Source organism: Massilia eburnea, from assembly GCF_009720745.1.
GTDB lineage: Bacteria > Pseudomonadota > Gammaproteobacteria > Burkholderiales > Burkholderiaceae_D > Rugamonas > Rugamonas eburnea.
This window is the reverse complement of the sequence record NZ_WNKX01000017.1, coordinates 1-114492: the sequence shown is the minus strand read 5'-3', so window position 1 is coordinate 114492 and position 114492 is coordinate 1. Positions and strand designations below refer to the sequence as shown.

Annotated in this window: 107 protein-coding genes and 2 tRNA genes (1 of these 109 only partly in view); 70 read left to right on the top strand and 39 right to left on the bottom strand. The window is 61.7% G+C overall.

The annotated features are described in order from the left end of the window. On the bottom strand, positions 1-160 hold the 5' portion of the coding sequence (locus tag GM658_RS20270; RefSeq protein WP_155455874.1) for a YchJ family protein. It extends 269 nt beyond the left edge of the window; the window shows 160 of its 429 coding nt (coding positions 1-160); its start codon is at positions 158-160; its stop codon lies beyond the left edge, outside the window. A 45-nt stretch (positions 161-205) separates the two neighbouring features. Here GM658_RS20270 and GM658_RS20265 point away from each other — a divergent pair, with 45 nt between their 5' ends. Then, a complete protein-coding gene (locus GM658_RS20265; RefSeq protein ID WP_155455873.1) occupies positions 206-745 on the top strand; it encodes an RNA 2'-phosphotransferase in 540 nt (179 codons plus the stop codon). On the opposite strand, the gene GM658_RS20260 is transcribed toward GM658_RS20265, so the two are convergent. Beyond that, positions 742-1995, bottom strand: a complete 1254-nt coding sequence (locus GM658_RS20260; RefSeq protein WP_155455872.1) for a D-amino acid dehydrogenase — start codon at positions 1993-1995, stop codon at positions 742-744. The two genes, GM658_RS20265 and GM658_RS20260, sit on opposite strands and share 4 nt — an antisense overlap. A 166-nt stretch (positions 1996-2161) precedes the next feature. On the opposite strand from GM658_RS20260, the gene GM658_RS20255 reads away from it, so the two are divergent. The 8 genes from GM658_RS20255 (at position 2162) to GM658_RS20220 (ending at position 9662) form a co-directional block, all read left to right on the top strand. Beyond that, positions 2162-2902: a GntR family transcriptional regulator gene (locus GM658_RS20255; protein WP_155455871.1), complete on the top strand. Its 741-nt coding sequence runs from the start codon at positions 2162-2164 to the stop codon at positions 2900-2902. A 22-nt stretch (positions 2903-2924) separates the two neighbouring features. Continuing rightward, the gene (gene murQ, locus GM658_RS20250; RefSeq protein WP_155455870.1) at positions 2925-3806 is read left to right on the top strand and encodes an N-acetylmuramic acid 6-phosphate etherase; all 882 of its coding nucleotides are present in this window, start codon (positions 2925-2927) and stop codon (positions 3804-3806) included. An 11-nt stretch (positions 3807-3817) separates the two neighbouring features. Continuing rightward, positions 3818-5083, top strand: coding sequence for an MFS transporter (locus GM658_RS20245; protein ID WP_155455869.1), 1266 nt, complete (start codon positions 3818-3820; stop codon positions 5081-5083). A gap of 126 nt (positions 5084-5209) precedes the next feature. Further along, complete coding sequence (locus tag GM658_RS20240; protein ID WP_229416986.1) at positions 5210-6778, top strand: glycoside hydrolase family 10-like protein; 1569 nt, start codon at positions 5210-5212, stop codon at positions 6776-6778. A gap of 69 nt (positions 6779-6847) precedes the next feature. Further along, positions 6848-7765 carry an N-acetylglucosamine kinase gene (locus GM658_RS20235; protein ID WP_155455867.1) on the top strand — a complete coding sequence of 306 codons (918 nt, stop codon included), beginning with the start codon at positions 6848-6850 and terminating at the stop codon, positions 7763-7765. Positions 7766-7776: 11 nt separating this feature from the next. After that, positions 7777-8568, top strand: a complete 792-nt coding sequence (locus tag GM658_RS20230) for a peptidoglycan recognition protein family protein (protein ID WP_155455866.1) — start codon at positions 7777-7779, stop codon at positions 8566-8568. Then, complete coding sequence (locus GM658_RS20225) at positions 8568-9179, top strand: M15 family metallopeptidase (RefSeq protein WP_155455865.1); 612 nt, start codon at positions 8568-8570, stop codon at positions 9177-9179. The genes GM658_RS20230 and GM658_RS20225 overlap by 1 nt, the downstream gene beginning before the upstream one ends. A gap of 33 nt (positions 9180-9212) precedes the next feature. Further along, positions 9213-9662 (top strand): hypothetical protein, encoded by a 450-nt coding sequence (locus GM658_RS20220; RefSeq protein ID WP_155455864.1) that lies wholly within the window; start codon positions 9213-9215, stop codon positions 9660-9662. Here the strand turns inward: GM658_RS20220 and GM658_RS20215 are convergent. The 3 genes from GM658_RS20215 to GM658_RS20205 are packed head-to-tail and all read right to left on the bottom strand — an operon-like array spanning position 9657 to position 12905. After that, entirely contained in the window at positions 9657-10157 is a 501-nt protein-coding gene (locus GM658_RS20215; RefSeq protein ID WP_155455863.1) for a DUF2939 domain-containing protein, read from the bottom strand. The genes GM658_RS20220 and GM658_RS20215 overlap by 6 nt on opposite strands. Then, positions 10141-11658 (bottom strand): D-alanyl-D-alanine carboxypeptidase/D-alanyl-D-alanine endopeptidase, encoded by a 1518-nt coding sequence (gene dacB, locus GM658_RS20210; protein ID WP_155455862.1) that lies wholly within the window; start codon positions 11656-11658, stop codon positions 10141-10143. The genes GM658_RS20215 and dacB overlap by 17 nt, the downstream gene beginning before the upstream one ends. 8 nt (positions 11659-11666) lie before the next feature. Next, complete coding sequence (locus GM658_RS20205; RefSeq protein WP_155455861.1) at positions 11667-12905, bottom strand: spore maturation protein; 1239 nt, start codon at positions 12903-12905, stop codon at positions 11667-11669. Between the two features lie 95 nt (positions 12906-13000). Here GM658_RS20205 and GM658_RS20200 point away from each other — a divergent pair, with 95 nt between their 5' ends. Both GM658_RS20200 and GM658_RS20195 read left to right on the top strand, forming a co-directional pair. Further along, positions 13001-14650, top strand: a complete 1650-nt coding sequence (locus GM658_RS20200) for an ABC transporter substrate-binding protein (RefSeq protein WP_155455860.1) — start codon at positions 13001-13003, stop codon at positions 14648-14650. 14 nt (positions 14651-14664) lie between these two features. Further along, on the top strand, positions 14665-15576 hold the full coding sequence (locus GM658_RS20195) for a YihY/virulence factor BrkB family protein (RefSeq protein ID WP_155455859.1): 912 nt from the start codon (positions 14665-14667) through the stop codon (positions 15574-15576). On the opposite strand, the gene GM658_RS20190 is transcribed toward GM658_RS20195, so the two are convergent. Then, positions 15573-16877: an ATP-binding protein gene (locus tag GM658_RS20190; RefSeq protein ID WP_155455858.1), complete on the bottom strand. Its 1305-nt coding sequence runs from the start codon at positions 16875-16877 to the stop codon at positions 15573-15575. The genes GM658_RS20195 and GM658_RS20190 overlap by 4 nt on opposite strands. 221 nt (positions 16878-17098) lie before the next feature. On the opposite strand from GM658_RS20190, the gene GM658_RS20185 reads away from it, so the two are divergent. After that, entirely contained in the window at positions 17099-17980 is an 882-nt protein-coding gene (locus GM658_RS20185) for a MipA/OmpV family protein (RefSeq protein ID WP_155455857.1), read from the top strand. Then, entirely contained in the window at positions 17980-18675 is a 696-nt protein-coding gene (locus GM658_RS20180) for a hypothetical protein (protein WP_229416985.1), read from the top strand. Before GM658_RS20185 ends, GM658_RS20180 begins: the two co-directional genes overlap by 1 nt. A gap of 51 nt (positions 18676-18726) precedes the next feature. Here the strand turns inward: GM658_RS20180 and GM658_RS20175 are convergent, their stop codons facing one another. Both GM658_RS20175 and GM658_RS20170 read right to left on the bottom strand, forming a co-directional pair. Next, on the bottom strand, positions 18727-19407 hold the full coding sequence (locus tag GM658_RS20175) for a response regulator (protein ID WP_155455856.1): 681 nt from the start codon (positions 19405-19407) through the stop codon (positions 18727-18729). Positions 19408-19614: 207 nt separating this feature from the next. Then, a complete protein-coding gene (locus GM658_RS20170) occupies positions 19615-19824 on the bottom strand; it encodes a hypothetical protein (protein WP_155455855.1) in 210 nt (69 codons plus the stop codon). A 46-nt stretch (positions 19825-19870) separates the two neighbouring features. Here GM658_RS20170 and GM658_RS20165 point away from each other — a divergent pair, with 46 nt between their 5' ends. Continuing rightward, positions 19871-20380, top strand: a complete 510-nt coding sequence (locus tag GM658_RS20165; RefSeq protein WP_155455854.1) for a DUF3828 domain-containing protein — start codon at positions 19871-19873, stop codon at positions 20378-20380. 34 nt (positions 20381-20414) lie between these two features. Here the strand turns inward: GM658_RS20165 and GM658_RS20160 are convergent, their stop codons facing one another. The 6 genes from GM658_RS20160 to GM658_RS20135 form a co-directional block, all read right to left on the bottom strand. After that, positions 20415-21542, bottom strand: a complete 1128-nt coding sequence (locus tag GM658_RS20160; RefSeq protein ID WP_155455853.1) for an acyl-CoA dehydrogenase family protein — start codon at positions 21540-21542, stop codon at positions 20415-20417. Positions 21543-21615: 73 nt separating this feature from the next. Continuing rightward, complete coding sequence (locus GM658_RS20155; protein WP_155455852.1) at positions 21616-22278, bottom strand: SDR family oxidoreductase; 663 nt, start codon at positions 22276-22278, stop codon at positions 21616-21618. Between the two features lie 5 nt (positions 22279-22283). Beyond that, on the bottom strand, positions 22284-23483 hold the full coding sequence (locus tag GM658_RS20150) for an acetyl-CoA C-acyltransferase (RefSeq protein WP_155455851.1): 1200 nt from the start codon (positions 23481-23483) through the stop codon (positions 22284-22286). After that, positions 23476-25299 (bottom strand): bifunctional isocitrate dehydrogenase kinase/phosphatase, encoded by a 1824-nt coding sequence (gene aceK, locus GM658_RS20145; RefSeq protein ID WP_155455850.1) that lies wholly within the window; start codon positions 25297-25299, stop codon positions 23476-23478. The genes GM658_RS20150 and aceK overlap by 8 nt, the downstream gene beginning before the upstream one ends. A gap of 20 nt (positions 25300-25319) precedes the next feature. Beyond that, positions 25320-26504, bottom strand: a complete 1185-nt coding sequence (locus GM658_RS20140) for an isovaleryl-CoA dehydrogenase (protein WP_155455849.1) — start codon at positions 26502-26504, stop codon at positions 25320-25322. Between the two features lie 66 nt (positions 26505-26570). Then, entirely contained in the window at positions 26571-26975 is a 405-nt protein-coding gene (locus GM658_RS20135) for a MerR family transcriptional regulator (RefSeq protein WP_155455848.1), read from the bottom strand. 48 nt (positions 26976-27023) lie between these two features. Between GM658_RS20135 and GM658_RS20130 the strand changes: the two genes are divergently transcribed. Together GM658_RS20130 and GM658_RS20125 are read left to right on the top strand one after the other, a co-directional pair. After that, positions 27024-28070 (top strand): MBL fold metallo-hydrolase, encoded by a 1047-nt coding sequence (locus GM658_RS20130; protein WP_155455847.1) that lies wholly within the window; start codon positions 27024-27026, stop codon positions 28068-28070. Between the two features lie 287 nt (positions 28071-28357). Then, positions 28358-28768 (top strand): hypothetical protein, encoded by a 411-nt coding sequence (locus GM658_RS20125; protein ID WP_155455846.1) that lies wholly within the window; start codon positions 28358-28360, stop codon positions 28766-28768. 209 nt (positions 28769-28977) lie between these two features. On the opposite strand, the gene GM658_RS20120 is transcribed toward GM658_RS20125, so the two are convergent. Continuing rightward, the gene (locus tag GM658_RS20120) at positions 28978-29559 is read right to left on the bottom strand and encodes a UbiX family flavin prenyltransferase (RefSeq protein WP_155455845.1); all 582 of its coding nucleotides are present in this window, start codon (positions 29557-29559) and stop codon (positions 28978-28980) included. Then, on the bottom strand, positions 29552-29869 hold the full coding sequence (grxD, locus tag GM658_RS20115) for a Grx4 family monothiol glutaredoxin (protein ID WP_057265627.1): 318 nt from the start codon (positions 29867-29869) through the stop codon (positions 29552-29554). Before grxD ends, GM658_RS20120 begins: the two co-directional genes overlap by 8 nt. Positions 29870-29990: 121 nt before the next feature. On the opposite strand from grxD, the gene GM658_RS20110 reads away from it, so the two are divergent. Then, the gene (locus tag GM658_RS20110; RefSeq protein ID WP_155455844.1) at positions 29991-30311 is read left to right on the top strand and encodes a PadR family transcriptional regulator; all 321 of its coding nucleotides are present in this window, start codon (positions 29991-29993) and stop codon (positions 30309-30311) included. 196 nt (positions 30312-30507) lie between these two features. Here the strand turns inward: GM658_RS20110 and GM658_RS20105 are convergent, their stop codons facing one another. After that, on the bottom strand, positions 30508-32856 hold the full coding sequence (locus tag GM658_RS20105; protein WP_155455843.1) for a Tex family protein: 2349 nt from the start codon (positions 32854-32856) through the stop codon (positions 30508-30510). A 205-nt stretch (positions 32857-33061) separates the two neighbouring features. On the opposite strand from GM658_RS20105, the gene GM658_RS20100 reads away from it, so the two are divergent. The 8 genes from GM658_RS20100 (at position 33062) to GM658_RS20065 (ending at position 46575) form a co-directional block, all read left to right on the top strand. Continuing rightward, positions 33062-36172, top strand: coding sequence for a DEAD/DEAH box helicase (locus GM658_RS20100; RefSeq protein WP_155455842.1), 3111 nt, complete (start codon positions 33062-33064; stop codon positions 36170-36172). 10 nt (positions 36173-36182) lie between these two features. Then, a complete protein-coding gene (locus GM658_RS20095) occupies positions 36183-37214 on the top strand; it encodes a PAS domain-containing sensor histidine kinase (RefSeq protein ID WP_155455841.1) in 1032 nt (343 codons plus the stop codon). An 87-nt stretch (positions 37215-37301) separates the two neighbouring features. Further along, on the top strand, positions 37302-37982 hold the full coding sequence (locus GM658_RS20090; RefSeq protein WP_055939590.1) for a response regulator transcription factor: 681 nt from the start codon (positions 37302-37304) through the stop codon (positions 37980-37982). 63 nt (positions 37983-38045) lie between these two features. Next, on the top strand, positions 38046-38759 hold the full coding sequence (locus tag GM658_RS20085; RefSeq protein WP_155455840.1) for a transposase: 714 nt from the start codon (positions 38046-38048) through the stop codon (positions 38757-38759). A 210-nt stretch (positions 38760-38969) separates the two neighbouring features. Then, positions 38970-43691 carry a glutamate synthase-related protein gene (locus GM658_RS20080; RefSeq protein WP_155455839.1) on the top strand — a complete coding sequence of 1574 codons (4722 nt, stop codon included), beginning with the start codon at positions 38970-38972 and terminating at the stop codon, positions 43689-43691. Between the two features lie 15 nt (positions 43692-43706). Beyond that, entirely contained in the window at positions 43707-45170 is a 1464-nt protein-coding gene (locus GM658_RS20075; protein ID WP_155455838.1) for a glutamate synthase subunit beta, read from the top strand. Positions 45171-45347: 177 nt separating this feature from the next. Then, on the top strand, positions 45348-45968 hold the full coding sequence (locus GM658_RS20070; RefSeq protein WP_155455837.1) for a hypothetical protein: 621 nt from the start codon (positions 45348-45350) through the stop codon (positions 45966-45968). A gap of 343 nt (positions 45969-46311) precedes the next feature. After that, complete coding sequence (locus tag GM658_RS20065; protein ID WP_155455836.1) at positions 46312-46575, top strand: hypothetical protein; 264 nt, start codon at positions 46312-46314, stop codon at positions 46573-46575. A 35-nt stretch (positions 46576-46610) separates the two neighbouring features. Here GM658_RS20065 and GM658_RS20060 read toward each other — a convergent pair whose 3' ends face one another. The 6 genes from GM658_RS20060 to GM658_RS20035 all read right to left on the bottom strand — a co-directional run bounded on the left by GM658_RS20060 (position 46611) and on the right by GM658_RS20035 (position 51614). Next, the gene (locus GM658_RS20060; protein WP_155455835.1) at positions 46611-47057 is read right to left on the bottom strand and encodes a DUF3592 domain-containing protein; all 447 of its coding nucleotides are present in this window, start codon (positions 47055-47057) and stop codon (positions 46611-46613) included. A 26-nt stretch (positions 47058-47083) separates the two neighbouring features. After that, positions 47084-47545 carry a hypothetical protein gene (locus GM658_RS20055; protein WP_155455834.1) on the bottom strand — a complete coding sequence of 154 codons (462 nt, stop codon included), beginning with the start codon at positions 47543-47545 and terminating at the stop codon, positions 47084-47086. 75 nt (positions 47546-47620) lie between these two features. Beyond that, positions 47621-47965, bottom strand: a complete 345-nt coding sequence (locus GM658_RS20050; RefSeq protein ID WP_155455833.1) for a hypothetical protein — start codon at positions 47963-47965, stop codon at positions 47621-47623. Between the two features lie 113 nt (positions 47966-48078). Next, the gene (locus tag GM658_RS20045; protein ID WP_155455832.1) at positions 48079-48636 is read right to left on the bottom strand and encodes a DUF4337 domain-containing protein; all 558 of its coding nucleotides are present in this window, start codon (positions 48634-48636) and stop codon (positions 48079-48081) included. 68 nt (positions 48637-48704) lie between these two features. Then, the gene (locus GM658_RS20040) at positions 48705-49295 is read right to left on the bottom strand and encodes a DUF3592 domain-containing protein (protein WP_155455831.1); all 591 of its coding nucleotides are present in this window, start codon (positions 49293-49295) and stop codon (positions 48705-48707) included. A 3-nt stretch (positions 49296-49298) separates the two neighbouring features. Next, complete coding sequence (locus GM658_RS20035; protein ID WP_155455830.1) at positions 49299-51614, bottom strand: TonB-dependent receptor; 2316 nt, start codon at positions 51612-51614, stop codon at positions 49299-49301. 230 nt (positions 51615-51844) lie between these two features. Between GM658_RS20035 and GM658_RS20030 the strand changes: the two genes are divergently transcribed. From GM658_RS20030 to tatC, 24 genes are all read left to right on the top strand, one after another. Beyond that, a complete protein-coding gene (locus GM658_RS20030; protein WP_170298894.1) occupies positions 51845-52648 on the top strand; it encodes an ABC transporter ATP-binding protein in 804 nt (267 codons plus the stop codon). Continuing rightward, positions 52645-53427, top strand: coding sequence for a lipid asymmetry maintenance ABC transporter permease subunit MlaE (gene mlaE, locus GM658_RS20025; protein ID WP_155455828.1), 783 nt, complete (start codon positions 52645-52647; stop codon positions 53425-53427). The genes GM658_RS20030 and mlaE overlap by 4 nt, the downstream gene beginning before the upstream one ends. 70 nt (positions 53428-53497) lie before the next feature. Then, on the top strand, positions 53498-53968 hold the full coding sequence (mlaD, locus tag GM658_RS20020) for an outer membrane lipid asymmetry maintenance protein MlaD (RefSeq protein WP_155455827.1): 471 nt from the start codon (positions 53498-53500) through the stop codon (positions 53966-53968). Beyond that, entirely contained in the window at positions 53965-54741 is a 777-nt protein-coding gene (locus GM658_RS20015; protein WP_155455826.1) for an MlaA family lipoprotein, read from the top strand. Before mlaD ends, GM658_RS20015 begins: the two co-directional genes overlap by 4 nt. 32 nt (positions 54742-54773) lie before the next feature. After that, positions 54774-55421 carry an MlaC/ttg2D family ABC transporter substrate-binding protein gene (locus GM658_RS20010; protein ID WP_155455825.1) on the top strand — a complete coding sequence of 216 codons (648 nt, stop codon included), beginning with the start codon at positions 54774-54776 and terminating at the stop codon, positions 55419-55421. Positions 55422-55424: 3 nt separating this feature from the next. Continuing rightward, positions 55425-55721, top strand: a complete 297-nt coding sequence (locus GM658_RS20005) for an STAS domain-containing protein (RefSeq protein WP_155455824.1) — start codon at positions 55425-55427, stop codon at positions 55719-55721. 167 nt (positions 55722-55888) lie between these two features. After that, a complete protein-coding gene (locus GM658_RS20000; protein WP_155455823.1) occupies positions 55889-56794 on the top strand; it encodes an ABC transporter ATP-binding protein in 906 nt (301 codons plus the stop codon). Further along, on the top strand, positions 56791-57552 hold the full coding sequence (locus tag GM658_RS19995) for an ABC transporter permease (RefSeq protein ID WP_155455822.1): 762 nt from the start codon (positions 56791-56793) through the stop codon (positions 57550-57552). The genes GM658_RS20000 and GM658_RS19995 overlap by 4 nt, the downstream gene beginning before the upstream one ends. 18 nt (positions 57553-57570) lie before the next feature. After that, positions 57571-57807 (top strand): BolA family protein, encoded by a 237-nt coding sequence (locus GM658_RS19990; protein ID WP_055938984.1) that lies wholly within the window; start codon positions 57571-57573, stop codon positions 57805-57807. Between the two features lie 9 nt (positions 57808-57816). Next, a complete protein-coding gene (gene murA / locus GM658_RS19985) occupies positions 57817-59067 on the top strand; it encodes a UDP-N-acetylglucosamine 1-carboxyvinyltransferase (protein WP_155455821.1) in 1251 nt (416 codons plus the stop codon). A gap of 6 nt (positions 59068-59073) precedes the next feature. After that, a complete protein-coding gene (gene hisG / locus GM658_RS19980) occupies positions 59074-59721 on the top strand; it encodes an ATP phosphoribosyltransferase (protein WP_155455820.1) in 648 nt (215 codons plus the stop codon). Positions 59722-59726: 5 nt separating this feature from the next. After that, on the top strand, positions 59727-61025 hold the full coding sequence (gene hisD, locus GM658_RS19975; RefSeq protein WP_371865182.1) for a histidinol dehydrogenase: 1299 nt from the start codon (positions 59727-59729) through the stop codon (positions 61023-61025). Then, a complete protein-coding gene (locus tag GM658_RS19970; RefSeq protein ID WP_229416984.1) occupies positions 61022-61882 on the top strand; it encodes a DNA-methyltransferase in 861 nt (286 codons plus the stop codon). Before hisD ends, GM658_RS19970 begins: the two co-directional genes overlap by 4 nt. Then, positions 61883-62989, top strand: coding sequence for a histidinol-phosphate transaminase (gene hisC, locus GM658_RS19965; protein ID WP_371865180.1), 1107 nt, complete (start codon positions 61883-61885; stop codon positions 62987-62989). It abuts the gene before it with no gap. Between the two features lie 21 nt (positions 62990-63010). Continuing rightward, positions 63011-63601, top strand: coding sequence for an imidazoleglycerol-phosphate dehydratase HisB (hisB, locus tag GM658_RS19960; RefSeq protein WP_155455818.1), 591 nt, complete (start codon positions 63011-63013; stop codon positions 63599-63601). 21 nt (positions 63602-63622) lie between these two features. Further along, entirely contained in the window at positions 63623-64264 is a 642-nt protein-coding gene (gene hisH, locus GM658_RS19955) for an imidazole glycerol phosphate synthase subunit HisH (protein ID WP_155455817.1), read from the top strand. A gap of 16 nt (positions 64265-64280) precedes the next feature. Beyond that, the gene (gene hisA, locus GM658_RS19950; protein ID WP_155455816.1) at positions 64281-65045 is read left to right on the top strand and encodes a 1-(5-phosphoribosyl)-5-[(5-phosphoribosylamino)methylideneamino]imidazole-4-carboxamide isomerase; all 765 of its coding nucleotides are present in this window, start codon (positions 64281-64283) and stop codon (positions 65043-65045) included. A gap of 3 nt (positions 65046-65048) precedes the next feature. Then, positions 65049-65810, top strand: coding sequence for an imidazole glycerol phosphate synthase subunit HisF (gene hisF / locus GM658_RS19945; RefSeq protein ID WP_155455815.1), 762 nt, complete (start codon positions 65049-65051; stop codon positions 65808-65810). Positions 65811-65827: 17 nt separating this feature from the next. Continuing rightward, positions 65828-66253: a phosphoribosyl-AMP cyclohydrolase gene (hisI, locus tag GM658_RS19940; protein ID WP_155455814.1), complete on the top strand. Its 426-nt coding sequence runs from the start codon at positions 65828-65830 to the stop codon at positions 66251-66253. Continuing rightward, positions 66250-66579: a phosphoribosyl-ATP diphosphatase gene (locus GM658_RS19935; protein ID WP_155455813.1), complete on the top strand. Its 330-nt coding sequence runs from the start codon at positions 66250-66252 to the stop codon at positions 66577-66579. Before hisI ends, GM658_RS19935 begins: the two co-directional genes overlap by 4 nt. A gap of 3 nt (positions 66580-66582) precedes the next feature. Then, positions 66583-66957: a histidine triad nucleotide-binding protein gene (locus GM658_RS19930; protein WP_170298893.1), complete on the top strand. Its 375-nt coding sequence runs from the start codon at positions 66583-66585 to the stop codon at positions 66955-66957. Between the two features lie 74 nt (positions 66958-67031). Further along, positions 67032-67262: a Sec-independent protein translocase subunit TatA gene (gene tatA / locus GM658_RS19925; protein WP_155455812.1), complete on the top strand. Its 231-nt coding sequence runs from the start codon at positions 67032-67034 to the stop codon at positions 67260-67262. 6 nt (positions 67263-67268) lie between these two features. After that, positions 67269-67769, top strand: coding sequence for a Sec-independent protein translocase protein TatB (gene tatB, locus GM658_RS19920; RefSeq protein WP_155455811.1), 501 nt, complete (start codon positions 67269-67271; stop codon positions 67767-67769). Continuing rightward, a complete protein-coding gene (tatC, locus tag GM658_RS19915) occupies positions 67770-68528 on the top strand; it encodes a twin-arginine translocase subunit TatC (protein ID WP_155455810.1) in 759 nt (252 codons plus the stop codon). Here tatC and GM658_RS19910 read toward each other — a convergent pair. The 6 genes from GM658_RS19910 to GM658_RS19885 all read right to left on the bottom strand — a co-directional run bounded on the left by GM658_RS19910 (position 68525) and on the right by GM658_RS19885 (position 78264). Then, positions 68525-68815, bottom strand: coding sequence for a hypothetical protein (locus GM658_RS19910; RefSeq protein ID WP_155455809.1), 291 nt, complete (start codon positions 68813-68815; stop codon positions 68525-68527). The two genes, tatC and GM658_RS19910, sit on opposite strands and share 4 nt — an antisense overlap. A 71-nt stretch (positions 68816-68886) precedes the next feature. After that, positions 68887-70812, bottom strand: a complete 1926-nt coding sequence (locus GM658_RS19905; RefSeq protein ID WP_155455808.1) for a DUF885 domain-containing protein — start codon at positions 70810-70812, stop codon at positions 68887-68889. Between the two features lie 35 nt (positions 70813-70847). Continuing rightward, entirely contained in the window at positions 70848-71273 is a 426-nt protein-coding gene (locus GM658_RS19900; RefSeq protein WP_155455807.1) for a hypothetical protein, read from the bottom strand. Next, complete coding sequence (locus GM658_RS19895) at positions 71270-72196, bottom strand: DUF2785 domain-containing protein (protein WP_155455806.1); 927 nt, start codon at positions 72194-72196, stop codon at positions 71270-71272. The genes GM658_RS19900 and GM658_RS19895 overlap by 4 nt, the downstream gene beginning before the upstream one ends. A gap of 12 nt (positions 72197-72208) precedes the next feature. Beyond that, positions 72209-76372: a DEAD/DEAH box helicase gene (locus GM658_RS19890; RefSeq protein WP_155455805.1), complete on the bottom strand. Its 4164-nt coding sequence runs from the start codon at positions 76370-76372 to the stop codon at positions 72209-72211. Then, the gene (locus GM658_RS19885; protein ID WP_155455804.1) at positions 76369-78264 is read right to left on the bottom strand and encodes an alpha/beta hydrolase family protein; all 1896 of its coding nucleotides are present in this window, start codon (positions 78262-78264) and stop codon (positions 76369-76371) included. Before GM658_RS19885 ends, GM658_RS19890 begins: the two co-directional genes overlap by 4 nt. Before the next feature lie 74 nt (positions 78265-78338). On the opposite strand from GM658_RS19885, the gene hemE reads away from it, so the two are divergent. Further along, a complete protein-coding gene (gene hemE / locus GM658_RS19880) occupies positions 78339-79415 on the top strand; it encodes a uroporphyrinogen decarboxylase (RefSeq protein ID WP_155455803.1) in 1077 nt (358 codons plus the stop codon). A 725-nt stretch (positions 79416-80140) separates the two neighbouring features. Continuing rightward, positions 80141-82150 carry a primosomal protein N' gene (locus GM658_RS19875; RefSeq protein WP_155455802.1) on the top strand — a complete coding sequence of 670 codons (2010 nt, stop codon included), beginning with the start codon at positions 80141-80143 and terminating at the stop codon, positions 82148-82150. Between the two features lie 169 nt (positions 82151-82319). Here GM658_RS19875 and GM658_RS19870 read toward each other — a convergent pair whose 3' ends face one another. After that, positions 82320-83216, bottom strand: coding sequence for an ArgP/LysG family DNA-binding transcriptional regulator (locus tag GM658_RS19870; protein WP_155455801.1), 897 nt, complete (start codon positions 83214-83216; stop codon positions 82320-82322). Between the two features lie 66 nt (positions 83217-83282). Between GM658_RS19870 and GM658_RS19865 the strand changes: the two genes are divergently transcribed. Beyond that, entirely contained in the window at positions 83283-84731 is a 1449-nt protein-coding gene (locus tag GM658_RS19865; RefSeq protein WP_155455800.1) for a dihydrolipoyl dehydrogenase, read from the top strand. Between the two features lie 6 nt (positions 84732-84737). On the opposite strand, the gene GM658_RS19860 is transcribed toward GM658_RS19865, so the two are convergent. Continuing rightward, a complete protein-coding gene (locus tag GM658_RS19860; protein ID WP_155455799.1) occupies positions 84738-85220 on the bottom strand; it encodes an SRPBCC family protein in 483 nt (160 codons plus the stop codon). Between the two features lie 58 nt (positions 85221-85278). Here GM658_RS19860 and GM658_RS19855 point away from each other — a divergent pair, with 58 nt between their 5' ends. Genes GM658_RS19855 through GM658_RS19845 form a run of 3 tightly spaced genes read left to right on the top strand, consistent with a single transcriptional unit; the run spans position 85279 to position 88086 of the window. Continuing rightward, on the top strand, positions 85279-87351 hold the full coding sequence (locus GM658_RS19855) for a UvrD-helicase domain-containing protein (RefSeq protein WP_155455798.1): 2073 nt from the start codon (positions 85279-85281) through the stop codon (positions 87349-87351). A 43-nt stretch (positions 87352-87394) separates the two neighbouring features. Beyond that, positions 87395-87847: a cache domain-containing protein gene (locus GM658_RS19850; protein ID WP_155455797.1), complete on the top strand. Its 453-nt coding sequence runs from the start codon at positions 87395-87397 to the stop codon at positions 87845-87847. A 35-nt stretch (positions 87848-87882) separates the two neighbouring features. Beyond that, positions 87883-88086, top strand: a complete 204-nt coding sequence (locus GM658_RS19845) for a SlyX family protein (protein WP_170298892.1) — start codon at positions 87883-87885, stop codon at positions 88084-88086. Here the strand turns inward: GM658_RS19845 and GM658_RS19840 are convergent. Continuing rightward, positions 88061-88726, bottom strand: a complete 666-nt coding sequence (locus GM658_RS19840) for a hypothetical protein (protein ID WP_155455796.1) — start codon at positions 88724-88726, stop codon at positions 88061-88063. The genes GM658_RS19845 and GM658_RS19840 overlap by 26 nt on opposite strands. Positions 88727-88854: 128 nt before the next feature. On the opposite strand from GM658_RS19840, the gene GM658_RS19835 reads away from it, so the two are divergent. Together GM658_RS19835 and GM658_RS19830 are read left to right on the top strand one after the other, a co-directional pair. After that, entirely contained in the window at positions 88855-90969 is a 2115-nt protein-coding gene (locus tag GM658_RS19835; RefSeq protein ID WP_155455795.1) for a M3 family metallopeptidase, read from the top strand. A 60-nt stretch (positions 90970-91029) separates the two neighbouring features. Next, positions 91030-91302, top strand: a complete 273-nt coding sequence (locus tag GM658_RS19830) for a DUF4404 family protein (RefSeq protein ID WP_155455794.1) — start codon at positions 91030-91032, stop codon at positions 91300-91302. 77 nt (positions 91303-91379) lie between these two features. On the opposite strand, the gene GM658_RS19825 is transcribed toward GM658_RS19830, so the two are convergent. Beyond that, positions 91380-91892, bottom strand: coding sequence for a DUF1269 domain-containing protein (locus tag GM658_RS19825; protein ID WP_229416983.1), 513 nt, complete (start codon positions 91890-91892; stop codon positions 91380-91382). A gap of 169 nt (positions 91893-92061) precedes the next feature. On the opposite strand from GM658_RS19825, the gene GM658_RS19820 reads away from it, so the two are divergent. The 7 genes from GM658_RS19820 (at position 92062) to ubiT (ending at position 102992) form a co-directional block, all read left to right on the top strand. Next, positions 92062-94371 (top strand): YgiQ family radical SAM protein, encoded by a 2310-nt coding sequence (locus GM658_RS19820; RefSeq protein WP_155455793.1) that lies wholly within the window; start codon positions 92062-92064, stop codon positions 94369-94371. 141 nt (positions 94372-94512) lie between these two features. After that, complete coding sequence (locus tag GM658_RS19815; RefSeq protein ID WP_170298891.1) at positions 94513-97281, top strand: EAL domain-containing protein; 2769 nt, start codon at positions 94513-94515, stop codon at positions 97279-97281. A gap of 68 nt (positions 97282-97349) precedes the next feature. Then, entirely contained in the window at positions 97350-98918 is a 1569-nt protein-coding gene (locus tag GM658_RS19810) for an oleate hydratase (RefSeq protein WP_155455792.1), read from the top strand. A gap of 72 nt (positions 98919-98990) precedes the next feature. Then, positions 98991-100625 (top strand): indolepyruvate/phenylpyruvate decarboxylase, encoded by a 1635-nt coding sequence (gene ipdC, locus GM658_RS19805; RefSeq protein ID WP_155455791.1) that lies wholly within the window; start codon positions 98991-98993, stop codon positions 100623-100625. Then, positions 100622-101620, top strand: a complete 999-nt coding sequence (ubiU, locus tag GM658_RS19800; protein ID WP_155455790.1) for a ubiquinone anaerobic biosynthesis protein UbiU — start codon at positions 100622-100624, stop codon at positions 101618-101620. The genes ipdC and ubiU overlap by 4 nt, the downstream gene beginning before the upstream one ends. A gap of 2 nt (positions 101621-101622) precedes the next feature. Then, positions 101623-102510 (top strand): U32 family peptidase, encoded by an 888-nt coding sequence (locus tag GM658_RS19795; protein ID WP_155455789.1) that lies wholly within the window; start codon positions 101623-101625, stop codon positions 102508-102510. Then, a complete protein-coding gene (ubiT, locus tag GM658_RS19790) occupies positions 102507-102992 on the top strand; it encodes a ubiquinone anaerobic biosynthesis accessory factor UbiT (protein WP_308612984.1) in 486 nt (161 codons plus the stop codon). Before GM658_RS19795 ends, ubiT begins: the two co-directional genes overlap by 4 nt. Here the strand turns inward: ubiT and GM658_RS19785 are convergent. Next, positions 102967-103458: a hypothetical protein gene (locus tag GM658_RS19785; RefSeq protein ID WP_155455788.1), complete on the bottom strand. Its 492-nt coding sequence runs from the start codon at positions 103456-103458 to the stop codon at positions 102967-102969. The two genes, ubiT and GM658_RS19785, sit on opposite strands and share 26 nt — an antisense overlap. A 211-nt stretch (positions 103459-103669) precedes the next feature. Here GM658_RS19785 and ahpC point away from each other — a divergent pair, with 211 nt between their 5' ends. Together ahpC and ahpF are read left to right on the top strand one after the other, a co-directional pair. Beyond that, positions 103670-104233, top strand: a complete 564-nt coding sequence (ahpC, locus tag GM658_RS19780) for an alkyl hydroperoxide reductase subunit C (RefSeq protein WP_057265746.1) — start codon at positions 103670-103672, stop codon at positions 104231-104233. A 102-nt stretch (positions 104234-104335) separates the two neighbouring features. Continuing rightward, positions 104336-105916 carry an alkyl hydroperoxide reductase subunit F gene (gene ahpF / locus GM658_RS19775; protein WP_155455787.1) on the top strand — a complete coding sequence of 527 codons (1581 nt, stop codon included), beginning with the start codon at positions 104336-104338 and terminating at the stop codon, positions 105914-105916. 214 nt (positions 105917-106130) lie between these two features. On the opposite strand, the gene GM658_RS19770 is transcribed toward ahpF, so the two are convergent. The 3 genes from GM658_RS19770 to GM658_RS19760 form a co-directional block, all read right to left on the bottom strand. Then, positions 106131-106207: transfer RNA gene (locus tag GM658_RS19770), tRNA-Asp, on the bottom strand. A gap of 19 nt (positions 106208-106226) precedes the next feature. Beyond that, positions 106227-106302: transfer RNA gene (locus GM658_RS19765), tRNA-Val, on the bottom strand. Between the two features lie 101 nt (positions 106303-106403). Beyond that, positions 106404-108515 (bottom strand): S9 family peptidase, encoded by a 2112-nt coding sequence (locus tag GM658_RS19760; protein WP_371865177.1) that lies wholly within the window; start codon positions 108513-108515, stop codon positions 106404-106406. Between the two features lie 67 nt (positions 108516-108582). Here GM658_RS19760 and GM658_RS29110 point away from each other — a divergent pair, with 67 nt between their 5' ends. Both GM658_RS29110 and GM658_RS19755 read left to right on the top strand, forming a co-directional pair. After that, positions 108583-109854, top strand: coding sequence for an MFS transporter (locus GM658_RS29110; RefSeq protein WP_211841902.1), 1272 nt, complete (start codon positions 108583-108585; stop codon positions 109852-109854). After that, a complete protein-coding gene (locus tag GM658_RS19755) occupies positions 109851-111110 on the top strand; it encodes a glycerate kinase type-2 family protein (protein ID WP_371865176.1) in 1260 nt (419 codons plus the stop codon). Before GM658_RS29110 ends, GM658_RS19755 begins: the two co-directional genes overlap by 4 nt. On the opposite strand, the gene GM658_RS19750 is transcribed toward GM658_RS19755, so the two are convergent. Both GM658_RS19750 and GM658_RS19745 read right to left on the bottom strand, forming a co-directional pair. Continuing rightward, positions 111103-111738 carry a hypothetical protein gene (locus tag GM658_RS19750; RefSeq protein ID WP_155455785.1) on the bottom strand — a complete coding sequence of 212 codons (636 nt, stop codon included), beginning with the start codon at positions 111736-111738 and terminating at the stop codon, positions 111103-111105. The genes GM658_RS19755 and GM658_RS19750 overlap by 8 nt on opposite strands. Before the next feature lie 46 nt (positions 111739-111784). Next, a complete protein-coding gene (locus GM658_RS19745) occupies positions 111785-112732 on the bottom strand; it encodes a DUF8616 domain-containing protein (protein ID WP_155455784.1) in 948 nt (315 codons plus the stop codon). On the opposite strand from GM658_RS19745, the gene GM658_RS19740 reads away from it, so the two are divergent. Together GM658_RS19740 and GM658_RS19735 are read left to right on the top strand one after the other, a co-directional pair. Further along, positions 112731-113579, top strand: a complete 849-nt coding sequence (locus tag GM658_RS19740; protein WP_155455783.1) for an alpha/beta fold hydrolase — start codon at positions 112731-112733, stop codon at positions 113577-113579. The genes GM658_RS19745 and GM658_RS19740 overlap by 2 nt on opposite strands. A 10-nt stretch (positions 113580-113589) precedes the next feature. Beyond that, positions 113590-114399, top strand: coding sequence for a helix-turn-helix domain-containing protein (locus GM658_RS19735; RefSeq protein WP_211841901.1), 810 nt, complete (start codon positions 113590-113592; stop codon positions 114397-114399). Positions 114400-114492 lie beyond the last annotated feature (93 nt).

Sequence of the window (114492 nt, the reverse complement as noted above, 5' to 3'; positions counted from 1 at the left end):
ACAAATACGGCTCGTTCCGGAGCGTATAGGCGGAATAACGGGAGCGCATCAGCTGCTCAGCCGTCTCCGGCAGGGCTTTCCCTTCGATAAAGGGGCCGCAGCAAGCCTCAAAAGAAGGACCGCCGCATGGGCAGCCGACAGGGGTCTTGGATTTGGACATCCCGCCATTATCCGCCATATCGGCGTTTGGGCTAATATGTGCCAAATGAGCAATATGAACAATGCAAGTGCCGGCAAGTTCCTCAGCCTGATCTTGCGTCACAAACCGGAAGAAATCGGGCTGACTCTTGATCCGAACGGGTGGTCCTCTATCGATGAACTGATCGCCCTGGCCTCCGCTCGCGGCACACAGCTAAGCCGGGATCAGATCGAAACCATTGTCGCAGAGAGCGATAAGCAACGATTTGCGATCAGCGCCGATGGCGCGAAGATCCGTGCCAACCAGGGACATTCGGTAGAAATAGCGCTGGGACTGGCCCCGCAAACACCGCCCGAGCAACTGTTCCATGGAACCGCAACCCGATTTCTGGATTCGATCCGTGAAAGCGGCCTGCATTCGGCCTCGCGTCAGTATGTACACCTTTCATCCGACCGTGCGACTGCCGAAAAAGTCGGCAGCCGTCACGGCAAGCCGGTCATTCTGCTCGTGGCGTCAGGCCAGATGGCCCGTGATGGCCACCTCTTCTACTTGTCCGAGAACGGCGTCTGGCTAACCGACAGCGTTCCTGCGAAATATTTGGGCTAAGCCTTATAGGCCAGGAAGTCGAGCTCGAAGGGCGGCTCTTTGCCGCGCATCAGGGTCGCCAGCAGGCTCGCGCTGCCGCAGGCGAAGGTGAAGCCTAGCCCGCCGTGACCGACATTGAGCCAGAGGTTGGGGTATGGCGTGGGGCCGATGATTGGTGCGCCGTTTGGCGTCGCTGGCCGCAGGCCTGCCCAGGCTTCGGCCTTGTCGTAGTCGGCGGCATCCGGCATCGTTTCGCGCGCCATGCGGGACATGCTGGCAATCCGGCGCCGGTCGATTCGTTTGTTTTCACCCACCAGGTCGACCATGGCTGCGATGCGCAGTTCGTTGCCGATGCGGGCGTACAAGGTCTTGCGTTCGAAATCGGTCACACTGATATTGGGCGGCACGTGCTCGCCGCCGATCGGGGCGGTCAGGCTGTAGCCCTTCAGCGGATACATCGGCAGGTCGAGGTTCGCAGTGGCAGCCAGGTCGCGGCTCTGGATGCCTGCGGCCAGCACATAATGATCGGCCGTGATCCAGCCGGCATCGGTTTCAATTGCCGACACCCTGCCGCGGTCGACAAAGATATGGCGCGCGGCAGTGTGCATGCAGCGTTCGAAACGCGGGTGTGCATAAATGCGCTTTTCCAGCGCCAGGCAGAAGGCATAGCAGTCAGCTACCGCTTCGCCGGGATTGAAAATGCCCCCGGCCAGCTTTGAGGCAACGTGCGCCAGCGCAGGCTCGATGCGGGCCGTATCGGCGCCCCATAGCACGGCGCGGTTTTGATCGACACCGGGCTTGTCCAGCGCCGCCTTGAAGGCTTCTTCGCTGCGATAGACCACGAGCTTGCCGGCATTGCGCCAGTTGAATTTGGACAGCGGCAGCTTCAGTTCAAGTTGCGTCAGCGACTGCCGGCTCAGCTCACCCAGTTGCAGCAGCTTGGCGGTAATGCGGGCATTGGTCTCGGCATTGCAGTTCTTCAGGAACCGTGCGATCCAGCGCCATTGGCGGTAATCGGCTTCGGGACGGAAGCGCAGCGGGCCATCTTTCTCGAACAGCCATTCCATGACTTTTTTCGGCACGCCGACATCGGCCAGCGGCGACACATAGCGATAGCTCAGTTGCCCACCATTGCGGTAGCTGGCGGCAGTGCCGACGGTCGGGGAACGTTCGAGCAGGGTCACGCGGAGGCCTGCTTCGAGCAGCCACCACGCTGACGCCAGGCCGACCACGCCGCCGCCGATCACTATTACCTGCTTACCGTTCGCCATTCCATCTCCGGGAAATGAAGCGTAAAGCTTAAGCGTAATGTTGCCTCATGGCAAATTAATTCAAATACCGTTGGTAAATGGCATCGATGCTCACTTCAACTGGTAAATGAAAAGAGCAGCGTAATTTACCTTTCGCTATTACACTAGCAACTATAGGAGAAAAGTAATGAGCCTCACCAGCGCTGAATTCAAACCAGACCAACAAGACAATTCGCCGCTGTACATGCAGATTGCCCGCAAGTTGAGCGACGATGTTCGAAACGGACGCTATCAGGTAGACCAGGCCCTGCCTTCCGAACGGACCCTGTCGGAACTGCTGAACGTATCGCGCGTCACGGCGCGCAAGGCCATCGACCAGTTGGTCGACCAGGGCCTGGTGGTGCGCCGCCGCGGCTCGGGCAATTACATCGCGCCGCGCATCGAGCAGCCGCTGTCCAACCTCACCAGTTTTTCGGAACAGCTTTCGCAGCGCGGCTACAAGCCCGGTTCGCGCTGGCTCAAACGCGCCCTCGTCGCCGCAACGGCGGACGAACAACTGAGTCTCGGCTTGTCGCCCAACACCCGCGTGGCAAGGCTGGAACGCCTGCGCCTGGCCGATGACGTGGTGATGGCTTACGAAGTCTCCGTGCTGCCGCAAACCATCGTCGCCAACCCGGAATTGATTGGCGACTCGCTGTACCAATACCTGGATTCAGTGGGCAAAGGACCGGCACGCGCACTGCAACACATTCGCGCCATGAACGCCTCGGCCGAACTTGCGCGCCAGCTGGAAGTACCGGAAGGACAGGCCGTCCTGTTCATTACCCGTATCGCCTATCTGGAGTCGGGACAGGCGATCGAGCTCACGCACTCTTACTGCCGCAGCGACCATTACGATTTCGTGGCGGAGATGCGCAGGGCTGCATAAGCCATTCGCCATATGTTGAGACATGCTGAAAACTGAATCCCCCAGTTCGCAGCATTTGGAACTGGACCAATATCCCACAGAGCAACTGGCCGCAGCCTTCGCCGACGACCAGCTGAACGCGGTGCAGGCAGTGCGCGCCGTCATCCCCGCCATTGCCCAAGCGATTGAAGCAGCGGTGCCGCGCATCGAAGCGGGCGGGCGCCTGCTTTACGTTGGCGCAGGCACCTCCGGCCGCCTCGGGGTGCTCGATAGCGTTGAACTGTATCCCACCTTTTCCTGGCCGTATGAGCGTGCCGTCGCCATTCTCGCAGGCGGTGCGGAAGCCATGTTCAAGGCGGTGGAAGGCGCGGAGGACGACCGCGCGCAAGGCGCGCGCGACCTGCTGGCGCTGAATCCCGGCAAGGACGACGTGGTGCTGGCGCTGGCCGCCTCCGGTACCACCCCCTATGTGCTGGGCGCCATCGAAGCCGCGCGTGGCGCCGGTGCGCTGGCCATCGGCATTGCCAACAACCCGGGCGCGCCCGTCTTGCGTGAAGCCGATTTCGGCATCATTCTCGATACCGGCAACGAAATCATCTCCGGCAGCACGCGCCTGAAAGCAGGCACTGCGCAGAAGATCGTGCTGAACACGATTTCCAGCGCCATCATGGTCCGCTTGAACAAGGTTTATGGAAACTTGATGGTAGACTTGAAGCCGACCAACGCGAAGCTCTTTGCACGCACGGTGCGGCTTACCATGCACGCCACCGGCGCCGACGAAACGACAGCTCGCAAAACGCTGGAACAGTGCGGCTTCCATGTCAAGGTGGCGGTAGTCGCCCTGTTGAAGAAAACCACGGTGCAGCAGGCGCAAGGTTTGCTGGACCAGGCCAAGGGCAGCGTACGCGGCGCGCTCGGCCGATAAGAAAGGACGTAATGGATCGAGCGCAGCAACGCAGCCCCTGGGGCTGGGTCCCGACACTGTATTTCAACCAGGGCATTCCCTACTTTGCGGTGATGGCGCTTTCCACCGCGATGTACAAGGACCTCGGCATTTCCAACACGGACATGGCGTTTTACACCGGCTGGCTTTACCTGCCGTGGGTCATCAAGCCGCTCTGGTCTCCCTTGATCGAAATGTTCGGCACCAAGCGTGCCTGGGTCGTCATCCTGCAAATGGTGCTGGGTGTGTCGCTCGGAGCGGTGGCCTTCACGCTGCCGCTATCGAATTTTTTCCAGCTTAGCCTGGGCGTTTTGTGGCTGATGGCGTTCAGCTCCGCCACCCACGATATCGCGGCGGACGGCTTTTACATGCTCGGCCTGCGGCAGAAGCAGCAGGCGGAATTTGTCGGCGTGCGCAGCACTTTTTACCGTGCGGCCAACGTGGCCTGCAATGGCGGCCTGCTGTTCCTGGCCGGTGAAATCATCAAGCATTACGGCAATCCGCATATGGCGTGGGCGGTGACCTTCGGCGTGGCTGGGGCGGTGTTCATTCTGCTGGCGATGTATCACTTCATCGTCCTGCCCCGGCCGGCGGAGGATGCGCCTGCCAAGCACGCTGTTTCGCCAATGCAGGAATTCTTTGCCACTTTCGCTGCCTTTTTCCGCAAGGACGGCATCGTCGTGATCCTGCTGTTCCTGCTGCTGTTCCGCCTGGGCGAATCGCAGCTGCTGAAAATGGTGGTGCCTTTCCTGAAAGACCCGCTGGAAAAAGGCGGCTTGGGCATGGGCACTGCCGAAGTGGGCATCGCCTACGGTACGGTAGGCATTATCGGCCTGATCCTCGGTGGCCTGGTTGGAGGCTGGCTGATTGCGCGCTTTGGACTCAAGCGCTGCCTGTGGCCTTTTGCGATTGCGATCCACATTCCGGACCTGGTCTTCGTCTACCTGTCGCAAGCGCAGCCCCAGGGCTTCGCCTGGATCTCCACTTGCCTGGCGCTGGAACAGTTTGGCTATGGCTTGGGCTTCACCTCCTTCATGATGTATATGATCATGGTGAGCCAGGGCGAGCACAAGACCGCCCATTATTCGATCTGCACCGGCTTCATGGCGCTGGGCATGATGATTCCGCAGATGGCCAGCGGCGCGATCCAGGAATATCTCGGCTATCAGCATTTCTTCATCTATGTCTGCACGGCGACGATACCGGCCTTCATCATGACGGCCCTGATCAAGATTGACCCGGAGTTCGGCCGCGAATAGTGGGTAGAATACGGCTCCTGCTGATGTGAGGATTAGGTTTTGGCTTTTAATGCGAAAAGGCGGCTGACCATAGCCGCCGCCGCGGCCGGCGTGGCCGCATTAATGGGAGCGTGTACGTCGACGCCGATGGCCCCAGCCGAAGGCGAAGCCGTGCCTTCGCCGGCAGGTGCTGGCGGCACCGCTCCAACGCCTGCGACGGCCGCCGCTCCGGTACAGCAGCCCATCACCGGCGAGCAGCCGCCAGCGGCGCCGCGCGAGTTCCGCGCCGCCTGGGTGTCGACGGTCGCCAACATCGACTGGCCAAGCCGCAGCAACCTGCCGTCCGGTCGCCAGCAGGCGGAAGCCATTGCCATCCTCGACCGCGCCAAGGCACTGCACCTGAACGCCATCGTGCTGCAGGTGCGCCCCAGCGCAGACGCGATCTACCCCTCCAAGCTGGAACCGTGGTCGGAATTCCTCACCGGCCAGCAAGGCAAGGCGCCGGAACCAGCCTGGGATCCACTGGCTTTCTGGATCACCCAGGCCCACGCGCGCGGCCTTGAGCTGCATGCCTGGTTCAATCCCTACCGCGCGCGGCATTCCGCCGCGCGCACGCCCAACGCGCGTGACCATATCGCCAACACCAGGCCGCAAGTGGTGCGCCAGTACGGCAAGTTCCTGTGGATGGATCCTGGCGAAGAAGCCGCTGCCCAGCAAACCCTGGACGTGATCCTGGACGTGGTGCGCCGCTACGATATTGACGGCGTGCATATCGACGACTATTTCTATCCCTACCCGATCGAAGCGCCCGGCGCCAACGGCGGCGAGGCGGCGCTGGACGCGCCATCGAACGGCAACAAGCCCGAACTGGATTTCCCGGACGCGGCATCCTTCCAGCGTTACCAGCAAGGCGGCGGCACGCTGGACCGCGCCAACTGGCGCCGCCAGAACGTCAACCAGCTGATCGAAGCGCTTTACACCGGCATCCACAAGGAAAAAGCGTGGATACGCTTTGGCATCAGTCCTTTCGGCATTGGCCGCCCGGACCGCCGCCCGCCCGGCATCCAAGGCTTCAGCCAGTACGACAAGCTGTATGCAGACGCCGAAACCTGGCTGCAAAACGGCTGGCTCGATTACCTGGCGCCGCAGCTGTATTGGCCGATCGCCCAGCAGCCGCAAGCCTTCCCGGTGCTGCTCGATTACTGGCTGGGGCAGAACAAGCGTGGCCGCCATATCTGGCCGGGCCTGTACACCAGCCGCATCGACGACAGCAGCAAGTCCTTCGCGCCGGAAGAAATCGTACAGCAGGTGAACCTGATGCGCAGCCGCGCCAACGCCAATGGCCACATCCACTTCAGCATGGTCGCCCTGATGCAGAATCGCAAAGGCGTGGCCGACCAGCTCAAGGCCGCCAGCTACCAGGGGCCGGCCCTGGTACCGGCGTCGCCCTGGCTGGGCAGCGAAGCGCCGCCGGCACCCACCGTGTCAGTCAAGCGCCACGCCAGCGGACTGGCTGTCATACTCGGCAACGCCGCCCGCGCGACCCATCTTGCAATATGGGCGCGCTATGGCGAGGAATGGCGCTTCAACGTGGTGCCGGCTGGCCGCAGCGAAGTGGTGCTGACCGACGATAACGGCGTCTCTGCGCGCAGCGTGGTGGTGTCCGCCGTCGACCGCCTCGGGAATGAAAGTCCAAGAGTTTCCGCAGCGTTATAACTTTTTTGAATGGGAGCCGGAGCGGCTTTCATGCAAATATGTCATGTTTTAACGTACACTCAAGCGATAATGGACAAACCTGACACCGATCGTATCCTGGGTTTAGGCATTGATGCTGGCGGCACGGAGACGCGCTGGGCGCTGTCCGATGCGGCGGGCGTCATCGTGGCGGAGGGCACGGTCGCCGGGCTTTCCGCCCTGATGCTAGCCAAGCCGGCCGGCCGCGATCAGGTGCACGCCGCCTTCAGCAAACTGGCGCGTGATGTGCTGGCGACCGGCAAACCGGCGCGCATTTGCGCCGGACTGACCGGGTTTGGCGGCAACGGCCATGTGCTGGTCGACTGGCTCTCCACGCTGCTGGATGTGCGCGGCGAATTGATCACCCTCTGCAACGATATCGAAGTCGCCTACCTCGACGCTTTCGAACCCGGCGAAGGCTACCTGGTCTACGCGGGCACCGGTTCCATCGCCGCCTTCATCGACGAACAGGGCGAGTTCCATCGCGCGGGAGGCCGCGGCGTCACGCTGGACGATGCGGGCGGCGGCTACTGGATTGCGCGCGAAGCGATGCGGCGCATCTGGCGCGGCGAGGACGAACAGCCCGGTGTCTGGCAGGAGTCGCCCATGGCGCACGCCGTGTTCGACCACATCGGCGGCAGCGACTGGTCGTTCTCGCGCAGCTTCATGAACACCCAGGAGCGCGGCGAGATCGGCAAGCTGGCGCTGGCAGTGGCCATGAGCGCCGGCGCCGACCCGGCGGCGCGCCACATCCTGCTGCAGGCGGGGCGCGAGCTGGCGCGCCTGGCGCTGGCCCTGGTGACCCGCTTTGGCGAACGGCCGATCGTGCTGTCCGGCCGCGCCGCCGAACTGCACCCGCTGATTTTCGAAGCCATGCGCTCCGACCTCCCGCCGGGACTGAATTTGCAAAAACGTAGTGCCACACCGCATCATGCGGCTGCGCGGCTGGCATCCCTGCCGCGTAACTAATCCAGGAAACCATGAAAAAACTGCTGCTTGCTTCCCTCATCGCACTGCTGACCGGCTGCGCCACGCCGCTGCCGAACATCGATCATTCCCTGACGTCGAAGGGCCAGAGCAGCCGTGTGCGCTTTATCGTGCTGCACTACACGGCAATCGACCTGCCGCTGTCGGTCAAGGTGCTGACGGAGCAGGAGGTAAGCGCCCACTATCTGCTGACCGACGAAGTGGAGCCACGCTTCTACGCCCTGGTCGATGAAAACCGCGCCGCATGGCACGCCGGCTTGAGCAGCTGGAAGAATTACACGGCACTGAACCACAGTTCGATCGGCATCGAAATCGTCAACCCGGGCTTCAAGGATGAACCGGATGGCCGCCACTGGTACCCTTTCAGCGACCGCCAGATGGACCAGCTGGTAGCCCTGCTCAAGCAAATCAAGGAACGCCACCAGATCGCGCCGGAAAACATCCTTGGCCACGCCGACGTTGCCCCGCAGCGCAAGCAGGACCCGGGCCCACTGTTCCCCTGGAAGCGCCTGGCCGACGAAGGCCTGATCGCCTGGCCGGACGCCAATGCCGTCGCCGCGGCACTGCCCAAATATGAGGCAGAGCTGCCGGACATCGCCTGGTTCCAGCAAAAACTCGCCCAGCACGGCTACGCCACCCCGCAAACCGGCGTGCTGGATCCGGAAACCCACAACGTGCTGGTCGTTTTCCAGGCCAAGTACCGCAACACCAAATGGGACGGCGTGCCGGACGCCGAATCCGCCGCCATCCTCGACGTGCTGACCGCGCCGAAGCCGAAGCAGTAATGGCCAACACCATCCGCAGCGAAGACGTCGCGGGCCATGCCGCTTTCCGCCATTTGAGCAGCATTGCCGGCATCGCCGTGGATCTACGTTACGCCGGGCCCGACAACTTCGTCGGCCGCGACCTGTATTCTCCACTCGACTGCGCCTGGCTGCACCGCGATGCAGCGGCCGCCATCGAGCGGGTGGTGGCCTGGCTGGCGCAGCATGCGCCGGGCCACCAGGCCTTGCTGCTGGACGCCCTGCGCCCGCACCGCGTGCAGGAGGAACTGTGGGAAGCGCTGGACGGAACAAGCCTGCAGATGTACCTGGCGCCGCCGGAGCGCGGCTCGATCCACTCCTTCGGTATGGCGGTCGACATCACCCTCCTTGGCCCCTCCGGGCAGGAGCTGGACATGGGAACGGCTTTTGACGATATGACCGAACTTTCCCACCCTGCGCTCGAGGCCAGGCATCTCGCGAGCGGTGAGCTGAGCGCCGCCCAGGCGGCCAACCGCCGGTTGCTGCGCGACGCGATGGTCCAGGCAGGCTTCACCGGCATCAAGACAGAATGGTGGCATTTCGACTGCGGCGACCGGGTAGCGGTGCGCCGCGACTACACACGCGTCCTTTAGAAGGAGACGGCCAATATGCGACAGCCCTGGTCCATGACACGAGCAATCCTGACCGGCGGCGCGCTGGGCGGGCTGTTGGATATCCTGTTCGCGATGTCGTTTGCCGCCTTACGGGGGACGCCACCGGAGCGGCTGCTGCAGGTTGTCGCCAGCGGGGCACTGGGGCAGGCCGCGTTCACAGGCGGCACAACCGCCGCCGCAATCGGCCTGGCTTGCCATTTCGCCCTGAGTTTCATGTGGATGGCGGCTTTCTTCGTGGCGGCCAGGCGCATGCCGGCCTTGGCCGCCAGCCCGATGCTGGCCGCCGCAGGCTATGGACTGCTGGTGTTCTTCATCATGCGGCTGGTGGTGCTGCCGCTATCGGCGTTCCCGCGCCCCGTAACGTTCAATGCGTTCTCATGGGGCATGGACATCCTGTCGCACATCTTCCTGTTCAGCCTTCCGATCGTTTGGGCGACACGAAAAGCGCTTCCTGCGTCATAAACGAAGCTCGGACAGCTTCCAGTCCGCGAAGCCGTTGCGCACCAGGACCAGGGATATCTTGTCGTTGTGGACGACGAAGCGGTTGATGCCTTCACGCTCCGTTACCCATTTCGGCTTGTTTTCGCCCGGCGGCGGCGCCTCCTCGCGCGGGGCTTCGGCGACAGGTTCGTCGCGGCGCTTCTGTTTCGCGAAATCGCCGTGCTCCAGCACGAACATCACCGCTTCCGGACGCACCAGCGCATCGACCACTACCCCGCCCAGCAAACGCCCCAGGCCATCGAGCGCACCATCGCCCGGCCTGCCTGCGATATTGTCTTTCATGTTTTCCCGCAGCGCAGGGAAATCCACGTGGCGATTGAAGGCCTCCACGTCATGCGTGCGAACCGCTTCCTTCATCTGGTGCATGACCAGCAGTGGTGACCAATACCAATAGGCCGCTACTGCCACGGCGGCGGCCAGTACTGCGGTTCCAATCGACTTACTTTTCTTTGCCATCTGCGCGTGCAACCCAGTCTATCAAACCGTCGACGATAGCACGGCCGTTGCCATTGCTGGCGCGCTCGTGGTTGACCATCACGACGACGATGCACTGCTGGCCCTCGGCGTCCGGCACGTAGCCTGCCGCCGAGATGACGTTTTTCAGCGAACCGGTTTTCATCCGGGCATGCAGCGCGGCCGGGCTGTCCTTCAGGCGGCGCTTCATGGTGCCGTCGATGGCGGCAATCGGCAGGCTGGTAAGGAATTCCGGGGCCCACAGCGACTTCTGTGCAGCCTTCAGCAAGCCCGCCATCTGCTCAGGGCTGTAGCGCTCTGCGCGTGACAAGCCGGAGCCGTTCTCGAACACCATGCCGTTGTCGTCGATGCCGTGGGCGCGCAGCCAGTTGCGGACCATCATTTCCGAGCGGGCGTTGGTACTCATTGGCGCTGGCGCTGCTTCGGCGCCGCCTGGGATTTCCGCCGGCGAGGCATCGCTGACCGGGCGGCTGCCCAGCTGGGGATCGGCCTGCAGGCTGCCCAGGCTCAGGAAGATGGTACGCGCTAGCCCATTGTCGGACGATTTGTTGGTATCGCGAACCAGTTCGGGCAGCGAACGGCTCACGTGCTCGGCCAGCAGGATTGATGGAAGGCTGCTGTAGGCTTGCGATTCGCCGGCGGAGACCTCGTAAGCCTTGCCGGTAAAGCGCCCGCCCAGCCGCTCCCACGTGGCACGGAACAGGCGCTCGGCGTAGTCGGTCCGATCCAGTACGTTGACGACATTGGTCTTGCTGCAATTGCGGGGGAAGGTTCCTTTCAGGACCACGGTCACGCGCGAGCCGCTGCGGATATATTCGGGCACCTTCCAGCCTTCTTCCCACCGTGAGCAGTCTGTATTCACCAGTGTCATGTCGGAGCGCACGCGCACATTGTCCAACTCCGGCAAGGCGCTGGCTTTGATCGACGTCGAATCGGAGGTGATGTCGAGCGTCAGCAAATTCATGTTCAGCAGCAGCGCATCGGGGATCAGGTTGTAGTAGGCCTCCGGTGCTTCATCGAAAGGCGGCGCGCCGGCATCGGCGCGCGCTGGCTGCCACAGCTGCCGGTCCAGCATCAGGTTACCTTCAATTTTGCGGATGCCCCTGGTGCGCAGCTTTTCCAGCATATGCGTGAAGGCATCGGCGGTCAGGTCGACATCGGCCCCGCCGCGCAGCACCAGGTCGCCATGCAGTACGCCGCCGGATACCTGGCCGCTCGTACGCAATTCGGTACGGCCGCGGAATTGAGGCCCCAGCACTTCGAGTCCCACCATGGTGGTGAACAGCTTCATCGTTGACGCAGGCGTGAACGCGCGCGCGGCCTCATTCGACACCAGCACCTGGTCACCGCGCAGCACCAGCACGCCAATGGCATCCTCGGGAATGCCCTTCTCGGCGGCGAGGCGGGCAATGGGCTCCGGCAGCGCCGCCTGGGCGGAAGCGCCGATCGCGGCGAACAGTGAGGCAAGCAGCAGTCTGCGCATGAAAGATCCTATCCGAAGAAGACGTAGGCAACGGCAATCGCGGCCAGCACACCGGCGCAATCCGCGATCAGACCGCAGGAAATCGCATAGCGCGTCTTGCGGATGCCGACCGAGCCGAAATACAGGGCAACGATGTAGAAGGTGGTATCGGCCGAGCCCTGGAACATGCAGGCCAGGCGGCCTACGAAGGAATCCGGTCCATAGGTTTTCATCGCATCGATCATCAGCGCGCGCGAGCCGCTGCCGCTGAAGGGGCGCATCAGCGCGGTTGGCAGTGACGGAACGAAATCCGTCGCCAGGCCAAGCTTGGCCAGCGTCCAGTTTGCGCCATCCATGATCATACCCAGCACGCCAGCATTACGGATCACGCTGATCGCGACCAGCATGCCCACCAGGTAAGGGATGACGGTGAGCGAGGTCTGGATGCCGCCCTTGGCGCCTTCAATAAAGGCTTCGTAGACATTCACTCTCTTGCGCAGTGCGCCGATCAGGAAGGCGGAAATGATGGCGATCAGGATCAGGTTGCTGGCCACCTTGGACACCACTTCGATCTGGTCGCGGCTCAGGTAGTGTGTGAAATAGAAGATCAAGCCGCCGATGGCTGCGGTCATGCCCCCCAGCCAGCCCAGCACCACCTTGTCGAACAGGTTGATGCGCTGGCGGATTGAGACCGCTATGATGCCGACCAGGGTGGCCACATAGGTTGCAATGATGCAAGGGATGAAGATATCCGACGGATCGGCCGCACCGAGAATAGCGCGCTGCGCCATGATGGCCAGCGGGATCAGCGTCAGCCCGGACGTGTGCAGCACCAGGAACATGATCTGCGCATTGCTGGCGGTATCCTTGTTCGGGTTCAGGGTCTGCAAGCTTTCCATTGCTTTCAGGCCGAACGGGGTTGCCGCGTTGTCCAGGCCGAGCAGGTTGGCCGAGAAATTCATCACCATATGGCCGGTGGCCGGGTGGTCTTTCGGCACTTCCGGGAAGATGCGCGAAAAGAACGGTGAAATGATTTTTGCCAGCCAGCCGATGGCGCCCGCCTTTTCGCCAACGTTCATCAAGCCAAGCCACAGCGTCATGATGCCTGCCAATGGCAGGGCGATTTCCATCACCGCCGATTTGGCGGAATCGAACGTGCCGTCGATGACCTTCTTGAAAATCTCCGTGTCGCCAGTGAACAGCCATTGCAGGATGGCGGCGGCGAAGCCAACGAGGAAAAAGCCGGACCAGATATAGTTAAGGGACATGGATGCAGCTCTTATGATGGTTTTTGCAGCGAAAGTATAGGGTAAAAAAGTTATAAGCTGGCGTATCGCCGTGCTCTGGCTTATGCTTCTGCCGCATGAAAAGACTTCGCGTTTTCGCCGCTACCCTCGCTTTCGCTGCCATCGCGCCGACCGCAATGGCGGCCGACAAAGTCCTGCACGCCTTCCTTTCGACGGGCGAAACCGGCCTCGACCCGGCCGTCGCCTCCGACATCGCCAGTCTGAGCCTGCTGGAAAACCTGTTCGAACCCATGCTGCGCTACGACTACGATGCGCGCCCGGTCAAGCTGGTGCCAAGCGGCCTGCGCGAGATGCCGACCAGCGACGCCAGCGGCAAGGTTTGGACCATGCACGTGCGGCCAGGCATGTTCTTCGCCGATGATCCTGCATTTAGCGGAAAGAAGCGCGAAGTTACGGCGGCGGACTACAAATTCGCCATCGAGCGCCTGCTCGATCCCGCCCTGAAATCGCCCTGGGCCTTCATGTTCGACGGCAAACTGGCCGACCTGCGCACGCTCGACAAATACACCCTGCGCCTGACCCTGAAAGAACCCGATCCCAGCCTGCTGTTCTACCTGGCATTGCCGGCCACCGGCGCCGTCGCCAAGGAGGTGACCGACGTCTACGGCAGCCAGGTCGGCAACCACCCCGTCGGCAGCGGGCCCTTCACCATGGAGCAATGGAAGCGCAGCGACAAGATCACGCTGGCCGCCAACAAGGGCTACCTGCAAGTCTGGCAAGGCAAGCACCTGCCCATGGTCGACAAGGTCGAAGTCAAGATCATGGAGGAATACCAGTCGCGCGTGCTGGGCTTCCTGAACGGCGAATTCGACTATATCGAGCAGGTGCCGGAATCGATGCGCGACATGGTGCTCGACCCGGCTTCCTCGCAGCCGGTGCTGAAAAAAGAGCTGGCCGCACGCGGCATGGTGCTGGCCCCCTTCCCGGTGCTGCAGACATATTACATGTGGATGAACATGGACGACCCGGTGATCGGGGGCTACAGCAAGGAAAAGGTCGCCCTGCGACGTGCCATCGCCCTCGGCTATAACGGTCCGGAAGACATCAGCCTGCTCAAGAAAGGCCTCGCCATTCCCGCCCAGAGCCCGCTGCCGCCCAATGTGCTCGGCTATGACCCGAACTACCGCAGCCCGATCAGCTACAACCCGAAGCTGGCCAAAGCCTTGCTCGACCGCTTCGGCTATAAGGTCGGTAAGGACGGCTTCCGTACCCTGCCCAACGGCCAGCCGCTGGCGCTGCTCATGCACAGCGAGCCGACCATGGTGGGACGCCTGCGTGACGAACTGTGGCGCAAGAACCTGAATGCACTCGGCATCCGCGTCAGCTTTAAAACCGACAAGAAGACCGAGATCATCAAGGCCAGCCGCCTGGGCAAGGTGCAGATGTTCGAAACCAACTGGGTCGCCGATTTCCCGGATGGGGAAAACTTCTACCAGCTGCTGTATGGGCCGAATAGCGGCCGCGCCAATTACGCCCGTTTCAACCTGCCGGAATACAACATCCGCTATGAGAAAGCGACTCAGCTCAGCGACGGTCCGGAGCGCAATGCCATCTATCGCGAGATGAACCAGCTGATCCACGCCTACAATCCCTGGGTGCTGCTGATTCATCCGATTTCGGCCGACATCCAGCAACCCTGGCTGAAAAATTACAAACGGCACCCGGTCGAGCTAACCAACTGGCGCTACGTCGATATCGTTCACTAGCGTAGAATGGGGCGATGCGAATACTCAAGCACAGGGCGGTGGCTTTTGTGCTGGAGCATCCCCTGGGCTTTGCACTACGATGCCTGAAGGGTTTCAAGGCTAACCAGGGTTTGCTGCTGGCGGGCGCCGTCGCCTATTACTCGCTGCTGTCCATCGTTCCGCTGCTGATGCTGGTGGTGGTGGCGCTGTCGCACGTGATTCCGCAGCAGGAGCTGCTGCAAATTATTGGCCGCTACCTGGAATGGCTGATCCCCGGCCAGTCCCAGGCCGTGGTGGCTGAGGTCGGCCATTTCCTCGAGCATCGCGAACTCGTCGGCTGGGCCCTGGTGCTGGTGATGCTGTTCTTCAGTTCGCTGGCCTTCTCGGTGCTGGAAAATGCGATGTGCTTCATCTTCCTGCACCGTGCCCGCGTGCGCCGCCGGCATTACCTGGTGTCGGCCATCCTGCCGTATTGCTACATCCTCTTCCTTGGCATTGGTGCACTGGTGATGACCCTTGTTGCAGGCAGCTTGCAAGTGATCGGCAAGGAAAGCGTGTACCTGTTCGGCTATGAGTGGTCGCTGCACGGTCTTTCCGGCGTGTTGCTCTACCTGCTGGGGCTGGCAGGCGAGGTGCTCATGCTGAGTTCAATCTACCTGGTGATGCCGGTCGGGCGCCTGTCCTGTGCGCATGCGCTGATCGGCGGCGCTACCGCGACGGCGCTGTGGGAAGTGGCGCGCCATGTGCTGGTCTGGTATTTCTCCACCCTGTCGCAGGTGAACCTGGTGTACGGCTCGATGACGACCGCCATCGTGGTGATGTTCAGCCTGGAGATTGGCGCGACCTTGCTGCTGTTCGGCGCCCAGGTTATCTCCGAATTCGAACGGATTGGGCGCGGCGAGGAGAACAAACCGCCGCATCGCCTGCAGACCAAGACCGCTTGCTAGCCCGGCAGGGTGATGGTGAAGCGCGCGCCGCCCAGCGCGGAGGTACCAACCGCCAGCGTGCCGCCGTGCAGTTCCACCGCCTTGCGCGCGATCGACAGGCCGAGGCCAAAGCCGCCCGTGTTGCGGTCGCGGCTGCGGTCCAGACGGTAGAATGGTTCGAAGACGCGCTCGCGTTCTGCATAGGGGATGCCGGGACCGTCGTCCTCAACGGCCACCTGTACCACGTCATTCATGCGCACTGCCGACAGGCGCACCGTATGCGTCCCGTACTTCAATGCATTACGCAGCAGGTTGCCGACGGCGCGCTCCAGCAAGCGCTGCTCGCCATTGATCTGGCCCAGCTTTTCACCCAACTCCATTTCCAGCGCCATGCCTTCGGACGGCGGCAGGGTCTCGCTGCAATGGGCCAGGGCCGAGCCCAGGTCGAAGCGCTTGCGCTGCAGGTGCGGCTCGGCGTCCAGGCGAGTCATGCCCAGCAGCTCGTTGACCAGCTCTTTGAGTTCGCGCAGGTCGCCTTCCATGGCGTTGATGCGCTTGTCCAGCGCAGGATTCTCCGCCACGTCGCGCAGCAGTTCCAGCGCGAACTCCAGGCGCGCGATCGGCGTGCGGATTTCATGTCCCACCGAATGCAGCAGGTTGCGCTGCGAGTCGAGCAGGCGTTCGATGCGGTCGGCCATGTGGTTGATGCGTTCGGCCAGCGGGTAAATGCTGTCTTCCGGCTCCATATGCGCCCGTGCCCCCAGTTCGCCGCCGCCGAAGCGGTCCGCCACGTCAGACAGCTGCTGCAATCCCTGCCAGTGCGAGCGGGACCAGGCGGCGATAGGAATCAGCAGCACCAGCGCCACGATCAGGTAGCGTACGGCCTCCATCGACAGTGCAAAACCGATATCGATCGGCAGGTCCTGCGCCACCAGCGCTTCGTCATTACTGCCGATATAGCGCTCGCCGACCAGGTCAACGCGCCGGTAGAAGGCCTTGCGGCCGATATCCAGCACCACGCCGCCGCGCTCGAAGCCTGCCGCATCCTGGCCGGAGATCTGCTTGCGCACTTCGGACAGCGGCACCAGCTCAAAGCGTACGCCCGACACTTCGCGCACGCGGTTCAGGCGGTCCAGCCATTCGTCGGCCGGCGCCTGGTCGATGTACTGCTCGAGGAGGAAGATCTGGGCTGCGGCCTGGCGCCGCGCGATCGAATCCAGCGGATCGCCAAACAGGCGATTGATCGCGAAATAGACGATGAATGCCGCCGCACTGATGGACAGCATCACCAGTATAAAAAAGCGGAAAAACAGGCGATTCATCACCGCGCATTGTATTAGAAACAATCACCAGCGGGAACCGCTGTACAAATTTGCGACAAAAAGCGTACAGCTCACGGCGGATTTTTCGGCCGGGTTTCTCTATGATTACGCTATCACTTTGCGGATTTCACAACGGATTTCGACCGGGAGCTGAGCGTTTTCGCGGCTTTGGAAGGCATTGCAATTACAATATCCGCCATTCCAAACCGTAGACTTTCAATATGCGACAGTACCTGTTTCTCGCCATCGCCGGCGCCTGCAGCACAGTAGCAGCGCAGACCCCGGCTACTAACCCGATGCCTGACGGCAGCCGGGATATGTATATTGGCGTGGGCGTGCAGTCGATCCCGCGCTACGACGGCGCGAGCGAGAACCTGGTTCGGCCGCTGCCGGTTCTGCAAGTCCAATGGAGCAATGGGATCTTCGTTTCGGGCACAGCGCTCGGCTGGCACCTGTCGCAATCGCCTTCCATGGAATTCGGCCCGATGCTGACGCTCTCTCCGCGCCGTGACCAGGATGGCCTGTCATTCGGCGCTGGCGGCGTGAATGACGGCGCGGGTTCGCGCATCGGTTTCCAGAGCACCCGTCCCGGCGGCTTCGCGCCGAAACAAACCGATATGGCGGATGGCAACCGCCTGCAGCATATGGACGTGATCAAGCGCCGTGTACTGGCCGGCGGCTTCTTCAACTATTACCTGTCGCCCAAACTGCGCCTGACCAATACCCTGATTTATGGCAGCGGCAGGGACCACAATGGAGCGCGGCTGCACACGGCCATGCAGTACATGATGGAAGACGTTGTGCCCCACCATACCGTGGTCCTGTCGGCCGGCGTTTCCGTCGTCAACCGCGCTTATAACGAAACCTGGTTTGGCGTAACCGACGAGGAAGCCGTCCGCAGCAATTTAAAGAGCGGCTACGGTCCCGGCGCCGGCCTGCAGGAAGTACGCGCAGGCGTGCGCTGGAACTGGGCGCTGAGCCCGAACTGGATCCTGACCTCCGGCGCCACGGTGAACCGCCTGGTCGGCGATGCAAAAGACAGCCCGCTGGTTGAGCGGGCCACCAACTATTCCGTGTCCTCTGCACTGGCTTACCGATTCTGATGAAGACATTGACCCTTCTCCGCACCACGCTGCCGGCCATATGCCTGGCTGCGGTGTGCTGTGCCGTCCAGGCGCAAGAGGAGTGGGTCAGCTATCGCGATGCCTATCGGCAGATGGTGGTCTTCGCCAAATACGGCAAGCCAAAGAACTTCCTGCAGATTCATTATGAAGTGAGTCCGCGCGACCCGTCAGCCACGCTCGAAGGCCTGCACCTGACCCTGACCGGCAAGAACACGCAACTGAATCTGCCGCTGGATGCCACTGGCCGCGCCATCTTCCCGCTGCTGAAGGCGGCCTACGACGACAACGCCGTGCTGGCGCTGAACCGGCGCATGGCCAGCTATCGTTTCGCGCCGCGTGTAACGATCCTGAGCCGCAATGACGGCATTTACGAATCATCCGACCTGCGCACCGCCTGCGAACAAGCGCTGGCCTACCAGCGCTTCATCGATGTCTCGTACAGCCTGAAGAAATGCGCCGGCGTGCGGTTCGTGTTCGGCAACCGCGCCGATGCCCTGGTTCAGGCCAAGTACGGCCAACGCGAAGCCCCGCTGCCTGTGGTGGACGGCCCAGCCTTCGATGGCGAAACATTCGGCACCTACCGCACCGCCACCTACCGCTTCACCGACTGGTCAGCGCAAGGCCAGGTAGTCAGCCAAAACACCCCGCTGGCCATCGCCCCGCTGTTCGAATAGTGGGGTGCCTGACCCTGCGGGCCAGACATCGGTTCACCGGTTCTAAAGGGTTTAATTCCAAGCCGACGGCGAGAACAGATACCCCTCGCCCCAAACGGTCTTGATCTTCTCCCCATCCACATCATCAAACTTGCGGCGCAGCTTGGAAATCGAATTATCGATAGACCGATCCAGCCCATCAAACTCAATCCCCCGCATCGTCTTCAGCAGCGCATCGCGCGACAGCACCGTCCCCGCCGATTCGGCCAGCACCAGCAACAGCTTGTATTCAGTATTGGAAAGCGGGCAATGCTGCCCCTTCCAGCTGACCGACCGGTCGCTGGTCGCAATCGCCAGCTGGCCGAAGATCAGCTGATCCGCCTCCGACTTGCCCTGGCGGCGGCGCAGCAGCGCACGCAGACGCGCCAGCAGCACGCGCGGCTGTACCGGCTTGTTGATGAAGTCATCCGCGCCCTGTTCCAGCAGCGACACCTCGTCGTAGGAATCCTCACGCGCGGTCATGATCAGGATAGGCACGTCGCTAATCTCGCGAATCTGCTGGCTCACCTTCATGCCATCCATCCCCGGCAGCATCAAGTCCAGCACGACGACGTCGGGATTGGTCGCACGGAAGCGCGCAAGCGCCTCATCGCCACGCGGCACCACGTCCACCTTGAATTCATAGCCCGCCAGGTACTCCACGACCAGTTCGGCCAGGCGCGCATCGTCTTCCACCAACATCACTTGAACCATGTCTTTCTCCTTGTGCCGGACATTCTATAAGACCTGCAACCTGATGGCACATTTGCACTTAAAAACCGACAAAGCGATACAAACGGGAGAAAGTATATTTCGCCCAGAAGGGACACTTGATAGATTTCCATGTGGCAACGTGACGTCGGCTGCGGATCATGGGCTTTGTTGACTCTGCTGTTGAGTAATGGCCTCTCTGCATTTTCTTTAAGGAGAGGCCATGCCGATCCTGCCCAAGCAAAGCGTTATGGCAATGTCCTGATCCGTAATGGCTTTCGTCCGGTCTCGGTAGCCGATCCAGTTACCCAGCCATTCCAGAAAGGAGACGTTGTCGCAATCGAGCCCACTCATGGGGGCAACCCAGCCGGCCACATTGCGGCATTTGATGGCAAGGATTGGGTTTCCGATTTCGTTCAATCTGGCTTCTGGCCAGGCCCAGCGTACGCAAGGGAGAAGCCAAAGTATGTGGTTTACCGACGGAATTAAGATGGCGGGTCCCGTGCTTTCATTCCTGCTCTGCTGCGCATCGCCAGCATATGCCGCGCCAGTCAGCGCGGAGGCTCAAGTTGTTGCACATCTTTACAAGGATTTTGGCTGGCAGGCCTTCGCCACACAAAGCGAACTATTCGGCGAAAGTCTGGAACAACAGCGCAAAGACGTGTTGGCTCGATTTTTCAGCGCTCAGCTCGTGGAGCTTCTTGTTCGGGACGCGGAATGCGAAGCGAGGGAAAAGGGACTTTGCCGATTGGATTTCGACATCTTGTTTGACTCCCAAGATCCAGTGGTGACGGATCTTAAGATACAAATGCTCGCGCCAGGGAAGGTGCTGGTGGATTTCACAAACCCGGTCAATGGCGAAAGGACGGCGATCAGATTTGTGGTCACCAACACTTCGGGGCAGTGGCGAATTGTGGACGTCCTCTATGGCCAAAAGCCGGAGAGATCTCTTAAGCAGACTTTGCTGAAGCGGTGACGCCACTGCAATGCGGCGGCGTCACCTGCGGTGGTTACAGCGCGCGGGCGATCAGCAGTTTCTGGATATCGCTCGTGCCTTCATAGATCTGGCACACGCGCACGTCGCGGTAGATGCGCTCTACCGGGAAGTCGGCGGTGTAACCGTAGCCGCCGTGGATCTGGATCGCGTCTGAGCAGACGCGTTCCGCCATCTCGGAAGCGAACAGCTTGGCCATCGCCGCCTCTTTCAGGCATGGCTGGCCGGCGTCTTTCAGCGAGGCGGCGTGCCAGATCAGTTGGCGTGCGGCTTCCAGCTGCATCGCCATTTCCGACAGCTTGAATTGCACCGACTGGTGCTCGAAGATTGGCTTGCCGAATGATTCGCGTTCGCGTGCATACTTCAGCGCCGCCTCGAAAGCGGAACGCGCCATGCCGACCGATTGCGAGGCGATGCCGATACGGCCCCCTTCCAGTCCGGACAGGGCGATCTTGTAGCCCTGGCCTGGTTCGCCAATCATGTTCGCTGCCGGCACGCGGCAGTTTTCGAACAGGATTTGAGCGGTGTCGGACGAGTGCTGGCCCATCTTGTGCTCGATGCCAGCCACGATATAGCCAGGCGTATTGGTCGGCACCCAGAAGGCGCTGATGCCTTTCTTGCCGGCCACCTTGTCGGTCACCGCGAACACGATCGCCACGTCTGCATGCTTGCCGGAAGTGATGAACTGCTTGGTGCCGTTGATGATGTAGTCGCCGCCATCCAGCGTGGCGGTGGCGCGCAGGGCTGCTGCGTCGCTGCCGGTGTGGGGTTCGGTCAGGGCGAAGGCACCCAGCATTTCGCCTTGCGCGAGGGGGCGCAGCCATTGCTGCTTCTGCTGCTCGTTGGCGTACATCATGCCGATGCTGCACACCGGGCAGTTGTTCACCGAGATAACGGTGGAAGTGCCGCCGTCGCCGGCTGCGATTTCTTCCAGCACCAGGGCCAGCGAAACATAATCCAGGCCCGCGCCGCCCAGTTCCTCCGGCACAGCCACGCCGAAAGCGCCCAGTGCCGCCAGCTCTTTCAGCTCTTCTTTCGGGAAGTGGTGTTCTTTATCCCAGCGCGCTGCGTTGGGCGCCAGGCGCTCTTGCGAAAAAGCGCGCAGCGCGTCGCGGATCATTTCGTGTTGTTCGTTCAGAATCATCGTTATCTTTCTTTACGGCTGGGCCCGTGTCCCATTTCGGGTGTGACCCCATGGTGGGACACGGGCTCAGCTGTTACCAGCCAATGTTAGTGCCGTCGTAGTCTCGGTAGACGGGGTGGTCGGATGCGGGCAGGTCGGCCAGCACGCGGCGGATGCCGCGGGCGCTGTCTTCCACTGCCAGCGTGGCGCCGGCGCCGCCCATGTCGGTGCGGACCCAGCCTGGGTGCAGGGCGACGCATGTGGCGCCTGCATGTTGGTGCGCGGTGTCGATCAGCACGGAGTTCAGCGCCGCTTTGCTGGCGCGGTAGAGCGAGCCGCTGCTGCCATTGCGCTCGCTCAGGGAACCCATGCGGGAGGACATCACGGCCAGCTTGCCGCGCGCCGCACTGACCAGCGGGGCGATGATCGGCAACAGGCGCATCGCCGCCAGCACATTGGTGTGCATGACGGCGTCGAAATCGCTTTGCGTAGGGAAGCCGTCTGTGCTCGGGCCGTAAATGCCGGCGTTCAGGATGGCGACGTCCGGCTCTTCGCCGTCGAGTTTCCAGCCCAGGCCAGCGACGGCTTCCACATTCGTTACATCCAGCTTGTGGGCTTCGGCACCCATCGCGGCCAGCATGTCAACGTCTTCCTTCTTGCGTGCCGTGGCGATCACGCGCCAGCCGTCGGCCAGGTACTGGCGAACCAGTTCCAGGCCGATGCCGCGCGAGGCGCCGATAACGAGTGCCAGCGCCATCGTGCTTAGACCAGTTCGATGCCCATGGCGGTGGCTTCGCCGCCGCCGATGCACAGTGCTGCTACGCCTTTCTTGCCGCCTTTGGCTTTCAGCGCGCCGATCAGGGTGGTGATGATGCGCGCGCCGGTGGCGCCGATCGGGTGGCCCAGGGCGCAGGCGCCGCCGTGCACGTTCACTTTGCTGTGCGGGATGTCGAGGTCGTGCATGGCGGCCATTGGCACGACGGCGAAGGCTTCGTTGATCTCGAACAGGTCGACGTCGCTGACTTTCCAGCCGGTCTTGGCCAGCAGCTTCTGGATCGCGCCAACCGGCGCGGTGGTGAACTGTTCCGGTACCAGGGAGTTGGTGGCGTGGCCGGTGACTTTGGCGATCACGGTGGCGCCCAGCTTCTTGGCGGTCGATTCGCGCATCATGACCAGTGCGGCGGCGCCGTCGTTGATCGACGAGGACGATGCGGCGGTGATGGTGCCGTCTTTGGCGAACGCTGGCTTCAGCGATGGGATCTTTTCAACCTTGGCTTTCAGTGGGCCTTCGTCTTTTTCGATCACGACGTCGCCGGCGCGGGTGGATACGGTCACTGGGGCGATTTCCCAGTTGAAGGCGCCCGACTGCTGCGCAGCCTGTGCGCGCTTCACGGATTCGATGGCGAAGTTGTCCTGCGACTCGCGCGAGAACTTGTAGGCGCTCGAGCACTGCTCGGCGAAAGTGCCCATGGAGCGGCCGGCGCCGGTCTTGGGGTCGCGGGTGTACGCGTCTTCCAGGCCGTCGTACATCATGTGGTCGAACATCATGCCGTGGCCGATGCGGTAGCCGCCGCGCGCTTTGGGAATCAGGTACGGTGCGTTGGTCATGGATTCCATGCCGCCTGCCACGATCACGTCGGCGGAACCGGCGCTCAGGGTGTCGTAGGCGAAGATCGCTGCCTGCATGGCGGAGCCGCACATTTTCGACAGGGTCACGGCGCCGGCCGATACCGGCAGGCCGGCCTTGATCGATGCCTGGCGTGCTGGCGCCTGGCCCTGGCCTGCCATCAGGCAGTTGCCGAAGTAGACGTGTTCAACGGCTTCGGGCTTGATGCCGGCGCGTTCAACGGCGGCCTTGATCGCTACTGCGCCGAGGTCATTTGCGCTCAGGGAGGCGAAGTCGCTCTGGAAAGCGCCCATTGGGGTACGGGCTGCGCCGACGATTACGATAGGGTCATTCATGTTCAAAAGTCTCCAAAAGGGAAGAGGTGACATGATTCGCTGGCGTGCTCAGCGAATCTCGGTTACAGAATCGGACGTGTTGGGGATACGGGAACACGTCCTCGATGACGCCACTGGCGATCAGCTCTTTTTTCTTTGCCCACCAATGTGGGGAGAGCAGGTCGGCGTGGTGCTTCATAAAATATTTTCGGATTTTCGCGTTCCCGAGCAAGAACTTGTCGAACTGCTCGGGGAACACGTCGTGCCTCCCAATCGGGTACCAGGGCTCGGCGGACATTTCGTCCTCCTCGTTGCGTGGTTCCGGAATCACACGGAAGTTACAGTCCGTGATGTATTCAATTTCATCGTAGTCGTAGAAAACGACACGCTTGTGACGGGTGACGCCGAAGTTCTTATACAACATGTCGCCCGGGAAGATATTCGCCGCCACCAGGTCCTTGATGGCGTTGCCGTATTCGATGATGCCATGCTCCAGCGCCGCGTCGTCGCCGCTTTCGTCGGCGTGCGCCAGGTACATATTCAGCGGCACCATGCGGCGCTCGATGTACAGGTGCTTGACCACCAGCTGCTCGCCGTCTTCTTCCACCAGCGATGGCGCGAAGTGCTTGAGCTCCTTCACCAGGTCTTCGCTGAAGCGGTTACGCGGGAAGGCGACGTTGGAATATTCCAGCGTGTCTGCCATGCGGCCCACGCGGTCGTGGTGCTTCACCAGCAGATAGCGGCCCTTGATATGCTCGCGCGTGGTTTCCTTCGGCGCCGGGTAAAAGTCCTTGATCACCTTGAACACGTAGGGGAAGGACGGCAGCGCGAACACCAGCATCACCAGGCCGCGGATGCCGGGCGCGATCTCGAACAGGTCGGAGGAGTGCTTCAGGTGCTGCAGGTAGTCGCGGTAGAAGGCGTTCTTGCCCTGCTTCTGCAGGCCCAGGATGGTGTAGATCTCGCTGCGCGGTTTGCGCGGCAGGAGCGTGCGCAGGAATTGCACATAGGCCGACGGCACTTCCATGTCGACCATGAAGTAGGCGCGCGTGAACGAGAACAGCGTCACGATGTGCTGTTCTTCAGTCAGGATCGCATCCAGCACCAGCTGCTTGTTCTTGTTGTGCAGGATTGGGATCACGAAGGGCAGCTCGCGGCTGCCGTTGATCGCCTTGCCCACGATGTAGGCGCCCTTGTTGCGGAAAAACAGGCTCGATAGCACCTGCACCTGCGCATTGGGTTCCAGGGTGCCGAACAGGCTCGAAAGCTTTTCTTCCACCAGGCCGATGTCGCGCGACAGGTTGGCGAACGGGGTGTTCAGCTGGAAGTTGGTGACGATGCGCTTGAGCGTGAACGTCAGGCCGTCCCGCGCTGGGTAGTAGACGCGGTAGGTCGGCGCTACGTCTTCGGTCTCGATGTACTCGGTGGAGACCATCGGCCGCACGAAAATGAATTCGTTGTGGAAGTAGGAGCGGTGCAGGATATTGCAGCAGACGGAGTTGAAAAAGGTCTCGGCCAACTCCGGTTGCTTGTGGCCGGACAGCATGCCGATGTAATGCAGCTTGAGTTCACGCCACACTTCATCGGTCAGCTCGGACGGGTCGTATTCGTCCTCCAGCATCTGCACGCACTCCTGCACGCGCTTGTCGTAAAAGTCGATGCGCTCGCGCGCAGCGACCTGGGCCACCGCCCAATCGCCCTGCTCAAAATGCCGCTTCGCCGCTTGCGCCGCCTGCCGGAACAGGCGGTAGTGCTTGTCGAAACCCTCGCGGATGGTGCGCGCGATGTCGAAAGCAATTTGCGACGACAGCAGCTTTGGGAAGGCAGCATGGATCATGGCGGCCCCGGTACTGCCTCTTACTTGGTTTCGGCGAACAGTTCGCGGCCGATCAGCATGCGGCGGATCTCGCTGGTGCCGGCGCCGATTTCGTACAGCTTGGCGTCGCGCCACAGGCGGCCGACCGGATACTCGTTGATGTAGCCATTGCCGCCCAGGGTCTGGATTGCTTCGCCGGCCATCCAGGTTGCCTTCTCGGCCGAGTACAGGATGGCGCCGGCGGCGTCCTTGCGCAGTGCGCGCACCTGTTCAGGGGAGGTGGCGCGGTCGCAGGCCTGGCCCACGGCGTAGACGTAGGCGCGGCAAGCCATCATGGTGGAGTACATGTCCGCCAGTTTGCCTTGCATCAGCTGGAATTCGCCGATCGGCTGGCCGAACTGCTTGCGGTCGTGGACGTAAGGAACGACGGCGTCCATGCAGGCCGACATGATGCCCAGCGGACCGCCGGACAGCACGGTGCGCTCGAAGTCCAGGCCGGACATCAGCACGTTGACGCCCTTGCCCAGGCCGCCCAGCACGTTCTCGGCCGGCACTTCGCAGTCTTCGAATACCAGCTCGCCGGTATGGGAACCGCGCATGCCCAGCTTGTCCAGCTTCTGCGCGATGGAGAAGCCCTTGAAGCCCTTCTCGATCAGGAAGGCGGTCATGCCCTTCGGGCCGGCTTCGATGTCGTTCTTGGCGTACACCACCAGGGTGTCGGCATCCGGGCCGTTGGTGATCCACATCTTGGTGCCGTTCAGCACCCAGCGGTCGCCCTTGAAGTCGGCGCGCAGTTTCATCGACACCACGTCGGAACCGGCGTTCGGCTCGGACATGGCCAGCGCACCAATGTGCTCGCCGGAGATCAGCTTCGGCAGGTATTTCTTCTTCTGTTCTTCGGTGCCGTTGCGCTTGATCTGGTTGACGCACAGGTTGGAGTGGGCGCCGTAGGACAGGCCAACGGAGGCGGAAGCGCGCGAAATCTCTTCCATCGCGATGATGTGGGCCAGGTAGCCCATGTTCGCGCCGCCGTATTCTTCGCCGACGGTGATGCCCAGCAGGCCCAGTTCACCCATCTTCCGCCACAGGTCCATCGGGAACTGGTCGGTACGGTCGATTTCAGCGGCGCGCGGGGCGATTTCGGCGGCGGCGAACTGCTGTACCGCTTCGCGCAGGGCGGCGATGTCTTCGCCGTGATCAAAGGTCAGGCCTGGGAGATGGAGCATGTCTTCCTCTATTGGTGTTGGGTGTTGAAGCGCAAATGATACGCCTGACTTACGTTAACGTAAACGTCAACCAGCCGTAGTTTGCTTTTCGGCAAGTGCTGCCAGCAGGCGCTTGCACTCTTCCTCATGGGTCGAGATCTCTTGCAGGGACATTTCGATGTCTTCGCGCTGTTGTTCCAGCGTCTCACGGTGCTGGGACAGCACGCCCAGGAAGCGGTTCATCTGGGCTTCGGTGTCCTTGGGCGACTCGTACATGTCGACCAGGCTCTTGATTTCGCTCAGCGAGAGGCCGATGCGCTTGCCGCGCAGGGTCAGCTTGAGACGGGTGCGGTCGCGCGGCGTATAGACGCGGTTGCGGCCGCCGGCTCCTTCGCGCGACGGCGCCAGGAGGCCCTGGTCTTCGTAAAAACGGATGGCGCGCGGGGTGATGTCGAATTCGCGCGCGAGTTCAGTGATGGTGTAGGTCGGCATGGCTTACAATGGATCTTCCGTTTACGTAACGTCAATCTATTGTACGCCATGAACCCGCTTGAATCCCAGCTTGACTATCCATTTGGCGACACCCTGCCGGCCAGCGGCACGGTGCTCGAAGTCGCGCCCGGCGTGGCGTGGATGCGCCTGCCGCTGCCCTTCGCTCTCGACCACATCAACCTGTGGCTGCTGCGCGAGGATGCCGGCTGGAGCGTGGTCGATTGCGGCGTGGCGCTGGATGCCAGCAAGGACGCCTGGAATGTGATGCTGGCGGGTCCGCTTGCGGGGCAGCCGCTGACGCGTGTAGTGGCCACTCACTGTCATCCGGACCATGTCGGGCTGGCGGATTGGCTGTGCCAGCGCTTCGGCGTTTCGCTGTGGATGACGGCAGGCGAGTATGCTTTTGCGCGCATGATGTCGGCTGGCCTGCCGGGGGTGGATGGGCCGTCGGCCGTGCCGCATTTCGAGCGCCACGGCCTGGTCGATCCTGAAATGCTGGAGAAAATGCGTTCGCGGAAGAACTACTACCCTTCGCTGGTGCCTTCCGTGCCGTCGGCCTACGTCCGCCTGCAGGACCAGCAATCGTTCGCGGCAGGCGGCTGCAGCTGGCGCGTCATCACCGGCTTTGGCCATTCGCCCGAGCATGCCGCCCTGTACTGCGAGCAGCTGAATGTATTGATCTCGGGCGACATGGTCCTGCCGCGTATTTCCACCAATATGTCAGTGTTCGCTGTCGAGCCGGAAGCGAATCCGCTGCAGCAATACCTGGATTCCCTGGAGCGCTTCGCCGGCTTGCCGGACGACGTGCTGGTGCTGCCATCCCACGGCCGCCCATTCCGCGGCCTGCACACCCGTATCAAACAGTTGCGCGACCACCATGAGGCGCGCCTGGCCGAAGTGCTGGCGGCTTGCGCCGGGCAGCCGCGCTCTGCTGCTGAGATAGTACCGATCATGTTCCGCCGCCCACTGGATGCCCACCAGCTCAGCTTCGCGTTGGGCGAGGCCTTGGCCCACCTCCACAAGTTGTGGCGAGATGGTATCGTGCGCCGTGATACCGGCAATGACGGCATTATAAGATTCATCAAGGCTCAATAAGTTACCGGCGGTCTTTAATACCAGCCGACCGGTCGACAACAAAGATAGCCCCTAGGTTTGTAGTCGCTAATCAACTTTATTTCTAAAGTTGTAACCGATTGCTTGTCGTCCTGACAAGTAGATTCTGCTATTTTCCCCCACTTCGGCCGATGGAAATTCGGGATGGCAGAGCAGGAAATCGGACAGTCTGTAGCGCCAATTGTTAATTGTTGTAATTTACAATTGTCACAATTGGTCTGATGATTCTAGAGACTGACATTCATGTTGTGACATGAAATAGTGCAACTATGAATTCTTCGAACGAACGTGAAAGCTTCAGCCAGCGACTCCAGCAGGCTTTGAAAAACGCCCACTATTCTCCGGACAGCCCAACCCGGCTGGCGCGCGAGTTCAACATCAGGTTTGAGGGCAGACCGATTACGGTGCACGCGGCCCGAAAATGGCTGGTTGGCGAGGCGATTCCAACCCAGGAAAAGCTGCGCATGATTGCGCAGTGGCTTGGCGTTCCTGCTGAATGGCTGCGCTTTGGCGGTGCCGAAATCGAGCACCACAATGGTGAAACCAATGGCAGCAGCCTGGCCCGATTTGAGTCGGCGGACGTCAAACTGATCGCCGATTTGCAACGGCTGGACGATCATCACAAGCAAATCGCCCGAGAATTTATTCGAATGCTGGTGAGGGTCAACTACCAAAAGTAACAGAACAACACTGTTTGTCCTGCTCAAACGCAGGATAAATGGTGTTCAAGGCTGCATCCGAGTTTTACTTAGCGCGCCGGCTCCCGGCGCGCCTCCGCACAGCACCCGGTAACGATCGGGGAGCTACCAAAATGGCGTCCTGCCATGACACAAACGACCATACCAGTTTGTAACAATCTTGATACATTGCCCCGCAAAGGCGCATGTTTTCAAGGGTTCATGCCATTCCAGCGAGGGGCCAGATTGTGACATATGCCGAATAGGTCAATCACGCGGGCGACCGTATGATCGACCATTTCATCGATGGATTTTGGCTGGTGGTAAAAGCTTGGCAGTGGCGGAAAGATAATGCCGCCCATTTCGGTTACGGCCGTCATGTTTCGTAAATGCGCAAGATTGAAAGGCGTTTCGCGCACCATCAGTATCAAGCGGCGGCGCTCTTTCAGCATCACGTCGGCGGCGCGGGCGATCAGGTTGTCGGACAGGCCATGCGCGACCGAAGCCAGGGTTTTCATCGAGCAGGGGGCAATCACCATGCCGTCCGCCTGGAAAGAACCGCTGGCGATGGATGCGCCAATATTGTTCGGCTTGTGGACGACGTGGGCCAGCGCTTCGACTTCCTTGCGCTGCAGGCCGGTTTCCTGGTGGAGGGTGAGGACTGCGGCGTCGGAGATCACCAGGTGAGTCTCCATCGCCGGAATACTGCGGAGGTGCTGCAGCAGCCGCACGCCATACACGGCGCCGGTGGCGCCGGTGATGGCGATGACCAGCCGCTGCGGGCGATCAGCCATTGTTGTCCAGCAGGGCCTTCAGTTCGCCGGACTCATACATTTCCGACATGATGTCGGAGCCGCCGATGAATTCGCCGCGCACGTACAGCTGCGGGATGGTTGGCCAGTTCGAGTATTCCTTGATGCCCTGGCGCACTTCCGGGTCATCCAGCACGTTCACGGTGGCGATGTTCTCGACGCCGCAAGCTTTCAGGATCTGGATGGCACGGCCGGAAAAGCCGCACTGTGGGAATTGGGCGGTGCCCTTCATGAACAGCACGACAGGGGTGTTGGTCACGGTTTCTTTGATCCAGGTTTGTACGTCGCTCATTGCATTCTCACTGCTAAGGATTGGAATCCCGCCATTCTACCGCGAAACGGCGAAGCGCCTGTTGACACAGATCATGCCTTGATGCGAGTATATCGACACTCGATATAGCGCGCTTCGATACATGGATTACTCAAAATACCTGCCCCTGTCGGAGGCCAGCTTCTACATGCTCGCCGCCCTGACCGAACCGTCTCACGGCTACGCCATCATGCAGAAGGTGGAAGCCATGAGCGGCGGCAGCGTTACGATCGGCCCCGGCACCATGTACGGCGCCTTCAATACACTGGAAAAGCAGAAACTGATCGTCAAGGTGGCGGAAGAAGAGCGCCGCAAGATCTACGCGCTGACCGACCTGGGCCGTGAAGTGCTTGCTGAACAAGTGCGCCGGCTGGAAGTCATGGTGAAGAGCGCCCACACGGCGCTGAAATCAGGGGCTGAATGACTTGCCGCGCATCTGGCGGCCGATACGCCGAATTGATAGAAATTCGGTGCCAGGTCTGTCAATCGGACAGCTAGCGCCACCATTTGATCTATCTCAATACGCACTTTGGCCGACTTTTGCGTATTGAGGTAGATCAAGAGTTAGCGCTGCCTGTCCAAATGACAGACCTGGCACCGACTTTGGCTTTTTTGGCTTTTTAGCCGCGCAGTTTGGCGAAAGCGGCGGCCATCGAACTTTGCTGTACTGGCTCGCGCGATTGCTGCTTCTGCTGCTGGCCCATGGCGCGGCGGTCGTTGCGGTCGCCGCGCTGTTCCGGGCGCGATCCGGCGGCCGGGGCGCTGTCGCTCAGGCGCATGGTCAGGGCAATGCGCTTGCGCTTCACGTCCACTTCCAGCACTTTCACCTTCACCACCTGGCCGGCCTTCACCACCGTGTGCGGGTCCTTGACGAAGGTATTCGACAGGGCGGAAATGTGGACCAGGCCGTCCTGGTGCACCCCGATGTCGACGAAGGCGCCGAAGGCGGCCACGTTGGTCACAACGCCTTCGAGGATCATGTCGGCGCGCAGGTCGCTGATTTCTTCCACACCTTCCTTGAAGGTGGCGGTGGTGAATTCAGGACGCGGGTCGCGGCCCGGCTTTTCCAGTTCCTTGATAATGTCGGTCACGGTCGGTACGCCGAACTGTTCGTCGGCATACTTGGCCGGGGACAGGGACTTCAGCAGCTTGCTTTCGCCGATCACGCCGCGCACGTCTTTCTGGATGTCGGCCAGGATCTTCTCGACCAGAGGGTAGGATTCCGGATGCACGGCGGAGGCGTCCAGCGGGTTCTCGCCGCCCATCACGCGCAGGAAGCCGGCGGCTTGCTCGAAAGTCTTGTCACCCAGGCGCGGCACGTTCTTCAGCGCGGCGCGGGAAGCGAAGGCGCCCTTCATGTCGCGGTAGGTGACGATGCTCTGCGCCACGCTGGCCGACAGGCCGGACACTCGGGCCAGCAGCGGGGCGGAGGCGGTATTCACGTCCACGCCAACCGCGTTCACGCAATCCTCAACCACGGCATCCAGCGAGCGCGCCAGCTGGGTCTGCGAAACGTCGTGCTGGTATTGGCCAACGCCGATCGATTTCGGATCGATCTTGACCAGCTCGGCCAGCGGATCCTGCAGGCGGCGTGCAATCGAGACGGCGCCGCGCAGCGATACGTCGAGCTCCGGCAACTCGCGCGAAGCGTATTCGGAGGCGGAGTAGACGGATGCGCCGGCTTCCGACACGACGATCTTGGTCAGTTTCAGTTCAGGGCACTGCTTGATCAGGTCCTGCGCCAGCTTGTCGGTTTCGCGCGAGGCGGTGCCGTTGCCGATCGAGACCAGTTGCACGCCGTGCTTGGCCGCCAGCTGCGACAGGGTGTGCAGCGAACCGTGCCAATCATTGCGCGGCTGGTGTGGATAAATGGTGGCGGTATCCACAACCTTGCCGGTGGCGTCGACTACGGCAACCTTTACGCCAGTGCGCAGGCCAGGGTCCAGGCCCATGGTGGCGCGCGGGCCGGCCGGCGCGGCCAGCAGCAAGGCTTTCAAATTGGTGGCGAACACGTTGATGGCGTCCAGCTCGGCTTTTTCCCGCAGGGCGCCCATCAGCTCGGTTTCCAGGTGCATGAAGGACTTCACGCGCCAGGTCCAGCGCACGGTGTCGGCCAGCCATTTGTCGGCCGGGCGGCCGGCTTGCTTGATGCCGAAGCGGGCCGAAATGCGGCTTTCGCATGGATTGTGCGGTGCGTCCCACTTCGGTTTTTCCTCTTCCGTATCCAGGCGCAGGGTCACGTCCAGCATGCCTTCGCGGCGCCCGCGCAACAGTGCCAGGGCGCGGTGCGACGGCACTGCCGACAGCGGCTCGGAATAATCGAAGTAATCGGCGAATTTTTCGCCCTCTTCTTGCTTTCCGTCAACAACCTTGGATTCAACTACGCCATGATCTTGGACATATTCGCGCAGCGATTGCAGCAGGGTGGCGTCTTCGGCAAAGCGTTCCATCAGGATCTGGCGCGCGCCGTCCAGGGCGGCTTTGGCGTCGGCCACGCCAGGGTTCTTGCCGTCGGCGGTCTCGAAGGCTTCGCGCAGATAGCCGGCGGCTTGCTCGTCGGGGTTCAGGGTTGGGTCGGCCAGCAGGGCATCGGCCAGCGGGGCCAGGCCGGCTTCGATGGCGATCTGTGCCTTGGTGCGGCGTTTTTGCTTGTAAGGCAGGTACAGGTCTTCCAGGCGGGTCTTGTCCTCTGCGTGCATGACCGCATCTAGCAGCTCCGGCGTCATCTTGCCTTGTTCGGTGATCGAGTTGACGATCGCTTCGCGGCGCTCTTCCAGCTCGCGCAGGTAGCGCAGGCGCTCTTCGAGGTTGCGCAGCTGGGTGTCGTCCAGGCCGCCGGTCGCTTCCTTGCGGTAGCGGGCGATAAACGGGACGGTGGCGCCTTCGTCCAGCAGGGCGATGGCGGCGGCGACCTGGGCCGGCTTGGCGGCCAGTTCGAGGGCGAGGCGTTGTTCGATAGAAGGCAGCATGACGGTGTTTCCAAACTGTGAAGGCCGAAATCATACAACGCCGCATCGCCAACCCGCCACAGAATCGATTATTATTAATTAGTTAATGTTGTCCGCCTTGCCGCTAGTTGCACTAAGTTAGGATTTTCACAAACACGAAACTGTGGAAGGCGGATAATATTGCATGTTGCTGTTTTTGAACCGCTGATTTAAAAGAATGCGCCCAATGGATATTACCCGCGACGAAGCCCGCGAAACTCCAGTCGCACCGGCCCCCGCACCTGCCGTGCCGCCCAACCAGCTTCCCTATGCTGTGGCGACGTGGTTGCAGAGGGTGGATGCAGCCGCGCATCCCAAGCCTAAACTGGCCCCGGTCGAAATCGACCCGAAACAGACTAACTACAAACTGATTTACGTGCTGGCGCCCACCAGCGGCGGGCGCCATGTTGCGCTCTGCCTTTACAAGGCGCGCCTGAAGCCCAACGGCGACGTGGCCGCGGCCAGCCCGGTCAGCGAAGTGTTCTCCCTGCTCTCCGCCCCGCCCGCGTTCCTGGCCCCGGGCGATGAAGACCTGGTGCGCTTCTTCGTGGCCATGCGCAGCGGTCCCAACTCGCAGACCGGCAGCGCAACTGAACCGCGCGGCAAGATCGGCGCTGCACTTCTGCAAATGTTGTCGGAACAAGACAAACTGCTGTGGGCCAATTCCTGGTCCGACGTCGGCAATGGCCTGGTCTACCCGATGAAGGCGGGCAATATGCGCAACGCCAGCCTGGCCTGGCGTGAAGAAGGTAAAGGCCTGCGCCTGGGGTGGCAAGTCGACGTGCCGGAAGGGGCCAAGCATCACGGCGCGGACCAGATCGACTACATGCTGCCGACCGAACCGCCGTGGTACATCGATAACCTGTCGACTGGCGTGCTGCAGCTGAACCAGGGCGGCACGACGATTCCGCTGGCTGACCTGCAAGCCCTGGTGGCGCAGGCGCCGCTGCTGATGCCGAACGATAAGATGCGTGTGTCGCAGCTGTTGCTGGCGCATGGTTTGCAGCAGCTGATGCCGCTGCCGCAGCCGCTGCCGCAGCGCGTGCGCACCGACGTCAAGCCGCGCCCGATTCTCGTGCTCGATTCCGCCCAGCTGGCCGATGGCACGCTGCAGCGCTGGAACGACTATGCGGTGCTGTCCTATGACTACGATGGCGAGCGCGTGTCCTTCGACCCATCGCAGCGCGTGGTACGCCAGCGTGGCGACGTGACCGAGATCATCCAGCGCGATGAAGCGGCCGAGGCGGCTGCGCTGGACACCCTGACCCAGCTCGGCTTCAAGAAGCCGACCGCCCTGCCGCTGTCGAGCGTACGCGGCGGCCTGCTGCTGGCCAACCAGGCCGACTGGATCCGCTTTGCCGAGTCCGGCATTGACGAGCTGCTTGCCGCCGGCTGGCGCGTCGAAAAATCGCCGAAGTACCGCTACGATATGGTGGCGGTCGAGGACTGGTACGCCGAAGTGGAGGAAGAAACGACCGAGAACGGCAATGCCTGGTTCGACCTTGAGTTGGGCATCACCGTGAATGGCGAGCGCGTGCCGCTGCTGCCGGTGCTGGTGCAGATGATCCGTAACTTCCCGAACGACTTCAGCCCGAAAGCGCTGGCCGTGCACGGCGAGTCGGACCAGATGCTGGCCGCCCTGCCGGATGGCACCCGGGTGGCCCTGCCTTGGAACCGCCTGCGCCCTATCCTCGCCACGATTGGCGAGCTCTACTTCAGCGAAAAGATCCGCCACTCGGTGCGCATGTCTTCGCTGGACGCGGCGCGCCTGGATGAGCTGGCGCGCAATGTCGACTTCCAGTGGACCGGCGGCGAAGAGCTGCGCGAGATGGGCCGCAAGCTCAACCAGTTCTCCTCGGTCAAGCGCGTGCCGACCCCGGCCGGCCTGCGCGCTACCTTGCGCGATTACCAGACTGACGGCCTGAGCTGGATGCAGTTCCTGCGCGAGTACAATTTCGGCGGCATCCTGGCCGACGATATGGGCCTCGGCAAGACGGTGCAAACCATCGCCCACATCCTGGTGGAGAAGGAAGCCGGCCGCCTCGATCACCCGGCCCTGGTCATCGCGCCAACCAGCCTGATGAACAACTGGCAGGATGAAGCCGCCCGCTTCGCCCCCGGCCTGAAAGTGCTGCTGTTGCAAGGCAAGGACCGCGCCGAGCTGTTCGACGAGATTCCGAAAGTCGACCTGGTGCTGACCACCTACGCCCTGCTGCCGCGCGATGAAGAAAAGCTGCGCGAGCACGACTTCCACCTGGTCATCCTGGACGAGTCGCACTACATCAAGAACACCCGCTCCAAGGCAGCCCAGAGCGCCGGCCTGCTGCGCGCACGCCACCGCCTTTGCCTGTCCGGCACGCCGCTGGAAAACCACCTGGGCGAACTGTGGTCGCAATTCCACTTCCTGCTGCCTGGCCTGCTCGGCGACGAGAAGACCTTCAACAGCAATTTCCGCCACCCGATCGAGCGCCAGGACGACCCGCAGCGCCGCCAGCTGCTGAACCGCCGCATCAAGCCCTTCCTGGTGCGTCGTACCAAGGACAGCGTGGCCAAAGAACTGCCGCCGAAAACCGAAATGGTGCGCAAAGTCGAACTGTCCGGCGCCCAGCGCGACCTGTACGAAACCGTGCGCCTGGCGATGGACCAGAAAGTGCGCGAAGAGATCGACCGCAAGGGCGTGGCCCGCTCCCAGATCGTGATCCTGGAAGCGCTGCTCAAGCTGCGCCAGGTCTGCTGCGACCCGCGCCTGGTGAAGACGACCAAGAAGGCCGCATCCACTGGTTCGGCCAAGCTGGTCGACCTGATGCAGATGGTGGAAGACCTGCTGGAAGAGAAGCGCAAGATCCTGGTGTTCTCGCAGTTCACTTCCATGCTGGAGCTGATCGAGGAAGAGCTGGAAGCGCGCGACATTCCGTACGCCATCCTGACCGGCGAAACCCGCGACCGCGGCGCCCAGGTAGCGGCCTTCCAGCAAGGCGCGGTGCCGATCTTCCTGATCTCGCTGAAAGCCGGCGGCGTGGGCCTGAACCTGACCGCCGCGGACACCGTGATCCATTACGATCCATGGTGGAACCCGGCCGCCGAGAACCAGGCCACCGACCGCGCCTGGCGTATCGGCCAGGACAAGCCGGTGTTCGTCTACAAGCTGATCGCCAAGGGCACGCTGGAAGAAAAGATCCAGCTGCTGCAGCAGAAAAAATCGGACCTGGCGCAATCCGTGCTGGCCGAAGGCGAATCGCAGAAGATGGCGCTGACACAGGAAGACCTGCAACAAATCTTCGCCCCTTTGCAGGACTAAGGATTGCCCCATGCTGAGTGCTGAACACTATCGCCAGATCCTGGACCACAGTAGCGACGTACATTGGATGCTGGACTGCGATAGTGGCCAGATCCTGTATGTCAGTCCTTCCGCCGAAAAGCTGATCGGCTATGTGCCTGAGCGCGCCAGGCAAGTGTCCGAAAGCCTGATGGCCGATCTGGCGGAGCGGCTGGAAGCCTTCACCTCCGGCGACACCACGCGCCGCCACACCGTGCGCGAAGCCGAGCTGGAGGGCCGCGACGGCGTGATGATCCCGGTGGAAATCGAATCGACGCTGGTGACCGATGTCGACAGCGGCGTGCTGCGCCTGGTCGGCACCGTGCGCGACATCCGCGAGCGCATCGAACGCGAAAAGCAGCAAAAGAAATTCGCTTCCATGGTGTCGCACGAATTCCGCACGCCGCTCTCGACCATCGACGGCGCCATCCAGCGCCTGGAAATGACGTCGCAGAACGCCGACGACAACACCAGGAAGCGCTACCGCAAGATCCAGACCGCGGTCGACCGCCTGCTGGAACTGATCAACGAATACCTGAGCCCCGAGCGCCTGGCCAGCATTGGCCGCAAGCGCCAGCCCGACGAAATCTCGCCGGAGGCCTTGTTGGAAACGGCCGCCGAGCAAGCGCGCCAGCGCCGCGCCGGCATCACCGTACGCGCCGAAGGCTTGCCGCAATGGATGCGCTGCGACCCGCAAGGCATGCGTTTGTGTCTGGACATCCTTTTAGATAATGCCCTCAAGTACACAAATGATAACGTTGCGATAGAATTACAGGGTAGGAAGGCCAGCGAAGGTGGAGTAGAACTCCTCGTGATTGATCGCGGCGCCCACGTTCCGGATGATGAGCTAGGCAAACTCTTCGACAAGGGTTACCGAGGCAAGGCTGCCGCAGGGCAAGCCGGTTCCGGCCTCGGCTTATACATGGCCAAGAATGTTGTGGAAGTTCACGGCGGCACCCTATCTGTGGAAAATTTGCCTGAAAGCGGCAAGAAATTTCGGATTTGGCTCCCTATCGCTGCTTAAGGGTTGCGCAGCCCGTGACACATGGTGATAATTCTTTGACGCAAGCCCTAAACCCCGGCTTGCGACAGAATGGAAAATGGCGCATCAATGACGCAAATACTGATTGTGGAAGACAACCTGGAATACGCCGAAGAGATGGCGGATTTCCTGGCTGAGCTTGGCCATGTAGTTCATACGACGAATAACGCCCAGGAAATGTGGTCCGCCCTCTCCCAGGGCACCGTGGGCGTAGTAGTGCTCGACCTGGGCTTACCGGATGAGGATGGTTTCAATGTCATCCCGCGCATGCGACAGCTGTATCCGCAGATTGGGCTACTTGTGCTGACCGGCCGAGTGGCTTTCGACTCCCGCATCATGGGCCTGCGCCTCGGTGCGGACCATTACCTGACCAAGCCGATCAAATTCCCGGAACTGGCTGCCCATATCGAAGCGTTGGACCGCCGCGTCGGTCCGCAGGAAGCGATTCCTGTGCCGAGCAAGTGGACCCTGAAGGTTTCCGCTCGCCAGCTGGAATTGCAGGGCCAGGCGATTACCCTGACCGAGAAAGAGTGCAATTTCCTGCACCTGTTGACCATTAACACCCGTCCGGTTCCACGGCAGGTGATCGTGGCCGGTATCGGCGGCGACGACCCGGACGCCGGCCGCCGTGTCGACATGCTGGTGTATCGTTTACGCAAAAAAGCTCGTAGCGGCCTGGGCCAGGATTTACCCCTGCGTTCGGCCTATGGCGAGGGCTATAGCCTGTCCGCCAGCTTCAACCTCTCTTAAAAGGGACAGAGTCACGCAATCTGGGTAGAATCGGGGTTTCCCGATCCTACCCTTTTTGTTTTTATGGCACGTTTGCCCCGACTCGTTGTTCCCAACCAGCCTCATTACATCATCCAGCGCGGCCTGAACGGCCAGCAAGTCTTCCTGGATGATGAAGATTTCAGCAGTTTTATCACCTGGATGCGCGCTGCCGCGCGCCAATACAAGGTTTCCGTCCACGCCTATACCCTTTTGCCGGGGGAATTGCATCTTTTGGCGTCTCCCAGCGATGAAGAAGGGCTGGGCGGCATGATGCAGTGGATCGGGCGGCACTATGTCCCTTATTTCAATCAGAAGTACTCTCGTGCGGGGACTTTGTGGCAGGGACGCTATAAGACCTCGGTCATTGAGGCTGAGCGCTTCTTTATTTCCTGTTCTAAATATATCGAATTTGCGGCAGTGCGGGCACGCTTGGCGGAGGGGCCGGAACAATATCAGTGGTCGAGCTATCCGCACCATGCGGGGATCCGGCCGGATGGGGCTGTGACCGACCATCCGCTGTATTGGGGGCTGGGGAATACGCCGTTCCAGCGGGAGGCTGCCTATATAGAACTGGCGGCGCAGGGGCTGGGGGGGGCGGAGACCAGGGCGATCGAATCGGCGGCGCTGAAAGGCTGGCCATTGGGCAGCGACAAGTGGAAGGCTGAGCTGGAGCGGCGCATGAAACGGCAGGTGCTGCCAGCCAAGCGGGGGCGGCCCGCTAAACCCTGTAAACCTGGGTCAGACCCAAGGGTCTGACCCTCGATGACGCGACGTCTGCAGGAGAAAGGGTCCGACCCTTGGGTCGTACCCAGGTTTACCGGGTTTAAGCGTCACTCTGTCCCCAATTAAATTTCTGAGCGACTGTCTCCCATTTAATCCGACTCCGACCCTAATTGTTTTTCTTGCGCGAATTTGTGCACTGCATTACTCTGGATTTTCGTGACCAAAAATTCAGCGGAGAATCGCATGCAAGCGCAAGGTTTGTACAACCCAGCCAACGAACATGATGCCTGTGGCGTCGGTTTCGTCGCCCACATCAAAGGCAACAAGAGCCACTCGATCGTCGAACAGGGTTTGATGATCCTGAAAAATATCGACCACCGGGGCGCGGTCGGTGCCGACAAACTGATGGGCGACGGCGCAGGCATTCTGATCCAGATTCCTGACCAGTTCTACCGCGACGAAATGGCCAAGCAAGGCGTCGAACTGCCGCCGCCAGGCGAATACGGCGTCGGCATGGTCTTCCTGCCGAAGGAAAACGCTTCCCGCATCGCCTGCGAACAGGAAATCGAGCGCGCAGTGCGTATCGAAGGCCAGGTTGTGCTGGGCTGGCGTAACGTGCCGGTCGACACCGAGATGCCGATGTCGCCGCGCGTGCGCGAAAAAGAACCGGTCATCCGCCAGATCTTCATCGGCCGTGGCCAGGACGTGATGGTGACCGATGCACTGGAGCGTAAGCTGTACGTGATCCGCAAGTCGTCGGGCCACGCGATCCAGGCGCTGAAACTGATCCACGGCAAGGAATTCTTCGTGCCTTCCATGTCGGCCCGTACCGTCGTGTACAAAGGCCTGCTGCTGGCCGACCAGGTGGGCGTGTACTACAAGGACCTGCAGGATCCACGCTGCATCTCGGCGCTGGCGCTGGTGCACCAGCGTTTCTCGACCAACACCTTCCCTGAGTGGCCGCTGGCCCACCCATACCGCCTGATCGCGCACAACGGCGAGATCAACACCGTGAAGGGCAACTTCAACTGGATGCGCGCCCGCGAAGGCGTGATGAAGTCGGCCGTGCTGGGCGACGACCTGCAGAAGCTGTTCCCGCTGATTTACGAAGGCCAGTCCGACACCGCCTGCTTCGACAACGCGCTGGAACTGCTGCTGATGGCAGGCTATCCGCTGGCGCAAGCGATGATGATGATGATTCCGGAAGCGTGGGAAAACCACACGCTGATGGACGACAACCGCAAAGCCTTCTACGAATACTACGCATCGATGATGGAACCATGGGACGGCCCGGCCGCCATGGCGTTCACCGACGGCCGCTACATCGGCGGCACCCTGGACCGCAACGGCCTGCGCCCCGCCCGCTACATTGTGACCGACGACGACCTGGTTGTGATGGCGTCCGAATCCGGCGTGCTGCCAATCCCTGAATCGAAGATCATCCAGAAATGGCGCCTGCAGCCGGGCAAGATGTTCCTGATCGATCTGGAAGCCGGCCGCATCATCGACGACAAGGAACTGAAAGACACCTACGCCAACGCCAAACCATACAAGGCATGGATCAACGCCGTGCGCATCAAGCTGGGCGAGCTGAAAATGAGCGAAAGCCAGACCGCCGGCAACGTGGCCAAGTACGGCCCGGCCAACGGCGAGAAGCAGAGCGCTTCCCTGCTGGACCGCCAGCAGGTGTTCGGCTACACCCAGGAAGACATGCGCTTCATCCTGGCGCCAATGGCGATCAATGGCGAAGAAGCCGTCGGCTCGATGGGTAACGACTCGCCGCTGGCCGTCACTTCCAACAAACTGAAGCCGCTGTATAACTACTTCAAGCAGCTGTTCGCGCAGGTGACCAACCCGCCGATCGACCCGATCCGGGAAGCGATGGTGATGTCGCTGGTGTCCTTCATCGGCCCTAAGCCGAACCTGCTCGACACCAATAACGTCAACCCGCCAATGCGTCTTGAAGTGTCGCAGCCGGTGCTGGGCTTTGATGACATCGCGCGCCTGCGCACCATCAGCCAGCACACCGGCGGCAAGTTCAAGTCCTATGAGCTGAGCATCTGCTATCCGCTGGCCTGGGGCAAGGAAGGCGTCGAAGCGTCGCTGGCGTCGCTGTGCGCGGAAGCCGTGGACGCAGTGAAGTCCGGCCACAACATCCTGATCATCTCCGACCGCTCGGTTGGCCCGGACCGCGTTGCGATCCCGGCACTGCTGGCTACGTCCACTATCCACCTGCACCTGGTGAGCAAGGGCCTGCGCGCGTCCACCGGCCTGGTGGTGGAAACCGGCTCGGCCCGCGAAACCCACCACTTCGCCCTGCTGGGCGGCTACGGTGCGGAAGCCGTGCACCCGTACCTGGCAATGGAAACCCTGGCCGAGCTGGCGCACTCCCTGCCAGGCGACCTGACGCCGGAAAAGGCCATCTACAACTACACCAAGGCAGTCGGCAAGGGCCTGATGAAGGTCATGTCCAAGATGGGCATCTCGACTTACATGTCCTATTGCGGCGCGCAGATCTTCGAAGCCGTTGGCCTGAACCGCCAGCTGGTCGACAAGTACTTCCGCGGCACCCAGTCGAACGTGGAAGGCATCGGCCTGTTCGAAGTGGCCGAAGAAGGCCTGCGCCTGCACAAGCTGGCCTTCAGCGATGATCCTGTACTGGCCGACCAGCTGGACGCCGGCGGCGAATACGCCTACCGCGTGCGCGGCGAAGACCATCTGTGGACGCCGGACGCCATCGCCAAGCTGCAGCACTCGACCCGTTCCAATAACTACTCGACCTATAAAGAGTACGCCCAGCTGATCAACGACCAGAGCAAGCGCCACCTGACCCTGCGCGGCCTGTTCGAGTTCAAGATCGACCCGGCCAAGGCGATCCCGCTGGATGAAGTGGAACCGGCCAAGGAAATCGTCAAGCGTTTCGCTACCGGCGCCATGTCGCTGGGCTCGATCTCGACCGAAGCCCACGCTACCCTGGCCATCGCCATGAACCGTATCGGCGGCAAGTCGAACACCGGCGAAGGCGGCGAAGATCCACGCCGTTATTCGAACGAACTGAAAGGTATCCCGATCAAGGTCGGCGCCACCCTCGCTTCCGAGCTGGGCAAAGACCAGATCGAATCGGACATCCCGCTGCAGGAAGGCGACTCGCTGCGTTCGCGCATCAAGCAGGTGGCGTCCGGCCGCTTCGGCGTGACCGCGGAATACCTGAATTCCGCCGACCAGATCCAGATCAAGATGGCGCAGGGCGCCAAGCCGGGTGAAGGCGGCCAGCTGCCGGGTCACAAGGTGTCCGAGTACATTGCGCAGCTGCGCTTCTCGGTGCCGGGCGTGGGCCTGATCTCGCCGCCACCGCACCACGACATCTACTCGATCGAAGACCTGGCGCAGCTGATCCACGACCTGAAGAACGCCAACCCGCGCGCCTCGATCTCGGTCAAGCTGGTGTCGGAAGTCGGTATCGGTACCGTCGCTGCCGGCGTGTCGAAAGCAAAAGCAGACCACATCGTGGTGGCCGGCCATGACGGCGGCACCGGCGCATCGCCGCTGTCTTCCGTCAAGCACGCTGGTACCCCATGGGAACTGGGCCTGTCCGAAACCCAGCAAACCCTGGTGCTGAACGGCCTGCGCAGCCGTGTGCGTGTCCAGGCAGACGGCCAGATGCGTACCGGCCGCGACGTGGTGATCGCCGCCCTGCTGGGCGCCGACGAAGTGGGCTTCGCTACCGCACCGCTGGTGGTGGAAGGCTGCATCATGATGCGCAAGTGCCACCTGAACACCTGCCCGGTCGGCGTTGCGACGCAAGATCCGGAACTGCGCAAGAAGTTCCAGGGCAAGCCGGAACACGTGGTGAACTACTTCTTCTTCGTTGCTGAAGAAGCCCGCCAGCTGATGGCGCAACTGGGCATCCGCACCTTCGACGAGCTGATTGGCCGCGCCGACCTGCTGGATAAGTCGAAAGCCATCACCCACTGGAAGGCACAAGGCCTGGACTTCACCAATGTGTTCTACCAGCCGAAGGTGGACGACGGCAAGCTGATTTACCACACCGAAGAGCAGGACCACGGCTTGGACAAGGCACTGGACCTGAAGCTGATCGCACAAGCCAAGCCAGCGCTGGAAAAGGGCGAGCGCGTCTCCTTCATCTCGCCGGTAAAGAACGTCAACCGCACCGTGGGCACCATGCTGTCGGGCGAAGTGGCCCTGAAATACGGCCACGCCGGCCTGCCGGACGACACCATCCACATCCAGCTGCAAGGCACTGCAGGCCAGTCGGCCGCAGCCTTCCTGGCAGCGGGCATCACCATCGACCTGGTGGGCGAAGGTAACGACTATGTGGGCAAGGGCCTGTCGGGCGGCCGCATCATCGTGCGCCCGAACACCGAGTTCCGCGGCTGGGCTGTCAACAACATCATCGTTGGCAACACCGTGATGTACGGCGCGGTTGCCGGCGAAGCCTTCATTAACGGCGTGGCCGGCGAGCGTTTCGCCGTGCGTAACTCCGGCGCCACCGCGATTGTGGAAGGCCTGGGCGACCACGGCTGCGAATACATGACCGGCGGTACCGTGGTCGTGCTGGGCGCCACCGGCCGTAACTTCGCGGCGGGCATGTCGGGCGGTATCGCCTATGTGTACGACCCGGACGGCGAATTCCACAGCAAGTGCAATATGTCCATGGTGAGCCTGGAAGAAGTGAAGGCGGCAGCCGATCAGCTGGTCGACAAAGCCACCTGGCACAGCCAGCATCGCAATGGCGAACCAGAGGCCGATGAAACCATCCTCAAACGCCTGATTGAGCGCCACTTCAAACACACCGGCAGCACGCGCGCGCGCCTGTTGCTGGACAACTGGAACGAGAGCCGTTCCAAGTTCGTCAAAGTGTTCCCGAGCGAGTACAAACGCGCCCTGGTGGAAATGGCAGATAACGCCGCGATCGAAGCGGAAACTCAAGCAATCGCTGCGTAAGAGAGGATCATCAAAATGGGTAAGATCACCGGTTTCATGGAATTCCAGCGCCAGGAAGAGGGCTACCTGGCACCAGAGGCTCGCCTCAAGAACTACAAAGAGTTCGTCATTCACCTGAGCCACGACCAGGCCAAGGTGCAGGGCGCACGCTGCATGGATTGCGGCATCCCGTTCTGCAATTCGGGCTGCCCGGTCAACAACATCATCCCGGACTGGAATGACCTGGTGTACCGCGGGCACTACCGCGAAGCGCTGAACGTGCTGCACTCGACCAACAACTTCCCAGAGTTCACGGGCCGCATTTGCCCAGCGCCTTGCGAGAGCGCCTGCACCTTGGGCATTCACGAGCTGCCAGTCGGTATCAAGTCGATCGAACACAAGATCATCGACGAAGGCTGGGAGCACGGCTGGGTCGTGCCCCAGATTTCGGACGTCAAGACCGGCAAGAAGGTCGCGATCGTCGGTTCCGGCCCTGCAGGCCTGGCCGCTGCGCAGCAGCTGGCGCGCGTCGGCCACGACGTGACCGTGTTCGAAAAGGCCGACCGCATCGGCGGCCTGCTGCGCTACGGCATCCCTGACTTCAAGATGGAGAAGCACCACATCGACCGCCGCGTCGAACAGATGGAAGCGGAAGGCGTGAAGTTCCGCACCTCCGTCCTGATCGGCAAGGATTTCCCGGCGACCGTGGCCAACGGCTCCAAGGAAACCATCTTCCCGGAAGACCTGGAAAAGGACTTCGACGCCGTGGTGATGGCCGGCGGCGCGGAGGCCCCGCGTGACCTGCCAGTGCCAGGCCGTGAGTTGAAAGGCGTCCACTTCGCGATGGACTTCCTGCCGCAGCAGAACAAGGTCAACGCCGGCGACAAGATCAAGGACCAGATAAAGGCCACCGGCAAGCACGTGGTCGTTATCGGCGGCGGCGATACCGGCTCCGACTGCGTCGGCACCTCGAACCGTCACGGCGCCGCCAGCGTCACCCAGTTCGAACTGATGCCAATGCCGCCGGAGCAGGAAAACAAGCCGCTGGTATGGCCGTACTGGCCGACCAAGCTGCGCACCTCCTCTTCGCATGAAGAAGGCTGCGAGCGTGACTGGGCTGTTGCGACCAAGCGCTTCGAAGGCAAGAACGGCAAAGTTGAAAAGCTGATCGCCTGCCGCGTCGAATGGAAAGACGGCAAGATGGCCGAAGTGCCAGGCTCCGAATTCGAAGTGAAGGCCGACCTGGTGCTGCTGGCTATGGGCTTCGTTTCGCCAGTGGCGCAGGTGCTGGACGCGTTCAGCGTCGACAAGGATGCACGCGGCAACGTCCGCGCGGCAACCGAAGGCGACAGCAGCTACAAGACCAGCAAGCCAGGCGTGTTCGCAGCAGGCGACATGCGCCGCGGCCAGTCGCTGGTGGTATGGGCGATCCGCGAAGGCCGCCAGTGCGCCCGTGCTGTAGATGAGTACCTGATGGGCAGCTCCGTCCTCCCGCGTTAATCCCGCCTCACGTCAAGCGCGCAGCCCTGTGCGCTTGACGATCTCTGTTGTAACTGCTGAGCTCAAATCGAGGAAAATTGCCGCCAGATGTAAATCACGGTAAAGATTGTCTTGCGCCCGCGCCCGCTACCGATAATGCTGAAAGCAAGGCTTCATTGGTTCATAGAGGAGTGCGTGATGAGTACGATATCCAGTGTTGGAAGCACCAATTTCAGCGTAAGCAGCACAACCATTAACCAGAATAGCCAGCCACCCCGCCGGGTCGACAGCGATGGCGAAAATGTCGGTCGCCCTCATCGCGGGGGGGGCGGTCACCGGATTGGTGGCGCAATTGGTGAAGCTCTGCAGCAGCTAGGCTTGAACTTGCCTCCGCCTCCGTCGGCAACAAGCGGCGCAGGCGGAACCCCTCCTGCAGGCGCAACGCAAGCGCCGGGAACAAGCGATGTTGGCCAGGCATTCCATGAATTCGCGCACACCTTGTTCCAGGCTCTGCGCGCCCAAGGCCAGGGTCAGGAATTGGGTGATGGAAGCGGCCATCCTGGCCAGAACAGGTTAGAGCAGAGCGTTCAGTCGCTGTTACAGAAACTTGCCAGTTCGACGGAGACCGGCGGCGACGGTACGTTGTCCGATTTGACCGATGCATTCAATAACTTGGTCAATGTCTTGGGTGGTTCCTCCGGTACCGACGGCAGCGCCACAGCGCCCACGCTGCAAGCCTTCCTGGAGAAGTTCCAGCAGGATCTGCAGAGCGGCGGCAATGTCAGTACCAGCGGACTGAAAGTCAACACCTCAGCCTGAAGTGATTGCATCACCAAAATGCTGCGGTGATAGGACTTCGCGCGTTAATTCCACCTCATGTCAAGCGAACGGCCCAGTGGGCTTGACGATCTTCCCCATCAGCGTAAACTGGCCCTGCGCATTCACTGCGAGGCAACCATGCATAACGTAGCGTCTTGCTGGCACACCACGGAACTGTCGATAGCCGCATAGCACGTCTTGAGGTGGCCACAGCGTTTTTGGTCGAAACGTTGGGAAAATTACGCTCCGACTTTCGTATGTTGATAGGTCTCCAGGCTGCCACACTTGTCATGCTCTTCATGTTCGGCTTGACCGTCGCAATTCGGATTTACGGAGGTGCTCAATGAACGGCGACCCTACGCGAAAGTCGAATGGCGATACGGAAAGCCGCGTCGTGCGGCTGGAGACGTCATCTCAACATCACTCCGAAGTTCTGCAAGACTTCAGGAGCGAAACGCGCATGAATTTTGATCGCGTCTACGCTCAAATTCAAGACGTGAGGACAGAAATTCGCAGTGTTCGAGTCGAGATTCGAGTATTTTTCGGACTCGTTGTAACCGTCGCGTTCGGGGTGGCTGCAATTGTGGCCAAGATCTATGGCGTATAGGTCAACGTGGACACGGTGATGGCCTGGGCGACTTGTTAGCGCCCATCACGGACCTGTAAATTGTCATTGGATGTGACGCGAAGTATAGCAACGGCAAGCACGATACTAATGAATAGCAGGCAGAAATAGGCGCCATTGATATTGGCTTGGAGTTTTAAGAAATCTTCGCATTCAGAGTGCGACGGTTTGGCGTGAGAGTACGTTACTTGAATCGGGTCGCCGATTGAGGCGGCATTGCAATTCAATGGACAACTGCCTTGGCCGCGCAAGGTACGATTCTCGGCAACATACCGATAATGAACTTTGCCGTGGTTTTGACATTCCTTTCCATTAAGCTGAGCGGTCACAACGACAGCGTTGGCTTCTAGCTCATCGAGTTGAACTTGTTCACGATAGTTGAGCGCAAAAAGCGGCGTGACAAGCATAGCAGCGAGAACGCCAAGGACTATACGTCCGCTGGTTGGGGATGCAGGGTTGTTCATCTGTGAACTCTGATCTACCGGCCTTTCTATTCGTCCCGCTCAAGCACTGTGATATCACCAATAGGCGCGCGCCAGAGCTGCAAATGATAACTGTCACTTCCTTCGAGTCCATCATCTGACACGGAGCCCAAGCCTGCAAAATTGACCCGAACCCGATAGGATCCAGGCTGTACCCGGATCCGCGCCGCGTCGGGAAAATAGTCGGTACATCCAGCGACAACAATGATGCCGCTCGAAATTGAAATTGAACATTCAACGATGTGGTCTGACGTGTCAAATTCTTTTTCAGGTTCTCGATCCAACACATCGATGGTTACTGGAACATCGGTATTTCGCGCTGTGCCAATCCCCACCACGCCAGGCGCGAGTGCAAGAAGGCGCTCGACGGCGTCAGGGGTCCAAGCATCGGAAAGATTTCCGTCAGCAGCTTCATCTTGGACGTAAAACTGATGGTAGCTCGCGGACAGTTGGAATTTGTATCTCGTCATGTGCTTTGTATGGTTTGTTGAGTCCGCAGCCGAAGAATGCCGCCCTTCTGTGGTTGAGCCGACAGTCTATTAGATTTAGCCTTCAGGTCGAAAACGAAATGTGAAGCCTGCTTTCCAAAGCACTTCGATTTTTGCGGCGTCGTGGTCATACCAGGGATATTCGTCGGTGAATTCGCGTAGCCCCACAAAGTTGATGCTCTCGGATCGAACCAAATGTTGGTTGAAATCCCAAGCATCAGAGACCCCAAGTAATGCAGCAAGCCGCCGACTTAACGTCGATCCTTCCGAGATTCCAAACAACACGCAAGTGATCACTGCGCCCTCTTTGGTCCTTTTATAGGTATCTGGACCATAGTCCAACCAATCCGCGATTGATGCGGAGTAGGGGCCTACAGCAAGAACTTGAGCATACATTCCCATGTGAGCACCCTTCTAAGGTGTGAGGTTCAGAAGATAACTTCAAACGTGTGCCGACGCTTCTTTCAATGATCTGCAGCTCATGGCGGACAGTAGCCATTGCGTGCTGCAGAAAATTAGGAAAGCAACGCCACAAGCGCAGTTGGGTGGAAATGCCAGCCGAGCAGGCCGGATAGACCCATGAAAACGCCAAAGCCGGTCGGCAGCATCGAGAGCCAGAACAGCCAGCGCTGTTTAGTCAGCGCGGTGATCGCGAACAGGGCGATCGCGATTGCCAGCATGGCGTCGGACAGGTCGAACTGGTCGTCCTTGAAGTTCAAGTCGTCGTAGGTTTTGTCGTCCTGCTCGGCCTGGGCTTTGAGTTCGTCTTTCTTGCGCTTTAGTTCTGCTGCGAGTTTGGTGTAGCTGGCGATGGCATCATCATAGGACGCTTGTTCGCTCGCCGGGCGGCCAGCCTTGGCCAGTTTGAGCTGCACGATCGTCGCGTTGGCGACTTCTTCGCGGATATTGCGGGCCTGGTAGAAGGACCAGTGGTCTACCTTGTTGGCCTGTGCCTGCTGCATGGCCTGGTTGATGTTGTCGTCTTTGACCTTGCAGATGCCCATGAAGGTGGCGAGGATCGCCACCACTACGGCTACGCGCATGCTCAGGGGATTGTTGTCGTTGTCGTCCATGCTGTTACGTCATGTATTTGAAAATGACAGCATTGTAGCCTCGGAGGGTGTGCCGCCATGCACGGCGATCACCTGCCTGTCGGCAGGCCCCTGGCACTGCGAGAGGCCTCCCATTCTTTCTTTTTGATATGTTCCGCATAAAGCCGCCACCATCCGCGGAGGATCATAAACAGGAATCCGAGTCCAATGGGCGTAAACATAAGCGCAACTACCAGATACGTGAGCGCTCTATCGGAGCGTGTTGAACGGTCGTAGACCGACTTTTCAGGGTGGTTTGGATCCACCCAGATTTCTATGGGCTTGTGATTCGACTTCGCATCCAGCAGCCGGGCGAAAACGTGTTGCTGGTACTCCCCCTCTTTGTCTGCAGAGCGGTTGAAGCTAACGCGTTTGCTCCGGTAAGGGCGGCCTTCGAACGTGTATCTGAATTCAGCTCTCGTGAAGTAGGACGTACCGCCTTTTTTGCTATATAGGTCGTCGAGCACGACCGACTCTACTTCGGCGGGCACCGGCATGTAGCTTTCGGCAGCCCTTGAGTCGCGCATTTGAACGTAAAGCGGCAAGGCGCCGTAACCAATGCCCGCCCACGTGAATACACCTGCGAATGCCAGGATGAACAGCGAAACAAAAATGCCTGCTGCGACTTCTGATATTTTCATTCTTTAGAATTTCGCTGCGACGCTCATGCCGATGCTACGTGGCGCCACGCGGTAGCCCTGTACGATCGAGGCGACTTGCGGGTGCTGGATTACCTTGTCTTCATCGAAGGCGTTCTTGATGAAGGCCGTCAGCTGATAGCGGTCGATCGAGATGCCAGTGCTGAAGTTGACGGTATGGTAGGCCGGGCGGTCATAGTCGGTCTGTTCGGGATTGAGCGAACCTTTGCTTGGGCCGACCCACTGCACGCCGCCCATCACGAAGGCGCTATGGCCGCTGGCGGTAGAGAAGTTGTATTGCGCGGTGATGGTGCTGTTGTACTTCGGTACGCCCTGCACTTGCGCGCCCTTCACAGCACCCACTACGCCGTTGGCGATGCCTTCGTCGTTGGATAGTTCGGCCTTCACGTAGCCGCCGGCGGCGCTCAGGGTCAGGCCGGCCATCGGCTTGGCCTTGACGTCGAATTCGAAGCCTTTGCTGGTGGCGTCGCCGGCGTTGGCGTTGTAGCTGTAGGCGCAAGTCGGCAAGTAGACGCCTTGCTGGATGTTCTTCCACTTCACGTAGAAGGCGTCGGCATTGACGGAAACGCGCCCGCCCATGAAACGCGATTTGCTGCCGACTTCATAGCTCCACAGGCTGTCGGAGGCATAGGTTGGCGGGCCGGAGGTCAGGCCGTTGGCTTCCAGATCCGGGCCGCAGGTGGTTGGCGGCACGAAGACGTTGGAGCCGCCGAGGCGGAAGCCTTTGGCGACCGAGGAATACACCGTGTGCTCAGGCGACACTTCCCAGGTCACCGCGTATTTCGGCGTGAAGGCGTGCGAGGACAGGCTGGAGCTGCTGTTGTTGCCTGCGCCGGCCAGATAGAGGCTGTTGCGCTGGGTCAGGGTGGATTTGCCCTTCAGGTAGCGCGCCCCGATCGTGCCATGCAGCGTCGGGGCGAAGTAATAATTCACTTCGCCGAAGATCGAATTCTGCTTTTCGCGGTAGTGGAATTCGCCGGCGAAGGAATTATCGTTCGGGAAGGCGCCTGGATAAGAGTCCGGCAGCAGGTTCGGGTCGGCGCTGGAGAATCCGAATTTTTCAAACGTGGCGTTGACGCCAAAGATCGGGTCGTTCTCGTTCAGGTTGGTGTGCTGGTTGGAGAAGTAGTAGCCCGCGAGCCAGGTGACAGGCGAACCTCCGGCGGAATAAGGTTTGGACGCCAGGCGGAATTCCTGCGAAATCTGGCGTACCGCGTTATTCAGGTACACCGCAGAAGGCAGGCCGGCAATTGCGTCGATCAGTTCCGGGGGCGCTTTGCCGCCATCGTCGGTGGAAGTCAGGAAGGTCGACAGCGAGTAGCTGTTGTAGGCAGAACCGTTCTGGGTACGGTCGAATTTGCGTTGGAAGTAGCTGGTGCTCGAAGTCAGGTCTGCCCCGCCCAGGTCCCAGTTCACAGCCAGGTTTGGCGTCAACAGCTTGTCGATGGAAGGCTCGCGCACCTGTTTCTGCGCCTGGTATGGCGGCCGCTCCAGGTTGAAGGCTGCGATGTCCTTCGCATCCACGCGCTGATAATAAAGCGAAGGCGTGATGGTCAGGTCGCGCGTCGCCGCCCATTTCAGGGCCACGCGCAATTCCTGGTCGTTGATCTTGTTGATGTTATTGGCGACTACGTTGCCATCGCCATCCACCTGGTCGATGAAGCCGCCGGTACGCTGGGCTTGCGCGCCGATGCGCAGCGCCAGTTCGTCGCTGACCAGGGGGAAGTTGCCGACCACGTTAGTGGAGAAATTCGCGCTGCCGCCTTTGGTGGAAGAGGCCTCGGCGTAAGCCGTGATCTCGCGCTCTTTCAGGTCCGGCTCATTTGGCACGAACTTGATGGTGCCGCCCATGGAACTTGCGCCATACAGGGTCGCCTGCGGGCCGCGCAGCACTTCCACGCGGTCAATGTCGAAGAACTTCGGCTCCACGGTGCCCATGGTGTACAGATTGCCCACGGTGAGCGACACATCGCCCAGGTAGATGCCGACGGTGGATTGGCCGGCCGCCGAGCTGATGCCGCGGATTTCGATATTCGAGGTGCCCGGCCCGGCGCCGCCATTGCCGGTGGCGGCGGTAAAGGAGATGTTCGGCACGGCCCGCGTCAGGTCGGTGAAGTCGGACACCTGCTGCGCCTGCAGCGAGGCGCCGCTGATGGCGGAAATACTCATCGCTACCTTGCTCGGGTCTTCCTTGCGCTTTTGCGCAGTCACGGTGACAACTTCGAGCTTGTCGCCATCCGCCAAAGCCTGGGCCGAGATAGCCGCCAGGGAGCAAGCCAGGACCGTCCGACGAATTTTCATGCTTTTTTTCCTTCTAATGAGCCAAAGTTATTAAAATAGCAGGAATTTGCTGCCTTGCAGCAGTGAACATGCAAACAACAGGCGTTTCAATTTGTAAATTGCTGACCCTAGGGTTAGTAGTGTTGTATTATTTGCCTCTTTGACTGCGCTATTGGCGCCGCAAAGGGCCTCTGAGCAGAGATAACCGTTTCTGAATTACAATGTGGCCTCAAGAACAAAGAGCGACCTCAGTGCCAAATCTCGTCGAAATCCGTGACTTACACTTCAGCTATGGAAAACGGGCAATTCTGTCCGGCCTCCATATGGACTTCCCACGCGGGAAGGTGGTGGCCGTCATGGGCGGCTCGGGCAGTGGCAAGACCACCGTCCTGCGCCTGATTGGCGGCCAGATCAGCCCGCAGAAAGGCGGGGTCTCTGTGGAAGGCCAGGTGGTTCACGAGCTGAACACCAAGGACCTTTACCTGCTGCGCCGCAAAATGGGCATGCTGTTCCAGCACGGCGCGCTGTTTACCGACCTGACCGTGTATGAAAACGTGGCCTTCCCGCTGCGTGAACATACCGACCTGCCGGAAGAGCTGATCCGCGACCTGGTACTGCTCAAGCTGAACGCAGTCGGCCTGCGCAATGCCGCCAAACTGAAGCCGGGCGAGATTTCCGGCGGTATGGCGCGCCGCGTGGCGCTGGCGCGCTCGATCGCGCTCGACCCGCAGCTGATCATGTACGATGAGCCGTTCGCCGGCCTCGACCCGATCTCGATGGGCGTGACCGCCAACCTGATCCGCAACCTGAACGATGCCCTGGGTTCGACCACGATCCTGGTGTCGCACGACGTCAAGGAGTCGTTCCAGATTGCTGACTATGTGTATTTCCTGTCGCAGGGCAAGATCGTGGCCCACGGCACTCCGGCAGACATGATGGTTTCTACCGATCCTTACGTGAAGCAGTTCGTGCATGCGGAAGCGGATGGCCCCGTGCCATTCCATTATCCTGGCAAATCGCTGGCCGATGACCTGGGCCTGGGAGCGCGCAAATGATGCGCCGTTTCCTGCTGAGCGTGGGCGGTGGCGCACGCGATTATGTGGAAAGCATCGGCTTTTCCTTCCGTACCTTGTTCACCATGCTGGGCCTGTCGCCTGGCCTGCTGCGCCGTCCGCGCCTGCTGGTGGAGCAGCTGCACGTCATTGGTAACTATTCGCTGCTGATCATCATCCTGTCCGGCCTGTTCGTCGGCATGGTGCTGGGTTTGCAGGGTTACTACACGCTCAATAAATACGGCGCCTCCGAGTCGCTCGGCTTGCTGGTAGCACTGGGCCTGACCCGTGAACTGGGGCCTGTCATCACCGCCCTGCTGTTCGCAGGCCGCGCCGGTACTTCGCTGACCGCGGAAATCGGCCTGATGAAGGCGGGCGAACAACTGTCCGCCATGGAAATGATGGCCGTGAACCCGATCCAGCGCGTGCTGGCGCCGCGTTTCTGGGCCGGCGTGATTTCGGTGCCGCTGCTCACTGCCATGTTCAGTGCAGTCGGCATCCTGGGTGGCTACCTGATCGGCGTAGGCCTGATCGGTGTGGACGAAGGCGCGTTCTGGTCGCAGATGCAGGGCGGCGTGGACGTGTGGAAAGACGTATTCAATGGATTCGTGAAAAGTGTGGTGTTTGGTGTCGCCATCACTTATATCGCGCTGTACCAGGGCTATGAAGCCCAGCCTACGCCGGAAGATGTTTCCGGTGCGACGACGCGCACTGTGGTCATCTCTTCGCTGATGATCTGGTGGCTCGACTTCATGCTGACGGCGCTGATGTTTAGCAAGTAATAACTTACCGGCGCCAGGGACTGACATGCGCAGCGTGTCGGCTCCTGGCACCGCTAATAAAGGAATAAATATGCAACGTAAATCTTTAGACGTTTGGGTTGGCCTCTTCATCGTTATGGGCGCTGCTGCGCTGATGTTCCTGGCGCTCAAGGCCGGCAATATGGGCTCGATCGGTTTCAGCAAGACCTACCAGGTTTCGGCGCGCTTCGACAATATCGGTTCGCTGCGTACCCAGGCTGCCGTCAAGGCATCCGGCGTGGTGGTCGGCCGTGTGGCATCGATCGGTTTCGACGACAAGGTGTATAAAGCCGTGGTGACGCTGGACATGGACGAAGGCTTCAAGTTCCCGAAAGACAGCTCGGCCAAGATCCTGACCGCCGGCCTGCTGGGCGAACAGTATGTCGGCATCGAAGCCGGCGGCGACGACAAGAACCTGGTGGCAGGCGACAAGATCGCCCGCACCCAGTCCGCAACCGTATTGGAAGACCTGATCAACCAGTTCATCTATAGCAAGGCGGCAGAAGGAAAGGACTCCAAATGAGCAAATTCCGTCAACTGACCCTCGCAGTTGCAGCGACCGTCACCTTGGCCGGCTGTGCCGGTCCGAACCCGCGCGACCCGTACGAAAGCTATAACCGCGCCGTCTTCGACTTCAACGACAAGGTGGACGAGTACGCACTGAAGCCGACCGCCACCGTCTACAAGAACGTGACCCCGGGCTTCTTCCAGACCGGCGTCAACAACTTCTTCGGCAACCTGGCCGACGTCTGGACCGCCGCCAACAACTTGATGCAAGGCAAGGTTGGCGATGGCATGTCGGACGTCATGCGCGTGGCGCTGAACTCAACCTTCGGTCTGCTGGGTGTGCTTGATATTGCTTCCGAAGCAGGTTTGCAAAAACATAAAGAAGATTTCGGCCAGACTCTGGGTTCCTGGGGCGTGCCGTCCGGCCCTTACCTGATGCTGCCGCTGCTGGGCCCGTCGACGGTGCGCGACACCGCCGCCCTGCCGGTGGATATCACCGCCGATCCATGGCAGTACAAAGATCCTGTCAACGTGCGTAACGTCGGCACCGTTGTTCGTGTTGTGGACCAGCGCGCAGCTCTGCTGGACGCGTCCACGCTGCTGGAAGATGCCGCCCTCGATCGTTACGAATTCATCCGCGACGGTTATATGCAGCGCCGTAACAGCCAGGTTTACGATGGTGAAGACGGTCCAAAGGGCAAGCAGAAGAAGGCAGAGCAGCAGGACGACGCTGCACAGCAGCCTCAAGCTATAATCCCGGAACCGGCTGAAAAGAAACCCAGCCTGTGATCCGGAACACAACCCTACATAGGTAAAGAACAATGAAACTGATCAAACAACTGATCGCCGTCGCAACCGTAGCCTTCGCCACCAGTGCGCTGGCTGCCCCTGCGCCTGCTGCTAACGAAACCCCTGACGCGCTGGTCAAGCGTATCAGCACCGAAGTGCTGGATACCGCCAAGAATGACAAGGACATCCAGGCTGGCAACCAGAAGAAGGTCATGGACCTGGTGGAAACCAAGATCCTGCCTTACGTCGACTTCCAGAAAATGACTTCCCTGGCAGCCGGCCGCTACTGGCGCGACGCTACCCCGGAGCAGCAAAAGCAGCTGTCCACCGAATTCCGTACCCTGCTGATCTTCACCTACTCGGGCGCCCTGTCCCAGGTGAAAGACCAGACTGTTGAGTTCAAGCCTATGCGTTCTTCGCCGGGCGATACCGACGTGGAAGTGCGTTCCCAGGTGAACCAGCAGCGCGGCGAGCCAATCCAGCTGAACTACCGCGTCGCCAAGACCGATGCCGGCTGGAAGATCTATGACATCAACGTGCTCGGCGCTTGGCTGGTGGAAGCCTACAAAGGCACCTTCGCTTCGGAAATCTCGAAGGGCGGCATCGACGGCCTGATCAAGACCCTGTCCGAGAAGAACAAGAAGCTGGCTTCCAAGCCGCTGAAGACCGCTGGTAAATAAAAAATGCCTGATACCACTGTTTCCAATCAACTGTCCCTGAAGTCGCTGACCGTGGCCAACGCCACGGAAGCGCTGGCACAGGGCCTGGCTGCGCTGCGCGCGGGCCAGACCGTGTTCGACCTGGGCCAGGTGGAAGCCGTGGATTCCGCTGCCGTGTCAGTCATGCTGGCATGGCAGCGCGCCGCCCAACAGAACGGCATCAAACTGGAATTGCGCAATATTCCCAAGCCTCTCCTGAGCTTGACCAAGCTCTACGGTGTGTGCACGCTCGTGTCGCCCGCCGATCTGCATCATCATTGACCCCCGCCCTAGCCCCCTTCGCAATCAGCGGTGTCAGTACCTGACGCCGAAATTGCCGGCTCAGCGAGCCTGAGCCAAATTTCCAATATAATTGACCGTCTACCGCGCCTGTTGAGCGCGCGCCTTTACAACGGTCATCGTTGTCCCAGTTATCTATACAAGTAAGCATGACAGCAATCGAAATCAGCAACGTCCAGAAGCGCTACAAGGCGCTGCAGGCGCTTGGCGGCGTGTCCTTGAAGATCGAGGAAGGCGAGTTCTTTGGCTTGCTGGGTCCGAACGGTGCGGGCAAGACCACTTTGATCTCCATCATCGCCGGCTTGATCCGCGCCGATGCCGGCGGCGTGAAGATCCACGGCCACGACGTGGTGTCGGATTTCCGCGCCGCGCGGCGCAAGCTGGGCGTGGTGCCGCAGGAACTGGTGTTCGATCCATTCTTCACGGTGCGCGAGACGCTGCGCTTGCAGTCCGGTTACTTCGGCCTGGGCAACAACGACAAGTGGATCGACGAGGTGATGGAGGAGCTGGGCCTGGCCAACAAGGCCGACACCAATATGCGCGCCCTGTCCGGCGGCATGAAGCGCCGCGTGCTGGTCGCGCAGGCGCTGGTGCACAAGCCGCCCGTCATCGTGCTGGACGAACCGACCGCCGGCGTCGACGTGGAACTGCGCCAGACCCTGTGGCAGTTCATCACGCGCCTGAACCGCGAAGGCCACACCATCGTGCTGACGACGCACTACCTGGAAGAAGCACAGGCCATGTGCAAGCGCGTCGCCATGCTCAAGCTGGGCAAGGTGGTGGCGCTGGACACCATGTCGCAGCTGATCCGCCGCATCTCCGGTTCGCAGCTGGTGCTGCACCTGCCGCACAACACGCTGCCGGAAGAACTGGTACCGCTGCTGAATCATCCGCCGGAAGACAACAAATACAGCCTGCGCATCAACGATTACGCCGAAGTGGAAGGCATCCTCGCGCGCCTGCGCCAGGGCGGCATCAGCATCGACGAGATGCAGCTGCAGCAGGCCGACCTGGAAGACATCTTCCTGCAAATCATGGACGAGAACATCGTATGATCACCACCGGCTTCCGCACCCTGGTCTACAAAGAGACGCTGCGCTTCTACAAGGTCGCCACGCAGACCATCGCCGCCCCTATCCTGACCGCCATGCTGTACCTGCTGATTTTCGGGCACGTGCTGTCGGGCCGCGTCGAGGTTTATCCTGGTGTCACCTACACCGCCTTCCTGATCCCGGGCCTGGTGATGATGAGCGTGTTGCAGAATTCGTTCGCCAACTCGTCTTCTTCCCTGATCCAGTCCAAGATCACCGGCAACCTGGTGTTCGTGCTGCTCACGCCTTTGTCGCACTGGGAGATCTTCTCCGCCTATGTGCTGGCCTCGATGGTGCGCGGCATTACGGTGGGCTTCGGCGTGTTCGCGATTACCGCATGGTTCGCACACCTGAGCTTCACGGCGCCGCTCTGGATCCTGGTCTTTGCCCTGCTGGGCGCCGCCATCCTGGGTACCATGGGCCTGATCGCCGGCATCTGGGCTGAAAAATTCGACCAGCTGGCCGCCTTCCAGAATTTCCTGATCGTGCCGCTGACCTTCCTGGCCGGCGTGTTCTATTCGATCCATTCGCTGCCGCCATTCTGGCTGGCCGTATCGCATGCGAACCCGTTCTTCTACATGATCGACGGCTTCCGCTACGGCTTCTTCGGGCAGTCCGACGTGAACCCATGGATCAGCGTCGCCATCGTCTCCGCCTTCCTGGTGGTGCTGGCGCTGCTCGCTATCAAACTCCTGCGCAGCGGCTACCGCTTGCGCCACTGATTTATTGAGGATTTCAAAGTGACCACAACTCCAGAAGCAATCCACAGCTATATCGCTGCCGGCCTTGAATGCACCCACCTGCAAGTGGAGGGCGACGGCCAGCACTTCCAGGCCGTGATCGTGTCGCCTGCCTTCGCCGGCAAGCGCCTGATCCAGCGCCACCAGCTGGTATATGCCGCGCTGGGCGACCGCATGCGTGAAGAGATCCACGCGCTGTCGATGAAAACCCTGACCCCAGAAGAATTCCAAGGATAAGAACAGAACATGGACAAACTGCTCATCACCGGCGGCAAGCGCCTGGTCGGCGACATCAAGATTTCCGGCGCCAAGAACGCTGCCCTGCCTATCCTATGTGCGGGCCTGCTGACCGCGGGCGACCTGGAACTGACCAATGTGCCGCTGCTGCACGATGTGGCCACCATGCTCAAGCTGCTGCGCCAGACCGGCTTGTCGGTTGAGCAGGACGGCGAAAAAGTCACGCTGAACGGCTCGAAGATCGACAAATACGAAGCGCCGTATGAGTTGGTGAAGACCATGCGCGCATCGATCCTGGTACTGGGCCCGCTGCTGGCGCGCTTCGGCGAAGCCAAGGTTTCGCTGCCGGGCGGCTGCGCCATCGGTTCGCGCCCGGTCGACCAGCACATCAAGGGCTTGCAGGCGATGGGCGCCGAAATCACCATCGACGGCGGCTATATCTACGCCAAGTGCAAGAAGCTGAAGGGCGCCCGCATCGTGACCGACATGATCACCGTGACCGGCACCGAGAACCTGCTGATGGCGGCGGTTCTGGCCGAAGGCGAAACCGTCCTGGAAAACGCCGCGCGCGAGCCGGAAGTGACCGACCTGGCCCACCTGCTGGTGGCCATGGGCGCGAAGATCGAAGGCATCGGCACCGACCGCCTGGTGATCCAGGGCGTGGCCGAACTGCACGGCGCCAAGCACGACGTGATCTCCGACCGCATTGAAGCGGCGACCTTCCTGTGCGCAGTGGCGGCTGCGGGCGGCGACATCACCATCCGCAATACGCGCACCGACATCTTCGACGTGGCGCTGGACAAGCTGCGCGAGATGGGCGTGGAGCTGACCGTGGGCGACAACTGGATCCGCGCGCAGATGGACCAGCGTCCGAAGCCGGTCACCTTCCGTACCACCGAATATCCTGGCTTCCCGACCGATATGCAGGCGCAGTTCATGGCCGTGAACCTGATCGCCAGCGGCGGCAGCCGCGTGACCGAAACGATTTTCGAAAACCGCTTCATGCACGTGCAGGAAATGAACCGCCTGGGCGCCAAGATTTCGATCGATGGCAACACCGCTTATATCGACGGCGTCGAGCAGCTGATCGGCGCGCCTGTGATGGCGACCGACCTGCGCGCATCCGCCTCGCTGGTCATCGCCGGCCTGGCTGCCAAGGGCGAAACCCTGGTCGACCGCATCTACCACCTGGACCGCGGCTATGACCGTATGGAAGTCAAGCTTTCCGCCGTTGGCGCCAATATCACCCGTGTGAAGTAAATCGTTATGGAACTCATCCTCGCCCTGTCGAAAGGCCGGATCTTTGAAGACACGATGCCGCTGCTGGAGGCGGCCGGCATCAAAGTCCTCGAAAATCCGGAAACCTCCCGCAAGCTGATTCTGCCTACCTCGGACCCCGGCATTCGCGTACTGATCGTGCGCGCATCCGACGTGCCGACTTATGTGCAGCATGGCGCGGCGGACTTCGGCGTGGCGGGCAAGGATGTGTTGCTGGAACACGGCGGCGAAGGCCTGTACCAGCCGGTGGACCTGCATATCGCCAAGTGCCGCATGTCGGTGGCGACCCGCGCCGGCTTCGATTACGAGACCGCCGTGCGCCAGGGCGCGCGCCTGCGCGTGGCGACCAAGTTCACTTCGATCGCACGCGAGCACTTCGGCAAGAAGGGCGTGCACGTCGACCTGATCAAGCTGTACGGCTCGATGGAATTGGCGCCGCTGGTCGGCCTGTCCGACGCAATCGTCGACGTGGTCTCCACGGGCAGCACCCTGCGTGCCAACAACCTGGTGGAAGTGGAAGAGATCATGGACATCTCTTCGCGCCTGGTCGTCAACCAGGCCGCGCTGAAGATGAAGCGCGCCCGCCTGCAACCGATTATCGAAGCATTTGAACGCGCCTCGCTCGCGAAGGCGTAATGACCATGATCCGCAAGCTCGACTCCACCCAAGACGACTTCCAGGAAACGCTCGATGCGTTGCTGGCTTTTGAAGCAGAAACCGACGACGCTATCGAAGGCGCGGTAGCGAAGATCATCGCCGACGTGCGCGCACGCGGCGACGAAGCGGTGCTGGAATACACCAACCGCTTCGACCGCACCGAGGCCTCCTCGATGGCCGACTTCGACATCGGCCAGGCCGAAATGGATGCTGCGCTGGCCGCACTGCCCGCTGCACAGCGCAGCGCGCTGCAAACGGCTGCGGACCGCATCCGCGCCTTCCACGAGCGCCAGAAGCAGGAGCTGCAAGGCTTCACCTACACCGAAGCCGACGGCACCATCCTCGGCCAGCGCATTACGCCGCTGGACCGCGTGGGCATTTACGTTCCGGGCGGCAAGGCTGCCTACCCATCGTCGGTGTTGATGAACGCCGTGCCGGCGAAAGTGGCGGGCGTCGAAGAAATCATCATGGTTGTGCCGACTCCGGACGGCGTGAAGAACCAGATGGTGCTGGCCGCCGCCGCGATTGCCGGCGTGACCCGCGTGATCGGCATCGGCGGCGCGCAAGCCGTGGCCGCGCTGGCGCACGGCACGGAAACCATCCAGCCGGTCGACAAGATCGTCGGCCCGGGCAACGCCTATGTGGCCTCGGCCAAACGCCGCGTGTTCGGCACGGTCGGCATCGACATGATCGCCGGCCCGTCCGAGATCCTAGTGATCTGCGACGGCACCACCGATCCTGACTGGGTGGCGATGGACCTGTTCTCGCAAGCCGAGCACGACGAGCTGGCGCAAGCCATCCTGCTGTGTCCTGACGCCGACTACATCGCGAAAGTGGAAGCCAGCATCGCCAAGCTGCTGCCGACCATGCCGCGCAAGGCTGTCATCGAAACCTCGCTGCGCGACCGCGGCGCCTTGGTGAAGGTGCGCGACATGGCCGAAGCCTGCGCCATCGCCAACAGCATCGCTGCCGAACACCTGGAGATCTCGGCCGAAAACCCGCAGCAGTGGGCCGACCAGATCCGCCACGCTGGCGCCATGTTCCTGGGCCGCTTCTCGTCCGAATCGCTGGGCGATTATTGCTGCGGCCCGAACCATGTGCTGCCGACCTCGCGCACGGCGCGCTTCTCGTCGCCGCTGGGCGTGTACGACTTCCAGAAGCGCTCTTCGGTGATCCACGTCAGCGAAGCCGGCGCGCAAACGCTGGGCAAGATCGCGGCGGATCTGGCTTACGGCGAAGGCTTGCAGGCCCACGCCCGCAGCGCGGAGCTGCGCCTGAAATGAGCGCGTGGAAGAACCAGGTCTTCTGTGAGGACGCGCTGGCCGGACTGGCCCGCGTCCCGGATGGTTCTATTGACCTGATCCTGACCGATCCGCCCTACAACCTGGGCAAGGATTACGGCAATGCGTCCGACCAGCAATCGGTCGACGACTACCTGGCATGGACGGAAGCGTGGATCGACGCAGCCCTGCCCAAGCTGAAGCCGAACGGGAGCCTGTACATCTTCCTGACCTGGCGCTATTCGCCGGAGATCTTCGTCATGCTGAAAAAGCGCATGACGATGATGAATGAAATTATCTGGGACCGCCGCGTGCCTTCCATGGGCGGCAGTACCCGCAGTTATTCGTCGGTGCACGATACCATTGGGTTCTTCGTGCGCCGCAAGGATTATTACTTCGACCTCGACGCCGTGCGTATCCCGTACGACGCCGAAACCAAGAAGGCCCGTTCGCGCTCGATTTTCGTCGGCGCGAAATGGCTGGAAGTGGGCTACAACCCCAAGGACCTGTGGAGCGTATCGCGCTTGCACCGGGAGCATGCGGAACGGGTTGATCACCCGACGCAAAAGCCATTGGAAATTATTGAACGCATGGTCAAGGCCAGCTGCCCGCCGGATGGCGTGGTGATGGATTTGTTCATGGGCAGCGGGACTACCGCTGTCGCCGCGCGTCGCTGCGGGCGGGATTTTGTTGGCTTTGAGTTGAATCCGGAGTATTGCGACATAGCTCGGAGGCGTCTTGAAGCGCTTGCCGAAACCGGTAAACCGTTGTCTGACCCGCAGGGTCAGACACCTCCGCCGCGCAAGGGGCGCAGGGCGAAATCGACGCCCTTGCCCAGCGAGGCTTTAGAACAGGAGTAAATGCAGATGTCCCTCGACAGCCTTATCGCCAATACGATCCGCCAGGATGTGCGTTCCGACCACATCTACCATGTGCCGGATGCCAGCGGGTTTGTGAAGCTGGATGCGATGGAGAACCCTTATGTGCTGCCGAGCCACCTGCATCTTGAACTGGCGAATCGCATTGCCAGCGTTGCGCTGAACCGCTACCCGGTCGCCAGCTATGACACCATCAAGCAGCGCATCCGCGCCAAGCTGGGCGTGCCGCAAGGCTACGACGTCATGCTGGGCAATGGCTCCGACGAGCTGATTGCCATCATGGCCCAAGCCTGCGCGCTGCAGCCGGCCGAAGGCCGCCGCGCCGTGATGATGGCGCCTGCGCCATCCTTCGTGATGTTCCAGCGCTCCGCCATGGTCGCTGGAATGGACTTCGTCGGCGTGCCGCTGAAGGCCGACCTGACGCTCGACCTGCCCGCCATGCTGGCCGCGATCGGGCAGCACCAGCCTGCCCTGGTCTTCCTGGCCTACCCGAACAACCCGACCGGCAATCTGTTCGATGCCGGCGATATCGAAAAAGTGATCAATGCACTGGGCGACAAGGGCCTGTGCGTGGTCGATGAAGCGTATGAGCCGTTCGCGCAACAGAGCTTCATGGGCCGCCTGCCTGAATTCCCCAACCTGATCGTCATGCGCACACTGTCGAAACTTGGCCTGGCGGGCATCCGCCTTGGCTATATGTCGTGCGCGCCAGCCCTGCTGGAACAATTCGACAAGATCCGCCCACCCTACAACGTCAACGTCCTGACCCAGGCCGCCGCCGAATTCTGCCTCGACCACCTCGACGTGCTGAATGAGCAGGCGGCCCTGCTGCGCCAACAGCGCGGCGAGCTGTCGGCCAAGCTGGCGAAATTGCCGGGTGTCAACGTTTTCCCCTCGGCCGCAAACTTTATCCTCATTCGTGTACCAAACGCCGACCAGGTGCATTCCAAACTGTTGGAGCGCAAGGTATTGATCAAAAATGTGGGTAGAATGCACAATGTACTGGCCAACTGCCTGCGCATTACGGTCAGTACACCCGAGGAAAACGCAATCATGCTGGACGGCCTGACAGCCGCCCTGGCATCCTGAAGCGAAACTCAAGAGCTTTTCATGAACCGCACCGCAGAAATCACTCGCAACACCAGCGAGACCCAGGTCCGCGTTGCCATCAACCTCGATGGCACCGGCGTCCAGAAGCTGAACACGGGCGTGCCTTTCCTCGACCATATGCTGGACCAGATCGCCCGCCACGGGCTGATCGACCTCGATATCGAAGCCACCGGCGACACCCATATCGACAACCACCATACGGTGGAAGACGTGGGCATCACGCTGGGCATGGCGATCGCCAAGGCCATCGGCGACAAGAAGGGCATCCGCCGTTACGGCCACGCCTATGTGCCGCTGGATGAAGCGCTGTCGCGCGTGGTGATCGACTTTTCCGGCCGCCCGGGTATCGAGTATCACATCCCATTCACCCGCGCGATGATCGGCGCGTTCGACGTCGACCTGACGCTGGAATTCTTCCGCGGCTTCGTCAACCACGCCGGCGTCACGCTGCACATCGACAACCTGCGCGGCACCAATGCACACCATCAGTGCGAAACTGTGTTCAAGGCTTTCGGCCGCGCCCTGCGCATGGCCAGCGAGCTTGATCCGCGCGCTGCTGGCGCCATCCCGTCCACCAAAGGAAGCCTGTAACCGACCCTACGGCTGACTGACATGAAAAAAATCGTAGTAGTCGATTACGGCATGGGCAACCTGCGCTCTGTAGCGCAGGCATTGCGCGCAGTCGCGCCCGAAGCCGAAGTAATGATTTCCGGCGATCCCGCCGCCATTGATGCCGCCGACCGCATCGTCCTGCCCGGCCAGGGCGCCATGCGCGACTGCATGGCCAGCCTGCGTGAATCGGGCGTGCAGGAAGCGCTGATGCGCGCCGCCGCGTCCAAGCCCATGATGGGCGTGTGCGTGGGCGAGCAGATGCTGTTTGACGCCAGCGAAGAAAACGGCAATACGCCGGGCCTGGGCCTGATGCCTGGCAAGGTGGTGCGCTTCCAGCTCGAAGGCATGCTGCAGGAAGACGGTTCACGCTTCAAGGTGCCGCAGATGGGCTGGAACCAGGTGCGCCAGCGCATGCCGCACGCCATGTGGAACGGCATTCCGGACAATGCCTGGTTCTACTTCGTGCACAGCTATTTTGCCAAGCCGGAGATCGATGCGCAAAGCGTCGGCGAGACCGTGTACGGCGCGCCGTTCTGCTGCGCGGTTGCCCGCGACAATATTTTTGCCACACAGTTCCACCCTGAAAAGAGTGCCGCCACCGGCCTGCAACTGTACAAAAATTTCATCCACTGGAATCCTTAACCTCAAGAACAACATCATGCTGCTTATTCCTGCTATCGACCTCAAGGACGGTCACTGCGTTCGCCTGAAACAGGGCGATATGGAACTTGCAACCGTCTTCTCCGACGACCCGGGCAAGATGGCCCGCCACTGGCTCGAGCAAGGCGCGCGCCGCCTGCACCTGGTGGACCTGAATGGCGCCTTTGCCGGCAAGCCAAAGAACGAAGGTGCGGTCAAATCGATCGTGAAAGCCGTGCAAGATTATGCTGAAGAATTCGACCTGCCAGAGATCCCGGTGCAGCTGGGCGGCGGCATCCGCGACCTCGACACCATCGAGCGCTACCTCGACGACGGCATCAGCTACATCATCATCGGCACCGCCGCCGTGAAGAGCCCTGGCTTCCTGCAGGACGCCTGCGGCGCCTTCCCCGGCCACATCATCGTTGGCCTGGACGCCAAGGACGGCAAGGTCGCGACCGACGGCTGGAGCAAGCTGTCCGGCCATGAAGTGATCGACCTGGCGCAGAAATTCGAAGGCTACGGCGTTGAATCGATCATCTACACCGACATCGGCCGCGACGGCATGATGGGCGGCGTGAACATCGAAGCCACCGTGCGCCTGGCGCAGGCGGTGAAGATCCCGGTCATCGCTTCCGGCGGCCTGCACAACATCAGCGACGTGGAAGCCCTGTGCGCAGTGCAGGACGAAGGCATCGAAGGCGTGATCTGCGGCCGTTCGATCTATGAAGGCACGCTGGACCTGGCTTCGGCGCAGGAACGTGCCGACGAATTAAGCGAGTAAAACATGCTGGCAAAACGCATCATCCCCTGTCTCGACGTGACCGATGGCCGCGTCGTCAAAGGGGTCAACTTCACCGAGCTGCGCGACGCGGGCGACCCGGTGGAAATCGCACGCCGTTACGACGAACAGGGTGCGGACGAACTGACCTTCCTCGACATCACCGCCTCGAGCGACAACCGCGACCTGATCCTGCACATCATCGAAGCCGTGGCTTCGCAGGTCTTCATCCCGCTGACGGTGGGCGGCGGCGTGCGCCAGGTGTCCGATGTCCGCCGCCTGCTGAACGCCGGCGCCGACAAGGTGAGCATGAACACCTCCGCCGTGACCAACCCGCAGCTGGTGTACGAAGCTTCGCAGAAGCACGGCAGCCAGTGCATCGTGGTGGCGATCGACGCCAAGAACGTCGCCCCCGGCAAGTGGGAGGTGTTCACCCACGGCGGCCGCAACGCGACCGGCCTCGATGCCGTCGAGTGGGCGCGCAAGATGGCGGAACTGGGTGCTGGCGAACTGCTGCTGACCAGCATGGACCGCGACGGCACCAAGTCCGGTTTCGACCTGGGCCTGACCCGCGCCGTCAGCGACGCGGTCAACATTCCGGTGATTGCCTCCGGTGGCGTGGGCGGCCTGCAAGACCTGGCCGACGGCATCAAGCTGGGCCACGCCGATGCGGTGCTGGCAGCGAGCATCTTCCACTACGGCCAGCACACCGTACAGGAAGCCAAGCAATTCATGGCGGCGCAAGGTATTCCCATGCGTCTTTCTTAAACTTCGGGGATCACATAATGGCTACCGCAATTGCAGCTAATGTCGCCAAAGCCAAATGGCTGAACAAGGTGAAGTGGGACGAGCATGGCCTGGTGCCTGTCATCGCACAGGAAGCCGGCAGCAACGATGTGCTGATGTTCGCCTGGATGAACCGCGATGCGCTTTACAAAACCGTGGAGCTGGGCGAGGCCGTCTACTGGAGCCGCTCGCGCAAGAAGCTGTGGCACAAGGGCGAAGAGTCCGGCCACGTGCAGAAAGTACTGGAAATCCGCCTCGATTGCGATGAAGACGTGGTGCTGCTGAAGATCGAACAGGAAGGTTCGATCGCCTGCCACACCGGCCGCCACTCCTGCTTCTTCAACAAGTTCGAGAACGGCGACTGGCAGAACACCGAGCCGGTGCTGAAAGACCCGGCCGAGATTTACGCGGAAGAGAAGAAATGAGCAATGTACTGGACCGCGTCGCGGCCACCATCGAATCGCGCAAGGGCGGCGATCCGTCGTCCTCCTATGTGGCCAAGCTGTTTTCCAAGGGCGACGACGCGATCCTGAAAAAGATCGGCGAAGAAGCCACCGAAACCGTGATGGCGGCCAAGGACGCCCGCGCCAGCGGCGATGCGTCGAAAGTGCTGTACGAATGCGCCGACCTGTGGTTCCATTCGCTGGTGCTGCTGGCGCAGTTCGACCTGACGCCGCAGCAGGTACTTGATGAGCTGGCGCGCCGTGAAGGCTTGTCCGGCCTGGAAGAAAAAGCATCTCGCAAGGAATAAAACGTGGAAAATTGCTTGTTCTGCAAGATTGCAGCGAAACAGATCCCTTCGACCGTGGTGCACGAAGACGATGACTTGATGGTGTTTAAGGACATCCACCCGGCCGCCCCGGTACACTTGCTCATCATCCCGAAACTGCACCTGTCGACCCTGTCCGACTGCAAGCCGGAGCACGCGCCCCTGCTGGGCAAGATGCTGGCGCTGGTGCCGCAACTGGCTGAACAGCATGACATCGCCGTGGCCTACGAGGCGGATGGCACGCCGACGCGCGGCTACAAGACCCTGATCAACAGCGGTCCGGATGGCGGCCAGGAGGTGTACCACCTGCATATGCACCTGTACGGCGGCCCGCGCCCGTGGCGCGGCATGCGGACTTAAGGCTTTGATAAGCACATGACGGTAGCCGCTTCGCGTATACTGTCCAAACTAACGATTAATTTAGGGGTTTTGTAATGGGTTCTATGAGCATTTGGCACTGGCTGATCGTCCTGGTAGTCGTCATGCTGGTATTCGGCACCAAGAAACTGGGCAATATCGGTTCCGACCTGGGCAAAGCCGTCAAGGGCTTCAAGGATGGCATGAAGGATGACGACGAGAAGCCTGCGCAGCCAGCTCCTCCGCCAGCCCAGGTGGCCGACAAGGGCACCATCGACGTGGAAGCCAAGGAAAAGACCAAGCATTAATCAGCAATGATTGACCTCGGTCTTACCAAAATCGCCGTTATCGGGGTTGTGGCCCTGGTCGTCATCGGTCCGGAAAAGCTGCCCAAGGTAGCGCGCATGGCCGGGACGCTGTACGGCCGCGCCCAGCGCTACCTGAACGACGTCAAATCCGAAGTCTCGCGCGAAATGGAGCTGGACGAGCTGAAAAACCTGCGCAAGCAGGCCGAGGAAGCTGCCAGCACCTTCAAGGACGAGATGGATAATTCCATCGGCAAGGACATTCGCGAAGTGGAAGCATCGCTGCGCGGCGAGGACACCTCTTACACGCCTTCGCTGGACCTGTATACGCCGACCAGCGAAGACATGGCGCGCAAGGCCAAGGACTTCCGCCGCAAGCGCGTGGTGCGCAGTTCGGCCGTGCCGCTGTGGTACAAGCAGCAGGCTGGCGTCCGCACCCACGTCATCTCCGGCGCGGCGCGCATGAAGCGCCACCGTCCCGGCAGCCGCAAAACCGCATCGTTTTTCTAAATGAGTCAACAAGAACCCGTCGAAGAGACCTTCATCAGCCACCTGATCGAGCTGCGCGACCGCCTGGTCAAGGCCAGCATCGGCATCGCGGTGGTGACGGCCCTTCTTGGCTTTGGCATCGGCCCTTCCAAAATCTACGACCTGATCGCAGCGCCGATGATCGCCGCCATGCCGGTGGGCTCGAAGATGATCGCCACCAGCGTGATCTCGCCTTTCCTGGTGCCGATGAAGGTGATGCTGCTGTTCGGCTTCATCCTGTCGCTGCCGTGGGTGCTGTACCAGATGTGGGCCTTCGTGGCGCCTGGCCTGTATGCGCATGAAAAGCGGCTGGTGGCGCCGCTGGTGATTGCTTCCTCCACGCTGTTCATGGCGGGCGTGGCGTTCTGCTATTTCCTCGTATTCGGCAAGGTGTTCGCCTTCATCAACAAGGTGTCGCCTTCCTCGATCGCGGTGATGCCGGATATCGAGAACTACCTCGACTTCGTCATGTCGATGTGCCTGGCCTTCGGCTGCGCCTTCGAAGTGCCGGTCGTGGTGGTGGTGCTGGTGCGGATGGGCCTGGTATCGGTGGCCAAGCTGAAGGAGTGGCGCGGTTATGTGATCGTGGCCGCTTTCGTGATCTCCGCCATCGTTACCCCGCCGGACGTCGTCAGCCAGTTCTCGCTGGCCATCCCGATGTGGCTGCTGTTTGAAATCGGCGTGATCCTGTCCCCGATGTTCGTCAAGGCAACCACTGCGCCGGAAGAAAAAGCCGACTAAAGGAATAGCTTGGTCATGGTGATGGTCTGCAAGATCAATATCAGCCCTTGCAACCAGTAGATCGGCTTCAGCTGCGCCAGGACCCACTGCTTCATCCGCGCCTCGTGCTGGGAAATCATGGCATGCATTTCCGCTCGCACTATCGTCAGGTCGGAATCGTTTGCCACGGGTTGACTCAGCGCATGTGCCAACGCAATGGCGTGGGCGCTTGCATGCTCCGGTGGAACGCCCGCATCCACTAGCACTTTGATATACGCGGCAGTGTCAAACTGAATTGGCATGGTCATGGCCACTCCCTTATTCATGGTAGCAGAATCGCCCCGCGGCGCGCGCGGGGCATGGGAGCAGCCTAAACCGATTACTGCATCAGCTCTTTGATCACGCGCACAGGTGCGCTGCCGTAGCTCAGGAAGTCTTCGTGGAACTCTTTCAGCGAGAACTTGTTGCCGAGGGCGGCGCGGCGCTGCTCGCGCAATTCCATGATTTCGGAGAAGCCGGAGAAGTAGCTGGTGAGCTGCACGGACGTCAGCTGCACGCGGCGCCATTTCTCTTTCGCTTCGGCCGGCGTCTGGAAGGCCTGGCGCGTCAGCAGGTCAAGCGCATCCTGCTCGCTCATGCCCAGCACGTGCACGCTGTAATCGAGAATGGTGTTGGTCACGCTGCGCAGGTTCCACTTCGAGTACATCAGCCACATCTCCGGCGCGTTGTTGCCGTAGCCCGACTCCAGCATCATGCGTTCGCTGTAGACCGCCCAGCCTTCCACCATGGCGCCGTTGCCGAAGATGGACTTCACGATCGACGGCGATTTGTTGGCGTACACCAGCTGCGCATAGTGGCCGGGAATGGCCTCGTGCATGTTCAGGATCTGCAGGATCCAGTGGTTGTATTCGCGCAGCGTCGATTCGGCCTGCTCCGGCGTGGCATCGTCCAGTGGCGTCACGTTGTAGTAGGTGCGGTCCTGCGGGCGGTACGGGCCGGGCGCTTCGATGCTGGCGCCGGCCACGCCGCGCTGGTAGGCCGGGGTTTCGCGCACCACCAGCGGCTTGTTCGGGTCCAGTGTGAGCAGGTCGTTCTTGATCACCCAGTCCTGCAGCACAGGGATCTGGCGGCGGATCTCGGCAAAGAATTCCTCGCGCGGCACGTGGTTGGCCGACAGCTTGTCGATCATCATGCCGATCTTGGCATAGCGGTCGGCCGGCTTGGCCTGGTCGGCCAGGTATTTCGGCCACAGGTCGTCGGTAATGCTGTCCATATTGCTTAACAGCTGCTCGCGCGCCGCCAGCGCTTTCTGGTACGTCTGTTCCGCATTGCTGCCAGACTGGATGTCGAAGCCGAACTTGGCCTCGTACAGTTCTTTGCCAATGCGGAAGGAGCGCGAGCTGGCAGTAGCCAGCGCCTTTTGCCAATCGCCGAGCCAGGCGCCGTAGGCTTCCACTGCCGCCTTGGCAGCCAGGATGCGCTGGGCGAACAGCGACTTTTCATTGGCGTTCAGGATCGATTCCTGCGCCTGCTTGTCCAGGTCGGACAGCACGGACAGCACGCCCGGAATCTGGTCGATCGCCAATTTCACATGCTCGGGCGTTGGGTTCTTGACGCTGCTGCGCGCAGCCTCGTAATAGGCCGGTACGCCATGCAGGCGGCGCAGCAGGGTGCGCAGTCGCTGCGGCTTGGCGGCGTATTCGGTGTTCAGCACGAAGTCGATCGGGCTCGCGATGTTGTACAGCGCCGGGTTCCATTCCCACTCGCGGAAGGTGGTCAGGTACCAGCGGTCGGAATTCAGTTTGTTCTGCAGCAGGCCAAGGTCGGTGCGCTGCTTGGGCGACAGCTGCTTCGCATCGATCTTGCCGAATTTATCCAGCCATTCGTCGATGAAGGCGAGCTGCTGGTCGCGGTAAGCCTGGTCGGGGATGCTCAGTTGTGCTGCGTTGTCGTATTTGCCCACCGTGATGGCGGTTTCCGGATCGAGGCGCCACAGCGCGCCGAGGAAGGTGCTGGCCTGGGTGTCGAATGCCTTGTCCTGGCGGCGTTCCGCCGGCAGCGGCTTGGTGGCGGCGACAGCGGCGCCTTTAGCGGCCTTGGTTTTGCCCGCCTTGCCGCTGCTCTTGCCTTTCGAGGACTTGCCGGACTTGGACACGGCCGCGGTCTTGATCTGGCTGCCGGATTTTTTGCTGGCAGCGGCGGTTTTGGACGCCGCGCTGGCTTTTTTGGTCTTCACCGCAGCATCGGCTGGCGACAGGGCCAGGGTCAGCATCATCGCGGCGAGGGCGATCTTGGTCTTCATCATTTTCAACCTTCTTGCTAGTGCAGCGTGCGAGATTATCACAAGCCGAGTGCGGCCCGCGCCCGGTCGGGGTCCAGGCCGGCGGCTGCCGCAGCCGCTTCAGGCGGCAGCCATTGTGGAAAAGGGATCTCCTCGTTGACATGTTTGCCGGTGGCGGTATGCACCTGGCGCACGCGCGTCAGCGCATCGGCCGGTAGTTCGCTTGCCAGCGCCGCGAGTGCAGGCCACAGGCGTTGGTGCACCAGGGTTACTTTGCCGGCCAGCAGGCGGCATACCAGGATGCCATTATCCTCCTGTACTGCGCTGAGTACAGCGAAGATATGTTTGCCGTCCGTGTGGCCCCACCAGCTGCCTTTGATCGGCGCGCCGGCAATGGCTTCCGTCAGTGTGGGCACCTTGCCCCGCGCGGAGGCCAGCACTACGCCGTGCTGTTCGACGAAAGCGAGCGCTTGCTGCGCGTTCATTCGCCCACCTGCTTCATCGCTCGCAGCAGGAGCGGTTTCACGCAGTTGCGCTGGGCCTCGTCCTTGCTTTCGCTGATGCTGACATATAGTGGCTGCAGGAAGCCCTTCAGGTTATGGATGCGGGCCAGCGCGGCCTGGCGGGCGACCGGCGCCGCTGTGGACACGGGGCGCGGCGGCGCGGCCAGGCTCGCAAACCAGCGGTCCCAGTCGCTGCACTGCATCGTCTTCGCGCGTGAGAGGTAGAAGACTGGCGCCATCAGGCGGTCGCCTTCACCGTAATGGTAGAAATGCTCGCCTTCCGGGGCAACCTGGCTGGCAATCGCCGCCAGCATGCGTTCATGCTCGGCGCGGCCCAGTGCGGGGTTGAGCGACAGCTGCAGCATGACGTCGGCGGCGTGGGCGACCCCGTGGCGCCAGCCTTGCTTCTCATCGAAACCGCGGTAATCGCGAACGCTTTGCAGGTAGCCGGCTGCGGCGCCGACAAGCTGCGTGCGCTGTTCTGGCGTCAGGTAGGGTTTCATGCGGTCCACGCGCGCCACGTCGGCCAGCACCAGAGCGGCAAAGGGACGCGCGAATCCGAGCGGATCGGGCGCTGCCAGTTGTGCGCTCAGGCGGATGCGCAGCGTTTGCACCGTCGCGGTGTCCAGCTGATCGCCGCGCATCCAGGCCTGCAAGGCCTCGAAAGCCAGTTCGTCGCGTTCGACAGGATCGGGCGAGGACAGGCAGGCCACTGCTCGCAAAGCAAGTTCCTGGCGCTGGACGCCATCGGCGACCTGCCATTTTGCTGCCTTGGCATCGCGCAGCGCTGCGGCCGGGCAGGCGCCAGGCGTTGCAAGCTGCGCCTGGCAAGGGCTGGCCAGCACAGCCAGCAAGGCCGCGGCCGCAGCGGCGCGGGAGTGGCGGACGAGTGTTGGTGGTCGCATTGCATCTCCTTGTCAGAACTTGCGCAAGCCTTCGTTCAGCATCGCCAGCATATCGTCCGCCGTCATGCGCGCGGCGGTGTCGCTGCCATCGAGCAGGCTGTCGGCCAGCTCGCGTTTGTGGGCATGCAGTTCCACGATGCCTTCTTCGATGGTGTTGCGCGCCACCAGTCGGTAAATGGTGACCGGCCGCAGCTGCCCCATGCGGTGCGCGCGGTCCGAGGCCTGGTCTTCCACCGCGGGATTCCACCATGGGTCCATGTGGATCACGTAATCCGCCGCGGTCAGGTTGATGCCGACGCCGCCTGCCTTCAGGCTGATGAGGAAAACATCGCCTTCACCGGCCTGGAATGCATCCACCGATGCCTTGCGCGCCGCCATCGGCGTGCTGCCGTCAAGGTATTGGTACTGGATGCCGTTGCGGTCCAGGTGAGCACGGATCAGCGCGAGATGGTCGACGAACTGGCTGAATACCAGCACTTTGTGGCGGTTTTCCAGCAAGCCTTCCAGCAGTTGCGCGAAGGCGGCCAGCTTGCTCGACTCCAGCCGCAGCGACGGCGCCACCAGGTTCGGGTTGCAGCAGGCGCGGCGCAGCTTCATGATCTCCGCCAGGATCTGCATCGACTTCCTGTCCGCCGGGCCTTCGATGGAAGCCAGGTTTTCCAGCGCCTCGCGGCGCAGCGATTCATACAGCGCGGTTTCTTCCGGCGACAGGTCGACTTCCAGCACGATCTCGGTGCGGGCCGGCAGCTCGGTCAGCACCTGGGCCTTGGTCCGGCGCAGCACGAAGGGGCCGATCAGGCGGCGCAGGCGGTTGCGGGCGCCGACTTCGGCGCGGTGGTCCTGCTGGCGCTCAATCGGTCCCGCAAAGCGCAGGTTGAATTGCTCGTGGCTGCCCAGCAGGCCAGGATTGATGAAGCGGAACAGGTTCCACAGCTCGCCCAGGTGGTTTTCCAGCGGCGTGCCGGTGGCCACCATCTTGAAGTCGCCCTTGAGCGCCATCACGGCTTGCGAGCGCTTGGTGGCTGCATTCTTGATGTTCTGTGCTTCGTCCAGCACGATGGTGTGCCATTGCGGCTTGGTGAAGCGTTCCGACTCCAGCTGCAGCAGGCCGTAGCTGGTGATCACCAGGTCGAACGGACCGGCGTTGCTGACGATGTCGTCGCGGTCGCCGGTGGCGTACATTTTCACGTTCAGGGTCGGGGCGAAGCGGGCCGCTTCGCTGGCCCAGTTCAGGCAGACCGATGTCGGCGCCACGACGAGGGTCGGTCCTTGCGGAGCGCGCAGCAGGACCAGCGCGAGCGCTTGCAGGGTCTTGCCCAGGCCCATGTCGTCGGCCAGGCAGGCGCCGACGCCCCAATGCGCAAGGCGGGCCAGCCATTCGAAGCCGGCGAGCTGGTAGTCGCGCAATTCAGCCTGCAGGGTGCTTGGCAGCTGCGGCGCGTAGCTGGTGCTGGACTCGATGCGCTGCAGGTGCTGGCGCCACATGGCATCCGCTTCCAGCGTGCCGACGTCGTTCGCCAGTTCCTCCAGCACGAAGGCGGCCAGGCGGTGCACCTTCATGCCGGCATCGTCGTCTTCGCCGTAAGCCGCCAGCTCGGACAGGCGGCGGTGCAGTTCTTCCGACAGGGCGAGGAATTCCTTGTCGCCCAGCGCAATGAAGCGGCTCTTGCTGGCGCGGATCATGTCCAGCAGCGAGCGCAGGTCCAGTACGCGGTCTTCGTCGACCACGAGTTGGCCGCTGGCGGCGAACCAGTCCTTCTTGCTCTTAATGTTCAGGCGCAGCTGCTTGGTGTAGGCGGGCTTGGTGACGCGGAAGGCTTCGCCCTCCGGCCAGGCCAGCACAATCTTGTCTTCTTCGATGCCCTGCAGTTCGGCCAGCAATTGCAGGCACAGCGCGGGTTCGCCCAGCAGCCACTCGCCGTGTTCTTCGGTTGCCTGCTGCAGCACTTCGCATTTGAGGACCAGCTGGCGTTCGGCGTCGCGTTCATCGGCCAGCCTGCGGCGCGCCTGCACCGAGCGGCCATTGACGTCGGCGATCACGCTTTCAGCGCCGGCGCCGGGCGCGTAATAAGGCCCGGCATCGCGCAGCGGGCGTACCTGGAGCTGCATTTTCAAGCCTTGCTGGTAAGGCAGCAGGTGGATATGCAGGCGCGGATCGGCCTCGCATTGCTCCGCATTGGCGGCGCCGCCGCCGATGTCCGACTGCACGGTCACCATCGAAGACACTGCGCCGATCGCTTTCAGCACCTGGTCCTTGGCATGCTGCGGCACGGTCAGGCCATCGCCGACGATGGCGGCGATGCGGCGATGCTCGTCCTGCACGCTGAGTACGCGCAGGCGGTTCGGCGTCTCGCGCACCACGATCACATTGGCATTCAGGTTCTCGATGGCGGGCTGCAGCGAAAGGTGCAGCTGCCCCTGCTGCGTGCGGATCAGCAGCTCCGGCGCCCCGGCCAGCAGTTCGACCCGGGTATCCGGCGCATCCATCCAGAACACCAGCGGATGACCGACCAGCGCAAGCACGGCTTGCTCGGCGTCGATGTCATAACGCAGGCCGGAAGAATAGGCCTGGCGCGACGGCAGGATGGCGCTGGTGATGCGCAAATCCTGCGGCGTCAGGAATTCCATCTGCGCCGCATCGTCGCGCAGGCGCTTGAGCGCCACCGGGCGGCCCTTGCCCCAGGCTCCTCGCGCATCGCGTTTTTGTTCGCGCGGCTCGATTTCCGCAATGCCTTGCCGCGAGCCATAGCTGATCACCCAGACCAGGCGCATTTCGCCGCTGTTTTCGGCGCCGCCCTGCTGCAGGTTGATCAGCGCGGCCAGCTGGCGCTCCCAGGCCTCCTGCCGCTCGAACCAGGTGGCCATGTCGCTGAAGCCAAGCTGTTCGCGCCATGACGATGCGCGCCTGGCGGAGCCCTCGTCGCCCAGGTGGCCCAGCAAACTCTCCGCGCCGCCCGCCAACAGCAGGAAACCCGCCGCTGCCGCCGCTTGCGACAAGTCCTGCAATTCGGCGCGGCGCTGCTTGAGCTGCGGCAGCGCGAGCCAGTAATACAGCATGCACTGGAACATTTGCGCCTGCAGCGGCGTCTCCCAGGCGCGTTGCGTCACCAGTTCGGCCTGCATGGTGCCGGCGCGGATCTGGCGCAGCATGCTCAGTTGTTGGTAGACCGCGCTGTCGGGATTGTGCTGGGCGTGCACGGCGAGGTCGAGGTAGCTCTCGGCCGACTTCAAATGTTTGGCGTCGCCGCTGCGCAGCAGTGCCAGCACATAAAGATGGCCGGCGATGCCCTGGAACAGGTGTTTGCGCTTGCCGGACTCGCGGCGGATCGCCTTCAGCGCTGTTTCAAAGCCATTGATCGCGGCCGGCACTTCGCCGCGCAGTACCATGATCGCGCTGGCAAAGCATTGCACCAGCGCGCCGTCCATCCCCTCCAGGAAGCGCACCGCATCGGCCAGCTTGCCGCACAGGATGGCGTGTTCCGCCATCGCCAGGCGCAAGGCCGGACTGATTTCCTGCCCGGCCGCAAGGCGCCGCTGCAGGTGGCGCTCGGCGTAGCTGCGTACCTGCGGCGCCAGCGCCGGCTCGCGCTGCGTATGCTGGACCAGGAGCATCAGCACATCATCCTGCATGGCCGGATGCACCAGCAGGAGCATTCCCGCTTCGAAAGGACGCGAGAAGATGTCGACGACAGGATTCAGCTGGGCCGCTTCGTAGCACACCATGCAGGCGGCCAGCAGCGGCATCACGTCCTGCGGCGGCCGGCCGCGCAGCAGCGCCATGCGCAGGCGCGCCACGCCGTGGCGGTAGCTGCGCGGCTCGTAGGCGCCGTTCCAGTTCTGGCGCATCGGGTTCAGTACTTCATAGGCCTTGCAGATATCGTCCAGCAGGTGGGCGCCGATGGCGGCGCGGATCGCGGGCCAGCGCAGGCGCGCATTGCAGGCATAGCCGCGCCCGGCCACAGAGGTGGTGAAGGCCAGGCGTTCCAGCTTGAGGAGCGGATCGTCCAGCGTCAGGGTATTGAAGGGCTGGCCACTCGCGTCGTGCACGCCGGCCGTGACCATGTGGTCGAGGATGGCGGTGCGGCCCATCGGGTCGCCCACCAGCGACAGCAGGGCGAGGATGGCTTTCTCGGGTCCTTCGAGCGACTCGAATTCCGACAGCAGGGTATCGCTCATCCCGCCAGGCCAAACATGCGTTGGTAGAAGGCCAGCTCCGCCTGCATCGTGCGCACGATGGTGTCGGCCTTGCGGAAACCGTGGCCTTCACCTTCCAGCTCCACGTATTCGACCGGAATGCCGCGCTTGCGCAGCGCGTCCACCATGGCTTGCGATTGCTGCGGCGGCACTACCTTGTCGTCCAGGCCCTGGAAAAAGATCATGGGGCGCGACAGGCGGTCGGTATGCTTGATCGGCGAGCGTTCGGCGTAGACGGCCTCCGCCTGCGCTTTGGGTGCGATCAGGTATTCGTTGTAGTGCGATTCGAATTTGTGCGAGTCGTCGTCCAGGCCCTTCAGGTCGGACACGCCGTAATAGCTGGCGCCCAGCTTGAATACATCGTGGAAGGTCAGCGCGCAAAGCGTGGTCAGGCCGCCGGCGCTGCTGCCACGGATGATCAGGCGTTCGCCATCGGCCAGGCCTTGGTCGACCAGGTAGCGGGCGCCTGCGATGCAGTCCTCGACATCGACTACGCCCCACTGGCCTTTGAGCGCGTCGCGGAAGGCACGGCCAAAGCCGGTGCTGCCGCCGTAATTCACGTCCAGCACGCCGAAGCCGCGGCTGGTCCAGTATTGCGTCTTCAGGCTCAGGGTGCTGGCCGCCATGCCGGTCGGCCCGCCGTGGCTGATCACGATGACCGGCGGCCTCTCGCCTGCCGGCGCGCGTACGTCGCGGTTGGCGGGTGGGTAGAAGAAGGCGTATGCCGTGCGGCCATGTGCGCTTGGATAGCTGATGCTTTCAGGGATGGACAGGTAACCCAGGTCCGGCAGGCTGGCAATCGAACGCTCCAGCACTGAACGTTCGCCGCTGGCCAGGTCGATGCGGGCGATTTCGGTCGCGATGGCCGGGCTGCCGGCCAAGACGACAACATAGCCTTCACCCACGCGCAGTTCGCGGATTTCCTGGTAAGGAGTTTCGATCGGTTCCAGGACGGTGCCGCCGGTGCGCAAGCGCGCCAGCTTGCTGACGCCCTGCTCGATATAGCTGCAGACGATTTCGCCCTCTGCACTGAATCCATAGAGAGAATTGCCGAAGGTCCAATGCGGGGTCGCGAATTCCGCCGCCATCGGACACAGCGCCTCGGCGCCGCTGTCGCGCTGGCAGTACAGGTTCCACCAGCCGCTGCGGTCGGAGACAAAATGCAGCACGCCGGCCGGCGACCATTCGGGCTGGCAGATCGATTCCTGCGGCCCGCCCGCTACCCGCGCCGGCGAACCAAGCCGCCCGTCGGCTTCCACGTCGGCCACCCACAGTTCGGTGCCCTGCCACGGCATGCGGGGGTGATCCCACGACAGCCATGCCAGCCGTCGGCCATCAGGCGACAGGCGTGGCGAAGAATAGAAGTCGTTGCCCATCACGAGCACACGCTCACCGCCATCGAATCCGACCGCGCAGATGGTATTCACCGGTTGCGCATGCGAACCTTCGTCTTCCGGATGCTGCTCACGCACCGCAATCAGGCGCGCACGCGCGTGGTCGAATACGAAATCGGCGAAACGCTGCCGGCCCGGCGAGGTGAAGGCCTGAGGGACGCCGTCGGCGCCCAGGCGGTACAAGCGATTATCCCCATGGTGGGAAAACACCAGCTGGCCGCCATCCACGGCATAGGCGCCGCCGCCGTATTCGTGAACGCGGCTGCGCACATTGAACGGCATCGGCGTCACTTCTTCTGTGGCGTCACTGCGGCGGCGCATCATGGTGGTGCGCCCGGCTTCCGCTGCGCGGCCAGCCAGCCAATAGATATCCGTTCCGTCCAGGACGACCGAAGACAGCGGCGTGGCGCCCGCTGCCACCATGTCGGCGCTGATCGGCGAAGGCCAGGCGCCAAACGGCGCTGTCGAGTTGGATGTCATGGGCGCTCCAAATGCGTAAAAACAGGGCGGGGATGCGATAATACCCCCTTTCTACAAGCTTTAGATTGTCTTTCATGCCACAATTTGCCCAGCTGAAGAACGATACCTTCCTGCGTGCGCTGCTGCGCCAGCCGACCGAATATACCCCGGTGTGGCTGATGCGCCAGGCCGGACGCTACCTGCCTGAATACCGCGCAACGCGCCAGAAGGCGGGTTCCTTCATGGGCCTGGCGACCAACCCGGACCTGGCAACCGAAGTCACCCTGCAGCCGATCGACCGCTATGCGCTGGACGCGGCCATCCTGTTCTCCGACATCCTGACGGTGCCGGACGCGATGGGCCTGGGCCTGTACTTCGTGGAAGGCGAGGGCCCGAAGTTCGAGCGCCCGCTGAAGACCGAGCAAGACGTCAAGGCGCTGCAGCTGCCGCCGGCCGGCTCGCTGGACTATGTATTCAAGGCCGTGACCCAGATCCGCACCGAGCTGAATGGCCGCGTGCCGCTGATCGGCTTCTCCGGCAGCCCGTGGACGCTGGCCTGCTATATGGTCGAAGGCCAGGGCTCGCGCGAATTCCACACCATCAAGAAGATGATGTACGCGCGCCCGGACCTGATGCACCACATCCTGGACGTGAACGCGCGCGCAGTAGCCGAATACCTGAACGCCCAGATCGACGCCGGCGCGCAAGCCGTGATGATCTTCGACTCCTGGGGCGGTGCGCTGGCCGACGGCGCCTACCAGCAGTTCTCGCTGCAATACATGCAGCAGGTAGTGAGCCTGCTGAAGCGTGAAAAAGACGGCGTGAAAATCCCTGCCATCGTATTCACCAAGGGCGGCGGCCACTGGGCCGAAGAAATCGCCGCCATCGGCGCCGACGCCATGGGCCTGGACTGGACCGCCAACATCGGCAAGATCCGCGAACTGGTGGGCCACAAGATGGCCCTGCAGGGCAATATCGACCCGGCCGTCCTGTTCGCCCAGCCGGACCAGATCGCGGCCGAGGTGCGCCGTGTGCTGGATGCTTACGGCCCGCACAATAGCGGCCACGTCTTCAACCTGGGCCACGGCATTTCCCAGTTCACGCCGCCGGAGTCGGTGTCGGTGCTGGTGGATACCGTGCACAGCTACAGCCGCACACTGCGCGGCGGCTGATCCCCGAAGTTTCCGGCCAAAGGGCGCTGCGGCGCCCTTTTTTATTTCGTGCAGAAGCAACTTATACACAAAAATTTTTACTGCGGAAATAAGAGGCAGCCGTCAGGACTCTCCTCTCGCGCTAATCGTAAGTCGCTGATTTTTAAGAGATTAATTTTTACTGGATTTGTCAATGTTTTGGCTTTTGTAAACCTTATCCCAAGGGGCAAGCTACTTTGTTGGGTCATTCTCCACAAAGTTATCCACAAAAACTGTGGAAAAAAGCCAAAAGACCTTAGTAAACCGGCACTTACTGAAAACTTGTAGGAATTATCTTAGAGTCATGTTGCATTGCATGATTTTTCGCTAAGATTTTTGGTGGCGAAAACACTTGCGGAAACACAAACCTTGCGGCGCATGCCTGTGTACAATGCCTGGCTGGATGTTGTGGCGCATCAGGCACGTTTTCCACCCTTTGGAGCGCAAATAAAGCTTGATTTCAACAAAAATCTGGCCCCTAAATGGTGCACTTATGCACAGAGCGCAGAAAAATATGCACATTCCGGCGCTCCTAGGACGTATGTTATAAGTGTTTGAATTTAAACGAGAAAAAATAGGCGCTTTTGCCGGGTTTTCTCGGATTGCAAGCTGGAGGTTAGTGCTTGCTCAGAATTCCAGACCGTTTGTTCACAAAGTTATCCCCAGTTTCTGTGGATAGTTAAAAAACCATTGATCGATAGCTCTGGATGGCGCACTGCATTCTCAGAATTGCCTTGGACACGCCGCTTAACGCGGTCTTTGATTACCGCTGGGATTGCGAAAAATCAGAAGAACCGCGTGTAGGACAATTGGCACTGGTGCCATTCGGTCCGCGCGAGGTGGTTGGGCTGATTGTGGATGTCCTGGAGGAAACGGATGTTCCAGAAGAAAAGCTGAAAGCCGCACTGGCGGTGCGCAGCCAGTTGGCGCCGCTGTCCCGGCAATGGCTTGCGCTGGCCGGCTTTGCGGCCGAGTACTACCAGCGCCCCTTGGGTGAAGTAGCCCTGCCCGGCCTGCCCAAGAACCTGCGGGTGGCCAGCACCGTCGCGCTGGACCGTGCCATCAAGAAGCTGGCCAAGCTGGAAGAGCCGCACGACCCCGCGCCGGCCAATGTGCCGCAGCTGAATGCGGGACAGCAGGAGGCGGTTGATGCCATCGTCGGCGCGCAGGGTTTCGCGCCCTTCCTGCTGTATGGCGTTACCGGCAGCGGCAAGACCGAAGTCTACCTGCAAGCTTGCGCCCAGGTGCTGGCGCGCGAGCCGCAGGGACAGGTGCTGGTGCTGGTCCCGGAAATCAACCTGACGCCGCAGCTGGAAACCAATATCCGCACGCGCTTCCCCGGCGTGATGCTGTCCACGCTGCATAGCCGCCTGTCCGAGGGCGAGCGCATGCTGCACTGGCTGGCCGCGCATGAAGGCAAGGCGCGCATCGTGCTGGGCACGCGCCTCTCGATCCTCGCGTCGATGCCGAACCTGAAGATGATCGTGATCGATGAGGAGCATGATCCTTCGTATAAGCAGCAGGAAGGCCTGCGCTATTCCGCGCGCGACCTCGCCGTGTGGCGCGCGCACCAGTTGCAGATCCCCGTGATGCTGGGCTCCGCTACGCCTTCGCTGGAAAGCTGGCATCACGCGCTCAAGGGCCGCTACCGCAAGCTGGAATTGCGCGAACGCGCGGTGCAGCAGGCGGTGCTGCCTTCCGTGAAGCTGATCGACACCTCGCGCCGGCGCGGGCAGGAAGGCCTGTCGGAACAGCTGGTGGAGGCGATCAAGCTGCGCATGGAGCGCGGCGAGCAGTCGCTGCTCTTCCTCAACCGGCGCGGCTATTCACCGGTGATCACCTGCGAGTCATGCGGCTGGGTCAGCGAGTGCAAGCGCTGCACGGCGTCGATGGTGCTGCACAAGAGCGATTACCGGCTGCGCTGCCATCACTGCAGCCTGGAGATGCGCATTCCTCGTCATTGCCCGACCTGCGGCAATATCGATTTGCAGCCGCTGGGGCGCGGCACCCAGCGCATTGAGGAAAGTTTGCAGGAGCTGTTCCCGCAGGCGCGCGTGCTGCGTATCGATGCCGACAGCACGCGCCGCAAGGGCAGTGCGCAGGAGGCTTTCGATAGTGTGCACCGGCAGGAGGTGGACATCCTGGTCGGCACGCAGATGGTCGCCAAGGGGCACGACTTCAAGAACCTGACCCTGGTGGGGATCATGAATCCGGACAGTTCGCTGTTCTCGCAGGATTACCGCGCCAGCGAACGGCTGTTCGCGCAGCTGATGCAGGTGGCGGGACGGGCTGGGCGCCAGGGGGGCAGCGAAAGCGAAGTGCTGGTGCAGACCAGCTATCCGCAGCACCCGCTGTTCTCCGCCCTGGTGGCGCATGATTACGATTACTTTGCCAATTCGCTGCTCGGGGAGCGCGAGGTGGCTGGGCTGCCGCCTTATTTGTACCAGGCGATCTTGCGGGCCGAGGCGCGCGAGCTGGAGCTGGCGCTGGAATTCCTGCGCGGGGCGCGCGACCTGGTGCGGCATGAGGGGATCACGATCAATGAGCCGATCCCGATGAGCATGGCGCGCGTGCATAACATGGAGCGCGCGCAGTTGCTGGTGGAATCGCCCTCGCGGCCGGCGCTGCAGGCGTTCCTGAAAGAGTGGATGCTGGCGCTGCGGGAGCAGAAGACGCGGATCAAGTGGTCGCTGGAGGTGGATCCGGTCGACATCTAACCCGGTAAACCAGGGCCTGACCCAAGGGTCAGACCCCCAACGGTCTTAAGGTCGTGTAGTTGGTTCCAGGCTTTTGACTTATTGAGAAGATCAACGGCGCACATCCAAAATTCGAGGCTGCAGCGCTGACAGGGTCTGACCCTTGGGGCAGACCCAGGTTTACCGGTTTTCAGGGCTGCACGAGATAGCGCCGCGCGGTCGCCACAATCTGCTCATTCAGCGCATGCGTAAATGGCGTATCCAGCTCCCACGCATGCCAATCCAGCTCCACATCGATATGCCGCCCCGGCAGCAAATCCACCAGCGTCCCTTGCGACAAACCCTGCGCCGCCTGCAGGTAGGGCATCAATCCATAAGCCATCCCGCCAAGCACCGTATCGTTCAACGCCGTCGACAAAGGCAAAGTATGGTGCGGGAACGGCCTGACATACCCCGCCTCGCGCGCCAGGAAGCGCGCCATCAGATCCCGGTCATGCACCACCGCCGGCGCCAGCGCCAACGCCTCGGCCACGAATCCATCGCCAAACCAATGCCCCGCGAACGAAGGCGCAGCCACGCACACGAATCGCATGGCGCCAAGCGGACTGGCGGACGACCCCGCCGCAGCAGGCGAAGGCACGTCGGACCGCGCCGCCACGCAGCCAAACACTGCGCCTTCGCGCATCAGGTGCAGCGCCACTTCGCGCTCCGCGCACTCCACATCCAGCTGGCAGCGCGGCGGCGACAACAAGGGGCGCAAGGCGGACGGGAACCAGGTCGCCAGGCTGGCGGTATCGACGGCAATGGCAATTTCGGGCATGCTGGTCTGGTGGCCAAGATCGATGTCGAGCGCCGCCTCCATCAGCTTGACGTTCCGGTAATGCGAGATGAGGCGCTGGCCCAGGCCTGTCGCTTCGGCGGGCGAGCCGCGCACGATCAGCAATCGGCCGACCGCGTCTTCGAGCGCCTTGATGCGCTGGGATACGGCTGGCTGGCTGATGCCGAGCGCATTGGCCGCCTTTTCGAAGCTGCCTTGGCTGGCAACGGCATCCAGCACCGCCAGCGCGCGGTAGTCCAGATTTTCCATAAGATATGCTTAATACAAGCTCGAAAAGATAAGTCATACTAATGCATTACTCATGTCGGAGGCAAGATGGAAACCATCCAATGCGATGTGGCGGTGATCGGGGCAGGTACGGCTGGGCTAAGTGCCTACCGGGCGGCGCGCAACGCCGGCAAGCACGTTGTGCTGATTGAGGACGGCCCGCACGGCACCACATGCGCGCGCGTGGGCTGCATGCCGAGCAAGCTGCTGATTGCGGCGGCCGAAGCGGCGCATGCGGTGCGCGAAGCGCCCGGCTTTGGCGTCCATCCCGGTGAACTGAACATCGATGGCAAGGCCGTGATGCAGCGTGTACGCAGTGAGCGCGACCGCTTTGTCGGCTTCGTGCTGGAGAACGTCGCCGCCATGCCGGCTGAAGACAAAGTGCATGGGCGCGCGCGCTTTACCGCCCCCGATCGCCTGCAGATTGGCGCGAACCTTGAAGTGGCTGCGAAAGCCGTCGTCATCGCCACCGGGTCCAGCCCGGAGATTCCTTCTGGATGGGCAGCAGCCGGTCCGCGCGTGATCAGCAGCGATGCCGTTTTCGAATGGACCGACCTGCCGCGCTCCGTGGCGGTCATCGGCGCCGGCGTGATCGGTTTGGAACTGGGCCAGGCCCTGCACCGCCTCGGCGTACGCGTCGTCCTCATCGCGCGTGGCGATAGCGTGGCCCAACTCAAGGACCCGCAAGTACGGGCATCCGCCGCGCAAGCACTGGGCGAAGAAATGGATATCCGCTTCCGCACCGAAGTAGCGGCCATCCAGCGCGCAGGCGACGGCCTGGAACTGCGCACGCGCGGCGCCAACTGCGGGACGGAAGAACGCGTCGAGCAATTCGATTACGTGCTGGTCACCACGGGCCGCACGCCGAACGTCTCCGGCCTGGGCCTCGACCACAGCGGGTTGGCGCTGGATGAGAAAGGCGTCCCGAAGTTCGACCGCCACACCATGCAGTGCGGCGAGAGCTGCATCTTCATCGCCGGCGACGCGAGCGCCGAAATTCCGCTGCTGCCTGAAGCGGCGGACCAGGGACGGATTGCCGGCGCCAATGCCGCCAGTTACCCCGGAGTGAAGCGCGGCCTGCGCCGCACTCCGCTCGCCATTACCTTCAGCGAGCCGCAGATCGCCACCGTGGGCCAGGGCTACCAGGAACTATTGAATGGCCGCGAACATTTCGCGATCGGCGCCGTCAGCTTCGACGACCAGGGCCGCAGCCGCGTCATGCGCCAGAACAAAGGCCTGCTGCGCGTCTACGGGGAGTATGGAAGCGGGCGCTTCCTCGGGGCCGAGATGGTCGGGCCGCGCGCGGAGCACATCGGCCACCTGCTGGCCTGGGCGCACCAGGCCAGGATGACCATCGACCAGATGCTGGACATGCCCTTCTATCATCCGGTGGTGGAAGAAGGCTTGCGCACCGCCCTGCGCGACTTGTCGAAGGAGCTGCAAAAACCGCCTCCCCCGCCCAAGCCGGTGCCGAACGATTGCACGCCCGGCTGCTAAGCGTTGTCAGTTCAGGGCCGAATCCAGGCGGCCCTGGCTGGCCAGTTCGCGCAGCACACGAATGGTGTCGATGTCCGACTCCTGGTAAGCGGAGCGGCGGAAATCGTCGTACATGGCGTTGGCGGCATCGGTCGCGGCGTCATGGCCGTCGTCGTACTGGAAGCGTACGTACAGCCGCTCCGGCTGCGGCATCTCGATCGTCATGGTCAGGCTGGAGGCGCTGATGTCCTTCTGCGCCGGCACGTTGTAGCGCACCACATACGGTTCATGCAAGACAACATTGTCTTCAATGACAACATCGCCGTAGCGCAGGCGGCGGCTGAAACCGGCGTCCGTGCGGCTGGAGATTTCCGCTTCGTCCAGGTGCGGGACGAACAGCTTGGGCGATTCTGCGCGCAGCACCAGGCCGCGCCACAACTGCTGGTGCGAAATGGTGTCGCTCAGCGGGTTGAGGAGGTCGTTCACTTCTATCAAATGTTCAAATTTCATAATACTTTTGCCTGCTATTTCGGAGGTTTGATACCACTATATTCTGTACAATGCCGGGATGTCCAATGCACCCCAGTTCGGCCTTAACGGGCCCCAGAGCGAGGCCGTGCTCTATCTCGACGGCCCGGCCCTGGTACTGGCGGGCGCCGGTTCGGGCAAGACACGCGTCATTACGCAAAAAATTACCCATATGATCGAGGATCGCGGCTATGACCCGCGCACGATCGCCGCGCTCACGTTTACCAACAAGGCTGCGCTCGAAATGCAGGAGCGCGTCGGCAAGATGCTCAAGCAGCCGCGCCAGGCCAAGCTGCTGACCGTCTGTACTTTCCACTCGCTCGGCGTGCGCATCCTGCGCCAGGAATGTAACCATCTGGGGCTGAAAGACCGTTTTTCAATCATGGACAGCGACGATTGCTATTCGCTGGTCCAGGATCTGGCCATCACCACCGACAAGAACCTGATCCGCCGCATCCAGAACGACATCTCGCTGTGGAAGAACGGCCTGGTGACGCCGGAGGAAGCACTGAAACAGGCGCAGACCGAAGACGAGGCGCAATCGGCGCGCATCTACGGCAGCTATATCGCGACCCTGGCCGCCTACCAGGCGGTCGATTTCGATGACTTGATCCGCCTGCCGGTGGAGCTGTTCCGCAACCACGACACGGTGCGCGACAAGTGGCAGCGCCGCCTGCGCTACCTGATGATCGACGAGTACCAGGACACCAACACTTGCCAGTACGAACTGGTGAAACTGATGGTGACGGGCCTGGGCAAGAAGCCGATGTTCACCGCCGTGGGCGACGACGACCAGGCGATCTACGGCTGGCGCGGCGCCACCATGGAAAACCTGGCGCTGCTGCAGGTCGACTTCCCCGACCTGCGCCTGATCAAGCTGGAACAGAACTACCGCTCCACCACCCGCATCCTGCAGGCGGCCAATGCCGTGATCCAGAACAATCCGAAACTGTTCGAGAAATCGCTGTGGTCGGAACTGGGCATTGGTGAGCCGATCAAGGTGCACTCGATGCCGAACGAGGAGCAGGAGGCGGAGCAGGTCGCGATCATGATTTCGGCCGACCACTTCGAGCGCAAGAACAAGTGGGCGGATTATGCGATCCTGTATCGCGGCAACCACCAGGCGCGCGTGATCGAGCAGGCCTTGCGCACGCAGCGCATCCCGTACACGATTTCCGGCGGCCAGAGTTTCTTCGACAAGGCGGAGATCAAGGACATCATGGCCTACCTGCGCCTGATGGCCAATCCGGACGACGATCCCGCCTTCATCCGTGCAGCGACCACCCCGCGCCGCGGCATCGGCCAGTCGACGCTGGAAGCGCTGGGCTCATTCTCAGGCAAGTGGCAATGCTCGCTGTTCGAGGCCGTGTTCAAAGGCGGTATCGAAGCGGTGCTGAACGACCGCCAGCTGAAGCCCCTGCAGGACTTCTGCAACTTCATCCTCGAACTGGAATCGCGCGCCACGCGTCCCGGCCCTTCCGGCAGCGGCGACAACGCGGCGCAGGTGCTGGACGACCTGATGGAAGGCATGCACTACGAGCACTACCTGTACGACGCTTTCGAAGAAAGGGCGGCGCAGGCCAAGTGGGAAAACGTGATGGACTTCGTCAACTGGCTGAAGGACCGCGGCCGCGGCGGCAAGGACCGCGATGGCGAAGAAAAGAACGTGCTGGAGCTGACGCAGATGGTAGCCCTGATGTCCATGCTCGACGGGAAGGACGAGGAGCCGGACGCGATCCGCATGTCGACCCTGCACGCATCGAAGGGCCTGGAGTATCCGCATGTCTTTCTGGTCGGCGTGGAAGAAGGCATCCTGCCGCACAAGGGCGATCCGGACGCACCGGTCGAATTGCTGGCGCAGCGCATCGAAGAAGAGCGGCGCCTGATGTATGTCGGGATCACGCGTGCCCAGCGCACCCTGCAGCTCACCTGGTGCAAGAAGCGCAAGCGCGGCGGCGAACATGTGCAGTGCGACGTATCGCGCTTCATCGCCGAGATGGCGCTCGACGTAGGAACCGCCCCGCCGACTGAATCGGAAGTCCTGTCGCCGCGCGAACGCCTGGCGCGCATGAAGGAATTGTTGTCGGCTCCACGCGACATTAACCCGGCATGATTGGTGCTAGCATGGGAACTCTTCCTTAGGACAGGAGGCTCCCATGTTAGCTCGCATTTTCCTGCTCGCCGCCCTGCTGGGTGAGGCACCAATCGTCTGCGCTGCCGATGTCGTGACCAAACCTGAAGCCGAGGCAATGGTCAAAAAAGCCCAGGCATACCTGAAGGCCAACGGCCGCGAAAAGACCTTCGCTGAAATCAACAAGAAGGATGGCCCGTTCAGCGACCGTGACCTGTACCTGGTCGTCTACGGCAACGACGGCGTCGTGCGTGCGCACGGCGCCAATGCCAAGATGATCGGCAAGAACCTGATTGAATTGAAGGACGTCGACGGTAAACCTTTCGTCAAGGAACGCGTCGAGATGGCGAAGAAAAAAGTCCCCTTCTGGCAGGACTACAAATTCAACAACCCCGTCACCGGCAAGATCGAACCCAAAACCATGTATTGCGTGCCGGAGGAAGACATCATCCTTTGCGGTGGCGTCTACCTGAAATAGTAAAATGCCTGCTTTACCCGTGGCAGGAGCAGGCTGTGAGCAGCGAAGACCGTTTCATCGATATTGAAATCAAATTGGCGCACCAGGAAGACCTGGTGGAGTCGCTGAACCAGCGCGTCTACGAACAACAGAAGCAGATCGACCAGCTGGAGGCCATGCTGGTGGCGCTGGCAGAACGCGTCCGCACCACCTCGCAAGCCAACCAGACTCCGCTCAACGAGCCGCCGCCCCACTATTGATTTGCCGCCGGCGGGTGAAGGCCAAAGCGGCTAATCCCGCGCCCGCAAGCCACAGGCCGGACGGTGCATTGAGCTGCACAAGGTCCGGCTGCACCACGAGGTTATCGAGCGAGAATTCAGGTCCGCCGCCAGTCGCCCCCAGGCCGGAAAAAGTCACCGACATCAAGTTGCGAAAGCGGTCGTCGAGCAGGAATTGCTGCATCCCCTTTTGCGGATCCTTGAACAAATCCAGGTTGAATATTTTCGAGACCGTGCCGCCAGTCTCCAGTTGCCCAAGCACCTGGATCTGGCGCGCCCAGACGTGGGGCATATCCAGCCAGCTCTCGCCGCCATCAAACTGAAGAAAATCAAAGGCGCCGCCATCGGGACGGCTGACGGTAATGGTGGATGTATTGAAGGTCACCAGGCGCTTGGTGCCATCGCCGGAATACTTCAAGGCATCCTCGCCAGCAGGGCCCACGACATAGGCGAAAGGGTCAATGCCGCTTCCGCCATGGGTGATCTGGTAGCCATGCGACAGCTCGGATGAAAACTCAAAGTAGGCCAGGTGCGGCAAGTCTTCAAAGTCGATCACGGCGGCCTTGGCCGCGAAAGGCGAGGCGCTGCACACTGCGAGTGCAAGGCAAGCTATTACTTTCATAACGCTCTCCAATTTTTGGCACTGCGGGTCAGAAAGAATGACAGCAAATGCGGCGCAGTGCAACATGACTTTGCGCGGCAAGGTTGCTATCATCGTGCGCCTCGAAACATTACAAAACAGGAGAGAGAATGTTCCGTCCCAAATTGTTGGTCATCGCTGCCAGCCTGGCAGTAGCCGGTGCCGCCAACGCCGCCCTGCCGGCATCCAATCCGTTTGCGCAAGAGTCCAGGCTGCCGCTGAACTATCCGGCATTCGACAAAATCAAGAACGCGGATTACGGCCCTGCCTACGAGGAAGGCATGAAGGAACAGGCGGGGGAAATCGCCAGGATCGCCAACAACAAGGCCGCGCCGACATTCGAGAACACCATCGTGGCGATGGAGCGTTCCGGCCGCCTGCTGGACCGCGTCAGCTCCGTGTTCGGCAACCTGTCCGGCGCCAACACCAATGACGATTTCGAAGCGCTGAACCGCGAACTGGCGCCAAAGCTGTCCGCCCACAGCGATGCGATCCGCCTCAATGAAAAACTGTACGCGCGCATCAAGGCCCTGTACGACAAGCGCGACAAGCTGAAGCTGGATCCGGAGTCCAAACGCCTGCTGGAACGCTACCACACCGACTTCGTGCGCGCGGGCGCCAAGCTGTCCGCCGCCGACAAGGAAAAGCTGAAAGCCTACAACGCGCAGCTGGCCGCCCTGTCCACCACCTTCAGCCAGAACGTGCTGAAGGAAGCCAACGCTTCCGCACTGGTGGTCGATACGCGCGAAGAACTGGCCGGCATGTCCGACAAGGCGATCGACGCCGCGGCCGCCGCCGCCAAAGCCAAAGGCATGGAAGGCAAATTCCTGATCGCCATCGCCAACACTACCGGCCAGGCGCCGCTGGAAGTGCTGACCAACCGTACGACCCGTGAGCGCCTGCTGGCCACCTCGCTGGCGCGCGGCAGCCATGGGGGCGATTTCGACAACCGGGAAGTGGTGCTGAAGATCGCCAAGCTGCGCGCCGAACGCGCCGCCCTGCTTGGCTATCCATCGCACGCCGCTTACCAGCTGGAAGACCAGACCGCGCACGACACCGACGCCGTCAACAAGCTGCTGGGCGAGCTGGTGAAGCCGGCCGTCAACAACGCACGCAAGGAATCGGCCGACATCCAGGCCGTGATCGATGCGGAGAAGGGCGGTTTCGCCAACGCCGCGCAGGACTGGGCCTTCTACACCGACAAAGTGCGCCAGGAACGCTACGCCTTCGACCAGAACCAGCTGAAACCTTACTTCGAACTGGATAACGTGCTGCAGAACGGCGTCTTCTATGCTGCCAACAAGGTGTACGGCATCACCTTCAAGGAGCGCAAGGACCTGCCGGTGTACCAGCCGGACGTGCGCGTGTTCGACGTGTTCGATGCCGACGGCAAACAGCTGGCGATCTTCCTGGGCGATTTCTACGCGCGCAGCAACAAGCGTGGCGGGGCATGGATGAATGCCTATGTGTCGCAGTCCACGCTGCTGGGCACCAAGCCGGTGGTGGCGAACCACCTGAACATTCCCAAGCCTGCAGCCGGCGAGCCGACCCTGCTGACATACGACGAAGCGCGCACCCTGTTCCACGAATTCGGCCACGCGCTGCACGGCATGTTCTCCCACGTGAAGTACCCGCGCTTTGCGGGCACCCGCGTGCCGCGCGACTTCGTGGAATTCCCGTCGCAGGTCAACGAAATGTGGATGGCCTGGCCGGAAGTGCTGAACAACTATGCCAAGCATTACCAGACCGGCGCGCCCATGCCGAAGGAGTTGCTGGAGAAGGTGCAGGCATCGGCCAAGTTCAACGAAGGCTTCCGCACCACCGAATACCTGGCGGCCTCGATCCTGGATCAGCGCTGGCACCAGCTGCCGGCAGACAAGATCCCGACCGACGTGCTGGGCTTCGAGTCTTCCGTGCTGAAAGACGCCGGCATCGATTTCGCACCGGTGCCGCCGCGTTACCGCACCACCTACTTCTCGCACGTGTTCGCCGGCGGCTACTCGGCCGGCTATTACGGCTACCTGTGGTCGGAGAAGCTGGACGCGGACACCGTCGAATGGTTCACCGAAAACGGCGGCATGCTGCGCAAGAATGGCGATCACTTCCGCAAGGCCCTGCTGTCCAAAGGCGGCACCATGGATGCGATGCAGATGTACCGCGAGTTCCGCGGCCGCGATGCACGCATCGAACCGCTGCTCGAGCGCCGCGGCTTGAAAGCCAACTAAGCGCCTCGCGCCAGATGGGTGTATAAAGAAGGCATAGCCACTTCAACGGGGAAAGGAATCATGGACACCAAGCTGAAGGAGACTCTCCGCCAATTGCACGCCTCTCTGGCACACCACGGCCCGGTCGATGACGAATTGATGGTCCTGTTGCGCCAGCTCGATAGCGACATCAAGCAAATCCTCGACCAGCCGGCCGAGCCGGAGGGCGGCACCAGCACCTACGGCCTGGCCGAACGCACGCAGGAAATCACGGCGCAGTTCGCGGCAAAGCATCCGGCGCTCGAGCCGACCTTGCGCGAACTGACCCGTATTCTGGGCAATATGGGCATTTAAAAAGCGGGCCGCAGCCCGCTTTCGGAATGGAACCCGGGGTATTACCGGCTGTCCGGCCGGCCCCCGGGAGGCTAGCCTTATGGGAAGGCCAGCATGGGCGGTTCTTCACCGCCAAAGTTGAAGTCAGGATGACGTTTGGCGATCATTTCCTCGATCTCCTTCATGCGCCGCACCGGCACGTCTACCATCATCAGGACCTGACCTTGTTCAATACGCTCTGAATACTGATCCAGCTTCTTGTTGGGCACCGCCGCCGCATTCATGCCGCTGGCCCAGCCGCCGAACAGTGCACCGCCCAGCATGACCAGCAAAATGGTCATGGTACGCAGGGTCAGTCCTTCGGGTGGGAAAGCAACCAGGAAGACACCGGCGCACAGTCCCACAATCCCGCCAATGGCGATCCCCAGCTTGGCGCCGTGGACCAGGTCCGTTCGCAGCAGGAAATTGCAATCTGGCATGTCATCGGGCAGGGTGCCCTCTTTGGCCATGAAGTGGATATGCCGTTCTTCGATGCGTGCCAGCAGCAGTTCGTCCAGTTCTGCGCGGGCGGCTTTTACATTGGGAAGCATGTAGTACAGTCTGCGTCGCATGATTTTCACTCCATGGAAGACGTTGTATACCCGTTATAGCAAAAATGGCACGATGTTCAATGAGTATTTGCCCAAAACACCTTGCTGGAACGTCACAAGTTACTGAAACTTAAAGGATTTTTGCAAGCCGAAGCGGGCGCTAACCGGTGATTTCCGGTACAATGCCGGGATGAATTCCCCAGCCAATCTTTTCGCGGCCGTCGCCAAGCGGTCTGCGCGCGCTTCTGCTGCGCCTTTCCTTCCCATGTCCCGCGCCGAAATGGACGCCCTGGGCTGGGACCAGTGCGACGTCATCCTGGTGACCGGCGACGCCTACATCGACCACCCAAGCTTCGGCATGGCCCTGGTCGGCCGCCTGCTGGAAGCGCAAGGCTACCGCGTGGGCATCATCGCCCAGCCGGACTGGCACAATGTGGAATCGTTCCGCGCCCTGGGCAAGCCGCGCCTGTACTATGGCATCACCGCCGGCAATATGGACTCCATGGTCAACCGCTATACGGCCGACCGCAAGATCCGCTCCGACGACGCCTACACGCCGAACGCCGAGCCGAACAAGCGCCCTGACCGCGCCGTGACCGTGTACGCCCAGAAGGCGCGCGAAGCCTTCCCCGGCACGCCGATCATCATCGGTTCCATCGAAGCCTCGCTGCGCCGCATTGCCCACTACGACTACTGGTCGGACAAGGTGCGCAAGTCGGTGCTGACCGAGTCCAAGGCCGACCTGCTGATCTTCGGTAACGCCGAACGCGCCCTGGTCGACCTGACCCGCCGCCTGGACATGGGCGAAAAGATCAAGGAGATCAAGGACCTGCGCGGCACCGCCTTCCTGGTGCCGCACGGCTGGCTGCCGTCCGGCGAATGGTCGGTGCACAACTCGAACCGCGTCGACGTGCCGGGCCGCGTCGACCCGCATCCCGATCCTTACGCCATGGCGAAGGAAGACAAGAAGGAATGCGCCACCGAGAACGCCGCGCCGGAACCGGTGCTCAAGCCGGTCATCATCATGACCCGCGAAGAGCGCCTGGCGGCCGCCAAGGAAAAGCACAACAAGACCGTGGTGCGCCTGCCATCCTACGAAGTGGTCAAGGAAGACCCCGTGATGTACGCCCACGCCTCGCGCGTGTTCCACCTCGAATCGAACCCGGGCAATGCGCGCGCGCTGGTGCAGCAGCACGGCGACCGCGACGTATGGATGAACCCTCCGCCGCTGCCGCTGGCCATGGACGAAATGGACGGCGTGTACGACATGGAGTACTCGCGCGCCCCGCACCCGAGCTATGGCAATGCCAATATCCCGGCCTGGGAAATGATCCGCTTCTCGGTCAACATCATGCGCGGCTGCTTCGGCGGCTGCACCTTCTGCTCGATCACCGAGCACGAAGGCCGCATCATCCAGAGCCGTTCCGAGCCGTCCATCCTGCGCGAGATCGAGCATATCCGCGACAAGACCAAGGGCTTCACCGGCATCATCTCCGACCTGGGCGGCCCGACCGCGAACATGTACCGCCTGTCCTGCAAGGACAAGTCGATCGAAGAGACCTGCCGCCGCCTGTCCTGCGTCTACCCGTCGATCTGCGTCAACCTGGGCACCGACCACAGCAAACTGATCCAGCTGTACCGCAAGGCGCGCGAAATCAAGGGCGTGAAGAAGATCCTGATCCAGTCCGGCCTGCGCTACGACCTGGCCGTGCGTTCGCCTGAATACGTGAAAGAGCTGGTGACCCACCACGTGGGCGGCCTGCTGAAGATCGCGCCCGAGCACACCGAAACCAATGTGCTGAGCAAGATGATGAAGCCGGGCATCGGCGCCTACGACGAATTCAAGGCGATGTTCGAGAAGTATTCGCTGGAAGCGGGCAAGAAGCAGTACCTGATCCCTTACTTCATCGCCGCCCACCCGGGCACGACGGACGAGGACATGCTGAACCTGGCCCTGTGGCTGAAGAAGAACAACTTCCGCCTCGACCAGGTGCAGACCTTCATGCCGACCCCGATGGCGATGGCATCGGCCATGTACCACTCGCGCAAGAACCCGCTGCACAAGGTCACCGAGAATTCGGAAAACGTGGAAACCCCGCGCACGCTGAAACAGCGCCAGGCGCACAAGGCCTTCCTGCGTTATTACGATCCGAAGAACTGGCCGATCCTGCGCGAGACCCTGCGCCGCATGGGCCGCGGCGATTTGATCGGCGATGGCGAACGCCACCTGATCCCGCCCTACCGCGTCGGCGAAGAGAACTTCAAGGCATCGTCCGGCAAGCGCGCCATGCCGATGCTGGCGCCGGGCCAGCAGAAGCGCGGCGCCGGCCTGCCTCCGCCGGCCCACGTCGCGCGCGGCGGCAAGCCGAACGCGCTGACCGGTTCGATGACGGCGCGCGCCACGGTGGAAACCAAGGCACGCCCTTCCATCCTCGACACCATCAAGGTGAAACCGAAAGCGGCTCCGGCCAAGAGCGGCAGCCGCCCTGGCCGCAAGTAACCGCCAGTAATCACTAATGTGCTATCACCTGCTGCATTTCCATAGGATTTTGCAGCAGGAATGCCACACTCGGCGCGCTGCGCGCTGTGAAGCGGATACAATCGGCAGGTAGACCCCGCCAACTTTGTATCCGGAAAAAACGTGCCCCAATTCCTGGCTGGCCTGTTCGTCTTTCTGCTGCTGTCTGCGTCATCGGCGCAGGCGCAGGACCGCGTCATACTCCAGCTGAAGCACAGCCACCAGTTCCAGTTTGCCGGCTATTACGCCGCCCTGGAAAAGGGCTACTACCGCGATGCCGGCCTGGACGTCCAGATCCTTGAGGGCAATGACGGCAACGAGCCGGAACGCGCCGTGGTCGATGGCCGGGCCCAATACGGGGTTGGCAGCAGCAGCCTGCTGCTGGCCCGCCTGTCCGGCAAGCCGCTGGTGGTGCTGGCCGTGATCTTCCAGCATTCCCCTTATGCATTGGCGATGCGCCAGACCGGGCCGGCGCCGGATATCCGCAGCATTATCGGCAAGCGCGCGATGATCGGCTCCCTGACCGATGAACTGACCCAGGCCGACGAGGTGATCGCCTACCTGCGCAAGGAGGGCATCGGCGCCAACCAGTTCGTGCGCGTGGAGCACAGCTTCAATCCGGACGACCTGGTAAAAGGCAAAGTCGACGCCATGTCGATCTATGTGACCAATGAGCCGGATTATCTTGACCGGCTGGGGTTCCCCTACGATATCTACAGTCCGCGCGCCGCCGGCATCGACTTTTATGGCGACAACCTGTTCACCAGCGAAGCGGAAATCAAGAATCACCCGGACCGCGTACGCGCCTTCCGCGCCGCCAGCATGCGCGGCTGGCAGTACGCCATGAGCCACCAGGAAGAAGTCGTCGACCTGATTCTCAACAAATACTCGCGCCAGCACGACCGCATGCATTTGCTGTATGAGGCGCGCCAGATGGTGCCGCTGGTGCAGCCGGTGCTGGTGGAAATCGGCTACATGAACCCGGACCGTTGGCAGCACATCGCCGACATCTACACGGAACTGGGCATGATGCCGAAAGGCGCTACCTGGAACGGCTTCCTGTACAACGCCGATCCCGGCTCCGACCTGACCTTGCTGTACCGCGTACTCGGCGTGGCGGCCGGCCTGCTGGTGCTGGGCGGGGCGATCCACTTCTCGCTGCTCACGCGCGAACGTACGCGCGCAGAGGAAACCATCCGCAAAGGCGAGCAGCGTTTCCGCACCATGTTTGAAGCGGCGCCGATGGGCATTGCGCTGATCGACTCGGGCGACGGCCAGTTCCGCGACGTCAATCCGCGTTTCGCCGAAATTGCCGGCCGCTCGGCGCAGGAAATGCGCAACTGCCGCTGGCTCGATATCTGCCACCCGGACGACGTGGCGCCGGAGCGGGAAAAGATGGCACAGCTGTCGGCGCAGCAGATCACCGGCTTCAAGCTGGAGACGCGACTGATGCGTCCCGACGGCCGCATCGTCTGGGTGGAAGCCTCGATCAACGCGGTGGAAACGGAGAGCCAGCCGCACCACCTGTGCATGATCGAAGACATCACCGAGAAAAAGGAGACCGAGGCGCTGATCTGGCAGCAGGCCAACTTCGACACGCTGACGCAGCTGCCGAACCGCCGCATGTTCCTCGACCGCCTGCAGCACGATATTTTGAAATCGCGCCGTGACGGCACCCGCATCGCCATCCTGTTCATCGACCTTGACCACTTCAAGGAAGTCAACGACACCCTCGGCCACCACCAGGGTGACGTGCTGCTGGTGGAAGCGGCGCGCCGCATCGGCGCCTGCGTGCGCCAGTCGGACACCGTGTCGCGCCTGGGCGGCGACGAATTCACCGTGATCCTGCCCGAACTGGCGGAGGTGGACCGGGTGGAAGACATCGCCCAGCACATCATCGACAGCCTGCGCATGCCGTTCCAGCTGGGGCAGGAGCAGGCCTTCGTGTCCGCTTCGATCGGCATCACCATCTACCCGGACGATGCCGGCAATATGGAAGACTTGCTGAAGCACGCCGACCAGGCCATGTACGCCGCCAAGGGGGCGGGCCGCAACCGTTTCAGCTACTTCACACCGGCCCTGCAGGTGGCGGCGCTGAACCGCATGCGCCTGACCAACGACCTGCGCGGCGCGTTGAAAGGCAACCAGCTCAAACTGTACTTCCAGCCCATCGTGCACCTCCAGACCGGCAAGGTGCACAAAGCGGAGGCCCTGATCCGCTGGGAGCACCCGCAGCGCGGCATGGTCAGCCCGCTCGAATTCATCCCGCTGGCCGAATCGAGCGGCCTGATTGTCGATATCGGCGAATGGGTGCTGCGCGAATCGGCGCACTGGGTCAAGCGCTGGCGCGCCGAAGTCCATCCCGGCTTCCAGGTCAGCGTGAACCAGTCGCCGATGGAATTCCAGCGCGAACGCGGCAGCTATGCCGGCTGGCTGGCCTTCCTGCAGCAGCTGGGCGTGCCCGGCGAGAGCATCGTGGTGGAAATCACCGAGGGCCTGTTGCTGGACGCGAGTACCAGCGTCACCGACAAGCTGCTGCTGCTGCGTGACGCCGGCATCCAGGTGGCGCTGGACGATTTCGGCACCGGCTATTCGTCCCTGTCTTACCTGAAAAAGTTCGACATCGATTACCTCAAGATCGACCGCAGTTTTACCCGCAACCTCGCGCCGGATTCGAGCGACATGGCGCTATCCGACGCAATCATCGTCATGGCGCACAAACTTGGCCTGAGCGTGATCGCAGAAGGCGTAGAAACCACCGAACAGCGCGACCTGCTGGCCGCAGCCGGTTGCGACTACGGCCAGGGTTACCTGTTTGCTCGCCCCCTTCCCGCCGCCGACTTCGACGCCATGCTCCACCAGCAGGCCACTGCAGAAGCCACTGTCGCTTGATTCAAATCAAATACAAGACGCGTTGCAGAGACCTATAGTTACTCCCTGACTAAGCAAGGAGTAGCGAAATGGAAAAAGAAAAACAGGCTTACATGGTCGGCGCCGGCATTGGCAACCTGGCGGCGGCGGCCTTCATGATCCGCGACGGAAAAATGCGCGGTGAGCAAATCCGGATTTTTGAGTCGCTCGGCGTCGCGGGCGGCAGCCTGGATGGCGCGGGCAATGCGCAAGACGGCTATCGCCTGCGCGGCGGCCGCATGCTGACGACCGATAACTACGAATGCACCTGGGACCTGTTCGCATCGATCCCGTCCCTTGTGCACCCAGGCCAGTCGGTGCTTGACGAAACGCTGGCTTTTAATGAATTGCACAAGTCGCATTCGCAGGCGCGCCTGGTTGACCGCAACCGCCACAAGGTGGATGTCACTTCGATGGGTTTCAACCTGCGCGACCGGATGGAGTTGCTCAAGCTGCACGAGGCCGACGAAGCAGCGCTTGGCAACAGCCCGATCACCGACCACCTGTCGCCGGAATTCTTCGAGACGCCGTTCTGGACTATGTGGGCTACGACCTTCGCCTTCCAGCCGTGGCATAGCGCGGTGGAATTCAAGCGTTACCTGCACCGGTTCATGAAAGAGTTCTCGCGCATCGAGACGCTGGCAGGCGTCAAGCGCACCGTCTTCAACCAGTACGACTCCTTCGTGAGGCCGCTCCAGGCCTGGCTGCAGCAGCAGGGCGTGCGCATCGAGACCGGCTGCACGGTGACCGACATCAAGCTGGCGGACTCGAAAAGCCAGCTGCTGGTGCATGCGATCGAACTGGAACGCGATGGCGAACGCGAATTGCTGCCAATCGTCCCGGACGACCTGGTCTTCTTCCAGAACGGTTCGATGACGGACGCCTCCAGCTTCGGCAGCATGGACGCGGCGCCGCAGCGGCTTGACCGCCACCAGAGCGGCGGCTGGAAGCTGTGGGAACGGCTGGCGGAAGGCCGCCCTGAGCTTGGCAATCCCGCCGCCTTCAACCGCAACATCCAGCAATCGTGGTGGGAATCGTTCACCGTGACTTTGCAAGACTCCATTTTCTTCGACCAGATGGAAGCCTTCTCCGGCAACGTCGCCGGCACCGGCGGCCTGGTGACCTTCAAGGATTCCAACTGGCTGATGTCCGTTGTGCTGGCGCACCAGCCGCACTTCGCCGGCCAGCCGGACAACGTGAAGGTGTTCTGGGGCTACGCCCTGCACCCGGACCGGGTCGGCAATTTCGTCGCCAAACCGATGGCGGAGTGCACCGGCGCGGAAATCCTGCGTGAACTGGCCGGACATCTGAACTTCGAACCTGAAGTCTTCGCACAGGCCAACTGCATCCCGTGCCGCATGCCGTATATCACCAGCATGTTCATGCCGCGTCACTACAGCGACAGGCCGCTACCGGTTCCGTTCGGCTCGCGCAACCTGGCGCTGGTGAGCCAGTTCGTCGAAGTGCCGGACGATGTGGTGTTCACGGTCGAATACTCCGTGCGTGCGGCGCAGATGGCCGTCTACCAGCTGCTGGGCATCGAGCGCGAAGTCCCGCCAATCAAGCGCCACGACAAGACGCTTGAGGTGATGCTGGCCGCGCTGGTCAAGGCCGCCTGAAGTTGATCCATGCGCGCGAAAACTTGACCTGGCTCAAGGATTTTTCGGGCGCGCGCGCGCAAGATGCGGGGCATGAATTTAGCACACTCCCTCTTGCACGCGCTGGCTGATCACGGCGCGCGTGAAGTCTTTGGTATCCCCGGAGACTTCGTCCTTGCCTTCTTCGAACAAATCGAGAAATCTGGCGTCCTGCCCCTCTACACGCTGAGCCACGAGCCGGGCGTGGGCTTTGCAGCCGATGGGGCGGCGCGCTATCACGGGCGCTTAAGTGTGGCGGCGGTGACCTATGGTGCGGGGGCACTGAATATGGTCAACGCCGTCGCCGGCGCCTATGCGGAGAAAGTGCCGATGGTGGTGATCTCCGGCGCTCCGGGCGCCAATGAACGCCGCAACGGCTTCCTGCTGCATCACCAGGTCAAGCACCTGGATTCGCAAATGGCCATCTTCCGCGAAATCACTTGCGACCAATGCGTGCTGGATGATCCGCTGCGCGCACCGGAAGATATCGCCCGCGTGCTGCGTAGCGCGATCACGCATTCGCGCCCGGTCTACATCGAGCTGCCGCGCGACATGGTGCACGCGCCATGTGGCCGCGTACACGCAGCGCCGGCGCCGAAACATGACGAGGATGCACTCGCCGCCTGCGTCCAGGAGGTGCTCTCCCGCCTTGAACGCGCAGCGCGCCCTGTCCTGATGGTCGATATCGAAATCCGCCGCTTCGGCCTGGAGGCCAAGGTGGCGCAACTGGCCGCCAAGCTGCAGGTGCCGGTGGTTACCTGCTTCATGGGCCGCGGCCTGCTGGCCAGCGAGTCCCAGGCGCCGCTGCTCGGCACCTACCTCGGCGTCGCCGGTGCACCGGAAGTGACCGAAGCCGTCGAAGGCTCCGATGCCCTGCTGATGCTGGGCGTGATCCTGTCCGACACCAACTTCGGCGTGCAGCGCGAACGCATCGACCTGCGCAAGTGCATGCTGGCGCTGGACGGCGACGTCACCCTCGGCTACCACACCTACCACGACATCCCGCTGGAAGCGCTGGTCGATGGCTTGCTGGCGCACGCCAAGCCGCTGCGCGCCGATGCCGCCCTGCATGGTGAACGCACCGCTTATCCATGCGACCTACCGGCTGACGACAAAGCTATCGTCCCGCGGGATGTGGCAAGCGCCGTCAACGACATGATGCGCAAGCACGGCCGCATGCCTATCGCCTCCGATATCGGCGACTGCCTGTTCACCGCGCTGGACATCGAAAATACCGACCTGCTGGCGCCTGGCTATTACGCCACCATGGGTTACGGCGTGCCCGCCGCATTCGGCCTGCAAGCGGCCAGCGGCGAGCGCCCGTTGGTGCTGGTAGGCGATGGCGCCTTCCAGATGACGGGATGGGAGCTTGGCAATTGCCAGCGCTACGGCCTGGACCCGATTGTGGTCGTTTTCAACAACTGCAGCTGGGAGATGCTGCGCGCCTTCCAGCCGCAATCTGCCTTCTGTGACTTGAGCGACTGGCATTTCGCCGATATGGCGCAAGCAATGGGGGGTGACGGCTACCGCGCTACCACGCGCGCCGAGCTGGCGGCAGCGCTGGAAAGCGCCGTCCAGAGACGCGGCCGCTTCCAGCTGGTGGAAGTTATGCTGCCGCGCGGCGGCCAGTCCGACACGCTGTCGCGTTTCGTGAACGGCGTGCGCCGCCTGCAAGGAAGCAAAGCATGATTGAACTTGTTTGTCCCGCCGGCAACCTGCCGGCGTTGAAGGCTGCCGTCGACAACGGCGCCGACAGCGTCTATATGGGCTTCCGTGACGCCACCAACGCCCGTAATTTCGCTGGCCTGAATTTCGACGAAGCCGCGATCGCGGAAGGCATCCGCTACGCCCATGCGCGCGGCCGCAACGTACTGCTGGCGCTGAACACCTACCCTCAAGCGGCCAACTGGAAGCTGTGGCGCGAAGCGGTCGACCGCGCCGCAGGCGCCGGTATTGATGCCATCATCCTGGCTGATCCTGGCCTGATGGAGTATGCCCGCGGCAAATATCCCGGCCTGCGCCTGCACCTGTCCGTGCAGGGCTCCGCCACCAACTACGAAGCGATCAACTTCTACCATGAGCAGTTCGGCATATCGCGCGCCGTGCTCCCGCGCGTGCTGTCGATGCAGCAGGTTGAGCACCTGCTGCGCCATGTGAAGACCGAGATCGAAGTGTTCGGCTTCGGCAGCCTGTGCGTGATGGTGGAAGGCCGCTGTGCCTTGTCCTCATACGCCACCGGCGAATCGCCCAATACGGCAGGCGTGTGTTCGCCCGCCAAGGCGGTGCGCTGGCAGCAGACCCCGAAAGGCCTGGAGTCGCGCCTGAACGGGGTGCTGATCGACCGCTACCAGCCCGACGAAAACGCCAGCTACCCAACGCTGTGCAAGGGCCGCTTTGAAGTGGAAGGCGAAACCTATTACGCCATCGAAGAACCGGCTAGCCTGAACACCATGGAGCTGCTGCCGCAACTGGTGCAGATGGGCGTCAAGGCGATCAAGATCGAAGGCCGCCAGCGCAGTCCCGCTTACGTGGCGCAGGTAACGCAAGCCTGGCGCGCAGCCATCGACGCCTGCGGCGACGGCAAGCGCCGCTTCGCCATCCACCCAAGCTGGAGCGCTGCGCTCGACCGCGTAGCGGAAGGCCAGCAGCACACCCTGGGCGCCTATCACCGCAAATGGAAATGAGTATGTTGAAACTAGCCCTCGGCCCGGTGCTTTACTACTGGCCGCGCCTGACGATGTTCGAGTTCTACCAGCAGGTAGCGGAAAGCCCGGTGGACATCGTCTACCTGGGCGAGGTTGTATGCTCGCGCCGCCACGAACTGCGCCTGCCCGACTGGCTCGATATCGGCGCCATGCTGCGCGACGCCGGCAAGGAGGTGGTGCTGTCCACGCAAGCCTTGATCGAGTCGGGCGCCGAACTGACTACCATGCGCAAGCTGTGCGAAAACCGCGACTTCCTGGTGGAAGCCAATGATTTCGGTGCCGTGCGCAACCTGGAAGGCGCCGGCTTCATCGCCGGCCCGCACCTGAACATCTACAGCGAACCAACGCTGGCCGTGCTGGCCCGCCAGGGCACGCGCCGCTGGGTGGCGCCGCTGGAGATGGACCGCAGCGCCATCGCCACGCTTCTGAAAACCCAGCCGGCCGGCGTGGAAAGCGAAGTCTTTGCCTGGGGCCGCATGCCGCTGGCCTTTTCCGCCCGCTGCATGACTGCCCGCAACCGCAATTTGCCGAAAGACGATTGCCAGTTCAGCTGCATCGACTATCCGGATGGCCTGATCATGGACACCCGTGAACAGAAGGCCTTCCTGGTGTTGAACGGCATCCAGACGCAGTCGGCGCTGTGCTGCAACCTGGTGCGCGCCATGCCGGAGATGGCCGACATGGGCATCAACGTGTTGCGCATTTCTCCGCAAGCGCAAGATACGCTCGAAGTAATGGCCGTCTTCGACAAGGTACGGCGTGGCGAATGGCAGGCGCCGCACGCCGCCGTGGTGCTCGAACCGCTGGCGCCAGGCGGCAGCTGCGATGGCTTCTGGTACGGCCAGCCCGGCATGGAGCGCGTGGCATGAATCCTTCGATGAGTACCGCCCAATACCGCATCCCCAGCGCCATCGGCCGTCTTCTGGGCCGCCTGCCGCCGCAGCCGCCAGCCTGGCTGTTCGTGCAGGGCCTGAACCGCATCCTGGCGCCGCAATTGCCTGACGATGTGAAGCAAGCCCTGTTCGCCCGCCGCCTGCGCTTGCGGGTGGAAGACGCTGGCCTGGCGATCGATTTCAGCTGGCAGGGCAAGGCCTTTGAAATGGCCCGCCACGGCGACCAGCCTGACCTCACCATCGGCGCCTGCGCGCACGACCTGGTACTGATGGCGCGCCGCCAGGAAGACCCGGACACACTATTCTTCAGCCGCCGCCTGATCCTGGAAGGCGACACCGAGCTTGGCCTGCTGTTCAAGAACACCTTGGATGGACTGGACGCAAGTGTCTTCGACTGGCGCCAACTGCTCCCTAAAATTCCCACTCCAAGAGTCAGCCGCCCCGGTAGTACCGAATAGGGACGACAATGCGCTGCTTGCCGCGTTCCACCAGTAATTTGCCTTTGAAGTCGTCGCCGCAGCAGCTTTCCGTGGTCACTTCGCACGAGGTACTGGTGACTGTGGCGTCCATTTCAACTTTCAGCTTGCCGTCCTGCGAGGCAAAGAAATAGCGGTGGCGCTCTCCGAGCGAGGGCTTTTTCTTGCTGAGCTTGCCCTCGGTAATCTGCTCGCCGGTCCGTCTCAACGCGATTTGAGCACCGTCGATGGAAATGACAGCCCTGCTTTCATATTCGACCGAGTCAGATTGCTGCTCAAACACCAATACCCATTTCGAGTCCTTTTCGTCGCTGGCGACGCAGTTGTTTTCATCCTCGGCGTCGCACTGCTCCGCCGGCAGGGCATCCAGGCCAAATGGAGCTGCGCCGACGGAGGCGGAGGTCGCCAGCAGCAGCGACAGCAAAGCAGTACGAGGGTGGAACGGCATAGCTGACTTTCAGTTGAGAAATAAACAAGACGATAGGGCAATACTGCACGGCCAGCAACCGTTTTCCCGCCAAAAGGAAATAATAATGATCGCGCTTCGCGGTTCTGATAGGCAAAGACTATTGAGTCTATTTGAACAATCAAATTTCCAAATCTCAGTGAAAGCCTTAAACTGGCGTCTCATTGATTCACAAACCCACGAGGAAACCACAATGTCCCTGATTAACACCCAAGTAAAACCATTCAAGGCCACCGCATACCACAACGGCAAATTCGTTGACCTGAGCGAAGAATCCCTGAAAGGCAAGTGGTCCGTATTCGTGTTCTACCCAGCCGACTTCACCTTCGTGTGCCCAACCGAGCTGGAAGACCTGGCAGACCACCACGCAGAATTCGCCAAGCTGGGCGTGGACGTGTACGGCATTTCGACCGACACCCACTTCGCCCACAAGGCATGGCACGACACCTCCGACGCGATCAAGAAAGTGCAGTACGCCCTGATCGGCGACCCAACCGGCACCCTGTCCCGTAACTTCGAAGTCATGATCGAAGAAGAAGGCCTGGCACTGCGTGGCACCTTCGTGATCAACCCAGAAGGCTTCATCAAAGTGATGGAAGTGCACGACAACGGCATCGGCCGCGACGCTGCGGAACTGCTGCGTAAAGTGAAGGCAGCCCAGTACGTTGCTTCCCACCCAGGCGAAGTTTGCCCAGCCAAGTGGACCGAAGGCGCGGCAACCCTGAAGCCATCGCTGGACCTGGTCGGCAAGATCTGAGCATCTTAGTCTGCTAATGGCTTGAACAGGCGACCCCACGGGGTCGCCTTGGGGCGTTGAAGCGGTACCTACCGCAAGCGACTAATCAAGAAAGGAATAGCCATGCTGGACGCAGACCTGAAAGCCCAACTCTCCTCCTACCTGGAGCGCGTTGTCCACCCGATCGAGATCGTGGCGCACACCGACGCCTCCGCCAAATCGCAGGAAATGTCGGCCCTGCTGCAGGATGTCGTATCCGCCGGCCACGGCAAGATCACCGTGGTGGCAGGCAGCGACGACAAGGCACGCAAGCCTTCCTTCGACATCACCCGTAAAGGCACCGATATCGGCGTGAGCTTCGCCGGCATCCCGATGGGCCACGAATTCACCTCGCTCGTTCTGGCGCTGCTGCAAGTGGGCGGCCACCCGATCAAGCTGGATGAAAAAGTCATCGAGCAAATCCGCAACCTGGACGGCGATTTCGTCTTCGAGACCTTCATCTCCCTGAGCTGCCATAACTGCCCGGAAGTGGTACAGGCGCTCAACGCCATGTCCGTGATCAACCCGCGCATCAAGGTGGTGGCGGTGGACGGCGGCGTGTTCCCGAAAGAAGTCGAGGAACGCCAGGTGATGGCCGTGCCGATGATGTACCTGAATGGCCAGCACTTCGGCCAGGGCCGTACCAACGTCGAGGAAATCCTCGCCAAGCTCGATACCGGCGCCTCGGCCCGTGCTGCAGCTGAATTGAGCAAAAAGGACGTGTTCGACGTGCTGATCGTCGGCGGCGGCCCTGCTGGCGCTGCTGCGGCCATCTACACGGCGCGCAAAGGCATTCGCACCGGCGTGATCGCCGACCGCTTCGGCGGCCAGGTGCTGGATACGCTGTCGATCGAGAACTTCATCTCGGTGAAGGAAACCGACGGCCAGAAATTCGCGGTGGCGCTGGAGCAGCACGTCAAGGAATACGACGTGGACATCATGAACACCCAGCGCGCTTCGAAGATCGTGCCGGGCAAGATCAAGGAAGTCCATACCGAATCCGGCGCTGTGCTGCGCGCCAAGTCCGTGATCATTTCGACCGGCGCCCGCTGGCGCGAGATCAATGTGCCGGGCGAGAAGGAATACCGCAACCACGGCGTGGCCTACTGCCCGCACTGCGATGGGCCACTGTTCAAGGGCAAGCGCGTGGCGGTGATCGGCGGCGGCAACTCGGGCGTGGAAGCGGCGATTGACCTGGCCGGCATCGTCGAGCATGTGACCCTGATCGAGTTCGGCGCGGAACTGCGTGCGGATGCGGTGCTGCAGCGTAAGCTCGCTACCCTGCGCAATGTGAAGGTGATCAAGTCGGCGCAGACCTCCGAGATCCATGGCGATGGCAAGAAGGTCAATGGCTTGAGCTATACCGACCGTGAATCCGGCCAGTCGCATCGCGTGGATCTGGAAGGGGTGTTTGTGCAGATTGGACTGGTGCCAAATACCGAGTGGCTGAAGGGGACGATTGAGCTGTCCAAGCATGGCGAGATTGAAGTTGACGCGAAAGGCCAGACTTCGGAGACCGGTATCTTTGCGGCGGGTGACGTGACGACCGTGCCGTACAAGCAGATCGTGATTGCGGTTGGCGAGGGTGCGAAGGCGGCTCTTGGTTCGTTCGATTACCTGATCCGCTCTTCGGCGGATGATGAGCCGGCTGCGATTGCGGCTTAAACCCGGTAAGGCGGGGTCAGACCCAAGGGTCTGACCCCAGATGTACAAAGGCCTCGGACTTGGTTCGAGGCTTTTGACTTTCGTCGAAGATCAAAGGCGCACAACCCACCCCGGCCGTCGAACAGACAGGGTCTGACCCTTGGGTCAGACCCCGATTTACCGGGTTCTGAAATGAAAAAAGCCCCGAATCTCTTCGGGGCTTTTTTCTGAATATTGGCGGAGCGGACGGGGCTCGAACCCGCGACCCCCGGCGTGACAGGCCGGTATTCTAACCAACTGAACTACCGCTCCAATTCTTCATCAGTGTGACTGGTGGGCGCTGAGAGGCTCGAACTCCCGACCTAATCCTTGTAAGGGATCCGCTCTACCAACTGAGCTAAGCGCCCCTGTCTTCACTGTCGAACGTTTGTCACAACGTTCAGAAGAGGCCGCATTATAGGATGGATTTGGAAACCCGCGCAAGCGTTTTTCCAAAAAACCGCAAAAATTATTGCGTCACCCCGATTTGCGACAGCAGCCAGGCCATCTCAAACGCTTTATCCTCCAGCGCGTTATAACGCCCGGACGAGCCGCCATGGCCCGCCCCCATATTCACCTTCAGTAGCAGCGGATTGCTGTCCGTCTTGTTGCGACGCAGCTTGGCCACGTACTTGGCCGGCTCCCAGTACATCACCTGGCTATCGTTCAAGCCCGTCGTCACCAGCATGGCAGGGTAATCTTTCAACAAGATGTTGTCATACGGGGAATAGCTGCGCATATAGTCGTACGCCGCCTTCTCGTTCGGGTTACCCCACTCCAGGTATTCGCCCGTGGTCAGCGGCAGGCTGGCGTCCATCATCGTGTTCATCACGTCGACGAAAGGCACGGCCGCATGCACTGCCTTGAACAAGTCCGGACGCATATTCACCACAGCCCCCATCAGCAAGCCGCCTGCGCTGCCGCCCTGGATCGCCAGGCGGTCGGCGCTGGTCCACTTTTCCTTGACCAGGTATTCAGCGCTGTCGACGAAATCGTTGAAGGTGTTCTTCTTGTGCATCAGCATGCCGTCGTCATGCCAGGCTTCGCCCATGTCGTTGCCGCCGCGGATATGCGCCGCCGCGTAAATCACGCCGCGTTCCAGCATGCTCAATCGGGTCAGCGAGAAAGTCGCTTCCTGCGGAATGCCATAGGAACCGTATGAGTACAGCACCAGCGGCGCGGAGCCATCCAGCTTCACGCCCTTCTTATAGGCCACCCACAGCGGCACCTTCACGCCGTCGCGCGCGGTCGCCCACAGTCGCTTGGTTTCGTACTGGCTGAAATCGAAGCCGCCCGCCACTTCCTGCTTTTTCAGCACGGTGCGTTCGCCGGTCTTCATGTCGACGTCGATGATGGTCGGCGGCGACAGCGGCGACTGGTAGCTGAGCCGGTACTTGGTCAGCGTCTCGTCGTCATTGGCCTTCGGTACTTCCATCGACACATAGACTTCGTCGTCGAACTTCACGGTCAGCCATTTCTTCGCCGCGAAGTCGTAGATGCGGGTGCGGTTCAGCGCGCGCGATTTTTCATTCAGCACCAGGAAGCCGTCGAACACGTTCATGCCCGTGATCAGGGTGTCTTTGTCGTGCGGTACCAGCTCGGTCCATTTTTTCGGATTGGACAGCGGCGCGGTAACGACGCGGAAGTTCTTGGCGTCCTTGTTGGTGTAGATGTACAGCATGCCTTGTCGTTGCAGCACGATATAGCGATGGCCTTTTTCGCGGCCCAGCACGGACTTGAACTTGGCCTTCGGCTGGTTCTTCGGCAGCATCGACACTTCATAGGTGTCGGTGGAGGCGGCAGCGAGGTAAATGGAGTTCTTATCGGTATAGAGCTCCAGCGCGAACTGCTCGACCGGCTCGTGAACCACCTGCTCCGGCGCGCCGCCCAGCGGCAGGCGGAATACGCGGTCGGAGCGCTTGGTGGTGGCGTCTTCCTGCGTGACGAACAAGGTCTTGTTGTCGGCAGCCCAGGCCAGCGAGGTTACGCGCGGCATGGTGGTGGAGAGCACCTTCCCGGTCTGCAGGTCCTTCACATGCAGCTCATACTGGCGGAAGCCATTGCTGTCGGTCGTGTAGGCCAGCATCTTGCCATCCGGGCTGGCGTGCATCACGCCGAGGTGGAAGAACTTCAGGCCTTCCGCCATCGCGTTCTGGTCCAGCAGGATTTCTTCCGGCGCGTTGGCGTCGTAGTTGCCATCCTTGCCGGCCTTGCGGCGGCAATTCAGCGGGTATTGCTTGCCGGCCTCGATGCGGTTGTAATAGTAGTAGCCGTTCATGCGCGCCGGCACGGACAGGTCGACGGGCTGGGTGCGGTCCTTGAATTCCTTGAACAGGCGGTCGGCGAACGGCTTGATGTTCTCCGTCATGGCGGCGGTGTAGGCATTCTCCGCCTTCAGGTAGTCGATCACGGCGGGATCGCTCTTTTCACGCAGCCAGTGATAATCGTCGGTCACCTGCTCGCCATGGCGGGTTTCCATCCACTGGACCTTGGCGGCCAGGGGCGGCTGCGGCAGGTCCGCAGCGAAGGCAGGTGCGGCCAGCAAGGGCAGCAGCAGGCCGGTGATGAGGCGTATGCTCACTTCTTCGTCTCCATTCGGAAAAAATGTGCAATGATTCTAGGGTGTCATAGTTAGAAATACAACAAGAATGATCACTACCGAAAAGCTGTACGCGCGCGTCGGCTGGCGCCTGCTGCCATTTTTGTTCATGTGTTACGTGGTGGCCTACCTGGACCGCGTCAACATCGGCTTTGCCAAGCTGCAGATGCAGGCGGATTTGCAGCTCTCCGACACGGTGTATGGGCTGGGGGCGGGCATATTCTTCCTCGGCTACTTCCTGTTCGAAGTGCCGGCCAACCTGCTCATGCTGAAGGTCGGTGCAAGGCGCTGGATCGCACGCATCATGGCCAGCTGGGGCCTGCTGTCGGCCGCCATGCTGTTCATGAGCAGCCCAGCCAGTTTCTACGTGATGCGCTTCCTGCTTGGCGTGGCGGAGGCAGGCTTCTTCCCCGGCGTGATCCTGTACCTGACCTACTGGTATCCGGCGCAGAAGCGTGCGCGCATCGTCGCCATCTTCATGAGCGGCGTGGCGGTGGCGGGCATCCTGGGTGGTCCGCTATCGGGCTGGATCATGTCGCGTTTTGCCGGACATGCCGGCCTGGCGGGCTGGCAGTGGCTGTTCCTGCTGGAAGGCTTGCCGGCAGTGGTGCTGGGCGTGCTGACGCTGGCCCTGCTCGACGACGGCATCGACGACGCCACCTGGCTTGATGACGATGAAAAGGCGCTGCTGAAAGCGGAACTGGCGCGCGATGGCGAGCCGCGTGCGCAATGGGGACTGCGCCACGTATTCGGCAGCAGCCGGGTGTGGATCCTTGCCCTGGTCTACTTCCTGATGGTGATGGGACTGTACGGTGTCGGCTTCTGGCTGCCGCAATTGATACGCAATACTGGCGTGCAGGACGTCCTGGATATCGGCCTGCTGACTGCGATCCCTTACAGCATTGCCGCGGTGACGATGATCGTCTCCGCGCGCCATTCCGACCGCACGGGCGAGCGGCGCTGGCACCTTGTGCTGGCGGCCTTTATCGGGTCCGCCGGCTTGCTGGCGTCGACGCACTTCGTCAACGACCCTGCGCTGGCGCTGGCAGCCCTGAGCGTGGCGACGGCGGGCATCCTCAGCACCTTCCCGGTGTTCTGGAGCATTCCGACCGCCATGCTGGGCGGCTCCGCTGCAGCTGCCGGCATCGCCATGATCAACTCGCTCGGCAACCTGGCGGGCTTTGCCAGCCCCTACCTGGTGGGCGCTATCAAGGACGCCACGCACAGCACCGCCAACGGCATGCTGCTGCTGGCGGCCAGCCAGGCAGTCGGTGGCATACTGGTGATGCTGTGTGTTGGCCGCAAAGGGGAAATGCTGTGAAGACCGGGCGCGAAATTCTGTCGGAACTGTTCAACGCCGCGCTGCGCGCGGCCGACCCGCTCGACACCATCGCGGCCCACCTGCCGCCGCCGCCCAAAGGCCGCACCGTGATCATTGGCGCCGGCAAGGCGTCGGCGCGCATGGCGCAAGGGGTGGAGCGGCGCTGGCACGGTTCGCTCAGCGGCGTGGTGGTCACGCGCTACGGGCACGGCGCCCCAACCCGGCAGGTGGAAGTGATAGAGGCCGGCCATCCGGTGCCGGACGACGCCAGCCAGGCCGCGGCGCGGCGCATGCTGTCGGCGGTACGCGGCCTGGGGCCGGACGATATGGTGCTGTGCCTGATGTCCGGCGGCGGCTCGGCCCTGATGTCGCTGCCGGCAGCCGGCATTACCCTGCAGCAGAAACAGGACATCAACAAGGCCTTGTTGCGCAGCGGGGCGCCGATTGGCGACATCAATATCGTGCGCAAGCACCTGTCGGCCATCAAGGGCGGCAGGCTGGCGCTGGCTTGCGGCCAGGCGCGCGTGGTGACCCTGGTACTGTCGGACGTGCCGGGCGACGACCCGGCGGTGGTGGCCAGCGGGCCGACCCTGGCGGATGCCTCCACTGCAGCCGACGCCTTGCGCATCCTGCAGCAATACGGCATCGACATTCCAGCAGAAGTGCGCGACGTGCTGGAAGACCCCGCGCTGGAAACGCCCAAGCCAGGCGACCCGCGCCTGGCGCGCAACAGCGTTGCCGTCATTGCCACCGCCAGGCATGCCCTGCAGGCGGCCGCCGATGTTGCCCGTGCCGAGGGCTTGCGTCCGCTTGTCCTGAGTGACCGGGTGGAGGGCGAGGCGCGCAATGTCGCGGTCTCGCACGCGGCCCTGGTGCAGGGCGTGATCGAACATGGCAGCCCTTTGCGGCCGCCTTGCGTGATCCTTTCAGGGGGAGAAACCAGCGTCACCGTGCAAGGGACGGGACGCGGCGGACGCAATGCGGAATACCTGCTGGCGCTGGCTGTCGCATTCCAGTCCGTGCCGGGCGTGTACGCCATCGCCTGCGATACGGATGGTATCGACGGCACCGAGGACAACGCCGGCGCCGTACTCGGGCCGGACACCCTGCAGCGCGCCGTTGACCTGGGACTGGATGCGCGCGCCCTGCTCGACAACAACGACGGCTACAGCTTCTTCGCCGCACTGGGCGACCTGGTGGTCACCGGTCCGACGCGCACCAACGTCAACGACTTCCGCGCAATCCTGGTTATTTGATGGCGGCGGCCATCTTGGCCCACACCGCATCGCCGATGTCCTTGCGGCCGTCCGGCGCGCGGTAGGACAGGAAGAAGGTCTCGTTCTTTTTGCCCGTTGCCATGTACATGAAGTAGGCCGGCTGCCCCGTCGTGCCGCTGATCATGGAAATCATCACGGCCGGGTTCTTGACGTCGTAAAACTCCTTGACCTGGATATTGGTGGCTGCGCCGCGCAGCTTGTTCAGCGATCCAGGATCGTTAATGCCATAGAACACGTGGTGTGATGCGTCGTAAGTGACGTTGGTGGCGGTCGAACCGTACATGTAGCCGTTGCGGGTCGGCAGGGCGGCCGCGGTGGCGTTTACCGCATCCTCGGGCCGCATCCAGTAGGAATAGCCGATCTTCTTGACTTTGGACTGCTGGTATTCCACCGGCACTGGCACGTTAAGGGGAAGCACGAACGGCAAGCGCCCCTGCATGAAGTCATTGACCGGCACGTCGCGCGTCTGTACTTGCACCGCAGCGGGAGCGGGGGCGGAAGCCGCCGCCTTGGCCGATGCCTTCGCCGAAGCCGAAGGCGCTGCGGCCGCTGCAGCAGCGGTGGCGGTAGTGATGGCCAGGCTGGCCGCAAACAAAATCGATTTCAACGGGAACTCCTGTTTTTCATTTCTGCACTCCGGGAGGGTAATCCTCTCACGGCTTGCCTTTGCTGCGCAATGTCGTTTGTTCAAGCAGGGTGGCGGACGGCCGGTCGCCGGCTGTCGCCGCCTTCCTGAGCAATGCCAGTGCTGCCTCACGGTCGCCGCTATCGCCGCGTTCAAGTCTCAGGATAGCGGCGTTATAGGCGGCAATCGGGTTACCCAGGGCCGCTGAGGCATCGAATGCCGCCAAGGCGCGCGATGGACAAAGGCTGAATACTTCATGGCCGACACCGGCGCGCAGGAGTCCCTGAGCATCGCGCTGCTTTGCAAACGTGTCTTCAAATTGCGCAGGCCAGCCTTCGACCAGGGATGCCATGACCTTTTCGCCTTTCTTGACAGCATAGGGGCCTGTTTTGAACACAGTGAAGGCTTGCTGAGTGACGGCTGTCTTGCCGTCCTTTTCGTACCAAAGGAAACCATTCGGACCGCTGACCTTCATGTCGCCGAGGGCACTGGACAACTGCTGCGCCAGTGACCTGCGATGTTTGTCGGGGGAGGCGCCGCTCCACGAAGCCATCAGGATAACTTCGTGGATCTTGCTGCCTTGCTGCTTGACCATTCCTGCCATGTTTTCGATGGTCATGATGCGGGAGTCGGGGCCGTAAAAATGCCAGGGGCTTCCATGCAGGCTGATGCTCAGGACTTCGTCACCGACATCTGGTGAAGCGAGAGTGTACTGGTATAGCGCCTCCGCGGCAGGTACGCAGTCCGCGCCTATCGGATAGCAGTTATCGAGATTAATGACGCCTTTCAGCGGCAGCGTCGTCGGGCAGTCTGCCTGTGCGGTGGCGCAGGCGGCCAGCAGTGAGAGCAGAGAGAGCAGGGAAAGTCCTCGATTGAAAGTCACATGGGTTCCTGTTTGATTACCTGGGAGGTAATCGTCGCACGCTGCGCTTTTGTTGACAATAGATTCATCAACCAAGGAAAGGAAGCGAATCATGACTGCATACAAAATCTCCGGCGCCCGCATCATCGAACCAAACACCGTGCGCACTGCCGACGGCGTCAACCTGTACTTCCGCGATTGGGGAGAAGGCGAGCCGGTGCTGTTTGTGGGCGGCTGGTCGCTGGGCGCCGATTCCTGGTGCTACCAGATGCTGGCGCTGGCGGAGCAAGGCATGCGCACCATTGCCTTCGACCGGCGCGGCCACGGCCGCTCCAGCGATCCTGGCCGCGGCTACGACTTCAACACCCTGGCCGACGACCTGGCCGCCGTGCTGGAAGCGCTCGACCTGGAAGACGTCACTTTGGTGGCGCACTCCATGGGCTGCAACGAGGTGGTGCGCTACCTGACCCGCCACGGCCAGCGCCGCATCAAGCGCGTCGCCATGCTGGGCACCATGACGCCTTACGTGGTCAAGGCGCACGACAACCCGAATGGCATCGACCCCAGCGTGCTCGAACACTTCCGCAACGAGCAGCTGATGAAGGACTTGCCGAAATGGGTCGACGACAACCTGCCGCCTTTCGTCGCACCAGAGACCCCGCAAGGCATGCGGGACTGGCTGCGCGCCATGCCGATGCAGGCTTCGCTGCAGGCCCTGTACGAATGCAACCGCTCCTTGCAGCGGGAAGACTTCCGCGCCGAGCTGCCGCAGATCACGCTGCCCGTGCTGCTGATTGCCGGCACCAATGACGTCAGCGCGCCGTTCGAGTTGACCGCAAAACCCAGCGCCGCCCTGCTGCCGAACGTCAAGCTGAACGTGTATGAAGGCGCGCCGCATGGTATGTTCCTCACCCACATGGCAAGGGTGAACAGCGACTTGCTGGACTTCATCCAGTCTTGAAAGGACCGATATGGGAGCGGCAGCACCGGAACAGTATTTCAGCGACTACGCGGCGGCCATGCGCTACTGGCGCGGCAAGCGCGGCTTCAGCCAGCTGCGGCTGGCGACCGAAAGCGGCATCTCGCAGCGCCATATCAGCTTCCTGGAAAGCGGGCGTTCGCAGCCGAGCCGCGAAATGATCTTGAAACTTGGCATCGTGCTCGATATTCCGCTGCGCCAGCGCAATGTGATGCTGCTGGCGGCGGGTTACGCGCCGGCCTACCAGGAGCGCAAGCTGTCCGATCCCGAGATGCAGGCGGTGAAGCAGGCGCTCGACTTCATGCTGCGGCAGCAGGCGCCCTATCCCGCGCTGGTGGTGGACAGGCTGTGGAACCTGGTCATGAGCAATGATCCGGCGGTCAAGATGATCCACTGGCTGCTTGGCGGTCCCCCCGCCAGCGGCAATGTGATCCGGTTGATGCTGGATCCGGATGGCTTGCGCCCGTACATCGTGAACTGGGAAGACGTCAGCGCCGATGTGCTGCAGTGGATACAGCGCGAAGCAATGAGCGATGGGCCGGGCAGCGAGGCCACCATGCTGCTGGAGGATCTGCTGGCCATTCCCGGTGTGCGCGCGGCGTCCATCGTGCCCAACCTGGACCGGCGCGCCTTGCCCTTCCTTCCGTTCACCGTGCGCAAGGATGGCGTGGAGCTGAACCTGTTCACCACCATCACCACACTCGGCACGCCGCACGACGTGACCTTGCATGAGCTGCGCATGGAGGCGTTTTTCCCGGCCGATGAGGCGACGGCGGAATGGTTCCGCCGTCAGCGAGGTTAGAACTCTTCCCAGTCGTCGCCCGGCGGGGTGGCCTTGGCCGCTGCGGCCGGGCGCCTAGCCGGCCCGCCCCGCGCCGCCGTGGAGCGTGCCGTC

Coding starts and splice junctions, on each gene's coding strand:
- GM658_RS19865 (WP_155455800.1), top strand. CDS start 83,283: ATGGAAACCATCCAATGCGATGTGGCGGTGATCGGGGCAGGTACGGCT.
- GM658_RS19860 (WP_155455799.1), bottom strand. CDS start 85,220: ATGAAATTTGAACATTTGATAGAAGTGAACGACCTCCTCAACCCGCTG.
- mlaD (WP_155455827.1), top strand. CDS start 53,498: ATGCAACGTAAATCTTTAGACGTTTGGGTTGGCCTCTTCATCGTTATG.
- GM658_RS20165 (WP_155455854.1), top strand. CDS start 19,871: ATGTGGTTTACCGACGGAATTAAGATGGCGGGTCCCGTGCTTTCATTC.
- hemE (WP_155455803.1), top strand. CDS start 78,339: ATGCCACAATTTGCCCAGCTGAAGAACGATACCTTCCTGCGTGCGCTG.
- GM658_RS20235 (WP_155455867.1), top strand. CDS start 6,848: ATGGACAAACCTGACACCGATCGTATCCTGGGTTTAGGCATTGATGCT.
- GM658_RS20215 (WP_155455863.1), bottom strand. CDS start 10,157: ATGGCAAAGAAAAGTAAGTCGATTGGAACCGCAGTACTGGCCGCCGCC.
- dacB (WP_155455862.1), bottom strand. CDS start 11,658: ATGCGCAGACTGCTGCTTGCCTCACTGTTCGCCGCGATCGGCGCTTCC.
- GM658_RS20230 (WP_155455866.1), top strand. CDS start 7,777: ATGAAAAAACTGCTGCTTGCTTCCCTCATCGCACTGCTGACCGGCTGC.
- GM658_RS20110 (WP_155455844.1), top strand. CDS start 29,991: ATGGATTACTCAAAATACCTGCCCCTGTCGGAGGCCAGCTTCTACATG.
- tatA (WP_155455812.1), top strand. CDS start 67,032: ATGGGTTCTATGAGCATTTGGCACTGGCTGATCGTCCTGGTAGTCGTC.
- GM658_RS20175 (WP_155455856.1), bottom strand. CDS start 19,407: ATGGTTCAAGTGATGTTGGTGGAAGACGATGCGCGCCTGGCCGAACTG.
- murA (WP_155455821.1), top strand. CDS start 57,817: ATGGACAAACTGCTCATCACCGGCGGCAAGCGCCTGGTCGGCGACATC.
- hisC (WP_371865180.1), top strand. CDS start 61,883: ATGCAGATGTCCCTCGACAGCCTTATCGCCAATACGATCCGCCAGGAT.
- GM658_RS19995 (WP_155455822.1), top strand. CDS start 56,791: ATGATCACCACCGGCTTCCGCACCCTGGTCTACAAAGAGACGCTGCGC.
- ipdC (WP_155455791.1), top strand. CDS start 98,991: ATGAATTTAGCACACTCCCTCTTGCACGCGCTGGCTGATCACGGCGCG.
- GM658_RS20035 (WP_155455830.1), bottom strand. CDS start 51,614: ATGAAAATTCGTCGGACGGTCCTGGCTTGCTCCCTGGCGGCTATCTCG.
- GM658_RS19825 (WP_229416983.1), bottom strand. CDS start 91,892: ATGCGACGCAGACTGTACTACATGCTTCCCAATGTAAAAGCCGCCCGC.
- GM658_RS19850 (WP_155455797.1), top strand. CDS start 87,395: ATGTTAGCTCGCATTTTCCTGCTCGCCGCCCTGCTGGGTGAGGCACCA.
- GM658_RS19785 (WP_155455788.1), bottom strand. CDS start 103,458: ATGCCGTTCCACCCTCGTACTGCTTTGCTGTCGCTGCTGCTGGCGACC.
- GM658_RS20150 (WP_155455851.1), bottom strand. CDS start 23,483: ATGAATGACCCTATCGTAATCGTCGGCGCAGCCCGTACCCCAATGGGC.
- GM658_RS19810 (WP_155455792.1), top strand. CDS start 97,350: ATGGAAAAAGAAAAACAGGCTTACATGGTCGGCGCCGGCATTGGCAAC.
- GM658_RS20005 (WP_155455824.1), top strand. CDS start 55,425: ATGCCTGATACCACTGTTTCCAATCAACTGTCCCTGAAGTCGCTGACC.
- GM658_RS19745 (WP_155455784.1), bottom strand. CDS start 112,732: ATGATTCGCTTCCTTTCCTTGGTTGATGAATCTATTGTCAACAAAAGC.
- GM658_RS20185 (WP_155455857.1), top strand. CDS start 17,099: ATGCGACAGTACCTGTTTCTCGCCATCGCCGGCGCCTGCAGCACAGTA.
- GM658_RS20060 (WP_155455835.1), bottom strand. CDS start 47,057: ATGAACAACCCTGCATCCCCAACCAGCGGACGTATAGTCCTTGGCGTT.
- grxD (WP_057265627.1), bottom strand. CDS start 29,869: ATGAGCGACGTACAAACCTGGATCAAAGAAACCGTGACCAACACCCCT.
- GM658_RS20100 (WP_155455842.1), top strand. CDS start 33,062: ATGGATATTACCCGCGACGAAGCCCGCGAAACTCCAGTCGCACCGGCC.
- GM658_RS20245 (WP_155455869.1), top strand. CDS start 3,818: ATGGATCGAGCGCAGCAACGCAGCCCCTGGGGCTGGGTCCCGACACTG.
- GM658_RS19835 (WP_155455795.1), top strand. CDS start 88,855: ATGTTCCGTCCCAAATTGTTGGTCATCGCTGCCAGCCTGGCAGTAGCC.
- GM658_RS20125 (WP_155455846.1), top strand. CDS start 28,358: ATGAATTCTTCGAACGAACGTGAAAGCTTCAGCCAGCGACTCCAGCAG.
- GM658_RS20065 (WP_155455836.1), top strand. CDS start 46,312: ATGAACGGCGACCCTACGCGAAAGTCGAATGGCGATACGGAAAGCCGC.
- aceK (WP_155455850.1), bottom strand. CDS start 25,299: ATGATCCATGCTGCCTTCCCAAAGCTGCTGTCGTCGCAAATTGCTTTC.
- GM658_RS20000 (WP_155455823.1), top strand. CDS start 55,889: ATGACAGCAATCGAAATCAGCAACGTCCAGAAGCGCTACAAGGCGCTG.
- hisH (WP_155455817.1), top strand. CDS start 63,623: ATGAAAAAAATCGTAGTAGTCGATTACGGCATGGGCAACCTGCGCTCT.
- GM658_RS19795 (WP_155455789.1), top strand. CDS start 101,623: ATGTTGAAACTAGCCCTCGGCCCGGTGCTTTACTACTGGCCGCGCCTG.
- tatB (WP_155455811.1), top strand. CDS start 67,269: ATGATTGACCTCGGTCTTACCAAAATCGCCGTTATCGGGGTTGTGGCC.
- GM658_RS20195 (WP_155455859.1), top strand. CDS start 14,665: ATGCGAATACTCAAGCACAGGGCGGTGGCTTTTGTGCTGGAGCATCCC.
- GM658_RS19735 (WP_211841901.1), top strand. CDS start 113,590: ATGGGAGCGGCAGCACCGGAACAGTATTTCAGCGACTACGCGGCGGCC.
- GM658_RS19910 (WP_155455809.1), bottom strand. CDS start 68,815: ATGACCATGCCAATTCAGTTTGACACTGCCGCGTATATCAAAGTGCTA.
- hisF (WP_155455815.1), top strand. CDS start 65,049: ATGCTGGCAAAACGCATCATCCCCTGTCTCGACGTGACCGATGGCCGC.
- ubiT (WP_308612984.1), top strand. CDS start 102,507: ATGAATCCTTCGATGAGTACCGCCCAATACCGCATCCCCAGCGCCATC.
- GM658_RS20050 (WP_155455833.1), bottom strand. CDS start 47,965: ATGGGAATGTATGCTCAAGTTCTTGCTGTAGGCCCCTACTCCGCATCA.
- GM658_RS19870 (WP_155455801.1), bottom strand. CDS start 83,216: ATGGAAAATCTGGACTACCGCGCGCTGGCGGTGCTGGATGCCGTTGCC.
- GM658_RS20070 (WP_155455837.1), top strand. CDS start 45,348: ATGAGTACGATATCCAGTGTTGGAAGCACCAATTTCAGCGTAAGCAGC.
- GM658_RS19900 (WP_155455807.1), bottom strand. CDS start 71,273: ATGAACGCGCAGCAAGCGCTCGCTTTCGTCGAACAGCACGGCGTAGTG.
- GM658_RS20225 (WP_155455865.1), top strand. CDS start 8,568: ATGGCCAACACCATCCGCAGCGAAGACGTCGCGGGCCATGCCGCTTTC.
- GM658_RS29110 (WP_211841902.1), top strand. CDS start 108,583: ATGATCACTACCGAAAAGCTGTACGCGCGCGTCGGCTGGCGCCTGCTG.
- GM658_RS19820 (WP_155455793.1), top strand. CDS start 92,062: ATGAATTCCCCAGCCAATCTTTTCGCGGCCGTCGCCAAGCGGTCTGCG.
- mlaE (WP_155455828.1), top strand. CDS start 52,645: ATGATGCGCCGTTTCCTGCTGAGCGTGGGCGGTGGCGCACGCGATTAT.
- GM658_RS19890 (WP_155455805.1), bottom strand. CDS start 76,372: ATGAGCGATACCCTGCTGTCGGAATTCGAGTCGCTCGAAGGACCCGAG.
- hisD (WP_371865182.1), top strand. CDS start 59,727: ATGATCCGCAAGCTCGACTCCACCCAAGACGACTTCCAGGAAACGCTC.
- murQ (WP_155455870.1), top strand. CDS start 2,925: ATGCTGAAAACTGAATCCCCCAGTTCGCAGCATTTGGAACTGGACCAA.
- GM658_RS20140 (WP_155455849.1), bottom strand. CDS start 26,504: ATGCTCCATCTCCCAGGCCTGACCTTTGATCACGGCGAAGACATCGCC.
- GM658_RS20200 (WP_155455860.1), top strand. CDS start 13,001: ATGAAAAGACTTCGCGTTTTCGCCGCTACCCTCGCTTTCGCTGCCATC.
- GM658_RS19830 (WP_155455794.1), top strand. CDS start 91,030: ATGGACACCAAGCTGAAGGAGACTCTCCGCCAATTGCACGCCTCTCTG.
- GM658_RS19895 (WP_155455806.1), bottom strand. CDS start 72,196: ATGCGACCACCAACACTCGTCCGCCACTCCCGCGCCGCTGCGGCCGCG.
- ahpF (WP_155455787.1), top strand. CDS start 104,336: ATGCTGGACGCAGACCTGAAAGCCCAACTCTCCTCCTACCTGGAGCGC.
- GM658_RS20085 (WP_155455840.1), top strand. CDS start 38,046: ATGGCACGTTTGCCCCGACTCGTTGTTCCCAACCAGCCTCATTACATC.
- GM658_RS20080 (WP_155455839.1), top strand. CDS start 38,970: ATGCAAGCGCAAGGTTTGTACAACCCAGCCAACGAACATGATGCCTGT.
- GM658_RS20265 (WP_155455873.1), top strand. CDS start 206: ATGAGCAATATGAACAATGCAAGTGCCGGCAAGTTCCTCAGCCTGATC.
- hisG (WP_155455820.1), top strand. CDS start 59,074: ATGGAACTCATCCTCGCCCTGTCGAAAGGCCGGATCTTTGAAGACACG.
- GM658_RS20105 (WP_155455843.1), bottom strand. CDS start 32,856: ATGCTGCCTTCTATCGAACAACGCCTCGCCCTCGAACTGGCCGCCAAG.
- GM658_RS19935 (WP_155455813.1), top strand. CDS start 66,250: ATGAGCAATGTACTGGACCGCGTCGCGGCCACCATCGAATCGCGCAAG.
- GM658_RS19855 (WP_155455798.1), top strand. CDS start 85,279: ATGTCCAATGCACCCCAGTTCGGCCTTAACGGGCCCCAGAGCGAGGCC.
- hisA (WP_155455816.1), top strand. CDS start 64,281: ATGCTGCTTATTCCTGCTATCGACCTCAAGGACGGTCACTGCGTTCGC.
- GM658_RS20055 (WP_155455834.1), bottom strand. CDS start 47,545: ATGACGAGATACAAATTCCAACTGTCCGCGAGCTACCATCAGTTTTAC.
- GM658_RS19970 (WP_229416984.1), top strand. CDS start 61,022: ATGAGCGCGTGGAAGAACCAGGTCTTCTGTGAGGACGCGCTGGCCGGA.
- GM658_RS19875 (WP_155455802.1), top strand. CDS start 80,141: ATGGCGCACTGCATTCTCAGAATTGCCTTGGACACGCCGCTTAACGCG.
- GM658_RS19905 (WP_155455808.1), bottom strand. CDS start 70,812: ATGATGAAGACCAAGATCGCCCTCGCCGCGATGATGCTGACCCTGGCC.
- GM658_RS20220 (WP_155455864.1), top strand. CDS start 9,213: ATGACACGAGCAATCCTGACCGGCGGCGCGCTGGGCGGGCTGTTGGAT.
- hisI (WP_155455814.1), top strand. CDS start 65,828: ATGGCTACCGCAATTGCAGCTAATGTCGCCAAAGCCAAATGGCTGAAC.
- GM658_RS20075 (WP_155455838.1), top strand. CDS start 43,707: ATGGGTAAGATCACCGGTTTCATGGAATTCCAGCGCCAGGAAGAGGGC.
- GM658_RS20120 (WP_155455845.1), bottom strand. CDS start 29,559: ATGGCTGATCGCCCGCAGCGGCTGGTCATCGCCATCACCGGCGCCACC.
- GM658_RS20010 (WP_155455825.1), top strand. CDS start 54,774: ATGAAACTGATCAAACAACTGATCGCCGTCGCAACCGTAGCCTTCGCC.
- GM658_RS20155 (WP_155455852.1), bottom strand. CDS start 22,278: ATGGCGCTGGCACTCGTTATCGGCGCCTCGCGCGGCATCGGCCTGGAA.
- GM658_RS20015 (WP_155455826.1), top strand. CDS start 53,965: ATGAGCAAATTCCGTCAACTGACCCTCGCAGTTGCAGCGACCGTCACC.
- tatC (WP_155455810.1), top strand. CDS start 67,770: ATGAGTCAACAAGAACCCGTCGAAGAGACCTTCATCAGCCACCTGATC.
- GM658_RS20190 (WP_155455858.1), bottom strand. CDS start 16,877: ATGAATCGCCTGTTTTTCCGCTTTTTTATACTGGTGATGCTGTCCATC.
- ahpC (WP_057265746.1), top strand. CDS start 103,670: ATGTCCCTGATTAACACCCAAGTAAAACCATTCAAGGCCACCGCATAC.
- hisB (WP_155455818.1), top strand. CDS start 63,011: ATGAACCGCACCGCAGAAATCACTCGCAACACCAGCGAGACCCAGGTC.
- GM658_RS20095 (WP_155455841.1), top strand. CDS start 36,183: ATGCTGAGTGCTGAACACTATCGCCAGATCCTGGACCACAGTAGCGAC.
- GM658_RS20240 (WP_229416986.1), top strand. CDS start 5,210: ATGGCCCCAGCCGAAGGCGAAGCCGTGCCTTCGCCGGCAGGTGCTGGC.
- GM658_RS20135 (WP_155455848.1), bottom strand. CDS start 26,975: ATGCCGACCTACACCATCACTGAACTCGCGCGCGAATTCGACATCACC.
- GM658_RS20040 (WP_155455831.1), bottom strand. CDS start 49,295: ATGAAAATATCAGAAGTCGCAGCAGGCATTTTTGTTTCGCTGTTCATC.
- GM658_RS20045 (WP_155455832.1), bottom strand. CDS start 48,636: ATGGACGACAACGACAACAATCCCCTGAGCATGCGCGTAGCCGTAGTG.
- GM658_RS19840 (WP_155455796.1), bottom strand. CDS start 88,726: ATGAAAGTAATAGCTTGCCTTGCACTCGCAGTGTGCAGCGCCTCGCCT.
- GM658_RS20130 (WP_155455847.1), top strand. CDS start 27,024: ATGAACCCGCTTGAATCCCAGCTTGACTATCCATTTGGCGACACCCTG.
- GM658_RS20255 (WP_155455871.1), top strand. CDS start 2,162: ATGAGCCTCACCAGCGCTGAATTCAAACCAGACCAACAAGACAATTCG.
- GM658_RS20160 (WP_155455853.1), bottom strand. CDS start 21,542: ATGATTCTGAACGAACAACACGAAATGATCCGCGACGCGCTGCGCGCT.
- GM658_RS19885 (WP_155455804.1), bottom strand. CDS start 78,264: ATGACATCCAACTCGACAGCGCCGTTTGGCGCCTGGCCTTCGCCGATC.
- GM658_RS19740 (WP_155455783.1), top strand. CDS start 112,731: ATGACTGCATACAAAATCTCCGGCGCCCGCATCATCGAACCAAACACC.
- GM658_RS20180 (WP_229416985.1), top strand. CDS start 17,980: ATGAAGACATTGACCCTTCTCCGCACCACGCTGCCGGCCATATGCCTG.
- GM658_RS20260 (WP_155455872.1), bottom strand. CDS start 1,995: ATGGCGAACGGTAAGCAGGTAATAGTGATCGGCGGCGGCGTGGTCGGC.
- GM658_RS20090 (WP_055939590.1), top strand. CDS start 37,302: ATGACGCAAATACTGATTGTGGAAGACAACCTGGAATACGCCGAAGAG.
- ubiU (WP_155455790.1), top strand. CDS start 100,622: ATGATTGAACTTGTTTGTCCCGCCGGCAACCTGCCGGCGTTGAAGGCT.
- GM658_RS20205 (WP_155455861.1), bottom strand. CDS start 12,905: ATGTCCCTTAACTATATCTGGTCCGGCTTTTTCCTCGTTGGCTTCGCC.